This is a genomic window from Streptomyces chisholmiae (assembly GCF_031845445.1).
Classification (GTDB): Bacteria; Actinomycetota; Actinomycetes; order Streptomycetales; family Streptomycetaceae; genus Streptomyces; species Streptomyces chisholmiae.
On the sequence record NZ_JAVREO010000010.1, the window covers coordinates 1 to 109,094 of the forward strand.

Genomic DNA, 109,094 nt, shown 5'->3' on the forward strand with positions numbered 1-109,094 from the left:
AGCTCTTCAGCGCCGATGGTACTGCATGGGGGACCGTGTGGGAGAGTAGGACGCCGCCGGACAATTTTTGAATGAGGAGTGGTGGGGTTTATCCGAGGAATCGGGTAGTCCCCACCACTCCTTTTTGTGTTTCCCTCTCCGCCATTGTGCGCCGGCGCCTTCCGGTGGCAGCATCGGCCCATGGGATACCAGGTGCGGCGGGCCGGAAGCGCGGACTGGGCGCGGCTGCGGGAACTGCGCCTGACGGCGCTACGCGACCCCGCCGCGCCCATGGCCTTCCTGGAACGCTACGAGGACGCGGCCCGACTCGACCAGGCGGCCTGGGAGAAGCGGGCCTCGGACCCCGAACGGGCCATCCTCATAGGGGAGTCCGACAACGGCGAGTGGGCCGGCATGGTGGGCGTCCGGCTCGACGAGTTCCGGGCCGAGGTCATCGGCGTCTTCATCGCCGCCGACCACCGGGGGACCGGACTGGCCGGCCAGTTGATGCGGGCCGCGATCGACGCGGCCGGGCCCCGCGAGGTGTGGCTGCGGGTACACCAGGACAACGCGCGGGCCGCCCGCTTCTACACCGGGCTCGGCTTCCGGGCCACCGGCGACTCGGCCCCCGACCCGCGGAACGCCACCCAGCTCGCCTACGAGTACGTCTACCAGCCCTCGTGAGCCGGCGACCGATCGCCGGGAGACGCTAGTCGGCCCGCACGACGGTGAGTTGGGGCTGGTCCTCGGTGACGGCGGCGACCAGGGCGCCGCGCAGGCCGGCGGTGTCCGGGCCGGTCCCGATCACATAGAGGGTGCCGCCCTCGTTGGTCAGGTTGTCCAGGGCCAGGTCGTCGACCCGCCCCGGCGAGCAGGACTGTCGGACGTGGACCTGCTCCAGGGGGCGCAGGGCCTGCCCGATCAGCGTCAGCGCGGCGTCGCGGCGGCCCGGGTGGGTGGTGAGGGCGCTCTCCAGCTCCATCGCGGCGCCGCCCGCCGCGCGCGAGTGGGTGCGCAGGATCTTGCCCGGCTCGCCCGCGGAGCGCCCGTTGGACCAGCGCTGCACGTGGGGGAAGGGCTCCCCGGCGAGAGCCGCCGCGTGCAGGTAGCAGCGCAACAGGGTCTCGGCCGTCTCGACGTCCAGCTGGAAGACCGGCTCGGCGGGGCGCACCGGGGCCAGCAGGTGGACGGCCCGGGTGCGGGCCCTGGCCATGTCGGCGCAGTCGCGCTGGGGTGCCCAGCGCAGCCGGACCGGGGCCTGTGACAGATGACCCGGGTCGTAGACGTGGACCGGGCCGCGCCGGCCGCGCTGCTTGGCGGTCTTGGCCCACAGCGCGCCCGTCGGGTCGACGACCACCAGTCCCTCGCCCGCGTCGAGCACCTCGCTCACCGGGTCGGCCGGGGCCACCGGCGGCGGGGTCGGGACGGGGACGGGCGCGGCGACCTCGGCCGTCGTGGGCAGCTCGGGCCCGGGGCTGCCGGCCGGCTCGGCCCGCCGCTCCCCGACGGGCTGCTCGACAGCTGGCGTCGCCGCGGCCGCCAGCTCCGCGGCCCGGTCCAGGCGGGCGGCCTCCCGGCGCAGCCGCCACTTGGTCCAGCGCACCCAGACCCACAGGACCAGGCTGAAGAGCAGCACCAACTGCCCGAAGAAGAGGGACCAGACCAGGGTGGCGCTGGGCAGCGTCGCCGGGTCGGCGGCGGTCCAGGCGCCCGGGATGTCGGCCGGCTCGGTCAGGAAGCCGCGCAGGGCCGGCCCGGTGCGGAGGAAGGAGACGCCGTCCGGCCAGGAGCCGTGCCGGAGCCAGCCGCCGATGCCGCTGGCCGACCAGGTCAGCACGGCCAGCCCGACCATCAGGCCCAGCACGCCGAGCAGCAGCCCGTCGGAGATCCCGGCGCGCCGGCCGCTCGGGCCGGTGGGGGCGGTGGGGCCGGGCGGCCCGGACGGCCGCTGTTCCTGGGACATCCGTCTCGCCTACCCGACGCCCTGACGCTTCTCGAAGGACATCACCCGCGCCTCCGTCTCGGCCTCGAAGAGGTCGTCGACCTCGGCCGGCTCCGCCGGTTCGAGGGCGCTGGAGGACTCCGTCATGGCCCGGTCGGTGAAGACCAGCGGGCGTTCCGCCTCCGTCACCAGGTGCTTGACGACCTGGACGTTGCCGTTGACGTCCCAGACGGCCATGCCGGGGGTGAGGGTGGGGATGATCTCCACCGCCCAGCGGGGCAGGCCGAGCACCTGGCCGGTGGCTCTCGCCTCGTCGGTCTTCTGGGCGTAGATGGTGCGCGTGGAGGCCATCTTGAGGATGGCCGCCGCCTCCTTGGCCGCGGCGCCGTCCACCACGTCGGAGAGGTGGTGGACCACGGCGACGAAGGACAGACCGAGGCGGCGGCCGAACTTCAGCAGCCGCTGGAAGAGCTGGGCGACCGAGGGCGAGTTGATGATGTGCCAGGCCTCCTCGACGAGGAAGATCCGCTTCTTGCGGTCCGGCCTGATCCAGGTGTGCTCCAGCCAGATGCCGACGATGGCCATCAGGATCGGCATGGCGATGGAGTTGCGGTCGATGTGGGACAGGTCGAAGATGATCAGCGGCGCGTCCAGGTCGATGCCGACCGTGGTCGGGCCGTCGAACATGCCCCGCAGGTCGCCGTCGACCAGCCGGTCCAGGACCAGGGCCACGTCCAGGCCCCAGGCGCGGACGTCCTCCAGTGCGACGTTCATGGCGTCGGCGGCCTCCGGCAGCGGGTGCCGGAGCCGTTCGACGATGTCGGTGAGGACGGGCTGCCGGTCCACCATGGTCTGGTTGACGTAGGCGTGCGCGACCTTGAGGGCGAAGCCGGAACGTTCGTCCAGGGAGCGGCCGAGGGCCACCTCGATGATGGTGCGGAGCAGCGCGAGCTGGCCGGTCGTGGTGATCGCCGGGTCCAGCGGGTTGAGCCGGATGTCGCCGTCCAGGGCGGCCATCGGGTCGAGCCGGATGGGGGTGATGCCGAGCTGCTGGGCGATCAGGTTCCACTCGCCGACGCCGTCCTCGCCCTGCGCGTCGAGCACCACCACCTGCCGGTCGCGGAAGCGGAGCTGGCGGAGCACATAGGTCTTCTCCAGCGCGGACTTGCCGTTGCCGGACTCGCCGAGGACCAGCCAGTGCGGCGCGGGGAGCTGCTGGCCGTAGAGCTGGAACGGGTCGTAGATGTAGCCCTTGCCCGAGTACACCTCGCGGCCGATGATCACGCCCGAGTCGCCGAGGCCGGGGGCGGCGGTGGGCAGGTAGACGGCCTGGGCCTGGCCGGTCGAGGTGCGCACCGGGAGCCGGGTGCTCTCCGTTCTGCCGAAGAGCAGGCTGGTGAACGCCTCGGTGAGGGCGGTCATGGGATCGCGGGGGGGCATGGCGGCACCTCCTTCACCGTGCGGACCCGCCGTGGTCGGGCGGCGGGCTCGTCGGGGTGGTGGTCGGGGACTTGGGGGTGACGTTCACCGGGACGCGCGGGGTGAGGGCTTCGGCAACGTTCACCGCCTGATCCCGGTCGCGAAGGGAAGGGTGTTGACGAAGGCGCGGTGGTGCTCGCGGTCGCACCATTCGAGCTTGAGGTAGGACTTGCCGGCGGAGGCCCGGATGGTCCGCTTGTCGCGGGCCAGCGCCTCCGGGCTGGGGGAGGAGACCGTGAGGTAGCCGACCAGGTTGACGCCGGCGGCGCCGGAGGCCAGGTCGTCGCCGCGCTGGTCCACCCGGCTGTGGGCGGCGATGTCCCGGGGGTCGACCGTGCGGTTCATCTTGGCGGCGCGGGACGCCTCGGCCTCGTCGTTGGTCTTCTCGGTGAGCATCCGCTCGATGGCCAGCTCGGTCGGCTCCAGGTCCATGCAGACGGCGACCGTGCGGATCACGTCGGGGGTGTGCACCAGCAACGGGGCGAGGAAGTTGACGCCGACCGGGGTGAGCGGCCACTCCTTGATCCAGGCGGTGGCGTGGCACCAGGGGGCGCGGGTGTCCGACTCGCGCGTCTTGGCCTGGAGGTAGGTCGGCTCGCGGGCGTCCAGCTCGGCGGGCCAGGCGTTGCGCTTGGACATCGCCTGGATGTGGTCGATGGGGTGGTCCGGGTCGTACATCGAGTGGATCAGCGAGGAGAGCCGGGCCTCGCCGAGCGGCTGCCGGACCCGGATGTCGGCCTCGGTCAGCCGGGCACAGATGTCGGTCAGTTCGCGGGCCATCACGATCGCCAGCGCCTCGTCCTGCGACATCCGGCGCTGGCCGCGCTGCGCCCTGGCGGCCTTGGCGATGGAGCTGGCCTCGACGCTCAGCTCGCGGGAGTGGTGCATGCAGGCGACCAGGTACGCCCGGTGCTGCTCGCTGGAGGTGGAGACCATGGACTGCAGCTGATCGTAGGAGTCCTGGATCCAGGCGGGCGCCGCGAGGTCGCCGCGCTCGCGCACGTCGTTGGCGTGCGCGTCCGGGTCGGCCGGCAGGGTGCGGGCGAGCATCTGAAGGCGGGTCACATGGCCGTCGCCGTTGGCGACGTGCTTGAGGAGGGTGCCGAAGCGCTCGACCAGCGCCTCCTGGTCCTCGCTGTCCCGCAGGCCGACGCCCGGGCCCTCGATCTCGATGGCGGTGGTGATGGTGCGGCGGTCGGTGTGCAGCAGCACCGCCAGCTCGTCGGGGCCGAAGGGCGCGGTCAGCCAGACCACCCGGCCGACGCCGGGGGGCGCGCCGATCTCGACCTCGCGACCGTCGGCCAGGGTGCCGGCCTCGGGGGCCGCGGACCGGAACGTGGCGCCTCGGCGCTGGAGGCGGCGGAAGGAACGGCTGATCTCGAACCACCTGTAGAACGTGCGGCCGTTGTAGGGGACGTAGACGGCGGCGAGGGCGAGCAGGGGGAAGCCGACCAGGCCGACGATGCGGACGCTGAGCACCGGGATGAGCAGGCCGCTCATCATGCCGAAGAAGGCGCCGACCACGATCAGCGCGATCTCGCCGGTCTCGCGGTTCTTGCCGACCAGGGCCTGGGGGCGGGCGCGCCCGATCAGGTAGGTGCGGCGTCGGCTGAGCGTCTGTGGTGGGGTGGTCACCTGCTACCCCCTGAACTTCCCGGGCCGGATTGGCGGTTGCCCGCCGAGGACGATGATGACCCGGATTGGCCGGTACGGGTACCGTGCGCCGCGACGCCGCCGGCGATCGGGTTGTTGGGGCGGGCGGCGCCGCCGCCCTGGGCGGCCGCGCCGCCGCCTCCGCCGCCACCCTCGCGGGTGCCGTGGGTGCTCATGCCCTGGCGCAGTGTGGTGGCGGGGGTCGAGATGGCGGCCTTGGCGGCGCGGCTTGAGGTGTCCTGGCGCATCTGCCGGTGGTTGACGATCTCGTCGCCGAAGCCGGGGACGAAGCGGTAGATCATCGCGGAGGCGAAGATCGCCAGCAGGATGATGGCCAGCCCGGAGAGGATGGCGGAGGTCGCGGTCGGGCCGTCGGAGGTGGTCAGCGCGGCGGCGAGGCCGAGGACGATCACGATCACCGGCTTGATCAGGATGATCGCGATCATGATGCCCGCCCAGCGCCGGACGTGGCTCCACAGGTTCTTGTCCACCAGGCCGGCGTAGACGGCGGTGCCGAGCAGCGCGCCGACGTACAACATGGCGGCCCGGATGACCAGTTCGAGGGCGAGCACGCCGGCCGCCAGGATGGAGATGAGGGAGACCACGATCAGCATGATGGGGCCGCCGCCGATGCTCTCGCCGCTCTCCAGCGCGGCGGCGAAGTCCCCGAAGAACGCGTCGCTGTTGTCGCCGGTGCCGACGACGATGGCGTCGGTGACTCCGTCGGTGGCGGAGACCACGGCGTACAGGATCAGCGGGGTGAAGGCGGAGGCCATCACGGTGAGCCAGAGGTAGCCGATGGCCTCGGAGAGCGCGGTGGTCAGCGGCACGCCGCGGATGGCGCGCTTGACGATGGCCAGCAGCCAGAGGATCAGGGTCAGCACGGTGGAGGCGGCGAAGACCACGGCGTACTGGCGGAGGAAGGAGGCGTTGGCGAAGTCGACGTTGGTGGTGGCGGAGACCAGGTCGGACAGCTCGTTGACAATCCAGGCGGCGGCGTCGGCGCAGCCGCGGGCCAGGGAGGAGAGCGGGTCGAGCGAGTCGTTGAGCGAGCTGCTCCCCCCGGAGCCGTCCCCCGCGCCCTCACCGCCGTCACCCTCGCAGTAGTCCCGGGCGGCGCCGGAGATCAGCTCACACTCCGGATTCTCCTCCTCCTCGTCCGCGCGGGCGCGGGGCGCGGTGGCGAGGCCGGCGAAGAGCAGCGCGGTGGGGGCCAGGAGCAGGGTGAGCAGCCGGCGTCGCGGTTCAGCGCGCATAGGTGAATCCCCCGAACTCCTCGACCGCCTCGGCGATTTCCTCGGCGCCGGAGATCCGGTTGTCGCCGTTGACCGGGGTCGGTCCCTCGGTCTGTTCCGTACCGACGACCTTCCAGTCGGAGTCCTCCCAGACCAGCGTCAGCCGCATGGTGAACCAGCTGGTGCGGACCGGGTTCCGGGAGTCGAGGCCGGCGACGCCGAACAGGCCGGAGCACCAGACGGAGACCTCGGCGTTGGTGGGGGAGTAACTGTCGATGGTGCTGCCGATGGGCAGGGTGCGGTTGACGAAGGTGGCGCCCTGGGGGGCCGCGCCGTCGGCGTCGAGGCCGATGTCCGCGTTCAGCGCCGGGCTGTAGTCGGCGTCGTAGGAGGCGAGGAGTTCGTCTCTGGTGTCGGCGGAGCTGATGGTGTTCACGATCGCCGCCCGTTCCGTGGGGTTGAACATGCCGGTGCCGCCGAGGGCGACGGCGTAGTTGGCGGCGGCGCTCTGGGCGCCCTGTTCGGTCTGGGGGAAGCCGCTGGGGATGCCGTTGGTGCTGCCGTCGACCGGGAGTTCGCCGGTGGGGGAGGTGGGTTGGGCCTGGTTCTCGGGGGATTCCTCGCCGGTGGCGCCGTCGTTGTCGTCGCGGGCCTGGTTGGCGAAGATGATCGCGGCGACCAGCAGGACGACGACGCCCACGATGGCGGCCAGGCTGCGGCCGGGGGAGTGGGGCGGTCGGCCGGGGGAACTGGGCTGGTCCGGCAGCCGGGTTCTGGTCTGGGCGGGGACGCTGCGGGCGCGTGTGTCGTCGTGTTCCTCGCTATAACTCATGTTCGCGCCCCCTCAACAGCAGCGAGTCTATTACCTCCTCACATGACGTTAGCGCCCTCCACTGACGTTCCGCTCCCTCCCAGCGGAGTTGATCTCCCCGGGCGGGGAAGTGGGTGACCGCCGGCGGCTGACGGGGAGTTGGGACGTGGTGGTGGGCGCCGGCGGTTGGGCGGCCCGGGTGGGGGCGGTGCGGCGGTTGGGGTGGTTGGGGATGGTTGGGGGGAATTCGCTGGTGTGGCGGTCGCGGGCGGTGCTGGGATGGCGGGATGAGTGAGATCGGGGTGCGGCCGGCCGAGGTCGCCGATGTCGAGCGGGTGCTGGCGTTCTGGCGGCGAGCCGCCGAGGGGACGAGTGTGAGTGACGATGTGCCGGGGGTGGCCGGGCTGGTGGCGCGGGACCCGGGCGCGCTGTTGTTGGCGGAGTCCGCCGGGGAGCTGGTGGGGACGGTGATCGCCGGATTCGACGGCTGGCGTTGCCATCTGTACCGGCTGGCCGTCGCGCCGGAGCGGCGGCGGCAGGGCGTGGCGACGGTGTTGTTGGACGCCGCGGAGCGGCGTTTCGTGGCGCTCGGCGGCCGGCGGGCGGACGCGATGGTGCTGCGGCGGAACACCCTGGCGGGGCATGCCTGGTCCGCGAACGGGTACGGCCCGCAGGCGGAGTGGGAGCGCTGGGTGAAGCCGCTGCCGCGCTGAGCCGGGCGGGCGCCCGGGGGCAGACCGGGGCGCGCCGCCGCGCGATGAGTTCCGCTCCGTCGCCCGGTCTGCCTGACGCCGGGAAGGGAGCGGAGATGGACGAGGTGCTGTTCGTGGTCGAGGGGCCGGTGCGGCGGGCCGAGGTCCCCGCGCTGTGTGATCGGTTGGCGGCCGTGGTGCGCGCGCGGGGCGCCCGGGTGGTCACGGTGGACGCCACCGCGATGGGCGGCCCGGGCGCTGACGCGTTGCAGGCCCTGGCCCGGTTGCGGCTGACCGCGCGCCGGCTCGGCGTCGAGCTGCGGTTCGTGGGGCTGGACCGGGGGCTAGTCGGTCTCCTGGGTTGGCTGGGTCTCGGGCAGGTGGTCGGGGAGGCCGAAGAGGGGGAAGAGCCGGGCGGTGTCGAGGAAGGCGTTGATGCCCGTGATCCGCCCGTCTGATATCTCGATGACCTGGAGCGCCCAGGGCAGGTGGCCGCCCGCCGGGTCGGCGCGGTACTGGCCGAAGGCGCCGCAGCCGTTGGCCTGGGTGGGGACCAGGCGGGAGCCCTCGCACTCGCTGCCGATGCCGGTCATCCAGTCGGCTATGTCGGAGGGGCCGCGCATCCACAGGTCGAACGGCGGCATGGACAGCGTGGCGTCCTCGGCCAGGAGGGCGGTCAGGGCGTCCATGTCGTAGCGCTCGAAGGCGTCCAGATAGCGGGTCAGCAGCGCCTTGTGCGCGTCGGAGAGCGGCTCGCTCGGGTCCGTCTCGGAGAGCCCCGTGTTGGCGAGGGTGGCGCGGGCCCGCTGGAGGGCGCTGTTGACCGAGGCGACCGTCGTGTCGAGCAGCTCGGCGACCTCGCTGGCGCGCCAGCTGAGCACCTCGCGGAGGATCAGCACGGCGCGTTGGCGGGGCGCCAGGTGCTGGAGGGCGGCGATGAAGGCGAGCCGGATGGACTCGCGGGTCTCCGCGTGCTCGTCGGGGCTGGGCATGGCGCGGGCGTCGGGCATCGGCTCGATCCAGGCGGTCTCGGGGAGGGGGGCGCCCAGCGTGGCCGTGGCCGTGGGCTGGGCCTCGGTGAGGTCCATCGGGCGGGCGCGGCGGCCGGCACCGCTCAGCATGGTGAGGCAGACGTTGGTCGCGATGCGGTAGAGCCAGGAGCGCAGCGAGGAGCGGCCCTCGAAGCGGTCCAGCGACCGCCAGGCGCGGACCATGGTGTCCTGGACCGCGTCCTCGGCCTCGAAGGCGGAGCCCAGCATGCGGTAGCAGTATCCGGTCAGCTCCCGGCGGTACCGCTCCAGCTCCCGCTCGGTGGGCCGGGCCGCGGGGGCCGGCGCGGTGGCCGGGCCGGCGGCGGTCTCGGTGGTGTCGGGGAATGTCGTCATCGCGGGCTCCTGGCTCCCTGGGACACGGCGGTCGGCGGCCCGCTTCGGGGTGCGTGGGCCGGGGCTGTTCCAACGGTCGTCAGCGTAGCCAGGGGCACTGACAACGGCCGGTTTGTCGGGGCGGCGAGCCGGTGTCCGGGGGCGGAGGCGCAGGTGGGGCGGGTGCCGTGCGGGGGTGGGCCGGGGCGGGTCGAGGCGTCGGCCGGCCCGCCGGGTGTGCGGGCCGTGGGCCGGGTCGGTGGCGCCGAATAAGCTAGCCGCTGCGCGTGTTGTCGGCAGGCTGACCGGGTGAGGCCCCGTAGGGGCGAGGGGGTGCGTGGTGGCGCGGGAGCGGATCATCGACGGGCGGTATCGGCTGGGCCGGCAGCTCGGCGAGGGCGCCATGGGGACCGTCTGGGAGGCGCTCGATCTGCGGCTGGAGCGGCAGGTCGCCGTGAAGGTGGTGGGGAGTTCCGCGGTGGGGCGCGACCCGCGGGCCAAGGAGCGGTTCGAGCGGGAGGCCAAGCTGCTGGCCGGGCTGTCCAGCCCGTTCATCGTGACCGTGCACGACGTGGGGGAGACGGACTTCGGGGACGGGCTGGGGCAGTCGGTGCTCTACCTGGTGATGGAGCGGCTGCACGGGCGGTCGTTGGAGGCGGTGCTGGCCGCGGAGCTGCCGCCGTTGGTCGAGGTGGCGCGGTGGGGTGAGCAGGTGTGTCGGGCGCTCGCGGTGGCGCACGACTCGGGGGTGGTGCACCGGGATCTCAAGCCGGCGAACGTGATGGTGGGGCCGGACGGGCTGGCCCGGGTGCTGGACTTCGGGATCGCGGCGGTGCTGGCCGAGTCGACCGACCACGCGCGGCTGACGTCGACCGGGGTGGTGGTGGGCACGCCGTCCTACATGTCGCCGGAGCAGATCGAGGGCGGCACGGTGGGCTTCCACAGCGATCTGTACTCGTTGGGTTGTGTGTTGTACGCGCTGGTCACGGGGCAGCCGCCGTTTGTCGGGCCGTCGCTGTACCAGCTGTTGCGGCAGCAGATGGAGAGCGCGCCGGTGCCGCCGGGGGAGCGGCGGGCCGGGGTGCCGGCCGGGTGGGACCGGTTGATCCTGGCGCTGTTGGCGAAGCCGCCGGCGGAGCGTCCCGGCTCGGCCACCGAGGTCGCGGAGCGGCTGCGGGAGCTGTCGTTGACCGCCGTGGCGGCCGAGACGGTGCTGTTGCCGGCGCGGCCGGTGGTGCCGCCGGCGGTGTACGAGCCGACCCGGGTCGATCCGCGGTCGGTGCTGCTGGCCAGCTGCCCGCATCCGGACGGTGGGCGGTTGCCGTTGGCGACGGGGCAGCGGATGCGGCTGGCCGACGTGCTGCCGGGGGCGGAGTCGTGCACGGTGCGGGTGGACTGGCGGGCCGACGACGGGATGGACGTGGACGCCAGCGCGCTGGTGGTGGACGGCGCGGGGCGGGTGCTCTCGGACGAGCACTTCGTCTTCTACAACAACCCGGAGCCGGCCGGGGTGGGGGTGACGTTGTGGGGTGACGATCCGGAGGCGAGCTTCACGGTGCGGCTGCCGGAGCTGCCGGCCGGGGCGCGGCGGGTGGTGTTCGCGCTGTCGCTGCACGAGGAGTCGGCGCCGGGGCGGGATCTTGCCGGGGTGGGCCGTCCCCACCTGCGGTTGTTGGACGCGGAGCGGGATGTCGAGCTGCTCTGCTACGGCTTCCCGGCGGGACCGTCGGGGATGACCGGGCTGACGGTGGGGGAGCTGGTGCGGGACGAGGACGACTGGGTCTTCTCGGCGGCCAGCGTGGGGTTCGCCGGCGGGCTCGCGGAGATCGCCGAGACGCACGGGGTGGCGGTGGAGGCGGAGGAGGGCTGAGCCGCGCCGTGGCCGGCCGGCGCGGTGCCCGGGTGCGCGGGGCTCACCTGAGCAGGCGGGACAGCCGGCGGTCGGCCAGCGGGCGGCCGCCGGTCTGGCAGCGTGGGCAGTACTGGAGCGCGGAGTCGCGGTAGGCGACCTGCCGGATGGTGTCGCCGCAGACCGGGCAGGGCTCCCCGGTCCTGCCGTGCACCCGCAGGCCGCTCTTCTTCTCGGCCTTGAGCTGGCCGGCGGCGATGCCGCTGGCCCGTGCCACGGCCTCCTGGAGGGTCTCGCGCAGCGCCAGGTAGAGCCGGGTGACGTCCGCCGCGTCGAGGCGGGCGGCGAGCTGGAACGGGGACATCCGGGCGGCGTGCAGGATCTCGTCGGAGTAGGCGTTGCCGATGCCGGCGAGTACCCGCTGGTCCCGGAGGACGCCCTTGAGCTGGCGTTTCTCGGCGTGCAGCAGGGCGGCGAGGTCGGCTTCGGTGAAGTCGTCGGCGAGCGGGTCGGGGCCGAGGGTGGCGACGCCCGGCACCTCGCGGGGGTCGCGGACGCAGGAGACGGCCAGCCGTTTCTGGGTGCCGGCCTCGGTGAGGTCGAAGCCGCTGCCGTCGGTGAGGGTGAGCCGCAGCGCCAGCGGGCCCTTGCCGGGCCGGGCCGGGGCGGTCGGCTGGCTCTCCCGCCAGCGCAGCCAGCCGGCCCGGGCCAGGTGGATGACCAGGTGGGGGCCGTCGGCGAGGCTCAGGTCGAGGAACTTGCCGTGCCGGGCGACGGCCTCGACCCGCCGGCCGACCGCCTCGCTGAGCGGCGGGTCGTAGGTCTTCAGCACGTGGAAGGCGACCGGCTGGACGCCGGCGACCGTCCGCCCCACCAGGTGTTCGGTGAGGAAGCCGCGGAGGGCGGCGACTTCGGGTAGCTCGGGCATGAGTTCCAGGATATGCCCGGTTTGCCGGAACGGTCCGGGGGTGGCCGGTCCGGGGGCGGCCCGGAGTCGGCCCCCGGCGGCCCCCGGAGTCGGTCCTGAGCGGTCCACACCGCTCAGGACCGCTCAGGACCGCTCGGAGACGGCCAAGGCCGGCCGTTCCGGCGCTGGCTAGCCGGCCTTGCGGACCAGGGTGAGCCCGTCCCGCATCGGCAGCAGCACGGACTCCACCCGCGGGTCGGCGGTGACGTGGTCGTTGATCTCCCGGATGGCGCGGTCCGCCGGGTCCTGCGCCCCGGGGTCGACGACCCGGCCGGAGCGCAGCGTGTTGTCCAGCAGGATCAGGCCGCCGGGCCGCAGCCGGCGCAGCGCCTCCTCGTAGTAGACCGGGTAGCCGACCTTGTCGGCGTCGATGAAGGCCAGGTCGAAGGACTCCTCCTCGGGCAGGGCCCGCAGGGTGTCGGCGGCCGGGCCCAGGCGCAGCTCGATCCGGTCGGCGACGCCGGCGCGCTCCCAGTAGCGGCGCGCGATGTCGGTCCACTCCTCGCTGATGTCGCAGGCCAGCAGGGTGCCGCCGGGGGCCAGCCCGCGGGCGATGGAGAGCGACGAGTAGCCGGTGAAGGTGCCGACCTCCAGCGCCCGGCGGGCCCCGACGAGGCGGGTCAGCAGGGTGAGCAGGGCGCCCTCGTCCTGGGTGATCTGCATGCTGAGGTGCCCGGGCAGCCGCTCGGCGGTCTCGGCGGCCAGGTCGCGCAGCACCTCGTCGGCCGGGGTGGCGTGCGCCAACAGGTAGTCGTTCAGAGCCGGGTTGACGATGTCCATGACGCGCACCCTACGTCCGGGGCGGCGGTCCCGGGCCGCGCCCGTGGCCGTTCGGTCAGGGCTGCATCGGACCCGGCAGGTCGGCGCGGTGCTCGTCCTCGGTCCGCTGCTCGTCGCGGACCTGGAGGTAGAGCAGGGCCACCGTGAGGTCCTCGGGGCTGACCGGGCCGGCGGACTCCGGGGCGGTCAGCGACAGCGCGGCGCCGCCGGCCAGCGAGAGCCGCAGCGGCAGCGGCCCGGTCGCCTGGTCGTCCTGGCCGAGCCCGGCGAGGTCGAAGGTGGCCTCGGAGAGCACGCCGTGCCGGACGGTCAGCGCCACCTCGACCTCGGCGGCCGGGTCGGTGGCCGCGTCGACCACCGGGGGCAGGCCGTAGCGGGTGGTGTGCTCGTTCAGGAGTGTGAGCAGCGGGTCGATGGCCGCTCTGGCCTGCTCGGCCGTCATCCGCAGGGTGACGCGTTCGGCGCCGCGCCGCTCGCCCTCGTGGTGGGTGGTGGCGCCCTCGTCGAGCGCCGCGCGCAGGCCGCCGACCACGTCCCACTCGGCCTGCGGCTGGAGCAGCGCGTCGCCGTCCTCGATCGAGGCGGCCAGGGCGTGGGCGGCCTCCGGGGTGACCTCGCCGTGCCGGGTGACGGCCTCGGCGTAGGCGGGGTACTGGAACGGGTCGACCTCGACCCAGTCGCCGCGCAGGCCGGTGGCCGCCGCGGTCAGCGACTCGGGGAGCTGGCCGGCGTCCTCGGTGAACCGCTCGGCGGCGGCCACCGCGGCCTCGTCGCCGCCGAGCACGTCGGCGACCAGGGCCTCGGCGCCGATCCGCAGGTAGGTGAGCTCCTCGACGTGCTTGAGGCCGAGGACGTCCCGGCCGCCGAAGTTGACGGTGAGGGAGCTGTCGCGCGGGTCCTCGGGGGCGAGGTCGCGCATCGCGACCTCGTCGTCCGGGTTGCCCATCGAGAAGGTCAGCTCCAGGTCGGCCAGCAGGCTGGCCTCCTGGGGGGTGGGCTGCCTGGTGTCCGGGTGGTCCGCCGTGGCCTCGGCGAGATGGGCCTGGATCTCGGCCGGGGCGGCGTCCAGGGCGACGCCCACGGTGAGCGCCTCGCGGCCGAGGAGTTCGTCCATCGCCTCGGTGACGGCGAAGCCGGCGCCCGCGCTCTCGGCCACCTGGCAGGCCGCGGTCCCGGTGGTGAGCAGCGCGATGCCGCCCAGGGCGACGATGCGCCGCAGACGGCTGCGGGGGTGGGTGCGGTCGTTGATGTCGGCACTCCTGTCCGAGGGGCACGGGCGGGACTCACCAGCCGGGGTGGCCTTGGCGTCCAGTGTCCACGGCCGCGATCGGGGGCGATCAGCGGGGCGCCGTCTGTGGCCGACGCGTCACCGTCTGGTAAGCAGCCCGTTGCCTGTAGGACAAGATGTGAACGGAACGGACCGACCCGGCGGCGGGCGGGCCACGGCTCCGGGGCGGGCAGCCCGGGCCGGCGGCTGTCAGTGGGCCCGGTTAGCCTCGACCCATGAGCGAGGGAACGCGGTCGCCGGCGGCGGGGCGTCGCCCCTGGGTGGTGGGGGTTTCCGGGGCCTCGGGCACGCCGTACGCGGCGGCGGTGCTGCGCGGGCTGCTGGCCGCGGGCGAGGACGTGGACCTGGTGGTCAGCCGGGCGGCCCGGCTGACGCTGCGGGACGAGACGGGGATCTCCTTCCGGGACGGGCACTGGTCCGCCGACCTGGCGCGGTGGCTGGCGCTCGGCGCGGACGGCCGGCCGGGTCCGGCGGTGCCGGAGCTGGCGCGGGTGCGGTACTGGTCGGCGGGGGATCTGGCGGCCGGTCCGTCGTCGGGGTCCTATCCGGTGCGCGGGATGGTGATCGTGCCGGCGTCCACGGCCTCGGTGGCCGGGGTGGCGCTCGGCCTGTCGAAGGACCTGTTGCAGCGGGCGGCGTCGGTGACGTTGAAGGAGCGCCGGCCGCTGGTGGTGGTGGTCAGGGAGACCCCGTTGAACGGCGTGACGCTGCGGCAGTTGGTGGCGCTGGACGACGCGGGGGCCGTGGTGCTGCCCGCCTCGCCGGCGTTCTACGCGGGCGCGGTGGTGCTGCAGGACCTGGTGGACTTCGTCGCCGGCCGGGCGCTGGACGCCCTGGGGGTGCCGCACGGGCTCTACCGCCGGTGGAGCGGGGAGCTGGGGGGCGCGGCCCGCGCGGTCGACCACTCGTAGGTGATCGGCTGCCCATGCCTTAGATTCGTCTGTGCAATCGGCCCGGGGATGAGGAAGGCTCTGCGAATGGACGCGGTGGACAGGCAGCTCATTCAGGCGTTGCGGGAGAACGGCCGGGCCTCCTACGCCGAGTTGGGCCGGCTGGTCGGGCTGTCGGGGCCGAGCGTCACCGACCGCATCAACCGCCTGGAGGCGGCCGGCGTGATCACGGGCTACCGGGCCACGGTGGACGCGGCCAAGCTGGGGCTGGGCGTCACGGCGCTGATCGGGGTGCAGCTCTCGGACGCGGTGGACCACGAGGAGGTCGCCGCCCGGCTGCGGGAGCTGGCGGAGATCGAGGACTGCTGGTTCATCGCCGGCGACGACTCGTACATGCTGAAGGTCAGGGCCACGGACGTGGACGGCCTGGAGGGCACCATCCGGCGGCTGTCGCGGACCAAGGGCGTCTCCCGGACGCGATCGACCATCGTGCTCTCCACCAAGTGGGAGAACCGGGTCGGCGGCCTGCCGGAGGACGGGCAGGCGTAGCCTCTTCACCAGGCGTACGACAACCGCACCCGGGAGGCAGGGCATGGACGCGGGACTCAAGCGGGAGCTGGAGGAGAAGGCGCTCGCCGGGGAGCGGCTCTCCCGGGAGGACGGCGTCGCCCTCTACGAGGCGGACGACCTGGCGTGGCTGGGTGGTCTGGCCCACGAGGTGCGGACCCGGAAGAACGGCGACACGGTCTACTTCAACGTGAACCGCCACCTCAACATGACCAACGTGTGCACCGCCTCGTGTGCCTACTGTTCGTTCCAGCGCAAGCCGGGCGAGCAGGACGCCTACACCATGCGGATCGAGGAGGCCGTCCGGCTGGCCCGGGCCATGGAGGGCGACGGTCTGACCGAGCTGCACATCGTCAACGGGCTGCACCCGACGCTGCCGTGGCGCTACTACCCGAGGTCGCTGCGCGCGCTGAAGGAGACGCTGCCGGAGACCGTTTCGCTCAAGGCGTTCACCGCGACCGAGATCCACCACTTCGAAACGATTTCCGGCCTGTCGGCGTCCGAGATTCTCGACGAGTTGATCGACGCGGGTCTGGAATCGCTCACCGGGGGCGGCGCCGAGATCTTCGACTGGGAGGTCAGGCAGCACATCGTCGACCACCGGACGCACTGGGAGGACTGGTCCCGGATTCACCGCCTGGCGCACGCCAAGGGGCTGAAGACGCCGGCCACCATGCTCTACGGGCACATCGAGGAGCGCCGCCACCGGGTGGACCACGTGCTGCGGCTGCGGGAGCTGCAGGACGAGACCGGCGGCTTCCAGGTCTTCATCCCGCTGCGCTACCAGCACGACTTCGTGGACCTGAAGGACGGCAAGGTCCGCAACCGCCTGCAGGCCAGGACGACGATGGCCACCGGCGCCGAGGCGCTGCGCACCTTCGCCGTCTCCCGGCTGCTCTTCGACAACGTCCCGCACGTCAAGGTCTTCTGGGTGATGCACGGCCTGCAGACCGCGCAGCTCGCCCTCCAGCACGGCGCGGACGACATGGACGGCTCGGTCGTCGAGTACAAGATCACCCACGACGCGGACAACTTCGGCACCCCGGACAAGCTCACCAGGGAGGACCTGCTGGAGCTGATCAGGGACGCCGGCTTCCGCCCCGTCGAGCGCAACACCCGCTACGAGGTGGTGCGCGAGTACGAGGGCCCGGACCCGGCCCGCCGCGAGTCCCCCCAGCCGATGCGGGCGTGAGCCGATGAGCGAGATAACGACCGCGACCCCGGTGACCGGCCGGGCCGCGGCCGGCGAGGGGTGGCCGCACTACGTGCTGGACCCGGCGCCGACCGCCGCGCTCTCCGAGGCGATCACCGCGCTCTGGGTGGACGTGACCAACGCCGGTGGCGCGGTCGGCTTCGTGCCCACCGTGACCGCCGAGGACGTGCGGCCCGCGCTCCGACAGCACCTGGTCCGGATGGCCGAGGGCACCACCCGGCTGCTGATCGGCGCGACCGACCGGGGCCAGCCGGTGGCCACCGCCTTCCTCTGCCTCAACACCCACCCGCTGATGCGGCACTGGCTGGGGCTGAGCACCGTGATGGTGCACCCCGACTGGCAGGGCCGGGGCGCCGGCCGGGAGCTGATGGCCGCGGCGGCCTCGGCGGCCAGGGCCGTCGACCCCGAGGTCCGCGGGGTGCGGCTGACCTGCCGGGCGGGCCTGGGCCTGGAACGGTTCTACGCCTCCTGCGGTTACCAGGAGGTGGGCCGGGTGCCCGGCGCGATCCGGGTCGGGGAGCACGACTACCGCGACGACGTCACCATGTGGCTCCCGTTGGCCTGAGGACGAGGATGACGACGAGGACGCCGGATGCCGCACCAGCGCCCGGGGCCGCCCGCCGCGCCCCCGCGCCGAACCGCCAGCACACCCAGAGGAACCTCCAGAAGGACAGGGGACCGACCATGACCGCCGACACCGCCAGCACCGGCTCGACCCGGTCCGCCACGCTGCGGTACACCGCACTCCGCTTCGGCGTCTTCGCCGGCTGCTTCGTGCTGATCGCCGTCCTCGCCTATGTCGGGGTGGTGCCCGAGTCCTTCGGCACCGCCAACCCGCTCTGGCTGGTGATGTTGTCGCTGGTGGTCTCGGCGCCGATCAGCCTGGTGCTGCTGCGCGGCCAGCGGGACCGGATGTCGCAGCAGCTGGCGCCGCGGGTGGAGAAGGCCAAGGCCCGGCTCTCCGCCAACCAGGGCATGGAGGACGACGCCGCCTGACGGCGCGCCGCCTCGATCCGCGCGCCCGCTCCGCCGGCGCGCTCCCCGTCGCTCCACCCGTCGCTCCACTCGTTGCCCCGCGCGGTGACCGCGTGTTGATCCGCGCCGTGATCCCCACTGTGATCCGTGCGACGCCCCGGTCGGGAATGCCCCTCCCGACCGGGGCGTTGTGGCTCTCCGGTGGACCGGCGTGGGCAGTGCCGGGGCCGCCCGTTCCGCGCCTGGCCATGACGCATCCGGGGAGGGGTGTTACCGTGCTCCGCATGAAGACCGCAGCCGCGCCCGCTCCCCTGGTGAGCGTTCCGCTTGTCGCGCGCCTGCACATCGACCTCTGCCGCTGTCTGACCGCGGCCTGTCGCTGAACGCCCGTTTCCGAGCGTTTCCGCACCGAGAGTCCTCCTCCCCGAGAGTTCGGCGCGCCCCGGCACGACCCGAGCCCCGCAGCGTGGCGGCCTTCGCGTCGATCCGGAACCCGGCCAGGTGACCGGCACCCCGGCCCCCCGGCCTCCTCCCCTTCCCTGCACGTCCTTTCATTCCCGACCGGAGTGTTCCTGTGTCCTCCTCGTCCCCCGGCGCCGACTCGTCCGCGCCCGCCTCGTCCCCGGCCGCCGCCGGGTGGCGCCGCATATCCCTCCCCCCGTTCTGGGCCCAGATCCTGGCCGGCCTCGTGCTGGGCGTGGTCCTCGGCTGGGTGGCCCGCACCTGGTCGGTCGACTGGCTGGGCCGCACCCTTGAGGAGATCGGCGGCACCTTCGTCCAGCTGCTGCGGCTGGCCGTCGGCCCGCTGGTGTTCTTCGCCATCGCCATCTCCATCACCAACCTCAGGCAGGTTTCCAACGCGGCCCGGCTGGCCGCCAGGACGCTCCTCTGGTTCCTGATCACCTCGCTGGTCGCGGTGGCCATCGGCCTGACCATCGGGCTGCTGACCAACCCCGGCTCCAGCTCCAACCTCGGCCCGGAGGACGGCGCGCTGCCGCAGAGCGAGGGCTCCTGGCTGGACTTCCTGACCGGGATCATCCCGACCGACGTGATCACGCCGTTCACCGAGCTGAACGTGCTGCAGATCGTCTTCATCGCCGCCGCCGTCGGCATCGCCGCGCTCCAGCTGGGCGAGCGGGCCACCCCGCTGATCACCTTCGGCGAGACCGCGCTGGCGCTGCTCCAGAAGGCGCTGTGGTGGATCATCCGGCTGGCCCCGCTGGGCACCGTCGGCCTGATCGGGCGGGCCATCAACGAGTACGGCTGGGGGCTGCTCAGCGACTACGCGGTCTTCACCGTGGACGTCTACGTCGGCTCGCTGCTGGTGCTCTTCGGCGTCTACCCGCTGGTGCTGTGGTTCGCCGCCGGCGCCAACCCGCTGCGCTTCTTCCGCGGCGCCTGGCCGGCCATCCAGCTGGCCTTCGTCTCCCGCTCCTCGGTCGGCACCCTGCCGGTCACCCAGAAGGTCACCGAGCGGCTCGGCGTGCCGAAGGACTACGCCTCGTTCGCGGTGCCGTTCGGCGCCACCACCAAGATGGACGGCTGCGCCGCGATCTACCCGGCGCTGGCGGCGATCTTCGTGGCCGAGGTCTTCGGCGTCAGCCTGGGCGTCCAGGACTACCTGCTGATCGCCTTCGTCTCGGTGATCGGCTCGGCCGCCACCGCGGGGCTGACCGGCGCGACCGTGATGACCACGCTGACCCTCTCCACGCTGGGTCTGCCGCTGGAGGGCGTGGGCCTGCTGCTGGCCATCGACCCGATCCTGGACATGATCCGCACCGCGACCAACGTCGCCGGCCAGGCCGTCGTGCCGGTGGTGGTGGCGGCCCGGGAGGGCATCCTGGACCGGACGGCCTACGAGTCGGCGACCAGCTTCGAGGTCAACGACGTGGCCGCCGGGAGCGAGCCCCCGGCGCCGCCGGCCGCGCCCCGGCCCAGGGAGGCGACCGCCTGACCGGCGCGCGACCCCCGGGGCGGTAGTCCCCCGGGCCCCTGATGGCACAACGGCCCCGGCCGGCACACCCGTTGCCGGCCGGGGCCGTGCGTCGTCGGGGCGCGGGGCACCGGGCGTGCGACCCCGGGGGAGCACGGTTCCCCATCCCATGCATCACGTGAACCCCCCCGGTGTGTGTGTGAACCCCCTTGTGCACGTTCCTAAAAGGGGTGTGTTCCCTCTTGACTGGTTGATAGCCGATTCCAACTGGTTCCCATGGACCGAAGTCGTGCATGACGTCAGCGATCCGGCCGATGGAGGGGGAGACAATGACGTCGCCGGAGATGAGTGGAACGCCCCACCTGGTGGCGCTCTCCGTGCCGCGTGAGCCACCACCGTCCAGCACCTACCGCTTCCGTTCGATCACCCTGGTCGCCGACTACCCCGACACCCCGGCGGCGGCCCGGCACACCGCGCGTCACGTGCTGGGCGAGTGGGGGCTCGGCGGGCTCACCGACGACGTCGAGCTGTGCGTCTCCGAGCTGGTGGGGAACGCGATCCACCACGCCACCCCGGACGGCCGGCGGGTGCAGCTCGCCGGCGAGCGCCGGGTGGTGGTCGCGTTCCGGTACTGGCCGCGGTCGCTCTTCGTCGAGGTCTCGGACGAGGACTCCACGCCGCCCACCCTGCCGGCCGGCGATCTGCTCGACCCCTCGGCCGGCTCCGACGACCCGTTGCTCGCCGAGGGCGGTCGGGGACTGTTCATCGTGCAGAGCCTGGCCGACGCCACCTGGTGGGCGCCGGCCGACCAGGGCGGCAAGAGCGTCTTCTGCCGCTTCGACCTGGGCCCCGGCCGGGGCACCCTGGCCGAGGCGCCCGAGCTCGGCCTGCTGACCGAGACCGACTGAGACCGCCCGCTCCCATCGGCCGGGAACCCGGCCGGGGGCGGGCGGTGGCGCGGCCGACCCGCCGTCGGTTTCGCGCCGGGGCCGACCTCCCGGGGCTGACGTGAAGCAGCCCGTGCCTGAGACGGCACACCCGCCGGAGCGGCTCGACGGCGGGAGTGCCGTTGCTCAGAACTCTGACGTGAGCACGCCCGGTACACAAGAGCGGGGGCGCCGATCCGGATGTGACGCCCGTCGCACCCGCCGGTCCGGGTGGCCGGCGGCCGCCAACCGCGGGTGATCCCTGGCCGTGCCGTGTCGGATCGGTGAAGGCGCCGGTCAGGGCCCGTCAGGGCGGCCTTCCGCGGGGCAGAATGCCAGGCACTCCGCCCTGCCCAGGGCGGTGACGGGAGGACCGCGATGACGCATGCCTCGCTGGAGACCACAGCGACCCCGAGCCCGACGCCGGAGCTGTACCGGGAGCAGGGGAAGGTGGTCGCCGTGGCCGCCCCGCCCCTCCACCCACCGCCCACGCACGGCAGCCTGGCCGACATCCCCTACGTCAACGCGCTCGCCGAGCCGACCCGGGCCCTTCTCAGCCGCCGCACGCCGGACGGCGGCTGGCGGGATGTCACCTGTCGCGAGTTCGCCGAACAGGTCACCGCGCTCGCCAAGGGGCTGGTCGCCCACGGGCTGCGCCCCGGGGACCGGCTGGCCGTGGTCTCCCGCACCCGCTACGAGTGGACGCTGCTGGAGTTCGCCGCCTGGGCCGCCGGGCTGGTCACCGTCCCGATCTACCCCGAGTCCTCGCCGCGCGAGCTGAGTTGGATGCTGCGCGACTCGGGCGCCCGGGCCTGCGTGGTGGAGGGGGCCGAGGAGACCCGCCGGCTGAGCGCGGTCCGCCGGGAGCTGCCGGGCGTCGAGCACGTCTGGCAGCTCACCGCGCTGGGCGCCGGCCAGGGCGGGGTGCTGAGTCAGATAGCCGCCGCCGGGCGGCAGTTGTCCGACCGGGTCATCGTCGAGAACCGGGAGCGCCTCACCCCGGCCCACGCCGCCACCCTCGCCTACACCTCGGGCACCACCGGCATGGTCCGCGGCTGCCTGCTGACCCACGGCAACCTCCAGGCCGAACTGGACGGCGCGCTGGCCAGGTTGGCGCCGGTCTTCACGGCCGAGCCCGAGGGGCCCGAGCCCAGCACCCTGCTGTTCCTGCCGATGGCCCACGTGCTGGGCCGGGTCGCCGCGCTTTCGTGCGTCGTCTCCCGGGTGCGCCTCGGCCACGCCTCCGACCTCACCCCGGCCGAGCTGACCGCCGCGCTGGCCACCTTCCGGCCCACCTTTCTGTTCGCCGTGCCGCACCTGCTGGACCGGGTCTACAACACGGCCCGGACCACCGCGGAGACGGCCGGTCGTGGCTTCGCCTTCGAACGGGCGGCCCGGGTGGCCCGCCGGCTGGGCGCCTCGGGCGAGGCGGTCGGCGAGGCCGAGGCGCGGCCGGGGATGGGGCTGCGCGTCGCCCGTTCGCTCTACGAGCCGCTGGTCTACCGGCGGATCAGGGAGCGGCTCGGCGGCCAACTGCGCTACGTGGTCTGCGGTGGGGCGCCGCTCAGCGCCCGGATCGGCGCCTTCTTCGAGGGCATCGGGGTCTGTGTCTACGAGGGCTACGGCCTCACCGAGACCTCGGCCGCCGCGACCGTCAACGCGCCCGGCGCCCAGCGGCTCGGCACCGTAGGCCAGCCGCTGCCCGGCATGGCGGTGCGGATCGCCCGGGACGGGCGGGTGCTGGTGCGCGGCCCGCAGGTCTGCGCCGGCTACTGGGACGGCGCGACGGGCCGGGTGGTGGCCGGCACCGACGCGGAGGGCTGGTTCGCCACCGGGGACCTCGGCACGCTGGACGACGACGGCTACCTGACGGTGGTCGGCCGGCAGAAGGAGCTGATCGTCACCGCCGGGGGGCGGACCGTGGTGCCCACCCCCGTCGAGGAGGCGCTCCGCGCCCACCCGCTGGTCAGCAACTGCCTGCTGGTCGGCCACCAGCTGCCGCACCTGACCGCCCTGATCACCCTCGACGAGGACGGGCTGGCGCACTGGCGGACCGTCCACGACCGGGTCAGGACGCCGCTCTCCCGGCTGGTCACCGATCCGGAGCTGCTGGCCGATCTGGGCCGGGCGGTGAAGGAGGCCGGCCGGCAGGCACCCGAGGGGCTGACCATCCGCGGCTTCCGGGTGCTGCCCCGGGACTTCACGGTGGAGGCGGGCCAGCTGACCCCGTCCCTCAAGGTGCGCCGCGCGGCCGTGCTGCGCGACTACGCGGACGTGCTCGACGAGCTGTACCGGGAGACCGGCGACACGCCCTGACCGGCGCCGCCCGCGGCACCGTCCCGGCCCGCCGCCCGCTGGGCGACGGGCCGGGGAACGCCCGGCGGACGTCCGGCGAATCCGGCCCGGCACCGGAGTGCGGCGGAAAGAGAGAAGCCCCCGCCGGTCGGACAGGGGCTTCTCGGGTTACGCCGAAGATCTGGCGTCAGACCACGCTGACATTCTCAGCCTGCGGACCCTTCGGGCCCTGGGTGACGTCGAAAGTCACGGTCTGGCTCTCCTCAAGAGAACGGAAACCCGTGGCGTTGATAGCGGAGTAGTGAACGAAGACATCAGGGCCGCCGCCATCCTGGGCGATGAAACCAAAGCCCTTCTCGGCGTTGAACCACTTGACGGTTCCGGTAGCCATAAGCCCTCCCTGGGCCTAAAAGGGTCGCCCTGCTCCAGAACCTGCATTGAAGCCTGAAAATGACGAAAGCCCGCGGTCACATGCTCCGCAGGCTCGTACTGCAAGGGAAACCAAACTGCAACTCTCGGCGAGCCTAGCACGGTGTGTGCACGCTCGGAAGAGCAGAGATCACCCGTCGGGTGGACCTGTCCCTGAACGTTGGCTCGCACGACTTCAGGCGTACCCTCCCTCACGTGACTACACACCACCCAAGTCGCCCCCGTGTCGGACACATCCAGTTCCTCAACTGCCTCCCCCTCTACTGGGGGCTCGCCAGAACCGGCACCCTGCTGGATCTGGACCTGGTCAAGGACACCCCGGAGCGGCTGGGCGAGCGGCTGGTGGCCGGCGAGCTGGACATGGGGCCCGTCTCGCTCATGGACTTCTTCGCCCACTCCGACGAGCTGGTCGCCTTCCCCGACATCGCGGTGGGCTGCGACGGGCCCGTGATGTCCTGCGTGATCGTCTCGCAGAGCCCGCTGGAGCGGCTGGACGGCGCGCGGGTGGCGCTCGGCTCCACCTCCCGCACCTCGGTGCGGCTGGCCCGGCTGCTGCTGGCCGAGCGGTACGGCGTCACCCCCGACTACTACACCTGCCCGCCCGACCTGGGGCTGATGATGCAGGAGGCGGAGGCGGCCGTGCTGATCGGCGACGCCGCGCTGCGCGCCTCGCTGCACGACGCGCCCCGGCTCGGTCTGGCTGTCCACGACCTGGGCGCGATGTGGCACGAGTGGACCGGGCTGCCGTTCGTCTTCGCCGTCTGGTGTGTGCGGCGCGACTACCTGGCCCGTCACCCGGAGGTGGTGCGCGAGGTGCACCGCGCCTTCCTCGCCTCCCGCGACCTGTCGCTGACCGAGGTCGGCAAGGTGGCCGAGCAGGCCGCCCGCTGGGAGGACTTCGACGCCTCGGTGCTGGAGCGGTACTTCACCACCCTGGACTTCCGGCTCGGCGAGCGGCAGCTGGCCGGCGCCGCCGAGTTCGCCCGCCGGATCGGTCGGGCGGACGGCGCCGGGGTGGAGCTGCTGGACGCCTCCGGGCCGGGCTGATGCGGCCGCTGACGCCCGACGACCCGCCCGCGGTCGGCGCGTACCGGCTGCTGGGGCGGCTGGGCCAGGGCGGTATGGGCCGGGTCTACCTGGGCCGCAGCGCCGGCGGGCGGACCGTCGCCGTCAAGCTGGTGCATCCGCACATCGCGGCGGAGGAACGGTTCCGCGCCCGGTTCGCCCGGGAGGTGGCCGCCGCGCGGGCGGTGGGTGACGCCTGGACGGCGCCGGTGCTGGACGCCGACCCGGAGGCCGAGGTGCCCTGGGTGGCCACCGGCTACGTGGCCGGGCCCGACCTGGCGGCGGCGGTCGCCGGTCACGGCCCGCTCCCCGAGGGCTCGGTGCGGGCGCTCGGCCTCGGCCTGGCCGAGGGGCTGGCCGCGGTCCACCGCGGCGGGCTGGTGCACCGGGACGTCAAGCCGTCCAACGTGCTGCTGGGGCTTGACGGTCCGCGGCTGATCGACTTCGGCATAGCCCGGGCCGTCGAAGGCGGCGCCCAGCTGACCACCACCGGGGTGGCCGTCGGCTCGCCGGGCTACATGTCGCCCGAGCAGGCGCTCGGCGCGGAGCTCGGGCCGGCCACCGACATCTTCTCCTGTGGCGCCGTGCTGGCCTTCGCCGCCGCCGGCCAGCCGCCGTTCCCCGGTACCGGGGTGGCGCAGCTGCTCTACCGGGTGGTGCACGAGCCGCCCGAACTGGCCGCGGTGCCGGCGGCGGTGCGGCCGTTGGTCGCCGCCTGCCTGGAGAAGCGGCCGGCGGACCGGCCGACGCCGGCCGAGCTCTCGGCGGCCTGCGCCGCGGGCGCGGAGCCGGCCGCGCTGCTGGCCGCCGGCTGGCTGCCCCAGCCGCTGGTCGAGGAGGTCAGCCGGCGGGCGGTGCGGCTGCTGGACCTGGAGGGCGCGCCGCCGGCCAGCGCCCCGCCGGCCACCCCGCCGCCGGACCCCCGACCCGAAGCAACGCCGCCCGGAACGCCGCCGCCGACGCCGTTCGGGCTCGCCGGCCACCCGACCGCGCCGGACCTCCCGCCGCCGCCGAACCAGCCCCGGCCCACCGTCCCGGCTCCGCCGGCCGCCGCGCGCCCGGCGCGCCGCCGCCGGCGGGCGCTGCTCGGCGCGGCCCTCGCGCTGCTGCTGGCCGCCGGCGCGGGCGGCGCGGTGTGGCTGCTGCGCGACTCCGACGCCCCGCCGGCCGCCGACGCCGTCCCCGAGCGGTACCTCGGCCGGTGGTCGGGCGGCCTCACCATGCGCGGGCTGCCGATGGGCACCATGGTCGTCGAGCTCGGTGAGGGCCGGGTGGGCGAGGAGGTGGGGACCACGGCGCACACCGACTCCATCGGCCTGGCCACCTGCGTGGACCGGCTCACCCTCACCGAGGTCGCCGAGGACCAGCTGACGTTCGAGGCCCAACTGGACCGGGAACGCTCCACGTTGTCCGCCACCTGCGTCCCCGGGCCGGCCGAGTTCGTGCTCCGCCCGACGGCGGACGGCGGGCTGGCCTTCAACGGCAACGCCGAGGGCAACGAGAACGAGGGCACTCTCAGCCCGGAGGGCTGACCTGCCGGTTCGGGGCCCTGGCGTACGCTGGGAGCGCCGTTGTCACCGCAACCTCCGGAGGGAACGCGATGGGCGCCGAGTTCGCCAGCGTGCTGGATCGGGCCGCCGAGGGTGGGCGGATCACCCCGCAGGAGGCTTTGGACCTCTACCGTTCCGCGCCGTTGCACGCGCTGGGGCGGGCGGCGGACGCGGTGCGCCGCCGCCGTTACGCGGGCATCGAGCACATCGCCACGTACATCATCGAACGCAACATCAACTACACCAACGCCTGCGTCACGGCCTGCAAGTTCTGCGCCTTCTACGCCGCGCCCAAGAGTGACGAGGTGTGGACCAGGGACCTGGACGACATCCTGCGGCGCTGCGCCGAGACGGTGGAGCTGGGCGGCACCCAGATCATGTTCCAGGGCGGCCACCACCCGGACTACGGCGTGGAGTACTACGAGCGGCACTTCGCGGCGATCAAGGAGGCCTTCCCGCAGCTGGTGATCCACTCGCTGGGCGCCTCCGAGGTGGCGCACATGGCGCGGATCTCGAAAGTCAGCAACGAGGAGGCGATCCGCCGGATCCACGCCGCTGGCCTGGACTCGTTCGCCGGTGCCGGCGCCGAGTTGCTGCCGGCCCGGCCGCGCACCGCCATCGCGCCGCTCAAGGAGTCGGGCGAGGAGTGGCTCTCCATCATGGAGACGGCGCACAACCTCGGCGTCGAGTCCACCTGCACCATGCTGATGGGCACCGGGGAGACCAACGCGGAGCGGATCGAGCACCTGCGGATGGTCCGGGACGTGCAGGACCGCACCGGTGGCTTCCGGGCGTTCATCCCCTACACCTACCAGCCGGAGAACAACCGGCTGCGCGGCCAGACCCAGGCGACGCTCTTCGAGTACCTGCGGCTGATCGCGGTGGCCCGGCTCTTCCTGGACAACGTGGCGCACATCCAGGGCTCCTGGCTGACCACCGGCAAGGAGGTCGGCCAACTCTCCCTGCACTACGGGGCGGACGACCTCGGCTCGGTGATGCTGGAGGAGAACGTGGTCTCCTCGGCCGGGGCCAGGCACCGGTCGAACCGGCTGGAGCTGATCGGGCTGATCCGGGACGCGGGCCGGGTGCCGGCGCAGCGGGCGACGACGTACGAGCACCTGGTGGTGCACGAGGACCCGGCCCAGGACCCGGTCGACGACCGGGTGGTCTCGCACCTCTCCTCGACCGCCATCGAGGGCGGCACGGCCCACCCCGAGCTGCGGCTGGTCGAGGCCAACTGACGGGCCGCCGGCTCAGTTTCAGGCTGGCGTCTCGGTCCGCTCGCGGGCCGCGGCCAGCGCCTGGTGGAACGCCCGGGCGCTGGCCGCGTCCGCCGGGTTGTCGAACTCGAGCAGCGGCAGGTTCACTTCGGCGGCCGAGATGGTGTCGTCCTGGCTGGCGTTCCAGCGGACGATCTCGGCCAGGGCGCGGGAGGCCGCGTAGCCGGCCGGGCTGATCCGGCGGTAGTCGGGGTGGATGCGGGCGACCCGGTCCTCGCCCAGCACCATCGGCCGAGTGGGCGGCACCACGAGGTACTTGGGCCAGTCGTCCTCGTGGGTGTTCTCGATCAGCTGCGCCCGGTCCCAGCGGGGGCGGCCGCCGAGCCGGGGGAAGGCGTGCACCCCGGCCACCACCATCGCGTCCACCGGCAGCGGCGAGCGCGGCCCCAGGTGGAAGCTCACCTCGGGGCCGTACGCGCCGGCCCGCCGCCAGGTGTCCAGCGTCGCCGCCCTTCGCGAGGTGATGACGATCTGCATGGGCCCATACCCTTCAGTACGGCGTTGGCGAAGGCAAGTCCCCATGCCGTACGGGCCGCGTGCCGTGGCGGCCCGCGCCGGGTGGCGGGGCGGGCGACCGGGGTGGCGGGGGCCGGGACGCGAGAACGGCCCGCCGACCGCTGGGCGCGGGTCGGCGGGCCGGTCCGGACGTCAGATGTTGACGCCGAAGTCCTGGGCGATGCCGGCCAGGCCGGAGGCGTAGCCCTGGCCCACCGCGCGGAACTTCCAGTCGGCGCCGTTCCGGTACAGCTCGCCGAAGACCATGGCGGTCTCGGTGGAGGCGTCCTCGGTCAGGTCGTAGCGGGCCAGCTCGACGCCGTCGGCCTGGTTGAGCACGCGGATGAACGCGTTGCGGACCTGGCCGAAGTTCTGACCGCGGTTGTCGGCGTCGTGGATCGAGACCGGGAAGACGATCTTGTCCACCTCGGCCGGCAGACCGGCCAGGCCGACCTTGATCTGCTCGTCGTCGCCCTCGCCCTCACCGGTGAGGTTGTCACCGGTGTGCTGGATGGTGCCGTCGGGCGTGGCGAGGTTGTTGTAGAAGATGAAGTGCTGGTCCGAGACGATCTTGCCGGAGCTGTCCACCGCGAGGGCGCTGGCGTCCAGGTCGAAGTCGGTACCGGTGGTGGTGCGGACGTCCCAGCCCAGGCCGACGGTGACCGCGGTCAGGCCTGGAGCCTCCTTGCTCAGCGAGACGTTGCCGCCCTTGGACAGGCTCACACCCATGGAGAAGTCCCCTTAGTCACGATGATGGTTCTGATCTTCTTTGCGAAGACGTTACTCTCACTGACCCCAACGATGTCAGTCGAGGGCGGGTTCCAGGGGACGGATGGGGAAACCGGGGAAAACCGAAGTGCGGCCGGCTGCCGGAGGCGGGACCATGGCACGCATGTCCGGTTCCTATCGCGTCCGCGGTGCCGTCAGCCTGCCCGAGTCCGAGCTGCGCTGGCGCTTCTCGCGTTCCTCGGGGCCCGGCGGCCAGCATGTCAACACCTCGGACACCCAGGCCGAGTTGCGGTTCGACGTGGCCGCCAGCACGGTGCTGCCCGAGGTCTGGAAGGAACGCGCGCTGGCCCGGCTGGCCGGCCGGCTGACGGAGGGCGGGGAGCTGGTGGTCCGGGCCAGCGAGCACCGCTCGCAGCTGCGGAACCGGGAGGCGGCGCTCCGGCGGCTGACCGAGCTGCTGACCGAGGCCACCGCCCCGCCGCCCCGGGCGCGGCGGGCGAAGAAGCCGCCGCGGTCGCTGGTGGAGCGGCGGCTGCGGGAGAAGCGGCGGCGCTCCGAGCTGAAGAAGGGGCGCGGCGGGCGCGCCGGCTGGGACTGAGCCCGCCTCACGCCAGGTGCCGGTAGGCGCCCTGGTAGTAGAGCAGCGGGGCGCCGGCCATCCCACCGAGGTGGGTGCCGAGCACCCGCCCGACCACCAGCGTGTGGTCGCCGGCCGGCACCCGGCTCTCGGTGCGGCACTCCAGGCCGGCCAGCGCGTCCTTGAGCAGCGGCGCCCCGGTGTGTTCGCCGAGCACGTGGGGCACCTCGCGGAAGAGCAGCCGGTCGCTCAGCCGGCCGCGCATCGCGAACCGGCCGGCGGTGACCCGCTGCTCCTGGCTCAGCAGGGAGACCGCCCACAGCGGCTGCTCGGTGAGCACCTCGTCCATCCGGGACCCGGTGCGGACGCTGACCAGCACCAGCGGTGGGTCGAGCGAGACGGAGAGGAACGCGGTCGCCGTCATCCCGGCGGGCGCGCCGGCCGGCCCGTCGTCCGGGTCGTGCGCGCTGACCAGCACCACCCCGCCGGCCAGCCGGGCCAGCACGCCGCGGAACTCCTCCTCGCTCACCCCCTCAGCATGCGGGAGGACGGCGGCGGGGGCCTCGGCGGGGGCGGCCCGGATGGGCCGTGGAGCGGGAACGGACACCCCGGCACGCTAACGCCCCGGCCGGGGAACGCGCATCCGACGGAGGAACCAGGGCTTTGTCCCGAACCGTCCTACATCCCGCGACCGAGCCTGTCCGCAGTGTGACATGAGTCACAGTAGGCTACTAATCGCTGACCCTGTGTACCTAGTGGGCAGCTCCCTGTGATTCAGTGGCCTGTATATCTGCACGTGCATTTTGCGCGCACCGGGGGAGTGATGGAAACGGAGACGGAGCCCTATGTACGCCTCGCTTCGTTGCGGGAGTTGCACCAGGTCGTCGCCCAGCTGAACACCGCCCGCAGCATGGCGGACACCCTCCAGACCATCGCCGACGGCACCGTGACCGCGCTCGGCTTCGAGCTGGCCTCGGTCAACGTGGTCCGGCCCGACGGCGACCTGCTGGTCGCCGCCGTCGCCGGCGCCGACCGGGGCGAGGTGGACAAGGCGGAGGCCGCCATCGCCGGCCGCACCGGCTCGCGCGCCTCCTGGGAGCGCCGGCTGAGCATGGGGGAGCGCTGGGGCGAGCTGCGCTTCATCCCCTACACCGAGGGCTGGGTGCTGGACCACGACGGGGTGCCGCAGTGGCACACCACGGGTCCCGCGCCCCGCTACCCCGACGAGTGGCACCCGATGGACCGGCTGTTCGCCCCGATGTACGCGTCCGACGGCGAGCTGCTCGCCGTGCTGGAGGTCGACAAGCCGCGCAACGGCCGCCGGCCGGGGCCCTGGGGCTGCGAGGCCCTCCAGCTCTACGCCTCCCAGGCCGCCATCGCCATCAGCAACGCCCGGCTGCGCGGCAACATGCAGCGCGCCCTGGTCCGCCTCGAACGCGAGCAGGAGGCGCTGCGGGCCAGCGAGGAGAGCTTCCGGCAGGCCTTCGAGTACGCCCCCAGCGGGATGGCCATCGCGGAGGTCGGCGGCGACGGCGACGGCCGGCTGCTGCGGGTCAACGACGCGCTCTGCCGGCTGCTGGACCGCACCGTGGCGGTGCTCCGCCGCTACAGCTTCGCCGACCTGGTGCACCCGGAGGACATGGGCACGCTGCTGCGCACCGCCAACGACGGCGGCCGGGCCGAGCTGCGGCTGGCCCGCAAGGACGGCTCCTACATCTGGGTCAACCTGCGCAACTCGGTGGTCGCCGACCCGGCCGCCGGGCCGCAGGTGCAGCTGACCCACGTCGAGGACATCGAGGAGCGCAAGCGGCACGAGCTGGCCCTGGCGCACCGCGCCAGCCACGACTCGCTGACCGGCCTGCCCAACAGCGCCGAGCTGCGGGCCCGGCTCGGCGGCCGGATCTGCGCCCACCCGCCGGAGGGCCGCCCGCACCCGGCGCCCAGCCCGGAGGCGCTGAGCGTCGCCCTCTTCGACGGCCCCGGCGGGGCCCGCCCGCACCACGGCTTCGACCACCACCACGAACACGTGTGGCAGCCGGACGCCCCGGGTGGCGACGGCAAGGGGCTGGCCGTCCTCTTCTGCGACCTGGACGGCTTCAAGTCGATCAACGACCGCTTCGGGCACGTCTGCGGCGACGCGGTGCTGGTCGAGGTGGCCCGCCGGCTGGAGCAGGGGGTCCGGGACAACGACACGGTGGCCAGGCTGGGCGGCGACGAGTTCGTGGTGCTGGCCGAGGGGCTCGGCCCGCGGGACGCCGCCGACCTGGCGGTCCGGCTGCGCAACGGGATCGTTCCGGCCATCCGGGTGGAGGGGCGTTCGGTCCGGGTGGGCGCGAGCTTCGGCATCGGCTGGGCCGCCTGCGGGATGACGACCGAGGAGATCCTCCAGTCCGCCGACCAGCGGATGTACATGGAGAAGCGGTCCCGCGCCCAGGGCCGCCGGCGGGCCGGCTAGCCGGGCCCCTGGCGGCCGCGCCGCCGTGCGCCGTCGGCTTCGGGACAGCCGTCCGCCGGCTGGCTCGGGCGTTCCCTCGAACGGGGTAGGCTCGCGCCCAGACACCTGGGGTGGGACATGTGGTACCGCAGCGACGAAGGAGCGGCAGTCGATGAGCGCGGGGAACACCGGGCAGGGCACGCCTGACGACGGCGACGACCCGTTCGCCTACCTCTATCGACCCGAGGCCGGCCAGGCCCAGCCGCCGGCCGGCCCGCGGCAGCCCTCGTACAACCAGGTGCGCCCGGTGGGGGAGCGCACCTTCGGTGGCCAGCAGGGGTACCGGCAGCAACAGCAGCAGCCGTCGCCGGACGCCCGCTACGCCGCCCCCGAGACCCAGCCGGGCGGCTACGGCGGGGGTCCGCCGCACGACCGGCGCCGGGCCGACCAGGACAACCGGCGCAACGGGCTGCTGATCGGCGCCATCGCGGTGGTGCTGGCCGTGGTGCTCGGGGTGGGCGCGGCGATCTTCTTCAGCAGCGGTGACGGGGACGACACCGCCGGCGGCGACCAGCCGACCTCGGAGCCCACCGACGACGGTGCGGGCGAGGACGAGGGCGGCACCGGGGGCGAGGAGGAGCCCGAGCCGGAGCCGGAGCCCGACGGGCTGCCGACCGCCGACGTCAGCCGGCTGCCGCTGGCCGGCGACGCCGCCGTGGAGGCGACCATCCCCGGCTCCCGCGCCGAGTCCGGCTCCTACATCGCGCTCCAGAACCAGCAGGGCTCCGGGATCACCTGGACCTTCGAGCTGACCGGCGACCCGGGCCGGTACCGCCTCTACACCGGCTACTCGGTGATCAGCGACGACCAGACGCTGTCCTTCTCGATCAACGGAATGCCCCGCCCGGACCCGGTCAACCTCCGGGACTACAACGAGAACAGCGACGCCTGGGAAGAGAGCTGGCAGAGCACCTACAACCTGGTCGACCTGGTCGAGGGCGAGAACACCATCGAGTTCACCTGCGCCGACTCCTGCGACGTGGTGATCGACCAGATCTACCTCAGCGAGCCCGAGCCGGGGGACTGACCTCCGCCGCCCCGTCGTCCGGCCGGGCCAGCACGCCGAGCAGCCGCACCACCTCCTCGGTCATCGCCGCCCGGCCGGCGGCCAGGTAGCCGCGCGGGTCCACCAGCGCCGGCTCGGCGGCCAGCCGCTCCCGGACGGCGCCGGTCAGCGCCACGTTGAGCGCGGTGCCTATGTTGATCTTGGTCATCCCGGCCCGCACCGCGCCGCGTAACTCGGCGTCCGGCACCCCGGACGAGCCGTGCAGCACCAGCGGCACCGGTACCGCCGCCCGCAGCCGGGCGATCAGCGGCCGGTCCAGCCGGGCCGTCCTGCTGGTCATCGCGTGCCCGCTGCCCACCGCCACCGCCAGCGCGTCCACGCCCGTCGCCCGGACGAACTCCGCCGCCTCCGCCGGATCGGTGCGCACCCCGGGGGTGTGCGCGTCCCCCGGCTTGCCGCCGATCCGGCCCAGCTCGGCCTCCACCAGCAGCCCGTTGCGGTGCCCGAACGCCACCGCCGCCGCGGTGGCCGCCAGGTTCTCCGCCAGCGGCAGCGCCGAGCCGTCGAACATCACCGAGCCGAAGCCGGCCGCCGGCGCCGCCCGCAGCAGCCGGCGGCCCAGCGGCCCCTCGTCCAGGTGGTCCAGGTGCAGCGCCAGCGGCACCGGGGCCGCCGCCGCCAGCGCGGCCAGCGCGGCGGCCAGCGGCGCCAGCCGGCCGCCGTGGTGGGCCACCGCGCGCTGCGAGAGCTGTAACACCACCGGTACCCCGAGCCGGGTCGCGGCGGCGACCACCGCCTCGGCGTGCTCCAGCGTGATCACGTTGAACGCGGGCAGCGCGCGCCCCGCCGCGCGCGCCTCGGTCAGCAGCCGCCGACAGTCGGACAGGGTCACGGGGCGGCCAGCCACTCGCCCTTGCGCACCACGCCGACCACCGTGAACCCGGCGTCCAGCACCACCAGGTCGGCGTCCTTGCCCGGCTCGATCGAGCCCACCCGGTCGGCCAGGCCGAGCAGCCGGGCCGGCGTGCCGGACAGCGCCCGCACCGCGTCCTCGACGGGCAGTCCGTCCACCGTCACCGAGCGGCGCAGCGCGCGGTCCAGGGTCAGCGTCGAGCCGGCGATGGCGCCGGTGCCCGGCGGCGTCCGCTCGTCCACGATCCGGGCCACCCCGTCGACCACCGCCACCCGCAGCGGGCCCAGCGGGTACGCGCCGTCGCCCATCCCGGCCGCGCCCATCGCGTCGGTGATCAGCGCCACCCGGCCGGCGCCGGCCGAGCGGAAGGCCAGGCCGAGCACCGAGGGGTGCAGATGGGTCCCGTCGTTGATCAGCTCGACGGTGACCCGCTCGTCCTCCAGCAGCGCGGCGATCGGCCCTGGTGCCCGGTGCGCCAGCGGCGGCATCGCGTTGAACAGGTGGGTGGCCACGCTCGCCCCGGCGTCGATCGCCCGCCGGGTCACCTCGTAGCTGGCGTCCGTGTGGCCCACCGCGGCCAGCACCCCCAGCTCGCGCAGCAGCCGCACCGAGTCGAGGCCGCCGGACCGCTCCGGCGCCAGGGTGAGCATCCGGGCGGTGCCCCGGGCCGCGTCCACCAGCTTGCGGACGTCCGCCGGGTCCGGGTCGCGCAGCAGCGCCGGATCGTGCGCGCCACAGCGGTTCTCCGCGATGAACGGGCCCTCGAAGTGCACTCCGGCCAGGTCGCCCTGCTCCACCAGCTCGCTGAGCACCCCCGCCTGGGCCGCCAGCTCGTCCAGCGCCCCGGTCACCATCGAGGCCACCAGCGTGGTGGTGCCGTGCGCCCGGTGGGTGGCCACCACCCGCAGCGCCTCGGCGGCGTCGCCGGCGGAGAACGAGGCCCCGCCGCCGCCGTGCACATGGAGGTCCACGAAGCCCGGCACCAGCCAGTGCCCGGCCAGGTCCAGCACCGCGGTGTCGGCGGGCTCGGCCGCCCCCGGCGGCCGGTCCGGCAGGATCACCCCGCCCTCGAAGGCGACCTCGCCGCCCTCCACCACCCCGCCAGGCGTCACCACCCGGGCGCCGGTGAGCCGGGTGCGGGTGGACCGGCCGGACGGCACGGCGAAGGCGGGCGGGGCTGTGGTCGGACGGGCGGCGTCACGCGGCGGGGTCACGGGGAAACCTCCTGGGTGTGGGGGAGTGCGACGTGGTCCCAGGCGAGCAGGCCGGCGCCGAGGCAGCCGGCCGCCTCGCCCAGCGCGGCGGGGACCACGGTGGGCAGACGTTGGAAGGTGGCCTTGGCGGCCAGCGCGGAACGCAGCGGGCCGAGCAGCGTCTCGCCGGCCTCGGCGAGCCCACCGCCGACGATCACCACCTCGGGGTCGAGCAGGTTGACCACCACCAGCAGGCCGTCGGCCAGCGCGTCCACGGCCGCCCGCCAGACCGCGGCGGCCCGGGCGTCACCGGCCACCACGGCGCGGGCCGCGTCGGCGGCGCTGGCGCCGGCCGCGCCGGACGCCTCGGCCCAGGCCCGGCCGACGGCGGCGGCCGAGGCCAGGGTCTCCAGACAGCCGTACTGGCCGCAGCCGCAGCGCGGGCCACCGGGGCGCACCACGACGTGCCCGATCTCCCCCGCGCCCCCGTGCGCCCCCGGCTCCATCCGGTCGCCCACCCCGATGGCGCCGGCGATCCCGGTGCCCAGGGCCACGAAGAAGAACCGGCCGACGCCGGCCCCGGCGCCCAGCCGGCCCTCGGCCAGCCCGCCGACCCGCACGTCGTGGCTCAGCGCCACCGGCACCCCGGCCAGCCGTTCCGACAGCAGCCCGGCCAACGGCAGGTCCCGCCAGCCGAGGTTGGCGCTGTACCGGGCCACGCCGGCGGCCTCGTCCACCACCCCGGGCACCGCCAGGCCGGCCGCGGCCGGCGGCCCGCCGCACCTGGCCCGCCCCTCGGCGGCCAACTCCGTGGCGAAGTCCAGAATTCCGTCGACCACGGCCGCCGGCCCGCCGGTCGCGGTGTCCCGTCGGGCACGGAACAGCGGCACGTTGTCCGGGCCGGTCAGCGCGGCCTTGAGCGTGGTGCCGCCGACATCGAGGGCGATCACGTACTTCGCTTGCTGGTCCTGGAGACTCACACGCGCCAGTCTCGCCCCGAACAGGCGAAGAGGTCTAGTCCACTACGGCAAGATCACCGAACGAGTGAGCCCGCGCGGCCGGTCCGGATCGAGCCCCCTGGCCCCCGCGACCGCCACCGCGAGCCGCTGCGCCAGCACCAGCGAGGCCAGCGGATCGCCCGCCGCCGGACCCCACAGGGCGGCGCCCGCGGCCCGTACGCTCCCCTCCAGTCCCTCGGGCGCCGGCTCGAAGAGCCAGACCACGCGCCCCGGCGCCGCGATGGCCAACGGGCCGTGCCGGTACTCCATCGCCGGATACGCCTCCGTCCAGGCCCCGGCCGCCTCCCGCAGCTTGAGCGCCGCCTCCAACGCCAGCCCGTGGCGCCACCCGCTGCCCAGGAACGTCCACTGGCCGGCCGCCAGCGCCGCGTCCGGCAGCGGCGTGGCCAACGCCGCCTCGGCGTCCACCACGGAGCCGGCCACCGCGGCCGCGCCACCCACCGGAGCCGCCAGCGCGGCCCGCAGGAAGCTGAACGCTGTGGTGGCGAACACCGTCTGCACCACGGACCGTTCGTCCGCCCAGTCCAGCACGGCGACCTGGTCAGCGGCCCGGCCGACCGGCGTGTCCCGGTCCGTGGTCAACGCCAGCACCGGCAGCCGTGGCCACCGGCCGCGCAACGCGACCAGCAGCCGCGCCACCTCGGTCGTGGTGCCCGACCTGGAGATGGCCACCACCCGCTGGTAGGCCCGGTCCAGCGGGAACTGGGAGGCCGGGAAGGCGTCCGTCTCGCCCTCGCCGGCCGCCTCCCGCAGCGCGGCGTAGGCCTGCGCCATGAACCACGAGGTGCCGCACCCGACCACCGCGACCCGCTCCCCGGGCCGCGGCAGCCCACCCCCCGACGGCCCGCCGCGGGCCGCGGCGGCCGCGCTGGCGGCGCGCCGCCAGGCCTCGGGCTGGGCGGCGATCTCGGCGGCGGTTCGGCTGCCATCGACCGTCATTGCTGCCTCCTGGGGGTCGGATCCGGCGACGAGCGGGGCCACCGTGGGTGTCAGCGCCCCCGGTTAACATGCCCAGGTGAGTGCGGAATCGACGGACGACCCGGAGCCGGCGGCCCAGCCGGCCGACGGGCTCGCCGAGCGGGACCGCGCGGTGCTCGCCCTGGAGCGCCGCTCCTGGCCGGGCCCCGGCGCCAAGGAGCGCGCCATCCGGGAGCGGCTCGGCATCTCCCCGACCCGCTACTACCAGCTGCTCAACGCCCTGCTGGACGATCCGCTGGCGCTGGCCCACGACCCGGTGACGGTCAACCGGCTGCGACGCCGTCGTGACGCCAAGCGAGCCCGCCGGTAGGCTCGGGCCCATGGGCCAACTCCCCGTACCCACCACGGAAGCCGGCCGGGCCGGACTGACCGCGCTGCTGGCGGACCCGGCGAAGGCACTGATCGCGTTCGACTTCGACGGCACCATCGCGCCCATCGTCCCCGACCCGGCCCAGGCCGTCGCGCACCCGGACGCGGTGCCCGCGCTGGCCCGGCTCGCCGGCCGGGTCGCCGTCGTCGCGGTGATCACCGGCCGCCCCGCCGAGGTCGCCGTCCGGCTCGGCGGCTTCGCCGACCACCCCGAGCTGAGCGGCCTGATCGTGCTGGGCGCCTACGGCGCCGAGCGCTGGGACGCGGCCAGCGGCGAGCTGCGCACCCCGCCGCCGCACCCCGGCGTCGCGGCGGCCCGCGCCGAGCTGCCCGAACTGGTCGAGCCCAGCGGCGCGTTCATCGAGGACAAGGGCAACGCGCTGGGCGTGCACACCCGGCGTGCCCCCGACCCGGCCGGCGCGTTCGAGTCGCTGCGCGCCCCGCTGGGGGCGCTCGCCGAGCGGCACGGGCTGACCGTCGAGCCCGGCCGCCTGGTGTTGGAGCTGCGCCCCGGCGGCATGGACAAGGGCGCGGCCCTGACCGCCCTGGCCCGGGAGACCGGCGCCGGCTCCGTCCTCTACGCCGGCGACGACCTCGGCGACCTGCCGGCGTTCGCCGCCGTCGACGCCCTGCGGGCCGCCGGCACCCCGGGACTGCGGGTGTGCAGCGGCAGCGCGGAGGTCACGGCGCTGGCCGAGGCGACGGACCTCACGGTCCCCGGCCCCGCCGGCCTGGCCGCCTTCCTCACCACCCTCGCCACCCACCTCGACACCCCGCGTCCCTGATCCGGGCCGCCGCGCGCGAAGCGCGCCGGCTCGGGCCCCACGGCCCGGGCACCCACCGGCGGCTGGGCGTGGCTCAGGCCGGCCGCAGGGCCCGCAGCTGGGCCAGGAACCAGGCGGTCGGTGGGAGCGCGGTGGCCCGCGCCGTGAGGCGCTCCGCGCGGGCGGTGCGGCTCGGGCCGTCCAGGGTCAGTGCCTGGTGCAGGGCCTCCGCCGTGCCCGCGATGTCGTACGGGTTCACCAGCAGCGCGTCGGCGCCCAACTCCTCGGCCGCGCCCGCCTCCCGGGAGAGCACCAGCGCGGCGCCCCGCTCGGAGACCACCGGGATCTCCTTGGCGACCAGGTTCATCCCGTCCCTGATCGGGTTGACCAGCGCCACGTCGGCCATCCGGTACGCGGCCAGGGAGCGCGCGAAGTCGTCCTTCACGTGCAGCACCACCGGCGTCCAGTCGGCCCGGCCGAACTCCGTGTTGATCGCCTCGGCGACCCGGGAGACCTCGGCCGTGTACTCCCGGTAGATCGCCAGGTCCTGCCGCGAGGGGTAGGCGAAGGCGAGATGGGTGACCCGGCCGTGCCACTCCGGCCGGTCGACCAGCAGCCGGCGGAAGGCCAGCAGGCCGCGCACGATGTTCTTGGACAGCTCGGTGCGGTCCACCCGCACGATCGTGGCCCGCCCGGGGCCGACCCGCTCCCGCAGCTCGGCCGCCCGCTCCGCCACGTCCGCCCGGGACGCCCGCTCCCGCAGGAACTCCGCGTCGGCGCCCAGGCCGTGCACGCCGATCCGGGTGGTGCGGCCCTGGTGGGTGACCGACCCGTCGCCGGCCGGGCCCGGCGCCGTGACCTCGGCGCCCAGCAGCGCCGCGCAGCACTCCGTGAAGGCCCGCGCCCAGCGCGCGGTGAGGAACGCGGCGCGGTCCGCGCCGAGGATGCCCAGCAGCAGCTCCCGCGCCATCTCGTCGGGCAGCACCCGGAACAGGTCCGGCGGCGCCCACGGGGTGTGCGAGAAGTGTCCGATCCGCAGGTCGGGGCGGCGCTTGGCGAGCAGCCCGGGGACCAGCGACAGGTGGTAGTCCTGCACCAGCACCACCGCGCCCTCGGCCGCCTCCTCGGCGAGCGCGTCGGCGAACGCCCGGTTGTAGGCCCGGTACCTGGCCCACCTGGCCTCGAAGCGTTCGTCGAAGACCGGCTCCAGCGGGGTCTGGTACAGCAGGTGGTGGACGAACCACAGCACGGAGTTGGCCACCCCGTTGTAGGCCGCGTCGAAAGTCTCCGGGGAGATGTCCAGCATCCGTACCGACTGGCCGCCCGTGTCGGCGGCCGGCAGCCGGCCGCCGTGCGCCGCGGCCGCGGCCCGGTCGTCGTCGCTGAGCGCGGCGCAGACCCAGGTGCCGGCGTCCGGACCGAGCGCGCTCAGCCCGGAGACCAGCCCGCCGCCGCCACGCCTGGCGGTCAGCGCGCCGTCGGCGCCGGCGCGGGTGTAGCTCACCGGGCCACGGTTGGAAGCGACCAGCACCTGGCCGGCCGGCTGGGGACGCTCGGCGGTCATCGGATCTCCTTGGGGTACCCCGCCCGCACCTCGGGCCCGGAGGCTAGCCAGCTGTGACGGGTGGGAAACGGAACGTGGGCCACGTCACAGCCGGCGGCCCGGCCCGCCGGGGGCCGGACTGCCCCGGGGGCTCAGGCGGCCTGGCGGGCCGCGTACTCCGGGATGGTGGACATCGGTGGTCGCTCGTCCGCCAGGATCGGGTGCGTCTCGGGGACGAAGCCGCCGTCCTCGGTCCGCTGGAACTGGGTCAGGCCGAGCCGGGTGGGCAGCATGGTGCCCGGCAGCCGGCACTGCGCGGCCCGCATGATCGCGGCCGACATCCGGCCGAGCGCCTGCCCGTCCTGGTGCCGGTGCTTGCGCTCGCCCACGTCGACCTGGCCGACCGCGTCCAGGCCCGCCACGTTGAGCGTGTCGATCAGCAGGCCCAGCTCCACTCCGTAACCGACCGGGAACGGCAGCCGCTCCAGCAGCGACCTGCGGGCCGCGTACTCGCCGCCCAGCGGCTGGACCACGCCGGCCAGCTGCGGCCAGTGCAGGTTCAGCAGGGGCCGGGCGACCAGCTCGGTGACCCGCCCGCCCTGCCGGGCGCCGGACGGCTGGTCGCCGAGCGGCCGGTCGTACATGGCCTTGACCAGCTGGACGCCCGGCTCGGTGAGCAGGGGGCCCACGGTGCCCGAGACGAAGCGCGAGTCGAACTCCCGCAGGTCGGCGTCCACGAAACAGATGATCTCGCCGGTGGTCGCCAGCAGCGACCGCCAGAGCACCTCGCCCTTGCCGGGCAGGGACGGCACCCTGGGCAGGATCTCGTCCCGGTGCACGACCTTCGCACCGGCTCCCGCGGCCACCTCGGAGGTGCGGTCGGTGGACCCGGAGTCCACCACGAGCAGCTCGTCGATCAGTGGGACGTCCTCCATCAGGTCGCGTCGCAGCGCTTCCACGATGGCGCCCACCGTGGCCTCCTCGTTGAGCGCGGGGAGGACCACGCTGATGCTGCCGGCCGCGCCCGCTGCCCGCTTGGCGGTCAGTAGTTGCTGCATCGAGCGGTCAGTGACGCCCCAGGACCGGCGGCTCAGCCACTTCTCTGCCTCTTCCAGCACGAATGTCGCTCCTGTTCGATTCGGCCACACTTTCATCCGTATGGCCGCGTCTGCCCCTTTCTGGGGTGACCCAACCCGTTATGAGCGGGTTTTCTGGCCACCTCCTCGGGTCGTCTCGCGGAGCGGACGGCCCGAGCCATTGTGCGGGCTGTCCGTTACAGTCTCGAACAGCGCAGGTGTCCTCCGCATATCGGGACCGCGTTGACAACCACATACCGCTCATCCAGAGGGGCAGAGGGAACGGCCCGTTGAAGCCCCGGCAACCCTTCCACCGGATCTCGTGAGGACGCGAGGCACTCCGGCGGGACAGGTGCCAATTCCGTCCCGTGGCGAGAGCCGCCACGGGGAAGATGAGGAGAGGGGCCTCGTACCCATGTCCGTGCTCACCTCGGCCGACCAGGCTGACTCCGCTGACTCCGCTGACTCCGCCGCCACCGTCGATCTCGGTCCGGCCGCCGCGCTCGCCTGCCGGGAGTGCGGGGAACGCTTCCCGCTCGGCCCGATCTTCGCCTGTGCCTCCTGTTTCGGGCCGCTGGAGGTCGCCTACGACCTGCCCGGCGGCGACCCCGAGGAGCTGCGCCGCCGGATCGAGTCCGGCCCGAACAACATCTGGCGCTACGCTCCGCTGCTGCCGGTGCCGGCCGACGTGGCCGAACACCCGAACCTCAACCCGGGCTGCACCCCGCTGGTGCGCGCCGACCGGCTCGCCGCCGAACTGGGCGTCACCGGCGGCCTGTACGTGAAGGACGACTCGGGCAACCCGACCCACTCGTTCAAGGACCGGGTGGTGGCGAACGCGCTCGAGGCGGCGCGCGCCTTCGGGTTCACCACCCTCTCGTGCTCCTCCACCGGGAACCTGGCCGGCGCCGTGGGCGCCGCGGCGGCCCGTGCGGGGCTGCGCTCCTGTGTCTTCATCCCGCACGACCTGGAGCAGGGCAAGGTCGTGATGGCCGCCGTCTACGGCGGCGAGCTGGTGGCCATCGAGGGCACCTACGACGACGTCAACCGCTTCTGCAGCGAGCTGATCGGCGACCCGATCGGCGAGGGCTGGGGGTTCGTCAACGTCAACCTCCGGCCGTACTACGCCGAGGGCTCCAAGACGCTCGCCTACGAGATCTGCGAACAACTTGGCTGGGAACTGCCGGACCAGTTGGTGATTCCGATCGCCTCGGGTTCGCAACTGACCAAGATCGACAAGGGGTTGAAGGAGCTGATCCAGCTCGGACTGGTCGCCGACCGCCCCTACAAGATCTTCGGCGCCCAGGCCGAGGGCTGCTCCCCGGTCTCCCGGGCCTTCAAGGACGGCCACGACGTGGTCCGCCCGGTGAAGCCGAACACCATCGCCAAGTCGCTGGCCATCGGCAACCCGGCCGACGGCCCCTACGTGCTGGACATCGCCCGCCGCACCGGGGGCGCCGTCGAGGACGTGACCGACGAGGAGGTGGTGACCGCCATCAAGCTGCTGGCCAGGACGGAGGGCATCTTCGCCGAGACGGCCGGCGGCGTCACCCTCGGCGTCACCCGCAAGCTGCTGGCCGCCGGGGTGCTCGACCCGGCGGCGACCACCGTCGTGCTGAACACCGGCGACGGCCTCAAGACCCTGGACGCGGTGGCCGGCACGACCGGCCCGTCCGCGACCATCCGCCCGAACCTGGACTCCTTCCGAGAGGCTGGCCTGGCATGAGTGTCACCGTCCGCATCCCCACCATCCTCCGCACCTACACCGACGGCCGGTCCGAGGTGACCGCCGAGGGCGGCACGCTCAGCGAGGTGCTCGCCGACCTTGACCGGAACCACCAGGGGATCGCCGGCCGCGTCCTGGACGAGGACGGCAAGCTGCGGCGCTTCGTGAACGTCTACGTGAACGACGACGACGTCCGGTTCGCCGACGGGCTCGCCACCGCCACCCCGGACGGGGCGGGCGTCTCGATCATCCCGGCGGTCGCCGGCGGCGCCCGCTGACCTGCGGCCCGACGGCCTCCGGTGCCCGCCCCACGACCCCCGGGTCGTGGGGCGGCGGCCTGTCCGCTGCCGATAGAGTGGCCTCGTTCCCGATTGGATTCGCGCTCCGCGCATAGGAAAGCCCGGGACCGCGGCGCAAATAAATGTCGCCAGAATTTGTTGCACCAATTGTCGGGTTGGCCAGAAAGACCCGCTGCGGATCGTGCAACTTCCAGTGGCTTCGCGGTATTTGCCCGTTCTGCGGCGACAAGAATTCCCTGTCGAATGACCTGTTGCACTGGGCGTCCGTCCAGATACATTCAGCGGCGGTCGAACGTTCCGGCGTCCGCTCCCACACCGCCCGGGAGTGGGGCCCGAGGTCTGACCCGGGTCCGCGAGGTGTGGGCTCGTGAAAAGGCCGGCAATATGGGGAGTAGGGAATGGCTCAGGGCACCGTCAAGTGGTTCAACGCGGAGAAGGGCTACGGCTTCATCGCGGTAGACGGTGGTGCGGATGTCTTCGTCCACTACAGCGCTATCCAGATGGACGGCTACCGCACTCTGGAAGAGGGGCAGCGGGTCGAGTTCGAGGTCTCTCAGGGGCAGAAGGGGCCTCAGGCCGACATGGTCCGAGTGACCGCCTGAAACGCCGACCGCAATCGCGGCCTTGTCGCCGGGCCCGCACCCACCAGGGTGCGGGCCCCGGCCATGTCCGCCCCCGGTCGGGAGCCCCCCGGGGGCGGGCAGCGCCTTCGGCGCTTGCTCCCCCGGACTCCGTCCGGGAGGTGCCCCCAGGGTCGTGCAGCGCCTTCGGCGCTTGCTCCCCCAGACTCCGTCCGGGAGGTGCCCCCAGGGTCGTGCAGCGCCTTCGGCGCTTGCACTCTCCGGGTGAGAGTGCTAATCATGGCGTTAGCACTCTACGGGTGAGAGTGACAGCAAGGACCGGGTCGGTGAGGTTCTTCGGGTGGGTGGGGTAAGGAACCACCGCTCAGGAGCCGTCCGTCGCGGGCGCCAGCGCGGTCCGGAGCAATCCACCCCTGTCCTGGGAGGACCCCTTCACATGGCCAAGATCATCGCGTTCGACGAGGAGGCGCGGCGCGGCCTTGAGCGCGGGATGAACCAGCTCGCCGACGCCGTCAAGGTCACGCTGGGCCCCAAGGGCCGCAACGTCGTCCTGGAGAAGAAGTGGGGCGCCCCGACGATCACCAACGATGGTGTTTCCATCGCCAAGGAGATCGAGCTGGAGGACTCCTACGAGAAGATCGGCGCCGAGCTGGTCAAGGAAGTCGCCAAGAAGACGGACGACGTCGCTGGCGACGGCACCACCACCGCGACCGTGCTGGCCCAGGCGCTGGTCCGGGAGGGCCTGCGCAACGTGGCCGCCGGGGCCAACCCGATGGCGCTCAAGCGGGGCATCGAGGCCGCCGTGGAGAACGTCTCCCAGGCCCTGCTGAGCCAGGCCAAGGAGGTCGAGACCAAGGAGCAGATCGCCTCGACCGCCTCCATCTCCGCCGGCGACACCCAGATCGGTGAGCTGATCGCCGAGGCCATGGACAAGGTCGGCAAGGAAGGCGTCATCACCGTCGAGGAGTCGCAGACCTTCGGGCTCGAGCTTGAGCTCACCGAGGGCATGCGCTTCGACAAGGGCTACATCTCGGCCTACTTCGCCACCGACATGGAGCGGATGGAGGCGGAGCTGGAAGACCCCTACATCCTGATCGTCAACTCCAAGATCAGCAACGTGAAGGACCTCCTTCCGCTGCTGGAGAAGGTCATGCAGTCGGGCAAGCCGCTGCTGATCATCGCGGAGGACGTCGAGGGCGAGGCGCTGTCCACCCTGGTCGTCAACAAGATCCGGGGCACCTTCAAGTCGGTCGCCGTCAAGGCCCCCGGCTTCGGCGACCGCCGCAAGGCCATGCTCGGTGACATCGCCATCCTCACCGGTGGCCAGGTCATCTCCGAGGAGGTCGGTCTCAAGCTGGAGAACGCCACCCTCGACCTGCTGGGCCGCGCCCGCAAGGTGGTCATCACCAAGGACGAGACCACCATCGTCGACGGTGCCGGTGACAGCGACCAGGTGCAGGGTCGGGTCAACCAGATCCGCGCCGAGATCGAGAACTCCGACTCGGACTACGACCGCGAGAAGCTCCAGGAGCGCCTCGCCAAGCTGGCCGGCGGCGTGGCCGTCATCAAGGCCGGCGCGGCGACCGAGGTCGAGCTGAAGGAGCGCAAGCACCGCATCGAGGACGCGGTGCGCAACGCGAAGGCCGCCGTCGAGGAGGGCATCGTCGCCGGCGGTGGCGTGGCCCTGCTGCAGGCCGCCTCGGCGCTGGACAAGCTGGAGCTGGAGGGCGACGAGGCCACCGGTGCCGCGGCCGTCCGCCTGGCCCTGGAGGCCCCGCTCAAGCAGATCGCCGTCAACGCCGGCCTTGAGGGCGGCGTCGTGGTGGAGAAGGTCCGCAACCTGACTCCGGGTTGGGGCCTGAACGCCGCCACCGGCGAGTACGTCGACCTGCTGGCGGCCGGTATCCCGGACCCGACCAAGGTCACGCGTTCCGCGCTGCAGAACGCCGCCTCCATCGCGGCGCTCTTCCTGACCACCGAGGCCGTCATCGCCGACAAGCCGGAGAAGGGTGGCGCGGGTGCCGACGCCGCTGCCGCCGGCATGGGCGGCGGCATGGACTTCTGAGTCCTGCCGACACCTCAGGGCGTCACACGAGGGCGGTGCTCCCGGCTGGGGGCGCCGCCCTCGTGGCGTGTCCGGCGTGGCCGGTCGTCCCGGCCGTCCCGGTCGTCGGTCGTCCGGGTCAGCAGGCCTGCTGCGGCCCGCTGTTCTGGGTGCCGACGCGGCCGATGACGGTGAGGTCGTTCAGCTCGGTGCCGGCGGAGCGGTTGAGGTAGCAGGAGTACCGGGTGCGGTTGATGACCTCCAGGTGGATGTGGGCGCCGGCGTCACCGTTGACCTGGTAGCAGCTGGAGTAGCGGAACCTGCCGGTCTCGCCGAGCTTGGTCCAGGGGCCGACGGTGGCCCCGACCGCGATGTTGGCGGGCTTGTTGGCGACGTGCATCACGTCGGCCCGGCCGATCACCTCGCCGGTGGTGGTGTCCCGCGCCTCCAGGCCGATGAGATAGCCGCCGTCGGCCAGGTTCCCGGTGGCGCAGCCCGCCCGGACCGTCACCACGGTGACGGAGACGGGGTGGCCGGCCGAGGTCGTGGTGCCGAACGGGGAGACCACGGTGGCGCCGGGGTTCCGGTAGATGTCGACCGACCAGTCGTTCAGATAGCCCCAGTTGTAGAACACGCGGTGGTGCGTGGCGGGCGGGGTCTGTCCGAAGCGGTCCCAGGTGGACGCGCCCTGGATCGGCGGGAACACGTTGATGGTGCCGCTCGCGTAGGCGCCGACCTCGCTCGACGCCGGCTCGGTGGCCGGGGTGGCCTGGCCGGCGGGCGCGGTGAACAGGGCGAGTGTCGCGGCGAGGGCGGCGGTCGCCACGACGCGGGCGAGGGAGCGGAGCCTCATCGAACCTCCTGGATTGCGTGACCATGACAAAGCGATGATCGAGTAAAGCAGCCGCCCCGCCGGCTCGCCACCGGGCGTTCCGCTCAGTCCACCGCCCGCCAGTCCACCGCCCGCCCGTCCGTGGTCAGTCGGCCGGCGCGTCCAGCGCCCGCCGCAGTGCGGCCCGCAACCGGCCCTGGCACTCCGCCAGCAGCCGGGCCGCGGTCTCCGCGTCCACCTCGCCGAGCAGCACCAGGATGGCGTTCTTGACCTCGCCGCCGGTGGCGTCGAGCGCCTCCTCGACGGCCGCGGCCGGCGCCTCGGTGGCCAGCGTCACGATCCGGCGCGAGCGGGCGCGCAGCTTCTCGTTGGAGGCCCGCACGTCCACCATCAGGTTCCCGTAGGTCTTGCCCAGCCGGATCATGCTGATGGTGGAGATCATGTTGAGTACCAGCTTCTGCGCGGTGCCCGCCTTCAGCCGGGTGGAGCCGGCGATCAGCTCGGGGCCGACCACCACCTCGATCCCGTGGTCGGCGGCCGAGGCCAGCGGGGAGTTCGCGTTGCAGGCCACCCCGATGGTCAACGCGCCCAGCTCGGCGGCGTGTTCGACGGCGCCGACCGCGTAGGGCGTGCGCCCCGAGGCGGAGATCCCGACCACCACGTCGTCGGCGGTCAGGCCGATCTCCGTCAGGTCGGCCGCCGCCAGCTCCCGGCTGTCCTCGGCGCCCTCGACCGCCGAGACCAGCGCCGTGGGGCCGCCGGCGATCAGCCCGACCACCTCGTCCGGCGTGGTGTTGAAGGTCGGCGGGCACTCGCTCGCGTCCAGCACGCCGAGCCGCCCGGCGGTCCCGGCGCCCAGGTAGAGCAGCCGGCCGCCGCGGGCCATCCGGTCGGCCGCGGCGTCGATCGCGGCGGCGATCGCGGGCAGCTGTTCGGCCACCGCGGCCGGGACCAGCGCGTCCCCGGCGTTCATGGTGCGGGCGATGTCGAGGGTGGGGCGCTGGTCGATCTCGGCCAGCTCGGGGCGGTGCGCCTCGGTGGTGAGGGTGTCGAAGTCCGTGGACATGCGCGGGCGACTCTCCGTGCGGTGGGGGTCGGGTGCGGGTGGTGGTACGGGGGGCGCGCGCCGGGCGTGGGTCAGCGTTCGCGGGGCGTGTGCCGGTGGGCGAGCGCCTCGTAGCTGGCGTGCAGGGCCGGCGCGGCCGACTCGTAGGTGCGCTGCGCGACGCCGATGAACAAACAGTCGATGACCAGCAGTTGGCTGGTCCTGCTGGACATGGCGGCCGGCCGCAGCTCGCTCTCCCTGGCGGTCGAGGTGGTCAGCACGTGATCGGCGTACTTGGCCACCTCGCCGTCCGGCCGGCCGGTGATCGCCACCGTCGTCGCCCCGTGGTCGAAGGCGACCTGGAGCGGCTCGATGACGTCGACCGTGCGGCCGGAGTGCGTGATGGCCACCGCCACGTCCCCGCCGCGCAGCTGCACCGCGTTGGTGACGGCCAGGTGCGGGTCGGTGTGGGCGTGCGCGATCAGGCCGATCCTGAGCAGCTTCTGCGCCAGGTCCTGGGCGACCAGCGACGAGGCCCCGACGCCGTACACGTCGATCCGTCGGGCCTCGGCCAACGCGGCTACCGACGCCTCCAGTTGGGCGACGTCCAGGGCGCCGGCGGTGTCGCTGAGGGTCTGCCGCTCGTCCTGCGCGAGCTTGGCGACCACCTCGCTCAGCGGGTCGTCCACCGATATGTCGGCGGTGACCGCCGGCGCGGCGCCGGACGCCTGCTGGGCGGCCAGCCCGGCCAGCGCCAGCCGCAGGTCCCGGTAGCCCGGGTAGCCCAGCAGCCGGGCGGTGCGCACCACGGTGGCCTCGCTGGTGCCGGTGCGCTCGGCGAGCGCGGTGACGGTGAGGGCGGCGCAGCCGGCCGGGTCGCCGGCGACGGTCTCGGCGACCCGCTGCATGGACCGGGTCATGGACGGCGCCATGGTGCGGACCTTGGCGGCCAGCGCGCCGGGCTCGGGCGGCGCGGGTCTGGGGGCGACGGCGACGGCGCGGGGGCGGCCGGGTCGTCGGGCGAAATTTTCCTTCATCGCGTGCCTCACAGGTGAAACGTATTTTCGACAACGGGTGGCGTCAAGCCCCCGAGCCCCGGCGGGCCTGGAGTTCGGGAAAGCCGTCGATCTCTGGTCCAATGGTCAGCATGGATGAGCCGGCCACGGAAGAGGCCCTGCACCGGGGGCGGGCGGCGGTGCTGGCCGATCTGACGGCGGACGGCGTGGCCGGCCCGGCGGAGGTCTCCCAGCTGGAGGAGGCGGTCGCGCACCGGCGCTGGTGGGCGGCGCAGTGGCCGGCGGGCGCCGCCTTCGTGCCCGGGCTGCTCGCCCAGGACATGCAGGACGCGCTGCTGGAGACCCGCGGCCGCTGGCCGCTCTGCCCGCGCTGCGTCGGCGCCGACCCGCACGCGCTGCTGGTCGAGCCGGAGCTGGGCGAGGACCCGCACTGGGTCTGCCCGATCTCCGGCGAGCCGCTGGCGCCGGTCGGCCGGCTGGGCGAGGCCCGCCCGTGACGGTCTACATCGACCCGCCGGACTGGCCCGGGCACGGTCGGATGTGGTCGCACCTGGTCAGCGACCGGTCGTATGCGGAACTGCACGCGTTCGCCGCCCGGTTGGGCGTCCCCGCGCGCGGCTTCGACCGGGACCACTACGACCTGCCGGCGGAGCGGTACGCGGAGGCGGTCGCGCGCGGCGCGGTGCCGGTGGACAGCCGCCGCCTGGTGCGGCTGCTGCACGGCGCCGGGCTGCGCCGCCGCAAGCGGTACCGCGGGGCGGTCTGACCGGTCCGGCCGGTCCGGCCGGTCGCCGGCTCGGCCGGGCTTGACCCGTCGCCGCTTCGGCCGGCGGGTCGGGTCGGGTCGGTTCGCGACCGGTCGCCGGCTCGGCCGGCGGGGCGAGCGGGGACGGGTTCGGCGGTCGGGAATGGTCGCTGGCCTCGGCCGGCGGGCGAGCGGGGATGGGGCGGCGGTCGGGAACGGTCGCTGGGTGGCGCCGAGTGGTCGCCGGATGGTCGGGGCTGACCGGTAGTGGCCCGTCACGGCGCGCTATCCGCTTGCCGACCGATCGCGCCGGGGAATGCCACGGGGAGCGACCGACGTTGGAGGGCGAGTGTCTACCCCGAGTACCGAGCCCGAGCGCACGCCAGAGACCCGCTACCGGCTGCCGACCGCCGTGCTGGTCATCGGCGGCGCCATCTTCGCCCTGGGCACCAGCGAGTTCATGCTCTCCGGGCTGCTCCCGGAGGTGGCCGACGACCTGGACGTCTCCATACCCACCGCCGGGCTGCTGATCTCGGCCTTCGCCATCGGCATGGTGGTCGGCGCGCCCGTCCTGGCCGCCGCCACCCAACGGCTGCCGCGCCGCCTGACCCTGGTGGTGCTGCTCTCCGTCTTCGGGGTCAGCCACCTGGTGGGCGCGCTGGCGCCCGGCTACGGGCTGCTCTTCGCCTCCCGGGTGGTGAGCGCCCTGGCCTGCGCCGGGTTCTGGGCGGTGGGCGCCGCGGTGGCCATCTCCCTGGTGCCGGTGGGCGCCCGGGCCCGGGCCATGGCGGTGCTGCTCGGCGGGCTGAGCGTGGCCAACATCGCCGGGGTGCCCGGCGGCGCGCTGCTCGGCCAGCACCTCGGCTGGCGGGCCGCGTTCTGGGCGGTGGCGCTGCTGACCGCCGTCGGCCTGGTCGGTGTGCTGCTCTTCGTGCCGCGCACCGAGCCGCCGAGCGCCGCCGACCGGGTGCCGCTCCGGGCCGAGCTGGTCATCTACCGGGACCGCCGGGTGTGGCTGGCCGTGGTCACCACCGCGCTCTTCGCCGCCGGCACCTTCTGTTTCTTCTCCTACCTGGCGCCGCTGCTCACCGAGGTCACCGGCCTCAGTGAGAGCTGGGTCCCCGGGGTGCTGGTGCTCTACGGCGTCGGCGCGCTGATCGGCACCGCGATCGGCGGCCGGCTGGCCGACGCGCACCTCTTCGGCACCCTCTACGCCGGGCTGCTGACGGCCAGCGTGGTGCTGGCGCTGCTCGCCCTGCTGGCCCACCAGCCGGTGGCCGCGGTCGCCCTCGCCGGGCTGCTCGGGCTGGCCGCCTTCCTCTGCGGGCCGGGCCTGAACGCCCGCATCTTCAACGTCGCCACGGCGGCACCGACGCTGGCCGGCGCCACCGCCACGGCCGCGTTCAACACCGGCAACACGGTCGGGCCCTGGGCGGGCGGCCTGGTGATCGACGGCGGCCTCGGCTACGTCTGGACGGCCTGGCTCGGCGCGCTGTTGCTGCTCGGCGCGCTGGCCGGCGCCTGGCTCCAGGCCCGGGACTCCCGCCCACCCCGCCTCGTCGCCACCGGCCGCCCGACCCACCGGCCCGCCGACGCCCCCGCCGACCGTTGACCGCTGCCCCCTCCGGCGGTCAGCGGACCGGCCCCCGGCGGTCGGCCGGCCCCGGCCCGGGAGTCGGGGCAGTCGGCCGGGGGCCGGGGGCGTTGGGCGGCCGCCGCCGTGGTCGGTGGTTCAGCCGGTGAGGAGGGCCAGCTCGGTGGCCAGGTTGTGGCGGGCCGTTGGTTCCCAGTGGTCGCTGCCGTAGGCGGTGTGGAACAGCGTCGGGCGGGCCAGGAGCTGGCGCAGAATCTCGCTTCGGCCGGTGGCGAAGGCGGGCTCGGGCAGGTGGCCGTACTCCTGCCGGACCGCCGCCGTGTACGCCGCGTACTCCTCCGGGGCGCCGGCCAGCACCGCCAGGTCGGCGTCGCAGAGCACCGCGCCGTTGGTGTCGCCGGCGGCCGGCCGGTGGCCGGCGGTGAGCCGGACCAGCCGGGCCACCTCGGCGCGGCGCCCCGACACCGGCAGCTCCGTCTCGGCCAGTTCCGCGCTGCGTTCCTCGTTGTCCGCGCCGCGCGGGTCGTAGACCGCGTCGTGGTACCAGCCGGCCAGCTCGACCGCCACCGGGTCGGCCGCCGCGCCGGCCAGCTCGTCCAGCCGGGCGAGCAGGAACCGCAGGTGGTCCTCGGTGTGGTACCTGCGCTGCGGCTCCCGCCAGCGGGTCAGCAGCCGGCCGCCGACCGCCCGGCCGCCGCCGTCGGGCAGCGCGGCGTACCGGTCGGCGAGTCCGGGAGGCTCGGGCGAGGGGTTCTCGGGGGTGACCATGCCGCCATTCTGCCGCCGGGCGCCCGGCCCGGGCCTGACCCCGCCGGGCACGCCGGGGCCGACGTGCGGGCCCTGGCCCGCGCGCCGGACGTGGCCGGCGCCGCGCCCCGGCGGCTGGCCGCGGCCCCCGCCGGCCGCGATGGCCGACCCGGGGTTCGCCGAACTCGGCGCCCGCCGCGCGCGGTTGACGCGGCGGCGGGACGCGCTCGCGGGTCGCCGTGCGGGACCGGTGCGTGCCCGCCCCCCGGCCTAGGCCAGCTCGTCGGGCAGCGGCTCGGCGTGCAGCACGGTGAGGCCGGAGACCGCTCGGGTGAGGGCGACGTAGAGGCGGCGCAGGCCGGTGCGGTGGTCGGGCTCGCCGGCCACCACCGCGGCCGGCTCGTCGAGCACCACGTGGTCGTACTCAAGACCCTTGGCCAGCGAGGCCGGGACCAGGGTCAACCGGACGTCGCGGCTGGTCTCCTGGCCCGGCTCGACGTGCGGCAGGCCGGCCGCCGCCAGCGCCGCGCGCAGCTCGGGCACCCGGGCGTCGGCGGCGATCAGGCCGGTCGAGCCCTCGTGGGCCAGCGCCGCCCGGCAGGCGTCCAGGGTGCCGGCGGTCAGCTGCTCCGCCTCGACCCGGCGCACGGTGAGCGATCCGGGCGCCTCCCGGATCGAGGTGGCCTCCCGCAGCTCGGGCGCGATGGCGGGCAGCAGCCGGGAGGCGTAGGCGATCACCTCGCGCGGCACCCGGAAGCCCTGGGTCAGCTCCTCCACGTGGGCGGCCGACTTGCCCAGGTGGGTCAGCGCCTCGGCCCAACTGCCGGTGGCCCACGGGGTGGTGCCCTGGGCGATGTCGCCGAGCACGGTCGCCGAGCCGGTGCTGCACCGGCGGCCGACCGCCCGGTACTGCATGGGGGAGAGGTCCTGCGCCTCGTCCAGCACCACGTGGCCCAGCGAGCCGGTGCGGTTGACCAGGTCGTTGGTCTCGTCGATCAGCACCGCGTCGGCCCGGGACCAGCGGGCCGTGCGGGGGCTGCGGGGCGGCTTGGGCAGGAGGATCTCGCGCTGTTCCTCGGGGCTGAGGACGCCATCGGCGCACGCGGCGAGGAACTCCGGGTCGGAGAGCAGCCGCAGCACCAGCTTGGCCGGGTTGACCGCCGGCCAGATCGCCTTCACCGCGGCCTTGACCGCCGGGTGGCGGGCCACCGCGTTCTGCACCCGGTCGTCCGGCGCCTCGCCGCCCTGTTCCATCCGGACCAGCACGGCGTGCGCGATGCGCTGCGGCAGCGCCTCGCCTGCCGCCCCGTAGCGGATGTCCCGGCCGAGCAACTCCTCGACGATCTCGGTGAGTTCGTGGACCGGGATGCGCCAGCGGCGGGAGCCGCGCACCACCATCACCGGCTCGGTCGGCAGCGTCACGCCGGCCCGCACGGCCCGGCGCAGCACCTCGGCCATCCGCGCGTCACCCTTGATGGCGGCGGCCCGGGCGGTGTCCTCGCCACGGATCTCGACATGGGCCACCAGCTCGTCCACGGTGGCCTGTTTGACCTCCATCTCGCCCAGCGTGGGCAGCACCTGTTCGATGTAGCGCAGGAATGACCGGTTCGGACCGATCACCAGCGTCCCGCTGCGGGCCAGCCGCTCCCGGTGCGCGTAGAGCAGGAACGCCACCCGGTGCAGCCCGACGGCGGTCTTCCCGGTGCCGGGGCCGCCCTGCACGCAGATGGTCTCGCCGAGCGCGCCCCGGACGATCTCGTCCTGCTCCGGCTGGATGGTGGCGACGATGTCCCGCATCGGGCCCACGCGGGGCTTCTCGATCTCCCGCTGGAGCAGCGCGCTGACCGCGTCGGCCGCGTCCGGGTCGGTCAGGTCCTCGTCCTCGTAGGCGGTCAGCGCCCCGCCGTCGTAGCCGAACCGGCGCCGGAGCTCGACGTCCCTGGGGTCCTTCTTCGACGCCTGGTAGAACGGCTCGGAGACGGGTGCCCGCCAGTCGATCACCATCGGGTCGCCGTCCGGGTCGTGCACGTGCCGGCGGCCGATGTAGAAGCGGTAGCCGTGCTCGTCCGCGGCGTCCACCCGGTGGTGGTAGTCGAGCCGGCCGAAGAAGAGCGGGGTGTCGGCGAGGTCGGCCAGCGCCTTGATCCGCTGCTCGATCTCGCTCGCCAGCACCTCGGCGTTCACCCAGTTCGCGGTGACATCGCGGATGTCCAGCGACTCGGTGTGCTCCCGCATGGCGCGCAACGCGGCCCGGGATGCGGCCAGATGGGCCCGCTCGGCCTCCAGCGGGTCCTGGGCGGGGATGGTCTGGGGACGGCTGGACACGACGGGGCCTCCGGGCACGAGCGGCGGGCGGGTACGGACTGCCGCCCGGTTGCCGTCCGGGCGGCTCCTGCCCGGGCGCGGGCGTCCGACGCCGGCACGCGGCGCCGGCCCGTGGGCTCGGAAGGAGGGAAGGCACGGGAGCTTAGACGGGCCCCGGGCCCGCCCGCAAATCGTCGCCCCGCGCCGGCCCCCGAGGGGGCGGGGCCCCGTGGCCCCACCCCCGGTGCGCGCGCCCTACCAGGGGAGGGGATCGGGCACGCAGTCCAGGGTGGCGGCGTCGCCCTGGTAGCCGGCGATTGCCAGCCTGCCGCCGACGCCCGTCGCCTCGACCCGGGGAACGCCCAGGGCGACCAGCGGGACGACGCCTTCGGGGTAGCGCTCCGGGTAGATGATGAGCCACGCGCCGGACGTCATGTCGGTCACGTCGTCCGGCAGATCGTCCCCGGTCACCAGGCCGGTCAGGGGAGCGCAGCGCTCGGTGATCCAGCCGGCGGCGACGCCCGCCTCCCGCAGCCGCTCCAGCATCGCCTCGCCCTGCTCGGCGTCCATCACCTCCTCCCGGCCGATCTCGATCCGCAGCTCGCCGTCGGACATCACCCGGACTCCGGCCGTGGCGTCCGGGTCCTCGACGCCGGGCTCCTCGGGAGGCTCCCCCGACGTGCCGCCGGAAGACCCCTCGCCGGGCTCCTCGGCCGGTTCCTCGACGGGCGCCTCGGCCGGGGGGACGGTCGTGTCCCTGGCGACCGGGGCCGGGTCGCCGTCCGAGCCCATGGCGCCGGGGAGCATGACCGCCGCGGCGGTCACCGCCGCGACGGCGGCGGCCACGCCGCCGGACAGCCCCCACACCCGGCGCCGCCGCAGGGCGCCGGCCCGGCGGGCGACGCCGGCCATCGGCGGGGTGAGGGGGGTCGGCGCGGTGGCCAGCGCCTCGCGCAACCGGTCCTCGTCGGATGGGTGCTGACTGCTCATCGGGCCTCCTCGCGGGCGGCCACGCTGGCCGCCGGGTGGTGGGTTTCGGCCAGGGCGGTCGCCAGGCGGCCGCGCGCGGTGCTGAGGGTGGAGGCGACCGTGCCGCGGGAGACGCCCAACTGGCGGGCGACCTCCGCCTCCGGCAGGTCGAGCACGTAGCGCAGCGCCACCATCTGCCGCATCCGCTCCGGCAGTTGGGCGACGGCGGCCCAGAGGGCGTCGTCCCTGGCCGTCGGCAGCACGGCGGCCGAGGCGTCGGCCCGGCCGGCCAGCCGGCGCACCATCCGACGCTCCAGCCGGGCCCGGCGCCAGCGGCTGCGGACCTCGTTGACGGCCACCCGGTGCAGCCAGGCCGGCGGGTTGTCGGCCTGCGCCGGCCTGGGCCAGCGGGCCAGGGCCTTGGCGAACGCCTCGGCCACCGCCTCCTCGGCCAGGCCGCGGTCGCCGACGCTGATCGCCACCGTCCTGAAGACCTGGGGCCACAACGCCTCGTACCAGACGCCGAACTCGCTCTCGCGCATCGTCCTCCTCCGTGCCGCCCTGACGGGGGAGTGACGTTCCGGGCCGCCGTTGTGTTGGGTGGCCGGGAGATTTTCTTCCGCGAATGTCGGGCCGCGCCCCCGGCGGGTGCCCCTCCGGGGGCGCGGTCGGTTGACCGGCTCGGGGTAGGACCCCGAGGAGCCTCGGGGTTCGGGCCGGCCGGCCCCTGGGGGGAGCGTCGGCCCAGCGGCCGATGCCCGCGACCGGGTGACCGGGCCAGGCTTGGGGGCATGAGCGAGTTGACGACTGACCGGTTCGGCGCCGGGCCCGTCCCGGCGGGGCGCCCGGCGGGCGGGCGGCTCGGGCGGGCCCTGCGGGCCGTCCGGGTGTTCGGTGCCGCCGCCTTCGACGTGATCATCATGGGGCGCGGCGAGGCGCCCCCACGGGAACCCGCCGTGGTCAGGACCTGACGGCGGGCCCGGCGTCAGGCGGAACGGGTCGTCAGGCGGAACGGGTCGTCGGGCGGGCTGGTCGTCAGGCGGGCTGGTCGTCGGCCGGCAGGTCGGCCGCGTCCAGGATGCGGTAGGCGTAGCCCTGCTCGGCGAGGAACCGCTGCCGGTGGGCGGCGAAGTCCTGGTCGATGGTGTCCCGGGCGACGACCGAGTAGAACCGGGCCTCGTGCCCGTCCGCCTTGGGGCGCAGCACCCGGCCCAGCCGTTGGGCCTCCTCCTGACGCGAGCCGAAGGTGCCGGAGACCTGGATGGCGACGGTGGCCTCCGGCAGGTCCACCGAGAAGTTCGCCACCTTGGAGACCACCAGCACCCGCACCTCGCCGGAGCGGAACGCGTCGAAGAGCCGCTCGCGCTGCGCGTTACTGGTCTCGCCCTTGACCACCGGGGCACCCAACTGCTCGCCCAGCTCGTCGAGTTGGTCGATGTACTGGCCGATGACCAGGGTCTGGTCGGCGCTGTGCCTGGCGACCAGCGCCTCGGTGACCCGGCGCTTGGCGTCGGTGGTGGCGCAGAACCGGTAGCGCTCCTCCGGCTCGGCCATGGCGTAGGCCAGCCGCTCCGACTCGCTGAGGTCCACCCGGACCTCGACGCAGTCGGCCGGCGCGATGTACCCCTGGGCCTCGATCTCCTTCCAGGGCGCGTCGAACCGCTTGGGGCCGATCAGCGAGAAGACGTCCGACTCCCGGCCGTCCTCCCGCACCAGCGTCGCGGTCAGCCCGAGCCGGCGGCGCGCCTGGAGGTCGGCGGTGAACTTGAAGACCGGCGCCGGCAGCAGGTGCACCTCGTCGTAGACGATCAGGCCCCAGTCCCGGGAGTCGAACAGCTCCAGGTGCGGGTAGACGCCCTTCCGCCGGGTGGTCAGCACCTGGTAGGTGGCGATGGTGACCGGCCGGATCTCCTTGCGGGTGCCGCTGTACTCGCCGATCTCGTCCTCGGTGAGGGTGGTGCGGCGGATCAGCTCGGCCTTCCACTGGCGGGCGGAGACCGTGTTGGTGACCAGGATCAGGGTGGTCGAGCTGGCGGTGGCCATGGCCCCGGCGCCGACCAGCGTCTTGCCGGCGCCGCAGGGCAGTACCACCACGCCGGAGCCGCCGTGCCAGAAGCCGTCCACCGCCTGCCGCTGGTAGGGGCGGAGCGACCAGCCGTCCTCGACCAGCTCGATCGGGTGTGCCTCGCCGTCCACGTAGCCGGCGAGGTCCTCGGCCGGCCAGCCCAGCTTGAGCAGCTGCTGCTTGATCTGCCCGCGCTCGGAGGGGTGCACCGCCACGGTGTCCTCGTCGATCCGGGCGCCGACCAGTGGCTTGATCCGCTTGGCGCGCAGCACCTCGGTGAGCACCGGGCGGTCCGTCGTGGTCAGCACCAGGCCGTGGGTCGGGTGCTTGAGCAGCGAGAGCCGGCCGTACCTGGCCATGGTCTCGGCGACGTCCACCAGCAGCGGCTGCGGCACGGGGTAGCGCGAGTACCTGACCAGCGCGTCCACCACCTGCTCGGCGTCATGGCCGGCGGCGCGCGCGTTCCACAGACCCAGCGGGGTCACCCGGTAGGTGTGGATGTGCTCGGGGGCGCGCTCCAGCTCGGCGAACGGGGCGATGGCCCGCCGGCAGGCCTCGGCCTCCTCGTGGTCCACCTCCAGCAGCAACGTCTTGTCGCTCTGCACGATGAGCGGTCCTGGCACGTGCGCCCCCTTCTCGGTGACCGGGCTTCTCCGGGGCCCGACCTCTCCGGGACCGGGCGGTACTCCTCCGGGACCTGGTGGGACCCGAACCTCCAGTGTCGCGTATCGGCACCGGCCGGCACGGCTGCCCGCCCGTGGCGGACGCCACAGCGCCCCCGGCGGGTGCCGGGGGCGCCGGGCGGGACGGGTCAGCGGGCAGGGGTGGGGCAGCGGTCGGGATGGGCCGGGCCCAGCGGTCGGGGACGGTCGGGCTCAGCAGTCGGGGATCACGGTGCCGTTGTTGTCCCTGGCCTCGTCGTTGCCCCAGCGGGAGAGGTAGTAGGCGGGCACGTAGGCGCCGCGGCCGTCGCCGCCCGGGTAGGTCTCGTCCAGGTCGGTCCGCAGCCACCAGGTGTTGTAGCCGTAGGCGCCCTCGTACCGCTGGCCGGCGACCTTGCAGTAGACGTAGTGGGTGCCCTGGTGCAGCCGGCCCTGCGGGGCGGCGGTCGAGGCGTCGGCGTAGCCGTCGGTGGCGGCGAAGGTGTCCACCCAGTAGCGGCCAGGATCGCCGCCGCCCCCGCAGCCGTTGTCGCTGGTCAGGTACGCCTGGTGGTAGGAGCCCGGGTAGGGCAGGGCGGCGCCGTTGATCACGATGTTCTGGCCCACGCCGTTGAGCAGCTGCTCGTAGTGGATGTGTGAGCCGCTGGAGTTGCCGGTGGACCCGGTGGTGCCGATCTGCTGGCCCTGGGCGACGTGGGCGCCGTGCGGCACCGAGTAGCTGTCCAGGTGGAAGTAGTAGGTCTGCCAGCCGCCGCCGTGGTCGACCACGACGTACTGGCCGGCGCCGCCCGGCTGGTTGTGGCGGGTGGCGGTGCCGGCGGCCGAGGCCAGCACGGGGGCGCCGTGGGTGCCGCCGCCGTCGCCGCGGACGAAGTCCAGGGCCCGCCGGACCTCGGCGGAGTGGTGGCTGTAGGTCCACTGCTGGCCGCAGGCGAACGGCGCCTTGAAGACGGGGGCCGCGGCGGTCCTGGCGTCGTCGGCCCGCGCGGACGGGACGGTGAGCAGGCCGGCGAGCAGCGCCACGAGGGCCACGGCCGCGACACGGAGGGAGCGCATCGGGGGTCCTCCCGGGAGTGGTGGGGGTGCGAGCATGATGGCATGTTCATGCCCCACCGGGCCTCGGGTCTACCCGCGTCGCGGCGCGCCGTCCGTGCCGGGGAGCGGGGCCACCCCCACACGGGACTGGGCGGCCCGGTGCGGGGGTGGCGGACTGGGGCCCTTGTTCGTTGAACGCCTCGGCTTGGGCGGGTTCAACGCCGCTGGCCTCGCCTGTCTCGGCCGCCCGGGGATCAGGTCGGACGGGTGTTCGCGTCGTCGGCCCGACGGGTGGGGTTCAGCCGTTCACCGCGGGGCGCGGACCGGCCAGCGCTTGGATGAGCCTGCGGGCGTTCTCCTTGGTGATGCACCCCAGCTCGATCAGCGTCGGAACGTACGGGTGGAACATCGAGGGGCCGTCAAGGCCCAGCGACGGGGCCTTGACGCCGTGTGCGGCGAGGGCGTCGCGCAGGCTCCTGACCAGGGTCGAAGGGTCGATGTCAGCGTTACCGTCGGCGAGTTGGTCGGCGGGGACGTGGGAAAGGTGCTTCGGGTCGGTCATGGCAGCTCCCTTAAGGGTTTGGAGTGCGATGCCCACAGCGAAGCAGATACGGGGACCGTTGAGCCGGGGAGACCCGGTGCGATTCAACGGTTGGCGACCCGGCGAAAGGGGATGCGGTGACAACGGCCAAGGCCAGCGGCGCTCAAGAGGGGGCGCGGGGCGAGGGGTTGAATGATCTCGAATACCTCGGTAGTGAGGTGCGGGCGGCACGCGAGGGGCGTGGGCTGAGTCAGTCCCAGCTGGGTAAGGGCGCCGGCTACTCGAAGAGTTACATCAGCAAGGTGGAGGCGGGATTGATCATTCCGTCCGAGAAGTTCACGCAGAAATGCGATCTGGTGTTCGGCACCCCGGGCATGTTCGAGCGGCTGCGGGCCCGGATCGTTGACCGGGGACACCCGAGTTGGTTCGCGCCCTATCTCAAGCAGGAGGAACGCGCGGCCGAGGTCCTGACCTATTCGCCGAGCGTGATTCCGGAATCCTGCAGACCGAGGAGTACGCGCGCGCGATCTTCCTGGCCTGGGACCCCAGGGTTTCGGAGGACATTCTGCGCGGCCTGGTCAGGACGCGTCGTGACCGGAAGGCCGTTTTCACGCAGGGTTCCGGGCCCGCGCTGTGGAGCATCATCCACGAGGCCGCGCTCCACACGGAGGTGGGCGACCGAGAGGTCATGGGCCGGGCCCTGACCCATCTCAGGGAAGCGGCCGAGCGGCCCAACATCACCGTGCAGATTCTGCCGTTCACCGCGGGGGCGCCCGCGGTGCTGGAGCCCTTCATCCTGCTCCGACAACCGGATGGGCACCGAACTCTCTTCGGCGATACGGTGCTTGGGGGACAGATGTCCGAGTCCCCCGACCGGGTAGGGTTGTTGCTCCAGGCATATGAGCGGCTCCGGGGCGAGGCCCTGGGCTCGCGGGAGAGTCTGGCGCTGGTATCGAGGAAGTTGGATGAATTCCATGGCCGAATGGCGTAAGAGCAGCTACAGCGACGGTGGTCAGGGGAACTGCCTGGAGGTTCGGGACGGTGTTTCCGGGGCGGTGCCGGTGCGGGATTCGAAGGTTGCCGGGGGGCCGGTGTTGACGGTGTCGGCGCCGGCGTGGAGCGCGTTCGTGCGGCTCGTCGCGCGCTGACCGCGCGCCCCAACGGGCCACCGTGCGGCCCGATCGCTCGCTGTGGCTCCGGGGCGAGGCCCTGGGCTCGCGGGAGAGTCTGGCGCTGGTATCGAGGAAGTTGGATGAATTCCATGGCCGAATGGCGTAAGAGCAGCTACAGCAACGGCGGTCAGGGAAACTGCCTGGAAGTTCGGGATGGTGTTTCCGGGGCGGTGCCGGTGCGGGATTCGAAGGTTGCCGGGGGGCCGGTGTTGACGGTGTCGGCGCCGGCGTGGAGCGCGTTCGTGCGGCTCGTCGCGCGCTGACCGCACGAGCGGCCGCCAGCCGCCGAGACACCGCCTCGGTGCTGGTCGAGGCGGTGTTTTTCCTTCTCGGCCCCGAGGGCCCATCCGTTGTTAGCCCCCACCCCGTCGCTCACGCCAGCGGTGCCGCGCCGGTGATGCGGTGGATCGGGTAGGTGCGGACCTCGTCCGCCGTGTGGTCGAAGGCGGTGACGAAGCCGCCGGAGACCCGGACCGGGGCCAGCACGTGGTGGCCGGCCATGCCGTCGGCGCCCACGTACCCGATGGCGACCAGGCCGCCTTCGGCCGCCGCCGCGCGCAGCACCGCCAGGGCGTCGGCCGCCGCCGTGCGCGGCGGCGGTCCCGTCACCTCCGGCACCCGGCCGGCGCCGGCCGGTCGGGGCGCCGCGCCCGCGGCGTGGTCGCCGGCGCGCACGGCGCGCACGGCGGCGGCCAGCAGCGCGTCGTCGGCGGGCGGCGGCGCGTCGGGCGCCGGCACGGGGGCGCTGCGCGCCGGCGTGCGGTGCGACTCGGCGCGCAGTGTGACGACGGCGCCCTCGATGGTCTCCGCCGCCGGCGCTTGCCCCAACTCCCGCAGCCGTAGCAACAGTTGGTCCGGCGGCAGGTCGGAGACCAGCACCGTGGGGGCCAGCCGGCGCAGCCGCAGCGGCTCGCAGCGCCGGTCGGCGAGCAGCTGCCCCAGCGCCGTCTCGTCCTCCGAGCGCAGATAGCTGGCCGCCGCGCCCACCCGGAGCCGGCCGTGCCGCCGGGCCACGTCGTCCACCAGGTAGTCGAGTGGCTGGGGCACCGGGGTGCGGGAGACCTCGGCGAGGAAGGCGTGCAGCTGGTCCGTCGACCAGCCGGCGTCCAGCGCCCGGCGGATCGAGCCGGGGGTGAAGCGGTAGACGGTGGCGCCGCCGGTGGACTCCACGTCGGCGGCGAGCGCCATGGTGGCCCGCAGGTCGCGGCGGAGCGGCCCGGGCGCGACCGCCGTGAGGTCGGCCTGGAGCAGCACCTGGTCCACCGGCTCGGGGAAGAGCGGCGCCAGCAGCTCGGCGGCGGCGGCCACCGACGCCGGCTCGGCCGGCCGGTCGAGCAGCGGCCTGGCGTAGCCGGCCAGCGCGCCCCGGCCGGTGACGCCCAGCGTCTCGGCCTCGACCAGCGCGGTGCGGGCCAGCCGCTCCCTGGCCGGGTCGGCCAGCCGGCGGGGCAGCTCCCAGCGCAGCCGGTCCAGCACCACCGCGGGCTCCGGCGCGCCGCCCGGCGGCAGCGCGGCGAGCAGCGCCAGGGTGCGGTGGCGCAGGTCGGCGGCGGCGCCGCGGTCGAGACCCGGGCCGAGCGCGGCCAGCAGCCGGCCCTTGCCGTCCCGGTCGCCGACCAGGGCCGGCACCCGGGTGCCGGCGAGCCAGGCGGTGGCCAGCCGCAGCCAGCGCTCCCCGGTCGGCGCCGCCAGCCAGTCGTCGTAGGCCGGGGTCGGCGCGTACCGTTCGTCGGCCGCGCCGTCCGCGGCCAGCAGGCCGGCCGCGTAGGCCAGTTCCAGCCAGAACACGGCCTCGGGCTCCGGCACGTCCAGGGTCACGGCGACCCGCTTCAGCTCCCGCACGCCGAGGCCGCCGGCGCGCAGCACCGGCGGACCCTCCGTCTCCCAGGAGGTCAGCAGCGTCTCGACGGTGTCCAGCGCGCGGTGCGCGGCGCCCGCGGCCGTGGCGTCGACCAGCGCCGTGTCGTGCCGCACCGGGGCCGTCAACTCCGGTGGCTCCGGGTGGAGTTCGCGGTGGGCCCGGCCGTCCCGCAGGGTGAGCGCGACCTCCCTGGGCAGCACCACGGTGCCCGGCTGGGTCGGCATCAGCAGGCCCCGGTCCAGCAGCCAGCGCAGCGGGGCGCCGGTGCGGGCGGCCTCGGCGCCGCTGCCGAGGGTGCCGTAGGGCGGGCCCCAGGTGAGCCGCTCCAGCGCGGAACGGGCCGCGTCGGGCGCCTCGGCCAGCAGCGCGGCCAGCCGCTCCGGGTCGCGGAAGAGCGCGGTGAGCGCGGCGACCGCGCTCACCGGGTCGTGGGTGGCGGGCAGCCCGCAGGCCGCCAGCAGCGCCTGCGTCCGGCTGGGCGCGAGACCGGCCGCCGCCTCGGCCAGCGTCGGCCCCAGGCCGGTGGCGCTGGGCCGGGCCGCGCTCGGCGCCAGCAGCTCCTGCGCGGTGCGCACCAGGCGCAGCCCGTCCGGCCGGCCCCAGAGCAGGGCCCGGGCCCGCAGGGTGGCCAACGCCTGGGGCAGCCGTCGTTCGCCGCCGGGCAGCAGCGCGGTCAGCGCGTGTTGCGAACAGGGGCGCTCGGCGACGGCCAGTGCTTCCGCCGTTTGGAGGGTGAAGGTGTCCAGATGCTCCAGGGCGCGCACCACGGAGGCGCGCGCGCCGGCCCGGGTGGCCAGCTCGGAGAGGTCGCCGGGCAGCGGCGACAACAGGTCGGGTCGGGTGCGCAGCAGCTCGGACAGCTCCGCGTCGGAACGAGCGCGCAGTTCGTCGGCGAGGGTGCGAGGGCTGTCGGTGGAACCGCTGGTCATCCTGCCAACCGTAGCGGCAGTCGGGCCCTGGTGGCACGGCTCGGGACCGGGAAGCGCGTCAGCGGAACCCTTTCTGCGGTTTCCGTCACCCGGAGCAAGGGTGCTGTCGGGGGGTTCGGTGGCGAGTGGACTGTCGAGGTCAGCGCGCGGCAGACTCGGGAACCAGCCAACGGAAGGACCTGATCCACGATGCCGCCGAGGGAGAACCCGACCGCCCGCCAGGCCCGACTCGGCGCGGAGCTGCGCAAGTTGAGGGTGGCGGCGGGGCGGACCGCGCGGGAGACGGCGGCCATGCTCGGCACTGACCAGGGAAAGATCAGCCATATAGAGTCCGGCCGCATCGGGGTCAGCGAGGAGCGTATCCGGCGCCTCGCCGACTTCTACGCCTGCACGGACGAGAGCCTGCTCGAAGCCCTGTGCGTCATCGCCAGGGAACACCGTGGCCAGTTCTGGTGGGACGAATATCGTGGCACCCTTGCCTCCCAGTACCTGGCGGTGGCCGAGCTGGAGCACCACGCGGTGGCGATGCGCAGCCTCCAGACGGTGACGGTGCCGGGCCTGCTCCAGACCGAGGAGTACGCCCGGGCGCTGTTCCGGGGCGGGCTGCCGGCACCGACGGACGACCAGGTCGACGCGCGGGTGCGGCACCGGATGCGCCGCAAGGCGGTGCTGGAGCGGGAGGACCCGCCACTCCTCTCGGTGTTCCTGCACGAGGCCGCGCTGCACATGCGGTTCGGCGGGCGTGGCGTGGCCAGACGGCAGCTGGAGTCGCTGATCGAGACCTCGGAGCTGCCGCAGGTGACGCTGCGGGTGATCCCGTTCACCAACGAGGACTTCTACGAGGTGACCCAGCCGGTGCTCTACGTGCACGGGGTGGTGCCGCAGCTGGACACGGTGCTGATCGACGGGCCGACCGGCAGCGGGCTGCTGGGCGCGGACGACGAGCTGGCGCACTACCGGGTCTTCTTCGGGCACGCCAACGACCGTTCGCTGGACCAGGAGGAGTCCCGGCAGCTGATCCACCACATCGCCAGGACGCTGTAGCCGACGGCGGGTCGCGGTAGCCGGTGGGGCCGCGCGGCGCTGCCGTAGGCTGCGGGCCCATGGTCGGTTGGTGGGACGCGGTGCCGGACGACGAGCGGGCGCGCTGGGCGCTGGACCCGCTGGCGCGGGTGGGCCCGCTGGGCTTCGGGATGCGCCCGGCCGAGGTGTCGCGGGCGCTGGCCGCCGTCACGACGGAGGCCCAACGGCCGCGGTTCAGCGGCGGTTCCGGCACCGGGGCCGGCGGCGTCGTCACGGAGGGCGACTACCGGGGCTTCGGGCTGCGGCTCTACTACCGGGCGGAGCGGCTGGCGGGGGTGGCGGTCGACGCGCTGCGCGGGCCGCAGGTGCTCGCCGGCGACGTGCCGCTGGTCGGTCGGGTGCCGTCCGAGGTGGAGCGCTGGCTGGCCGACCGGACGGCGGCCCACGAGCCCGAGGGGGAGCTGTCCTACCTGGCCGCCGGCGTCCCGGTGGCGGAGTCGCTGGGCGTCGTGGTCGACGTGCAGCGGGCCGGCGACCGGCTGCTCACCCGGCCGGTGTTCGTGCCGCCGGCGGCGTGGGACGACCTCCCGCACTTCCTGCCCCGGCAGGCCTGGTCGGCCTGCTGAGCCGCCGCCGGGCCCGGCACGCGCCGCGGCCCGCCCACCCCCGGGAGCGGGGGAGCGGGCGGGCCGAGGGCGCGGTGCCGACCGGCCGGTCAGCCGAAGCGGCCGGAGACGTAGTCCTCGGTGGCCTGGTTGCTCGGGGTGGAGAAGATCTTGGTGGTGTCGTCCATCTCCACCAGCCCGCCCGGCTCGCCTATGGAGCGCAGGTTGAAGAAGCCGGTGACGTCGCTGACCCGGGCCGCCTGCTGCATGTTGTGGGTCACGATGACGATCGTGTAGTCCTTCTTCAGCTCCAGCATCAGGTCCTCGATCGCCTGGGTGGAGATCGGGTCCAGCGCCGAGCAGGGCTCGTCCATCAGCAGCACGTCCGGCTGCACGGCGACGGCCCTGGCGATGCACAGCCGCTGCTGCTGCCCGCCGGAGAGCCCGGAGCCGGGGCGCTTCAGCCGGTCCTTCACCTCGTCCCAGAGGTTCGCCGCCCGCAGCGACCGCTCCACCAGGGCGTCCATCTCGGACCGCTTCATCTTCTTGTTGTTCAGCCGGACCCCGGCCACCACGTTGTCGTAGATCGACATGGTGGGGAACGGGTTCGGCCGCTGGAACACCATGCCGATGTGCCGGCGCACGGCCACCGGGTCCACGTGCGGTGCGTAGAGGTCGTGCCCGTCCATCTCCACCGAGCCGGCCACCCGGGCCTTGGGCACCAGCTCGTGCATCCGGTTCAGGGTGCGCAGGAACGTGGACTTGCCACAGCCGGACGGGCCGATCAGGGCGGTGACCGAGCGCGGCTCAATGGTCATCGAGACGCCCTGCACGGCCAGGAACTTGTCGTAGTAGATGTCGAGACCCTTGACCTCGATGCGCTTGGCCACAGTGCTTCGCTTCCTTTGCGTCAACTCTCCCGGCAGCCGGTCAGGCGCGGGTCTTCGGGGCGAACAGGCGGGAGATCAGGCGCGCCACGAGGTTGAGCGCCATCACGATGAGGATCAGCGTGAACGCCGCCGCCCACGCCCGGTCCAGGAACGGCTCCGGCGGGATGCCCGGGGTCGCGTACTGGTTGTAGGAGAAGACGGAGAGGGTCGCCATCCGGTCGTCGAACGGGTTGAAGTTGTCACTGCTGGTGATGCCGACGGTGACCAGCAGCGGGGCGGTCTCGCCGATGACCCGGGCGATGGCGAGCGTGACGCCGGTCGCGATGCCGGCCAGCGCGGTCGGCAGCACCACCCGCACCACGGTCCGCCACTTCGGCACGGCCAGCGCCATCGACGCCTCGCGCAGCTCGTTGGGCACCAGCTTCAGCATCTCCTCGGTGGACCGCACCACCACGGGGATCATCAGCACGCTCAGCGCGACCGAGCCCATGATGCCCATCCGCACGCCGGCGCCGAAGAACAGCTCGAAGAGCGCGTAGGCGAAGAGGCCGGCGACGATCGACGGGATGCCGGTCATCACGTCCACGAAGAAGGTGATGGCCCGGGACAGCCGGCCCCGGCCGTACTCCACCAGGTAGATCGCGGTGAGCATGCCGATCGGCACCGAGATCAGCGCGGCCAGGCCGGTGACGATCAGGGTGCCCATCAGCGCGTGGTGGGCGCCGCCGCCCTCACCGACGACGCCGCGCATCGAGTTGTTGAAGAAGTCGGCGTCGAACCGCTCCAGGCCGCGGGAGAGCACCGCGCCCAGCACCGAGACCAGCGGCAGCAGCGCCACCACGAAGGAACTGGTGACGACCGCGGTGACCAGCCGGTCCTTGGCCTTGCGCGGCCCCTCGACCCGGCGCGACCAGCCGTGGACGACGGCGGTGTAGCCGACCGCCGCGAGCAGCCCGCTGGCCACCGGGTTGAAGTCCAGCACGAGGTACAGCGCCAGCCCGAGCCCGACCCAGGCCAGCAGGGTCAGCGCGGGGGCGCGGCGCGGCAGCGAGCCGTGGGTGAGCGCCGGCTTCTCCAGCGTCACGGGGGCGGGCTCGGGCGCCCGCTGCGGGGGAATGGTCGGCGTGCTCATCAGTTGGCTCCCGAGAAGTCACGGCGTCGGTTGATCACCGCGCGGGCCCCCATGTTGACCAGCAGGGTGACGGCGAACAGGACGAGGCCGGAGGCGATCAGCACGTTCACGTCGAGGCCGGACGACTCCGGGAAGTCCAGCGCGATGTTGGCCGCGATGGTGGACGGGTTGCCGTTGCTGATCAGGTTGAAGGTGATGCCGCCCGAGGGGGAGAGCACGATCGCGACCGCCATCGTCTCGCCCAGCGCCCGGCCCAGGCCCAGCATGGAGCCGCCGACGATGCTGGAGCGGCCGAACGGCAGCACCGACATCCGGATCATCTCCCAGCGGGTGGCGCCCAGCGCCAGCGACGCCTCCTCGTGCAGCCGCGGGGTCTGGAGGAACGCCTCCCGGATGACCGCCGTGGTGATCGGCAGGATCATCACCGCCAGCACGATGGACGCGACCAGCATGGTGCGGCCGGTGGCCGAGGCGGGGCCGGCGAAGAACGGGATGAAGCCGAGGTTCTCCTCCAGCCAGCGGGTCGGCTCCACGGTGCGCGGCGCCAGCTCGGACAGGCCCCACAGGCCGAAGATGATGCTGGGCACGGCCGCCAGCAGGTCCACCACGTAGCCCAGCACGCTGGCCAGCCGGCGCGGCGCGTAGTGCGTGATGAACAGCGCGATGGCCACCGCCAGCGGCGCCGCGATCAGCAGCGCGATCACCGCGGCCAGCAGCGTGCCGAAGAGCAGCGGCCAGATGTAGAGGACGATGCCGTCCCCGCCCGGCACCTCCTCGGCGTCCGCCCACAGGGCCGGCCACGCCTCCACGACCAGGAAGGCGGCCACCCCGGCCAGGATGACCAGGATCAGCACACCGGCCGCGGTGGCCGACGAGGAGAACAGCCTGTCGCCGAGCCGGCTGACCGGTTTGCCGAACATCGGGGCGTTCGGCGGTGGCGGCGACGGATTCTCTTGGGGGGTCAGCTCGGTGCTGGATGACACTCTTCGCTCCCTTTCTCGGCTGGCGTCCGAACGGGCGGTGAACACCGGGACCGGCGCACCACCCCTGGACGGGCGGCCACCGTCCCGGGTGGCCGCCCGCGCCGGGCGTTCGGTTCCGTCAGCTGGCCGAGATGGCGTCGATGGCGGGCTGGAGCTCCTGCCGCAGGGCGTCGGAGATCGGCGCCGAACCGGCGGCCTCGGCGGAGGCGGCCTGGCCCTCCTCGCTGATGATGTAGCTCAGGTAGGACTGGACCAGCTCGGCCTTGGTGGCGTCGTCGTAGGTGGCGCAGGCCATCGCGTAGGAGACGAGCACGATCGGGTAGGTCCCGGCCTCGGTGGTGTCCCGGGCCAGCTCGTACGCGAAGTCGTACTGCCCGCGGCCCTCGGCCCGCTCCGAGACCTCCAGCACGTTGGCGGCGGCCTCCGGCGAGTACGGCACGAACTCCTCGCCCACGCCGACGTTCACGCTGGCCAGGTCGCCGACCTGGCTGGCGTCCGCGTAGCCGATGGTGCCCTGGCCGCCGGAGACGGCCTGGATCACGCCGGAGGTGCCCTGGGCGGCCTCGCCGCCACTGACCGGCCACTCGTCGCTGGCCTCGTGCGGCCAGGCGTCGGGGGCGGCGGCCAGCAGGTACTCGACGAAGTTCTCGGTGGTGCCCGAGGCGTCGGACCGGTTGACCGGGGTGATCGCGGTGTCCGGCAGCTCGGCGTCCGGGTTGTCCGCGGCGATCGCCTCGTCGTTCCAGGTGGTGATCTCCTGGTTGAAGATGCCGGCGATGGTGGCGGGCTGGAGGTTCAGCTCGTCCACGCCCTCCACGTTGAAGACCAGCGCGACCGGGGAGACGTAGACCGGCAGCTGCACGACCTCCTCGCAGCGCTCGGTGGCGGCGGCCAGCTCGTCGTCGGCGAGCACGGAGTCGGTGCCACCGAAGTCGGTGCCGCCGGCGATGAACTGCTCACGGCCACCGCCGGAGCCGACCGGGTCGTAGTTGACGGTGACATCCGGGTTGGCGGCCAGGAAGCCGGCCTGCCAGGCCTGCTGGGCGGCGGCCTGCGAGCTGGCGCCCGCGCCGGAGATGGTGCCGGACAGTTCGGAGCCGCCCTCGCTCCCCCCGGAGGTGCCCCCGCTGCCGCCGTTGCCGTTGTCCGAGCTTTCGTTGTCGCTGCTGCACGCCGTGACCAGCGCCAGGGCGGACACCACGGCTATCGCGGCGAAGCGAGCGCGCGTCTTGCGCATGACCTGTGCTCCTTTTTCTGCCCGGCTCGGTGCCGGGGTGCAGAGATGACTTCGATGACGTCCTGTCGAGGGAGAACGTAAGAGCCACCAGCGAAGGAGCGAGGGCCAGAAGGTGAACAGAAAGATAGGTTCGGCGGAACCGGCAGTTTCACAAACAGAGTTGGAATCGTTAAGGAAAAGGCCTGGTGATCACGACCGAGAACCGGGGCGGCGGACCGCCCCGGTGAGCCCGGTAATTCCCGGTGGATCAACCGGCCGGCGGCACCAGGCGGTAGCCGACACCGCGCACCGTCTGGATGATCTCCGGGTGGTGCGGGTCGTCACCGAGCCGCTCCCGAAGCCGCCGAATGTGAACGGTGATGGTGTTGGACCGGCGCGCGCCCTCGCCCCACAGCTCGGTGCGGATCTGGTCCCGGGTGATCACCTTCTCCGCGTGCAGCATCAGCAGGTGCAGCAGCTGGAACTCACGCAGCGGCAGCCGGGCGGTGGACACCCCGTGCATCCGCACCTCGTAGGTGCTCGGGTCCAGCGTCAACGGGCCGCAGACCAGCGGCTGGTCCCAGCCCCGCTGGCCCCGGTCGGCCAGGCTGAGCAGCTGGGCCACCTCGCGCGGCCGGTAGGGGCGCGCGACACAAGCGCTCGCGCCGGCGGCCAGCGCCGGCGCCACCTGCGCGGTGTCCTCAGGCCCCACCCCCAGCACCACCGGGATCGACAGCCGGCGCCGCACCAGCCGCAGCACCGTCGCCCCGTCGATCAGCGGCAGGTCGGCCGAGACCAGCAGCACGTCCGGCTTCCGCAGCCCGGCCTCCAGCAGCGCGGCCGCCCCGTCCGCGCAGTGCACCACCGACACCTGGTACTTGGCCAGTTGGGCGGTCAGCCCCTGCCGGATGCGTTCGTCGGCGTCCGCCAACAGGACCACCGGGTGCGAGCCCAGCGGGATGCGCGCCGGCTCGGCCAGCTGGCCCACCTCGGCACCCAGGGCGGCCGGGCCGCCGTCCGCCGCGTCCTCGATCATCGGGCTGGACACGGGGGTGGTCCGAGTCGAACTCAACCAGGCGCCCACGGGCTCTCCCTCGCTGTCGGTCTCGGCGGTGAAGGAATCGGCCAGAGCTGCGGTGGCCAGGCCGCGTCGCGCCACGGGAGCCGGGCTGCGGCCTGCGGCCGGGCGATCCGGGCTCCCGGTAGCGTGAAAAGGTGTCCACGAGCGACGTTCACCATGTAACGAGGCGTGGGTAGCGGGTTGCACGGCGTTCGGTGAACCCGCGATGAACAACGGCGTTCCCGTAGGTTCCACACCCCGCCGTCCGGGGGAAGTTGTCCCGGGGCCCGGGTGAACACGGCCCCGCCGGGCGCCCCCGGCGCGCGCCGGCGGCCGAACGGGCCGCGCCGTTCGGGGCCGGCGGGGCGCCCGCGTCAGTAGCATCGTGGAGTACGCGGGGAGTGTCGGGGCCCTACCGGGCCGGGCGGCGGCGAGCGCAGGGGCGTGGCGTGGGGAACGACGACGAGAAGCTGGTGTTCGACTACCTGAGCCGGGTCGGCGACCTGGCCCATGGCACCGACCTGTCCTCCACCGAGCGGGCCAGACTGGTCAACCGGCTGCGGGACGAGATCGGCCGGCAGCGGGCGGACGCCGCCGGCGGCGCCGGGCGCGGCTCGGTCAAGCGCATCCTGGGCAGGATGGGCCGCCCGGAGGACGTGGTCGCCCAGGCCACCGGCGGCCCGGTGCCCAGCGCGCCGACGCCCACACCCGCCCCCACCCCGTCGCCGACCCCGTCCGCCCGGCCGGCCCCGACCCCGGCTCCCTCCCCGACGCCGGCCAGGCCGGAGGTGCCGCTGCCGGCGCCGCGCGAGTCCGCCGCGCCCGAGCCCGGCGGGCCGCCGCTGGAGCCGCCCCCGTTCGGGGTGGGCGGGCCGCCACCGCACGGCGGGATCTGGCGGGAGGGCGAGATCGCCGGCTTCAGCGGCGGCATCGACATCCCGGAGCTGATGCACCCCAGCGGCCTCGCCGACCCCGAGCCCGGCCCGGCCACCGAGGCCGAGCTGACCGCCGCCGAGGTGGAGGCGGAACGCGCCGCCGCCGAACGGGCCGGCCCCCAGGCCCCGGCTGAGCCGGCCGCGCCGGCCCCCAGGCGCCGCACCCGGCTGGCCAGGGCCGTCCTCAGCGGACGCCGCCGCGGCGGCATCGTCGAGCTGGCCGGCGTGGTGACGCTGCTCGCCGGCGCGGTGGCCGGCTCGTTCTACGTGCTGCTGCTGGGCTGGCTGCTGGCCTACTGGTCACCCCGGCTGAGCCTGCGCGAACGCCAGTGGGCGACCTTCGGCATGCCGGCGCTGCTGGCCACCGGCTACGCGGTCTGGCTGATCGGCCGCGCCGGCGGCTACTGGGGCGAACAACTGGCCGCCGGCGAACCCCAACAGGCCCTCGCCGACCACTGGCCCATGCTGCTGCGGCTGGCCGCGGTCGCCAGCGCCGCCTTCCTCCTCTACCGCGCCCGACGGCCCGTCAAGGAGTAGCCCGACGGCGGCGACCGACCCCGCCACGGCGCGGAGTTGAGCCCCCGGCACCGGCGAGCTGCGCGACCGTAGGCGGCAACCCGGCAGCGCGTTCCCGTTCCCGATGCCGTTCCCGGCGGGGCCGGGAACGGGAACGCGCTGCCGGCCGGAGGTCAGCCGACCAGGGTCTGCTCGATCTCGTCCAGGATCTGCTCGGCCGCCGTGTAGCCGATGCCGAGGTACCAGAGCTGGTCGTTGACCGGGAAGGCGCGGCCTTCCTGGACGGCCGTCAGGTCCTCCCAGAGGGGTCCGCCGACCGCGGCGTCCTCGCCGGAGGCGTCGGGGTCGCCGTAGGAGGCGTAGTAGATGACGTCGCCGTCGGCCTGGTCCACCTGCTCCGGGCTGATCTCGACGGCGAAGCCGTCCGGCGCGTCGTCCACGATGGCCGGCCGGCCGAGGCCCAGGTCGCCGAGGATGCCGCCGATGTAGTTCTCCCGGCCGTAGAGCCGGGTGTTGCCGCCGTCGATGAAGCGCAACATGCTGACCTCGATGTCGGCCGCCGCCTCCGGGCCGCCGATGGCCTCCACCACCTCGGCGACGTGCGCCTGGTACGCGGCGACGACCTCCTCGGCCTCGGCCGACCTGCCGAGCGCGTCGGCGTGGGTGAGGAAGTTCTCCTGCCAGGGCGCGCCGACCGTCTCGGTGAAGACGGTGGGGGCGATCGCCGACAGTTCGTCGTACCGCTGCTCGTCCCTGACCTTGCTGCCGATGATCAGGTCCGGGTCCAGGTCGTTGATCGCCTCCAGGTTGGGCGCGGCGATGCCGCCCACGTTCTCGATGTCGGCGAGTTGGTCCTGCGGCAGGTAGTCGAGGAACTCCTGGGTGGCGTCGGCCTGTACGGCGCCGACCGGGATGACACCCAGGGTGATGGCGGTGTCCAGCTCGGCGGTGTCCAGGACGACGACGCGCTGCGGGTTCTCCGGCACCTCGACCGGGCCCATCGCGCTGTCCACGGTGCGGGTGCCGCCGGTCCCGTCCCCGGCGCCGTCGCCCGAGCCGGCGTCGGAGTCCGCGTCGGAGCCGCAGGCGGCGAGGGTGACGGCGCAGGCCAGGGCCAGCGCGGCGGTGGTGGCGGTGCGGCGGTTCATGGGGTGTGACCTTCCCTTGACGGAACGGTTGCGGGGTGTGGGGTGGGGGCTTCGGGCACCACCAGCGGGGAGCCGGTGACCGGGTCGGGGATCACCACGGCGGCCAGGCCGAAGACCTCGGCCACCAGCTCGGCGGTGACGACCTCGCCGGGGTCGCCCTGGGCGACGATCCGGCCGTCCCGCATCGCCACCAGGTGGTCGGCGTAGCGGGCGGCCTGGTTGAGGTCGTGCAGCACGGTCACCACGGTGCGCGCTGGGGCCTGTTCGGTCGCGGTGGCCAACTGGCGTACCAGGTTGAGGACTTCGACCTGGTGGGCGATGTCGAGGTAGGTGGTGGGCTCGTCCAGCAGCAGCAGGTCCGTCTGCTGGGCCAGGGCCATCGCGATCCACACCCGCTGCCGCTGCCCGCCGGAGAGCGCGTCCACCGGCCGGTCGGCCAGCTCGGTCACGGCGGTGCGGGCCATCGCCTCGGTGACCGCCGCCTCGTCGGCCGGCGACCACTGCTGCCACCAGCGCTGGTGCGGCTGCCGGCCGCGGGAGACCAGGTCGGCCACGGTGATCGCCTCGGGCGCCACCGGGGACTGCGGCAGCAGCCCCAGCGCCCGGGCGATCCGCCGGGTCGGCAGCGTGTGCAGCTCGGCGCCGTCCAGCAGCACCGCCCCGGCGCGGGGCTTCAGCAGCCGGCCCAGCGCGCGCAGGGTGGTGGACTTGCCGCAGGCGTTGGGCCCGACGATCACCGTGACCCGGCCGTCCGGCACGTCCAGGTCCAGCGCGTCGACCACCGGCCGGTCGGCGTCGTAGCCGAGGGTCAGGCCCCGGGCGGCGAGCCGGCCGGCCGGCGGGTCCGGGTCCGGGGCCCGGTCCTGGTCACGGCCCGGCGCGGGTGCGGGGATCGGCCGCGACCCGCGCGGCCGGGTCGCGTCGGCCCGGTCAGCGGGGCGGTCAGCGGGGCGGTCGGACGGGTGCTCCGACGGGTGCTCCGACGGGTGCTCCGACGGGGAAGGGGAGTTCATGCCCGGCCTCCGGCACGGTTGTTGAAGATCAGCCACAGCAGGTAGGGGGCGCCGATCGCGGCGGTGACCACCCCGGCCGGCAGCTCGGTCGGCGCGAACAGCAGCCGGGCCAGCAGGTCGGCCAGCACCGTCAGCAGCGCCCCGACCAGCGCCGTGGCGAGCAGCGGGATCTGCGCGGTGCGGGTCAGCCGGCGGGCGATCTGCGGGGAGAGCAGCGCGACGAAGTCGACCGGCCCGGCCGTGCCGGTGGCCAGCGCGGCCAGCAGCACCCCGACCGCCACCAGCCCGACCCGGGTGGCGTTGATCCGGACGCCCAGCGCGGTCGCCGTGTCGTCGTCCAGGCTCACCGAGCGCTGGGCGCGCGCCGCCCAGCAGACGGCGGGCAGCAGCGCGAGCAGCGCCCAGGCCAGCGGCGCCGCCTCGGCGTAGCCACGGCCGTTGAACGAGCCGGTCATCCACACCGTGGCCTGCTGCGCCACGGTGTGGTCGCCCTTGGTGAGGAAGAGCTGGGTGACCGAGCGCAGCGCGATGGCGAAGCCGATGCCGATCAGCACGAACCGGCCGGCGTGCAGGCCGCCGCGCCACGCGAACAGGTAGACCAACACGGCCGCCGCCAGCCCGCCGGCGGTCGCCCAGTACGGCAGCACCCCGGTGCCGCCCAGGCCGTAGGTCATGGCGATCACCGCGACCGCCGCCGCGCCCTGGCTGACGCCGATGATGTCGGGGCTGGCCAGCGGGTTGCGGGCCACCGTCTGGATCAGCCCGCCGGCCACCGCCAGCGCGGCGCCGACCAGCAGCGCCACGGTCAGCCTGGGCAGCCGCAGCACCCCGATCACGAAGGCGTGTTCGTCGGTCAGGCCCAGCACGGAGCGGACCGCGTCCAGCGGCGGCACCGTCGAGCTGCCCAGCGACAGGCTGGCCACGCAGCCGGCGGCCAGCGCCAACAGCAACACGGTCACGGCGACCGCGGTGCGGCGGTGCAGCAGCAGCGAGGCGGCCCGGCAGCGCAGCACCAGGTAGCCGGTGGGGCGGGTCGTCGGCGCGGGTTTCGCCAGCCGCGGCGGCCGGGTCGCGGTGCTGGTCATCGGCTCTCCCCGTACTCGGTTGCGCGAGGGCGGTCGGCGCCGGTCACCGGGTCGGCGCCGGTCACCGGGTCGGCCTCGCTCACCGGCCCGGCCCCGCCCGCGGCGCCGGTCAGGTCGGGCTGGTCGGTCATGCCCGGCCTCCCGAGCGGCGCACCAGGTAGACCAGGAACGGCACCCCGATCAGCGCCGTGGTCACCCCGGCCGGCACCTCGGACGGCGGGAAGACCAGCCGCCCGACCACGTCGGAGACGAGCAGCACCACCGCCCCCAGCAGTGCCGCCATCGGCAGCAGCCAGCGGTGCCCGCTGCCCACCAGGGCCCGCCCCAGGTGCGGCACGGCCAGCCCGACGAACGCGATCGGCCCGGCCGCCGCCACGCCGGCACCGGTCAGCACGGCCGCGCCGAGCCCGCCGATGATCCGCACCGCGGCTACGTTCTGGCCAAGGCCGCGGGCCGCGTCGTCGCCCAGCGCCAGCGCGTCCAGGCCGCGCGCGGACGCGGCCACCAGCACCGCGCCGACCAGCATGAACGGCCAGATCCTGGCGGCGATCTCGGCGTCCCGGCCGGTCAGCGAGCCGACCTGCCAGAAGCGGAACTCGTCCAGGGTGGCGGCGTTGGTGGTCAGCACACCGGCGATCACCGAGGCCAGCAGCGCGTTGACGGCCGCCCCGGCCAGCGCCAGCCGCACCGGCGTGGCGCCACCCCGGCCCCGGTTGGCGACCGCGTAGACGGCGACCGCGGCCAGCGCCGCGCCGGCGAAGGCGTACCAGACGTAGTCGGTCAGCGAGCTGGCGCCGGCGAAGGTGATGGCCAGCACCACCGCGACCGAGGCGCCCTGGCTGACCCCGAGGATGCCGGGCTCGGCGATCGGGTTGCGGGTCAGGCCCTGCATCACCGCGCCGGCCAGGCCGAGCGCGGCGCCCACCAGCAGCGCGATCACGGTGCGCGGCACCCGCAGCTCCCGGACCACCTTGGCGGCGCTGGCGGCCTCCCCGGTCAGCTCGTCGGGGTCGGTGAAGAGCGAGCGGAGCACCAGGTCGGGGGCGATGGTGCGGCTGCCCAGGGCGACGCTCAGCAGCATCGCCACGGCGACGGCCGCCACCGCCGCGGTCACCCACGCCAGCCGGCGGCCGGCGGTCGCGTGCCGCGCGCCGACGGGCGGGCGTTCGGCGGTCGTTGACATGGTCCCCCGCGCGGTTAGGTTAGGCGAGCCTAAGTGTTGGCGTGTGCCAGGGGCACAATAGCGGTATGCCTCACTCCGCGCCGACGTCCCCGTTCACGGTCGGGTTCGACCTCGACATGACCCTGATCGACTCCCGCCCCGGGATCCACCGCACCTACCGGGCGCTGGCCGAGGAGACCGGTGTCTCGATCGACGCCGACCTCGCCGTCAGCCGCCTCGGGCCGCCGCTGGAGGAGGAGTTGGCGTACTGGTTCCCCGCCGAGCGGCTGCCGGCCGCCGCCGACCGCTACCGGGCGCTGTACGTGGAGCTGGCCATCGAGCCGACGCCGCCGCTGCCCGGCGCGGCCGAGGCGCTGGCCGCGGTGCGCCGGCTGGGCGGTCGCAGCATGGTGGTGACGGCCAAGTACCCGGGCAACGCCAAGCTGCACCTGGACCACCTGGGGCTCACCCCGGACGTGCTGGTCGGCTCACTCTGGGCGGAGCGCAAGGCCGAGGCGCTGCTGGCGCACGACGCCGGCGTGTACGTCGGCGACCACGTCGGGGACGTGCGCGGCGCGCGCGCCGCCCGGGCGCGCTCCGTCGCGGTGGCCACCGGCCCCTGCCCGGCCGACGAGCTGCGGGCCGCCGGGGCCGACGTGGTGCTCGCCGATCTCACCGCGTTCCCCGGCTGGTTGGCCGACTACCTGGCGGCCGACGCCTGACCCGCGACCGGGCCGGCGGCCTGGGCCTCCCGGTCCAGCCGCCGTTGCACGGACATCGACCGGAACAGGCCGCAGCCGGCGACGAAGAAGCCCACGCCCATCAGCATGGACACCAGGTAGGCGGCGGTCGGCAGCGGATCGGCGCCCACCAGCAGCGGGATCACGGTGATCAGGGTGGCGACGGCGCCGACCGCGAAGACCACGCCGCCGACCCGCACCAGGGCGTCACCGGGCTGCTTGGCGCTCGCGTCGGCGGGCGCCGCGGCGCTCGCGTTCGCACTCAGGTTGGTACTCACCCACACAGGATCGCAGGCGCGAGCATATTTGCGACGCGCCGGGGGCAGTGATCCTCCGAAACGGCCCGGGAGCATCTTGTCACCGGGCTGCGGGCCATTAGCCTAAGACCTGGCGGGCTGTTGTGGCCCGCCTCACTGTTATGGACGAGTGCGAGGACGAGGACACGTGCCTACCGGCAAGGTCAAGTGGTTCAACACCGAGAAGGGCTTCGGCTTCCTTTCCCGCGACGACGGCGGCGATGTCTTTGTGCACTCCTCTGCCTTGCCCAACGGCCTGGACGCGCTGAAGCCGGGTCAGCGCGTCGAGTTCGGCGTCGTCGCCGGGCAGCGCGGGGACCAGGCACTCTCCGTCGTACTGCTCGACCCGATGCCGTCGGTGGCCGCCGCGCAGCGCCGCAAGCCGGACGAGTTGGCCTCCATCGTTCAGGACCTGACCACGCTACTCGACGGCGTCTCCCAGCAGTTGGAGCGCGGCCGGTACCCGGAGCGGGCCAGCGGCCGGAAGATCGCCGGCATGTTGCGCGCCGTCGCCGACCAGCTGGACGTCTAACCCGCCGCTTCCCCCGCCGCCGCGCCGGCCCCCGCCGGCGGCCGGCCCGCGACCGCCCGCAGACAGCGGGCGGCCTGCGCCCGCAGCGCGGCGGCCAGCTCGTCGCTCCCCTCCACCAGCGTGAAGTCGACGTTCACCGAGGTGATCATCCACACCAGGGAGGGGACGCTGTCGGCCCCCACCCGCAGCAGACAGCTCCGCTCGTCCACCGGCTCCACCACCCCCGTGCCCGGCCAGACCAGCTCGGCCGCCTCCGCCGCCGACACGTGCAGCACGCATGTCGCCCGGTGCGGCCAGAGCCCGGCGGAGAGCCGGTGCACCAGGAACGCCGCCGGGTCGCCGTGTGGCAACGGGCGCGGCGCGAACCGCGGCCCGGCCGGCCCGCGCGGGGAGAGCCGGTCCACCCGGAAGACGCGCCAGTCCGCGCGCCGCAGGTCCCAGGCGATCAGGTACCAGTGCCGCGCCAGGGACACCAGGTGGTGCGGCTCCACCTCGCGCACCGCCTGCCGCCCCCGCGCGTCGGTGTAGTCGAACCGCAGCCGCTCCCGGCGGCGGCTCGCCCCGGCCAACGTCACCAGCGTCCCGGCCGCCACCGGCGGGCCGGCGGCCCCGACGTGCAGCGCGCTCGTCCCCAGGGCGTCCACCCGCTGCCGCAGCCGCGCCGGCAGCACCCCCGTCAGCTTGGCCAGGGCGCGCGGCGCGGCCTCCTCGATGCCGGCCACCGAACTGTTCGCCGTGGTCCGCAGGCCCACCGCCACCGCGACGGCCTCCTCCTCGTCCAGCCGCAGCGGCGGCAGCGCCGCGCCGCCGGCCAGCTGGTAGCCGGCGGTGCCGCGCAGCGCCCGCACCGGGTAGTCCAGCGCCCGCAGCCGCGCGATGTCCCGCCGCACGGTGCGCGCCGTCACCCCCAGCCGCTCGGCCAGCTCGGCGCCGGACCGCTCCCGGCCGTCCTGCAACAGGCTGAGCAGCCGCAACAACCGCGCCGACGGATCCATGGCCCTCCCTCGCTCCACCCTTCCGCCCCAGTCAACCGTGCCCCGGCTCCGGCGGCCCGGCGGTTAGGACCGGAACGGTCCCAACCCGGGCCTAGCGTGCCCGCCATGACCGACACCGGGGCCATCGAGCCCTTCCGGATCGCCGTCCCACAGGCGGCGATCGACGCGCTGCACGACCGGCTGGCGCGGGCCCGGCTGCCCGAGCAGCTGCCCGGCACCGGCTGGGAACGCGGGGTTCCGCTGGACTACCTGCGGGAGCTGGCCGAGCACTGGCGCCACGCCTTCGACTGGCGGGCCAGGGAGGCCGAGCTGAACGCGCACCCGCAGTTCGTCACCACTGTCGACGGGCAGCGGCTGCACTTCGTCCATGTCCGCTCGCCGCGGCCGGACGCCACCCCGCTGCTGTTGCTGCACGGCTGGCCCGGCACCTTCGCCGACTTCCTCGACGTGATCGGCCCGCTCACCGACCCGGCCGGGCACGGCGGCACCGCCGACGACCCGGCCTTCCACCTGGTGATCCCCTCACTGCCCGGCTTCGCCTTCTCCACCCCGCTGGCCGCCCCAGGCACCGGCCCGGCGCGGATGGCCGAGCAGCTGCTGGAGCTGCTGAGCCGGCTCGGCTACCGGCGGTTCGGCGTGCAGGGCTACGACACCGGCTCCTGGGTCGCCCCGGAGATCGCCCGGCTGGCCCCGGACCGGGTGCTCGGCCAGCACCTCAACGCGGCGCTCAGCTTCCCGGTGGGCGTCGAGGGCGAGTTCGACGCCCTCTCCCCGGCCGACCGCGCCCGCTGGGACCGGATGCGGGACTTCAACGACGGCTACCTCCAGTGCAACGCCAAGCGCCCGGCCACCGTCGGCTACGCGCTGACCGACTCCCCGGTCGGCCAACTCGCCTGGATCGTCGAGAAGTTCAAGGAGCTTTCCGAGCCGGAGGCGGGCCTGCCCGAGGACAGCATCAGCCGGGACCGGATGCTGACCACCGTCGCGCTCCACTGGTTCACCGCCAGCGCCACCTCGGCCGCGCAGATCTACTACGAGACCATCTCCGCCGCCGACTGGTCGGCCGAGGACGGGGACGGGGCCCGTAACGGAAACGCCGACTGGTCGGACGCGGACGGGGACGGGGACGGGGCCGGTAACGGAAACGCCGACTGGTCGGACGCGGACGCCGACGCCGCCGGCTGGGCCGGGCCGCCGCGCGGCACCGTGCCCACCGCGGTGCTGCTCTCCGCGCTCGACGTCACCGTCCGGCCCTGGGCCGAGCGCGACCACCACGTGGTCCGCTGGACCGAACTGGACGCCGGGGGCCACTTCCTGGCCATGGAACGCCCCGACCTGCTGGTCGCCGACGTCCGCGCCTTCTTCACCGGCCTCCGCTAGCGGGCCCCCGCCCCCGGGCCGTCAGGGCAGCGTTCTGGTCTCCGGCACCAGACCGGCCTTGGCGGCCCGGCCGAGCAGCTCGTTGATCGCCGCGTAGCCGACCGGGCCCAGGTCCGCGGTGAACTCGTTGACGTACAGCTCGATATGGGCGTCCGCCACCGCCGGGTCCAACTCCTGCGCGTGCGCCAGCACGTGCTGCCGGCTGGCCGAAGGGTCCGCCCAGGCGTGCTCGACCGAGGCGCGGATCGCCGCGCTGACCGCCGCCAGCCGCTCCGCGCCCAGCGAGCGGCGGCCCAGGATCGCGCCCAGCGGGATCGGGTGCCCGGTGCTCGACTCCCAGTACTCGCCCAGGTCGGCCAGCTGCCGCAGCCCGTAGTTCTGGTAGGTGAACCGCGCCTCGTGGATCACCAGCCCGGCGTCCACCCGGCCGTCCCGCACCGCCGGCATGATCTCGGCGAACGGCAGCACCCGCACCTCACCCACGCCACCCGGCACACACTCCGCGGCCCACAGCCGGAACAGCAGGTAGGCGGTGGACCGCTCGCTGGGCACCGCCACCGTCCGGCCCGCCAGGTCAGCCGCCGAGCCGCCCCGGGTGGTCAGCACCAGCGGGCCGCAGCCCCGCCCCAGCGCCCCGCCGCAGGACAGCAGCTCGTACTCGTCCAGCACCCAGGGCAGCACCGCGTAGGAGACCTTCAGCAGGTCGCCCTCGCCGCGCTCGGCCCGCCCGTTGGTCACGTCGATGTCCGCGTAGTCCACGGTCACCTCGGGCGTGCCGGGCAGCAGCCCGTGCGTCCAGGCGTGGAAGACGAAGGTGTCGTTCGGGCAGGGTGAGTAGGTCAGGGAGAGCGGCCCGCCGCCCGCCGTGCCGTCAGCCGTCGTGCTCATGGTGCTCCCGTCTCCACTGGTCGACCGCCGGGCCCAGGGCGGCGAAGGTGTCGGTCAACGCGCGCAGCGCGCCGGGGATGCGCCACGCGGCCCGGTCCCGTGGACCCACCGGGTTGGACACGGTGCGGATCTCCAGCACCGCCAGCTGGTGCGCGCCGGCCGCCGTCGCCACCCCGTGGCCCTCCATCCCCTCGGCCGCCGCACCCGGGTGCCGGGCCGTCAACGCCGCGGCCCGCTCGGCCGTGCCGGTCGTCGTCGAGACCGTCAGCACCGTCCCCAGCACCCCGCCGGTCGCCGCGGCGCCCGCCGCCGCCAGCCCGGCCGGCGGCCGGTGCCGCACCTGGCCGAAGCCCAGCTCGGCCACGTCCAGGAAGCCCGTCGGGCCCTCCGGGTCCTCCGCGCCCAGGTCGGCGGCGACCAGCTCGTCCGCGACCACCGTGTCGCCCACGGCGGCCACCGGCGCGAACCCGCCGCCGATGCCGGCCGCCACCACCAGGTCGTAGCGGCCCCTGGTCAGCGCCAGCACCGTCGCCGTGCCGGCCGCGGCCGCCGCCGGGCCCACGCCCACCGCCACCACGTCCCAGGCCGGCCCGCGGTGCAGCGGCAGCCCGGTCGGCAGCGTGAACTGGTCCGGCGGGGCGCCCGTCGCCAACGTCACCGCGTCCCGCTCGGCGGGCACCGCGGTGACCACCAGGGTCCTGCCCCGCGCCATCAGGTCAACCGATCCGGCCGGCCTCAGTCGCCCGGTTCGAGCGTCGCGTTCCAGACGCCCTCCAGGCTGCCGAGGAGCCGCTCGTCGTACTCCTCCTGGGTCTGCGAGGCCCAGATCGTCTCGATGTCGTAGTCGTCCGCGCGGATCTGCGCCACGCTCAGCCGCAGCTCCTCGGCGACCGGCGGGGAGCCAGGCGTCGCCTGCTGCTGCACCATCTGGAAGAGCTGGTCGCTCGGGAAGCTCCGGTAGGTGCCGGTGAACGGCTCCGCCCGGTACAGCTGCTCGTTGACGAAGAGCAGCCAGCCCTCCTCGGCGACATGGGCGTCCACCCCGATCCGGAACGTGTCGCCCGGCGTGCTGGTGAACGTCACCCGGTTCTCCGTGCCGACGAGGCAGTCCCTGGCCCGCTCGGCGCCCAGCGGCTCACCGTGCCCGTAGCAGTCGCTCGCGGTCTCCCGCGACTTGCTGCTGCTGTCCAGCGTGAAGTGCGCGTTGGGGGAAGGCTTCTCACACGCCGACAGCACGAGGACGCCCAGCGAAACGGTGCCGATGGCGAGCGTCGTACGGATGGCCCGGCGGCCCCGGTTCCTGGCGATCGCAGTCATGCGGGCAGATTACCGGCCGATACCGGTCACCTGACGCGCGGGTGCGGCGAGCCGCGTCGGGCCGTCGTCAACAGCCCCCGCACACTCAGCCCGGCACCCAGCAGCGCCAGCGTCGCGCACACCCCCATGCCCAGCGGGCCGACCAGCGGCAGCGAGATGCCGATCGCCCCGCCCATCACCCACGCCATCTGGAGCGTCGTCTCCGACCTGGCGAACGCCGAGGTCCGCACCACCTCCGGCACGTCCCGCTGGATCAGCGCGTCCAGCGCCAGCTTCCCCAACGCCTGGCAGATGCCGGCCGCGGCGCACACCGCGATCACCGTCACCGCCAGATAGCTCACCGTCGCGGTGACCGTGGTGCCCACCGCCACCGCCAGCACCGCCAGCAGGATCAGCTCGGGCGACCGCTCCCGCAGCCAGTTCCCCAGCAGGTTGCCCAGCCCGTTCCCCACCCCGGCGGCCACCCCGACCAGGCCGAGCGAGAGCGCGGCGCCCAGCCCGGGCAGCGGCTCCCCGCGCAGCAGGAACGCCATGAAGAACAGCAGGAAACCGGAGACCGCGCGCAGCGCCGAGTTGGCCACCAGCGCCTTGAGCACCGGCGAGTCGCCGACCTTGGGCAGGAAGCCGCGCTGCCCGTCCGCCGTGCCCCGACTCGACCGCAGCTCCGCCAACTCGGCCAGGTGCGCCGTCCGCTCGCCCTTCGCCAGATCCACCCGACCCGGCAGCCGGAACGACATCAGCGCGCCGATCACCGTGATCACACAGGCGGCGTAGAGCGGCCAGCGCTCCCCGACCGCGTTCAACGCCAGTCCCACCGGGGCCATCGCGCCGGCCGAGATCAGCCCGGTCAGCGTGATCCGGGCGTTCGCCTTCACCAGCGAGACCCGCGGCGGCAACAACCTCGGCACCACCGCCGCCCGCACGATGTTGTACGCCTTCGAACAGACCATCACGCCGAGCGCCGCCGGATACAGCTCGATCCCGCCCGTCACCACCGCGCTCGCGATCACCAGCGCCAGCATCCCGCGCGCCAGCAGCGCCCCGGCCATCGCCGCCCGCCGGCCGTGCGGCACCCGGTCCAGCAGCGGGCCGATCACCGGCGCCAGCAGGATGAACGGCGCCATGGTGACCGCCAGGTAGAGCGCCACCCGGCCGCGCGCCTCGTCCGTCGGCACGGAGAAGAAGATGGTGGAGGCCAACGCGAAGGTGATCAGCATGTCGCCGGCCGAGTGCACCGCGTGCAGCTCGATCAGCTTCGCCATCCCCGACTCGCCGGCGCCGTGCGCGTGCGTCGCCCGCCGTACCCGGCGGGTCACCGCGCGTGGCCCCGCCAGCACGACACGTCCCACCGCCCGGCCGGAGCGGACGATCACCCCGGCCCGGGTCCCGGTCTCCGTTTCCAACCGACCGCCAGCAGCCACACCGGCAAGCGTACGGCGCGGGGCGCCCCTGACTCCCCTGATCCGCCGGGCCTTTACCCGCTTTCCCCGAGCCGGACCAGCCGGCGGCACCCGCCCGCGCGCGGCGCCGCCGCTGAACCCATGCGCAGCTCACCCACCCCGTGCGATAGCGTGGCCCGACGGTGCGCCTGGCCTCGATGAGTGCGGCGTCGCAGCGGTCCCGGTGTCCGCTCCGTCCACCCTGTTCGCCCGCCAGGTGTGCGCCCCGAACGACGCCGTAGGAGAGTTCTTGTGAGTGCTGGGATGCGAAGCCGGACGCCGGACCGGCTGTGCGCCGAAGCGGTGGAGCTGGCCCGCGACGCGGCGGCCCAGGCGGCGCACCCGCACCGGTTGGGCGAGCACCTGGGCCTGGTGGCCGACGGGGAACGCCTGGTCACCCACTTCTTCGGCAGCGAGGAGCCGGGCTACCGGGGCTGGCGCTGGGGCGTCACCGTCGCCCGCGCCTCCCGCGCCCGCTACGTCACCGTGGACGAGGTGGCGCTCACCCCGGGACCCGAGGCGCTGCTCGCCCCCGACTGGGTGCCGTGGAGCGAACGGCTGCGCCCCGGCGACCTGGGCCCCGGCGACCTGCTGCCGGCCGAGGAGGACGACCCGCGCCTGGAGCCCGGCTACCAGGCCGAGGAGACCCCGCCGAGCGTCCCTTCGGCCGAGGAGCCGGAGACCGGGCCGGACCGCGGCACCGTCCGCGAGGTGGCCGAGGAGCTGGGCCTGGGCCGCAGCCGGGTGCTCTCCCGGCACGGGCTGAGCGAGGCCGCCGACCGCTGGGACGAGCAGTTCGGCGCGGCCACCCCGATGGCGCAGGCGGCCCCCGCCTCCTGCCTCAGCTGCGGCTTCCTGATCCCGCTCGCCGGCAGCCTGCGGCAGGCGTTCGGCGTCTGCGGCAACGAGTACGCGCCGGCCGACGGCCGGGTCGTCTCGCTGGCCTACGGCTGCGGCGCCCACTCGGAGGCGGCCGAGCCGCCCAAGCACCAGGCCCCGCCACCCCCGGTCGTCGACGACCTGGGCGCCGACCCGCTCTGACGGCTCCGCCGAACGGCAGGCCCCGGTCCGCCGCGCGCTGCCGCGTAGCGGCTCGGCCGCGCCGGGGGCCCGGGTTGGTGCGCGCTGGTGCGCTTCGCGGTTCTGCGCCTTCGCCGAACGGCAGGCGTCTGACCGCTGTGCGCTGCCGGGCGTGGCGGCGGCTGCGCCGGCGGTTCGGGGGCTGCCCGGCTTCGCCGAACGGCCCTGTGGGCTGCCGCGCCCGGCGGCGGACCGGCTGGGCCGGGGGCTCGGGGCTGTCGGCTACCGGGCTCCTCGGGCGTCGCCGAACGGCAGGCCGGTCGCCCGCCTGACCCGCCGTAGACGGCTTCGCCCGGCGCGGTCCGGCTTGTCGTCCCCCGGCTCCGCTGACCTTCGCCGAACGGGACGGCCCCGCCCCCTGTGAGCTGCCGCGGGTTGTTTCCGGCTCCCTTGGGCGTGCGCCCGGGGCGGCGGGCTGCTGGCTTCCCTGGCCTCGGTACACGGCAGGCCCTCGGCTACCGCGAGCCGACCCGTGGAGCGGTGGCCCCACCCGGGTCCCGGTAGCCCCGGCGGCCCGGCTGGCCCGGCTGGCCCGGCCGCGCCGGGGCGGGCGGCCCCCGCCCCGGCGCGTGCCCGCTAGCTAGGGGAGGACCGCTCGGAGGAGGAGGCCGGCGCCGGCCAGGGCGACCACCGTGAGGAGGAGGGCGCGCAGCGCGCCCGCGTCGACTCGGGTGCGCAGGGAGCGGCCGAGCAGGAAGCCGCCGACCATCAGGGGGGTGGCCGCCAGGCCGTACCCGGCCTGGCGGCCGGTCAGCTGGCCGGCGGCCAGCAGCGCGGCCAGCGATATCGCGCCGCCGAACAGGAAGAACGCGGCCAGCGTGGCCCGCACCCGGGCCGGCCGTTCGTGCTGGTAGAGCAGGGCCAGCGGCGGGCCGCCGATGGAGGTGGCGGTGCCGGTCACGCCGCCGAGCGCGCCGGCGGCCAGCAGCGACCAGGGGCGGACCGCGACCCTGACCCGCCACAGCGAGGCGGCCACCGCCAGCAGCACCATCGCGCCGACCGTGCCGGCCAGCGCGGCCGGCGCCAGCTGGCCGACCAGCCAGGCGCCGAGCAGCGCCCCCGGCACCCGGGCCGGCAGCGCCCAGGCCAGGCCGCGCCAGTCCACGTCCCGCCACTCGCTGGCCACGCCGAGCATCGGCAGCACCATGGAGGTGATCACCAGGGCGCCGGGCAGCAGCGAGGGTTCGAGCAGGGCCAGCACGGGCGCGCCCAGCAGGCCGAGACCCAGCCCGATGCTGCTCTGGAGGGCCGAGCCGAGGAACACCGTGCCGCCCGCGAGGAGCAGGAAGGATATGTCGGTCATCGCGCCCCGAACGTAACACCGGGTACCGACAATCCGGCCGGCGGGCCGAACAGACGAGCGACCGGAGGCGGGGGGTGTCGGTGGTCGGCGATAGTGTCGGTGACGTGACCACCGACCACGCGGTTGACCCGTACTCCGGTTTGCCCGACCCGTTCTCCACCGAGCGGCTGCGGCAGCGCGTGCTGCGCGCCTGGCGGGACTCGCCGGCCAGGTTCCGCGAGGACGCGAACGCCGAGGAGGACCTGGCGCGCGGTGGCTACCGCGACCGGCTGGTCGTGGAGTTGGCGCAGAACGCGGCGGACGCGGCGCAACGGGCCGGTGTGCCGGGCCGGTTGCGGCTGACGCTGCGGGACGGGGTGCTGACGGCGGCGAACACGGGCAGTCCGTTGGACGCGGCCGGCGTCGAGTCGCTGGCCACGCTCCGGGCCTCCGCCAAGCGGGACTCGGGTGGCGTCGGCCGGTTCGGGGTCGGCTTCGCCGCCGTGCTCGCGGTGAGCGACCGGCCGGCGGTGGCCAGCGCGGGGGGCGGGGTGCGCTGGTCGTTGGCCGAGGCCGCCGAGCTGGCCGGGGCCGCCGCCGACGACGTGCCGGAGCTGGCCGCCGAGTGGGAGCGCCGGGCCGGCGAGCGGCACGCGGTGCCGCTGCTGCGGCTGCCGTTGCCGCTGCCGGCGGCCGAGGCGGCCGTCCCCGACGGCTATGACACGGTGATCACGCTGCCGCTGCGGGACGCCGCGGCGGAGGATCTGGCGGATCGGCTGCTGGGCGCGGTGGACGACACGCTGCTGCTGGCGCTGCCCGGCCTCGGCGAGGTGGTGCTGGACACCCCGAGCGGGGAGCGGGCCCTGACCCGGCGGCAGTTCGGGCCCTACACGCAGATCACGGAGGAGCCGGGCCCCGCCGGCAGCGCGGTGCGGTCCACCCGGTGGCGGATCTCGGCGGTGGCCGGCGAGGCCGATGAGGCGCTGCTGGCGGACCGGCCGCTGGAGGAGCGGCAGCGCCGCCGGTGGTCGATCAGCTGGGCGGTGCCGGTGGACGCGGAGGGCGCGCCGAGCCCGCCGAGCAGCGCTCCCGTGCTGCACGCGCCGACCCCGACCGACGAGGTGCTGGGCCTGCCGGCCCTGTTGATCGGCAGTTTCCCGCTGGAGCCGACCCGCCGCCGGGTGGCGCCGGGACCGTTGACGGACTTCCTGTTGGCCCGGGCCGCCGAGTCCTATGCCGCGCTGCTGGCCGACTGGCGGCCGGTGACGCCGGAGATCCTCGCGTTGGTGCCGGGCCCGTTGGGCCGGGGCGAGTTGGACGGCCGGCTGCGCGAGGCGCTGTTGGAGCTGCTGCCGGGGACGGCGTTCCTGCCGAGCGCGGCGGCCGGGGTCGCGCCGGCCGGGCCGCCGGTGCCGGAGCTGGTGGAGCCGCTGCCCGGGGAGCCCCTGCCGGGGGAGGCGCCCGCCGAGCCGGAGCCGCCGGTGGCGCTGCGGCCGACCGAGGCGGAGCTGCTGGAGCGGGCCGGCGCCGAGACGGTGGCGGTGCTTTCCGAGCTGTTCCCAGGCCTGCTGCCGGCCGGTCTCGAACGCCGGGCGGAGCTGCGGGTGTTGGAGGTGGCGCGGGTCTCGCTCGGCGAGGTCGTCGAGCGGCTCGCCGGGGTGGACCGGCCGGCGGCCTGGTGGTGGCGGCTCTACGACTCGCTGGCCGGGGTCGATCCGGAGCTGCTGACCGGCCTGCCCGTGCCGCTCGCCGACGGCCGCACCACCATCGGCCCGATGCGGGTGCTGCTGCCGACGGCCGGCACGGAGCCGACGGAGCTGGGCCGGCTGGGCCTGAAGGTGGCGCATCCGGAGGCCGCGCACCCGCTGTTGGAGAAGCTCGGCGCCGCCCCGGCGACCCCGCGCGCGGTGCTGGACACCCCGCAGGTGCGGAACGCGGTGGCCGCGTCCGCCGATCTCGAGGTGTGGGACGAGGACGCGGTGCCGGCCGCCGAGCTGGCCGGCACGGTGCTGGCGCTGGTGCGGGAGGCCGAGTTGGCGCCGGGGGAGGCGCCCTGGCTGGGCGCGCTGGCGCTGCCGGACGAGACGGGCGAGCTGTCCCCGGCCGGCGAGCTGGTCTTCCCGGGCAGCGTCTTCCAACAGGTGATCAGGGAGCACGAGTTGCTGGCGTGTGACCGGGATCTGGCGGACGAGTGGGGCGAGTCGGTGCTGACCGCCGTCGGGGTGCAGGCCGACTTCGTGCTGGTCAGGGCCGCCGACGTGGTCCTGGACCCGGACGAGATGGAGCCGCGCGAGGGGGCTTTCGCCGAGCCGGACGACCTCGGCCTGGCGGACTCGGCGGACGTCTGGTGCGAGGACGTGCTGGACGCGCTGCCGCCGGCGGCGCTGCCCCCGGTGGCCACCGAGGTGCTGGCGGTGCGGGATCTGGAGCTGGTGGACGACGCGCACTGGCCGCGGGTGCTCGGCCTGTTGGGCCGCTCCCCGCTGCGGGAGGCGCTGACCGGGCGGGTCCGGGTGCGGATGCCGGACGGCACGCTGGAGTCGGTGCGGTCCTACACGGCCTGGTGGCTGCGGGGCGCGCCGGTGTTGGACGGCCGGCGCCCGGCCGGGCTGCGGGCCGCCGACGGCGATCCGCTGCTGGCCGGCCTCTATCCGGACGCGGACACCGCCGAGGTGGACGAGGAGGTGCTGCGGGCCCTCGGGGTGCGCACCTCGGCCGCCGCGCTGCTGGCCGAGCCGGGCGGCGCGGCCGAGCTGCTGGCCCGCCTCGGCGACCGGGAGCTGGCCGTCTCGGCCAGCCAACTGCACGGCCTGTACGGGTTGTTGGCGGAGCTGGAGCCGGCGGAGGTGACGCTCCCCGACGCGCTGCGGGCGGTGGTGGACGGCGCGGTGCGGGTGGTGGACGCGGCCGATGCGCTGGTCGCCGACGCGCCGGATCTGCTGCCGCTGGCCGGCGGCCGGCCGCTGCTGCCGGTGCCGCCGGAGCTGGCCGGGGAGCTGGCCGCGGTGCTGGACGTGCGGCTGCTCAGCGCGGCCCTGCCGGCGGTGCCGCCGGAGGGCGGCACCCGCCGCGAGGTGCCCGCGGCCGCCCGGGAGCTGCTGGGCGAGGACACGCCGGAGTGGTATCTGGAGCACGAGGACGGCCTGGTGATCGACGGCCAGGAAATGGACTGGCGGCTGACCGCCGACGGGGCGCTGCACGCGGCGACGTTCGAGGGGCTGGCCGCCGGCCTGGCCTGGGCCACCGGCCAGTGGCCGCGCCGTTTCGAGCTGGCCGCGCTCCTGGAGGAGCCGGGCCGCGCCGCCGAGTTGGAGACCGCCCGATGGTTCGACTGAGGTCCGTCCGGGCCGCCGCGGCGGCCGCCGCCCTGCTGCTGGCCGTGGTCGGCTGCTCGGCCGGCGAGGAGCGCCCCCGGGCGGCGGCGTCCTCGGAGGCGGGTGCCGAGGCCGACGGGGCCGGGGACTGGTGGAGGCCGGCCGCCGGCCTCGACTGGCAGTGGCAGCTGACCGGCCCGCTCGACCTCGACCTCCCGGTCCCCGTCTACGACATCGACGCCTTCGAGTCGACCGCCGAGGACGTGGCCACGCTGCACGCGCGGGACGTGAAGGTCATCTGCTACGTCAACGCCGGCGCCTGGGAGGACTTCCGCCCGGACGCCGACGCGTTCCCCGCCGAGCTGCTGGGCGAGGGCAACGGCTGGCCCGGCGAACGCTGGCTGGACATCCGCGCGTTGGACGTGCTGGGCCCGCTGCTGGCCGAGCGCTTCGACCTGTGTGCGGAGAAGGGCTTCGACGCGGTCGAGCCCGACCTCCTCGACGGCTACCAGAACGAGACGGGCTTCCCGCTGACCGCCGACGACCAGCTGGCCTTCAACCTGATGGTCGCCGAGCTGGCGCACGAGCGCGGCCTGGCCGTCGGCCTGAAGAACGACCTGGACCAGATACCCGAGCTGGTCGACGTGTTCGACTTCGCGGTCAACGAGGAGTGCGCCGCGCACGACGAGTGCGCGCTGCTCACCCCGTTCATCGAGGCCGACAAGCCGGTCTTCCATGTCGAGTACGAGCTGGCGCCGGCGGAGTTCTGCCCTCAGACCTCCCGCCTCGGGCTCAGCTCCCTCGCCAAGCACTGGGAGCTGGACGCCTGGCGCGCGACCTGCTGACGGCGGCCGGTCAGGCGAGCGCCCCGCTCGGGTCCGCGCCGTCGGTCCACCAGACGCCCAGCCGCTGCCTGGTCAGCAGCCAGCCGGCCGGGCCCCGGCGGAACTCCCAGGCGTAGGGGCCGCCCATGGCGTAGGGCGCGGCCGGCCCGCCGGTCTCGGTGACGGCCACGAACCACATGTAGCCGGTGCCGGTGGCCCGGTCGCCGGTCACCTCGAAGCGGGTGTTCAGGATGTGGTGCTGCATGTGCGGGTAGCCCGCCTCGGCCGCCGCCACCCGCTCGCGGATCGCCGCCCGGCCCCGGATCTCGCCCCAGGGGCCGAACTCCAGCACGGCGTCCTCGGCCCAGCAGGCGATCCAGGTGTCCCAGTCCTGCCGGTCCAGCGCCCGCCAGCCGCCGTGCAGCAGCGCGCGCAGCGCCTCGGTGTCCTCCAGCGCCCGCAGCCGGGCCAGCAGGGCCGTGTACTCCTCGGTGGTGATGCTCAACTCGTTCCCCTCCATGCTCGGTTACTGGGCGCTGGCGGTCGGCCGGACGATGATCTCGTTCACGTCCACCTCGGCCGGTTGGGCGATCGCGTAGCCGACGGCGTCCGCGACGGCCGAGGCCGGCAGTGCCACCTTCCGGTACTCCCGCATGGCCTCCCGGGCCACCGGGTCGCCGATGTGGTCGGCGAGCTCCGACTCGGTGACCCCAGGCGAGACCAGCGTGACCCGCAGCTCGGGCCCGCTCTCCTGGCGCAGCCCCTCGGTGATGGCCCGGACGGCGAACTTGGTGGCGCAGTAGACGGCGGCGGTCGGCACCACCTCGTGGGCGCCGACCGAGGCGACGTTCACCAGCTGGCCGCCGCCCTGCTCCCGCATCACCGGCAACGCGGCGGCGATGCCGTGCAGCACCCCGCGCACGTTGACGTCGATCATCCGGTCCCACTCCTCGACGCGGAGCGCCGCCAGCTCGGAGAGCGGCATCACCCCCGCGTTGTTGACCAGCACGTCCAGCCGGCCGAACTCGGCGCGGGCGGCGGCGACGAAGTCCCGCACGTCCGCCGCGTCGGTCACGTCCAGCCGCCGGAACGCGGCCACCCCGCCGGCCTCGGTCAGCTCCTCGGCCAGCCGCGCCAGCCGGTCGGTGCGGCGGGCGCCGAGCAGCACCCGGTGCCCGTCCGCCGCCAGCCGCCGGGCGACCGCCTCCCCGATGCCGCTGCTCGCCCCGGTGATCGCGACGGCCTTGGCGTTTCCGGTTGTCATCTACGCAGTCTCCTTCCGGCGGCGCCCCGTGGTGGGCCCGCCACCGAAGAGCGTGCGCGGCGCGGCCCGCCGGTGCCAGGACGGCTGTTGCCTGGGTCCGGCACACCCAGGCAAAGGGCACCGGTGGCGGCCTACCCTGGGCGGCATGACCAGTGGCAAGCAGCTAGGGGACTTCCTGCGCGCGCACCGGGCCCGGCGCCGGCCGGACGAGGTGGGCCTGCCCTCGCACGGCCGCCGGCGGGTGGTCGGCCTGCGCCGGGAGGAGGTCGCCGTCCTGGCCGGGATGAACACCGACTACTACGCGCGCCTGGAGCAGGGCCGCGCGCGGCACCCGTCCCCGCAGGTGCTGGCGGCGATCTGCGGTGCGCTGCGGCTGGACCCGGACGCCCGCGCGCACGTCTACCGGCTGGCCGGCGTGGTCCCGGACGACGCCGGGGCCCCGCCCCGGGAGACGGTCAGCGCCCAGCTGCGCGAGCTGCTCGACGGCTACCCGCACACCCCGGCCTTCGTGCTCGGTCCGGCGCTGGACCTGCTGACCGCCAACCCGCTGGCCCGGGCCCTGTTCTCGCCGTTCGAGCGGGCCGACAACCTGGCCGGGATGGTCTTCCTCGACCCGGTCGGCCGGCACTTCCACGTGCACTGGCACGAGGCGGCGCAGGCGGTCGTGGCCTCGCTGCGGCAGGCCACCGGCCACGATCCCGACTACCCCAGGCTGCGCGCGCTGGTCCGCGAACTGACCGAGGCCAGCGCGGAGTTCGCCGCGCTCTGGGCCACCCAGACGGTGCATCCGAAGACCAGCGGCGGCAAGGTGCTGCGGCACCCGGCGGTCGGCGAGCTGTCCCTGGGCTACCAGACCTTCGACGTGTCGGGGGCGCCCGGCCAGCAGTTGGTGATCTACCACGCCGCGCCCGCCAGCCCCACCGCCGAGGCCCTCACCCTGCTCGGCGCCCTGGCCGCCACCCGCCACACCCAGCTGGCCGACCCGGCCTGAGCATCCTCCGCGCCACCACCACCCGCCGGCCGCACCACCGCCGGCGGGTGCCGACGTGTGCCCCGGCGGTTGGCCCGGCGCGGGCCCGCGCCGGTTCGCTGACGCCGCATGAGTCAGAATGACATGTGTCATACTGGCGCTAGGCTGTTGGCCAACGCCCCCATCGCCAGCGGTCGTTGTGTAAGAGTTCGATAAGTATCCTGGCTGTTCGACGAGTGTCGGCATTCCGGATGGTCGGGCCGGGTGCCTCCCGCCAGGCCGTGCCGACCCCCGCTCACCGCGAAGGAGCCCCATGTCCAGGGCAGACGACCCCACCCTCAACCGCCGCCGGCTGCGCGTCGAGCTGCGACGGGCCCGGGAGCGGGCGGGGTTGACGCAGCACGAGGCGGCTGGCGCCCTGGAGTGGTCGATCTCGAAGATCATCCGCATCGAGAAGGGCACGGTCGGCCTCTCCGTCACCGACCTGCGCGCCATGGTCCGGCAGTACGCGGTGGCCGACGCCGAGTTGGTCGCGGCGTTGGAGGAGGCCGCCCGGGGCAGCAAGGGGCAGCCCTGGTGGACACAGTTCCGGGACATCGTCCAGCCGCCGTTCGACCTGTACCTCTCCTACGAGGGGTCGGCCACCTCGATCCGGGCCTTCCACCCGATCTACTTTCCCGGCTTCCTGCAGACCACCGACTACGTCGTGGCGCTGGCGCTGCCGGTGGTCAGCCCCGAGCGCGCCCGGCGCGCGGCGGAGTTGCGCGCGGCCCGGCAGGAGCGGCTCTTCGAGACCGAGGACGGCCCGCAGACTCACTTCATCGTGGACGAGGCCGCGATCCGCCGGATGATCGGCGGCCCCGCCCTCATGCGTCAACAGCTGCGCTATGTCAGGGAGTTGGCCACGCGGGATCGGGTGCGCCTGCAGATCCTCCCGTTCACCGCCGGCGTGCACGCCAGCGTCGACGGCAGCTTCGCCCTGCTGGGGTTCGAGGACGACGACGACCTCGTCAACGTCGAGTCCCTGGGGGGCACGCTCGCCAGCCGCGACGACTACGAGCTGATCGCGCGCTACCAGGAGTGCTTCGAGGACCTGACCGAACGGGCCCTGAGCGACGAGGCCACTCTCGCACTGATCGACCAGACCTTGGAGGGGCTCGGCACGAACTGAGGCCGAGCGCGTCTCCCCGCGGGGAGGGAGTGACGGAGCAGCCATGCAGGTTTTCAGGAGACGAGATGTCCCTCCGGGCCTCCCCGCGTCCTCGGACACCGCGCCGGGCCCGGAGGAGAGCGCGCCCGACCGGGCCCCGACCGCCCATGACATCACCCTGCGGGCCATGGGGAGCGACGTCGAGCTGGAGCGGCTCTTACGGCTGGAGCGCCGCAGGAACCACGCCCTGATATGGAGTTTCGTCATCAAGACCGCCGCGACCGTCGCGGCGGTCTTGTTGGTTTGGTACGCGGCCAGCGGGATCGGTGACCTGGTCTGGGAGCAGGTCTGGCCGCTGGTCAGCGTGGTGGGTGCGGCGCTGGTGACCTCGGTGACCGGGTGGCTGGTCGCGCGCGTCAGGGGGCGTCGTGCCGGCGACGCTCCGGCCGAGGGCGCGGGCGGGGATGCCACCCCGCCGTCAACCGACGGGCCCTGACCGGGTCCTGGCCGTGCCAGATCCCGGCGGCGACGGCCACGGCCGCCGCGACGGCGCCCCAGACCAGCAGCCGGGCCCCGGCCCCCTCGGCCAGTAGTGAGGCGCCGGCTCCCGCGACCGTCGCCGTCCCGCCGGCGAGCAGGGCGTAGGGGGAGAACCACCGCTTCTCCCGGGCTCCCATCGCGCCTCCGCCTCAGACCGGACGCGACGGACCGGCCGTCGCCCCGGCCGTCGCCCTTGCTGTTGATCCGGCCATGGGCCTAGCCGCCGGCCGGCTCCGGGGGGCGGACCAGCGTGGCCAGCGCGTCCCGCCAGGCTGCCCGGGGCAGGCGCAGTACCGGACCCTGGGCGACTTTCGAGTCACGGACCAGGACCTCCTCCGCCGCGAACGCCACCAGGCAACACTCACTGCTGCCGTTCTGCCCGCTGAAGCTGCTCTTTCGCCATGCCTGCGTGTGTGGATACCAGGCGGACACCCCGACCTCGCTTCCTGCGCCCGAGGACCGGTCTCCCCCCTGCCCCGTGACCCACTCACCTGGACCGGTTCCACCTTAGCGGTGCGGCGCTCGGGCCGCGGGGGAGTGCGGGGAAGCGGTCACAACGTGCTTTTACCCAGACTCCAAACGTTCGTGAACCGCTCCCCGAGGTCAGTCTCCGGCGGAAACCGGGCGATACCGCTCGCCTCCGGCGGAGTAGCCGGGCCTGCGGGGCGTGTGGCGAACGCGCTTGACCTCAAGTCGAGTTGAACTCCTAGGGTCGCTCGCGACGAGGCCGGTTCCGGCCTGACGAGAGGGGTGCGGAGATGACGACGCTGGTGACGGGCGCGACCGGGAACACCGGCCGACACGTGGTGGCCGAACTGGCGCGACGGGGTGAGCCGGTGCGGGCGTTGACCCGCGACCCGGACCGGGCGGCCGGCCGGTTCCCGCCGGGGGTGGCCGTGGTGGGCGGCACCCACACCGCGCCGGCCGCGCTGGGCGCCGCGCTGGACGGCGTGGACCGGCTACACATCACGGCGACGGCCGGCCTCGCCGAGGTCGGCCCCGAGCTGGTGCGCCGCGCGGTGGCCGCCGGGGTGCGGCGGATCACCGTGCTGTGGGGCGGCTGGGTGGGCCCGACCGAGCAGGCGGTGGCCGAGTCGGGCGTGGAGTGGACCAGGCTGGAGGGGCAGGAGTTCATGTCCAACGCGTTGACCTGGACCGACTCCATCCGTCAGGAGGGGGTGGTGCGCGAGCCGTTCGACCAGCCGAGCGCCGTGGTGCACGAGGCGGACATCGGGGCGGTGGCGGCGGTCGCGCTGCTGGCGGACGGCCACGCCGGGCGGGCCTACAACCTCACCGGCCCCGAGTCGCTGACCACCACGGACCGGATCGCGGCCGTCTCCCGGGCGATCGGCCGGGACGTGTCCCTGGTCCGGATCAGCCACCAGCAGGCGGTCGACCGGCTGTTGGCCGAGGGGGTCTCCCGGGCGGATGCCGAGTACGTGATCGACTGGCACGCCGACCCCGCCCCGGCGGCCCGCACGGTGGACGACACCGTCGCCCGGGTGATCGGCCGCCCGGCCCGCACTTTCGCCCAGTGGGTCGCCGAACACGCCGACCGCTTCCGTTAGGCGGCCGCCGGGGGCCGGCCAACACCCCCGGACGGCGGGGCGTTGGCCGGCCCCCGCTCGCGCGCGCGGCACGTCGGCCCCCCGGCCCCGGCCCCGGCCCCGAACCGCCGGCCCCGGCCCCTCAACCGCCGGCCCGGGACCGCCGGCCCCCGGCGGCCGGCGGCCGGGGGCCGACCGGCTACTCGGCGGCCGACTCGGTGGACTCGAACGGCGTGGTGGGCTGGGCGCCGTCCATGTCCGCCAGCTCCTCCTCGGTCAGCTTCCTGATCCGCAGCCCGTCCTCGGTCTGCTCCACGGCGACGCCCGGCCCCAGATCGACGGGCGGCCCGGGCTCGGTCGGCTGGGTGGTGCCCTCGGCGGGCGTGCCGGCCGGGTCGCTCTCGCCGGCGCCGTTCGCCGCGTTGGCCGAGGTGACGGCCAGCGCGGTCAGCCCGACGGCGGCGACCGACGACGCGATGATGCCCACGATCCGAGACTTGCGCATGAGGTACTCCCTGTTTCCGCGAACCCGGCCCGCTGCCGTGTTCGTGCCTCCATCTCATCGCGGGGCCACGTTCAGCACGGTAAGCGGAAAGCGCTCCGGCCGGCCGGTTTCCTTATCCCACTGGCACAGCGCGCGCCGCCCGGAACTCCACGGTCACGGCCAGCCCGCCGTCCGGCCCCGGCGCGGCGCGCAGCGCGGCCCCGTGCGCCCGCGCGATGGACCGGACGATGGACAGGCCGAGCCCGTGCCCGGTGCCCCCGACCCGGTCCTGTCCCAGCCGGCGGAACGGCTCGAAGAGCCCCTCGACCAGCTCGGGAGCGATGGGGGCGCCGGTGTTGGTGACGGTGAGCGTGCCGCCGTCCAGCGTCACCTCGACGTGGCCGTCGGGACGGTTGTACCGGAGCGCGTTGCCCACCAGGTTGGTGATCAGGTGCCGGATCAGGACCGGATCGCCGAACACCCGCGCCGGCTCGGCACATTGGACGCGCAGCGCCAGCCCCCGCTCCTCGGCGAGCGGCCGCAGCGCCTCCGTCGCCGTGTCGGCCGCCTCGGCCAGGTCCACCTCCTCCGGCCGCTCCAGGCCGCGCTCGCCGCGCGCCAGCAGCAGCAGCGCGGCGATCAGCCGCTCCGCCTCGCGGTTGGTGGTGAGCAGGTCCTCCCGGGTCTCCACCAGGTCCGCGGGCAGCGGATCGGCCAACCCGACCTCGATGCTCGCGCGTTGGGCGGCGAGCGGGGTGCGCAGCTCGTGCGAGGCGTTGGCCACGAAGCGGCGCTGGCTGTCGAAGGCCCGCTGGAGCCGTTCCAGCATGGAGTCGAACGCGTCGGCGAGATGGTGCAGTTCGTCGTCCGGGCCGGACAGGTCGAGCCGCCGGTCCAGGCTGGTCTCGCTGATCCGCAGCGCGGTGTCCGTCACCGCGGTCACCGGCCGGAGCGCGCGCCGGGCCAGCCGCCGGCCGGTCAGCACCACGAGAACCGTCATCAGGGCCAGGCCGATGGCGGACCACAGCAGCATCTGCGCCACTGCGGTGTCCTGCACGGCCTGGACGGTCGCGTCGAGGTAGCGCAGCGAGACGCCGTCCGGCAGCTCCTCCCCGGTGGGCGCGCTCTCCCCGCTCTCCCCGTTCCGCCCGGTCGGGCCGGCCCATTCGGTCGGTTCGGCCCGTTCGGTCGGCTCGAAGTCGGTCGGGGAGAGGGGCCCGGCGTCCCCGTCCAGCGGCTCGTCGTCCGTCGAGACCGCGATCCCCTCGGCCCGGGCGGCGGTCCCGTAGCGGGCCAGCGCCACCACGAAGGCCAGCAGCGCGGTCCCCGACGCGAGGAACAGGCCGCCGAACGCCAGGGCGAGCCGGGTGACGAACGGGAGCCGGGACCAGCGGCGCCGGATCACCGGGCGAGCCGGTAGCCGCGGCCGGTGTCGGCGGCGATGGTGTCGGGCCCGCCGAGCTTCGCCCGCAGCCGGCTGACCGTGGCGCGCACCGCGCTGGTGGTGGGCGCCAGGTTCTCGTCCCACACGGACCGCACCAGGTCGCGGTGCGCGACCGGCTCGTCGGGGGACGCCAACAGCAGGTGCAGGACGGCGAACTCCTTCGGCGTGAGATCGACCGGCCGGCCGTCGACGAGCACCTCCCGGCGGGTGCGGTCCATCCGCACCCTCCCGTGCCGCAGCACCGCCGCCGGCGGCTTCGGCGCCCGGCGGTACAGGACCTGGATGCGGGCGACGAGTTCGGCGAAGTCGAAGGGCTTCGCCAGGTAGTCGTCGGCGCCCAACTCCTCCAGCCCGTATACCTTCTCCGCGACCCCGCCGGCCGCCGTCAGCAGCAGGATGCGCGGCGGGTCGGGCAGCGCCCGCAGCCTTCTGCACACCTCGTCCCCGGTGAGCACCGGGAGGTCCCGGTCGAGCACCAGCACGTCGTAGTCGGTGAGCAGGCACATCCGCTCGGCCTCGTCCCCCGAGGCGGCCAGGTCCACGGCGATCGACGCGCGCCGCAGCCCCTTGGCGATGGTGCGGGCCAACACGTGGTGGTCTTCGGCTACCAGAACCCTCATGTCCCTTATGACATCAGGGCGTTGGTGACAGAAAGATAAGGAACCGAGCCGTGGGGCCGCCGGGCTCGCCGTCAGCCGCGCTTGAGGTGGGCCAGCCAGGCGCGGGCCTGGGGGGCGGGGAAGTGGAGGGTGCCGGTGTCGGGGGTCTTGCTGTCGCGGAACGCGAGGCTGCCGTCGGGGAGTTGGGCGAGTTGGACGCAGTTGCCGCCCGCGTTGCTGTGTGAGGAGGTGCGCCAGGTGACGTGCTCGGTCGAGGACTTGGCCATGGAAGCGTCCTTCCGGGAGATCCGGCCGTCAGCCGCGCTTGAGGTCGGTCAGCCAGGCGCGGGCCTGGGGTGCGGGGAAGTGGAGGGTGCCGGTGTCGGGGGTCTTGCTGTCGCGGAACGCGACGCTTCCGTCGGGGAGTTGTGCGAACTGGACGCAGTTGCCGCCCGCGTCACTGTGGGAGGAGGTGCGCCAGGTGGCGTGTTCGGTCGGCTCGGCCATGAGTAGATCCTTCCGGTGGGGGCTGCCGGAAGCATTGCCGGGCGGGGCGGGCGCCATGCCGAGGGCCCCGACCTCCGCGGGGGCGGCGGTCGGGGCCCGTGGGCGCTGGCGGCTGGCGGTCAGCCGCGCTTGAGGTCGGTCAGCCAGGCTCGGGCCTGGGTTGCGGGGAAGTGGAGGGTGCCGGTGTCGGGGGTCTTGCTGTCGCGGAACGCGACGCTTCCGTCGGGGAGTTGTGCGAACTGGACGCATTCGCCACCCGCGTCGCTGTAGGAGGAGGTGCGCCAGGCAACGTGCTCGGTCGGCTCGGCCATGAGAGGTCCTATCCGGATTGGTCAGCCAGGGTCTTGGCGAGCAGCTCCGTGGAGTCCTCCGGCGAGAGGGCCAGTCGGCTCAGATCCTGGAACATCGCCACCAGGGTAGCCACATCGCCTTCCTCACTGATCATATAGCCGCCCAGCGGGCCGTCGAAGCAGCCGAGCGGCGGATCCAGCTCCGGCTCGGCGAAGTGCAGCACCATGAAGTTGCTGGCCACCCCGCCATAGCCGTGCCGGTCGGCGGCCAGCACCTGAAGCGTGACATGCTCCAGCTGGGACAGCTCGTGCAGCCGGGCCACCTGCTTGACCAGCACCTTGGGCCCGCCCACCTCCAGTCGGAGGGTGGCCTCCGGGATCACCGCGTGCACCCGGAGCGGCTCCGCCCCGTTCAGCCGCAACTGCCGGCGCATCCGGGCGGCCACCCACCGCTCCACGAACTCCGGGTCCACCTTGTGTCGGCCCGTCTGGTGGATCGCCCGGGCGTACTCCTCGGTCTGGAACAGCCCCGGAACGAGCACCGGTTGGAACGTCTGGACCTGGACCGCGTCCTCCTCGAAGCTCATGATCGGCCGCAGCCAGTCCGGCAGCCCGAAGGTGCCCCACGGGGACTTGGTCTGCTGCGCCGCGACCCGCAGCTCCTCAAGGCCCCGGCGCACCTCCGCCGGCGCCCGCAACTCGGCCAGCAGGTAGGCGAGATCGGACTTGCTGATCCGCGTCTTGCCGCGCTCCCAGTTGACCAGGCTGGCGTGCGTGCGGCCGAGGACCTGTCCGAGATCGCCCTGCGTCCGCCCCGTCAACTCCCGGAGCCTGCGCAGCTCCGCCCCAAGTCGCCGCATCTGGGCAGAAGAACTGGCCATGGGTAACGCCCCCTCGCGTAAAGCCGGTTGTGCCGGTTGTCCGCACCGATCCTAGTTCGGGTAGCGACAAAATGAATTCACACGTTCGAGTGATGTCCTCGGCTTACGTAAGCCACTAGCATGCTGCGCACTGGCTCAACTCACCGAAGGAGCACGGATCATGACGGACTGGGCGCTGTGGGAGACGGACTTCGACACCGAGGTGCGGGAGATGGTGGCCAGTCAGCTGCCGAAGCTCTTCGCCGTGGTCCAGGTCATCGGCGAGGAGGACGACGCGCTGGTCGCCGCCTGGGGCATGCGCCTGGAGGACGGCAAGTACGAGGTGGTCAGCGTGACGGGCCAGCGCCGGATGCGGATGTCCTCGCTGGCGCGCGTCCTCCCGAGCTTCGAGCGGGACCCCGAGGTCAGCGCCCGCGTCGTCTGGGCCGATCCGGCGGACGCGCCCGCCGAGCCGGCCGTCCCCGCCTGAGCCCTAGGGGTCGGACAGCCGGCGGTGCCACCAGCCGCTCGACCAGGGTGGGTTGGCCACGCCCGGGTCGGGCAGCGTCCGCCGCTCGAACTCCGCGTCCAGCGGCGCGACGACCGCCCGCAGCTCGCGCCGGGCCCGGGGCGGCAGCGCGTTGAGGAACTCCTCCACCGTGTCCCGGTCCGCCAGCGGATCGCAGCACGGACAGGCCGGCAACGACAGGTAGCGCCCCGGCACCCGCAGGAACCGCTCGTACCGGTCGAGCGCCTCCCGCAGCGCGCCCGGCCAGAACCGGCCGGCCTCCAACCGGCGCACCGCGGCCAACGCCGGCCCGCCGAGCCCGGTGACCTGGCTCAACTTCCGGGCGTCCCCCCGGACCCACCGCTTCTCGGCGCGCACCGCGCCGGGCGCCCTACGCGCCATCGGCCTTTCGGATCAACGTCATACCGGCCAGCATGCCATGCACCGGACGGGTCAGGAACGGGCCCGGGAGGGGGAGAGTTGGCGAATGCTGTAGAGCAGCGCCAGGCCGCCCAGCACGTAGGCCCACACGCCGGGGCCGATGCCGTCGAAGTCGCCCTGGTCCTCGTAGATGCCGAACAGCATGGCCAGCAGCAGCACGATGACGAAGGTGCTGAGTATCCCGTGCAGATCCCGCGCCCAGGCCGCCACCGGCGCCGCGCCGGACCGGTTCTGGAGGGACAGCACCAGCACGCTGGTGGACACGTTGACCACGGCGAAGACGGCGACCGGCCAGGAGCCCTCCGACAGGTGGTTGACCACGTTGTCGCCGTCCATGGCTGGCAGGAACATCGCGACGGTGATCGCCGCGATGGCGAACCGCAGGGCGCTGGCCGCCCGTTCCCGGGACTCCGGGGTCACGGTGCCCGGCGCGGCCGGGGCGGGCACCGGCCCCGCTGACAGGGCGCGCGCGGGGGAGAGTTGGTGGACGCTGTAGAAGAGCGGTACGCCCGCGAGGATCAGGCTCCAACCGCCGGGGCCGACGGGGCTCAGGTCCCCGCCGGTGTAGCCGACCAGCATGATCAGCAGTGTCGCCGTGACGACGGTGGTCACCGTGGCGTGCAGTACGCGGGCCCAGGTCGGGACGGGGGCGTTCCCGCTCCTGGCCTGGAGCCCCAGCAGCAGGCCGCAGGTGGCCGCGTTGAGGGCGCCGAGCAGGAGGCCGGGCCAGGACCCTTCCCCCAGGTGGTCGGCGATGCTGTCACCCCGGTAGGCCGGCAGGAACTGGGCGGCCACCACCATGACGATGGCCGTCCAGAGCGCGCCGGTGGCGCGGGGCGCGCCGGCCGGGCCGGCGGGTGCGGCCGGCACCGCCGTGGTCGCCGCCCGGGTCGGTGGCGGGGGCGGGGGCGCGCTGGTGGGGGCGGTGGACGGTTCCGGTCGGGGCGTGGCGGAGGCGGTGGGCAGGGCCTGGGCGAGATGCTCGGGGAGCCAGCCGGCCTGCGGATCGACGCGGGTGGCCGGGTGGGTCTCGGACTCCGCCTGCTCGGGGGCGAGTTCGTCCAGGACGGCGGCCACGGTGGGGCGTTCGGCCGGGTCCTTGGCCAGGCAGCGGGCGATGATCTCCAGGCCAGGGGAGGGGAGTTGGGCGAGGTCAGGTTCCTCGTAGGCGATGCGGAAGTTGAGCGACTGGGCCGAGCCGGTGCCGAACGGGCCGGTGCCGGTGGCGGCGTAGGCGAGCACGGCGCCCAGCGCGAACACGTCGGTGGCGGCCGTGACGGGGGCGCCGGTGAGCTGCTCGGGGGCCATGAAGCCGGGGGTGCCGATCACGGTGCCGGCGCGGGTGAGCGCGGTGGCCTCGACGGCCATGGAGATCCCGAAGTCCACCACCCGCGGGCCGTCCGGGGCGACCAGCACGTTGGACGGCTTGAGGTCCCGGTGTACCAGCCCGGCGGCGTGGATCGCCTCCAGCGCCTCGGCGAGCCCCGCGCCCAGCGCGCGCACCGAGGCGACCGGCCAGGGGCCGTGTGCCGCGACCGCCTCGTCCAGGGCCAGGCCCGGGACGTAGGCGGTGGCCAGCCAGGGGGTGGGGGCGTCGGGGTCGGCGTCGACGAGGGCGGCGGTGAACAGGCCGGTGACCTTGCGGGCCGCGGCCACCTCGCGGGCGAAGCGGGCGCGGAAGCCGGGGTCGTCGGCCAGCTCGGCCCGCACCACCTTGACCGCGACCAGCCGCCCGCCGGGCGAGCGCCCCAGAAAGACCCGCCCCATCCCACCGGCGCCCAGCCGCCCGGTGATCCGGTACCGACCCACCCGCCGGGGATCACCCGGCTCCAACTCCGCCACCATCAGCCTGACTTCCCCCGTCGCTCGCCGCCGCGAAACCTCGCACGCGATGACACCACATCCCCACCGCCCGGACCAGCCACTCCCACAAGCTCGCCAAACACCCCCACATAGGCGGCCGGCGGTCGGTCCTCGGGGTCAGTCCTCGGGGGCCGGCTCCTGGCCGGCTTCGTCGGCCTCCGCCTCCGCCTCCGCCGCGCGGCGGATCGCCGCGTCGCGGGCGCGGACGTACCAGAGGCCGATCAGGCCGAGGCCGGCGCCGGCGGCGCAGGTCCAGAGCCACCACAGCCGGTCGTGGTCGTCGAACCAGCCGTAGAACGGCAGTTGGACGACGAAGAGCGCCGCCCACACGAGGGTGCCGACCAGTACCGTGCGGACCGGGTTCCCCTCCAGCGGCTCGGGGGCCTCCCGTTTGCCGTCCGCCAGCTCGCCCAGGCGCATCGCGCCGCCCTCCGTCTCCGTGTCGCGGTAGAGTCCCGGGCGACGCCGGGCCTCGCGCCCGTCCGAGGTGCCGCCGGGCTTGCCGGATCAGCGTACCGCCGGGTGGGAAACGTGGGGGCTTCGTGGGTTTGCTCACTCCGGTGGGTCCGAGGAATGTACAGCGGCGGCTGTTCGTCCTATATTTCGTTAGGCAAGCTAATGAGCGAACGGTGGTTGTTCATGCCTCACGCGATGGACCGCCCGGAGGACGCCGAGGCGATCAACACGTTGCGTGTCGGGGTGCTCCGGCTCTCCCGCCGGATGCGGCACGTCTCGGTGGACCGCACCCTGAGCCTGGCCGAGCTGTCCGCGCTGGGCACGTTGGCCCGCTGCGGCGCGATGACGCCGGGGGAGCTGGCCCGCAAGGAGCACGTGCAGCCGCCGTCGATGACCCGCATCCTGTCGTTGTTGCACGAGCGGGGCCTGTGTGAGCTCCAGCCGCACCCGGAGGACCGCCGGCAGAAGCTGGTGGCCGCCACCGACGCGGCCGAGGAGATGCTCGCGGCCAGCCGCGCCCAGCGGAACGCCTGGCTCGCCGGGCTCGCCGACGAGCTGGACGAGGAGGAGTGGGCCGCGTTGCGCGCCGCCGCGCCCGTGCTGCACAAGCTGGCGCACTTGTAGCGTCGCGCGCCCCGTCCCATCGGCCCACCTCCCAGCTCCATCTCACCAGCCCAACCCCACCAGCCAGGCCGCACCGCGGCCGCCCGCCGGACCAGCGGGGCGCCACCCAGGCGCCATCGGTACCACCGGCACCATCCGCACCACCGGCACACCGCACCACGCACTGAGTACTAAGGAGAGTCACCCTTGAGTTCGGGACCCGGAGCAGGCTCCGCACCCGCATCTCTGACCGAAAACGACAAAGTATCCACCTTCGGCTCGTTCCAGGTGCGGAACTACCGCATCCACTTCTTCGGGAACGCCATATCCAACATCGGCACCTGGATGCAGCGCATCGCCCAGGACTGGCTGGTGCACGAGCTGACCGGCTCGGCCGCCGCCGTCGGCGTCACCCTCGCGCTCCAGTTCCTGCCGATGCTGCTCTTCGGCCTCTACGGCGGCGTGCTCGCCGACCGGTTCGACAAGCGCATGCTGCTGATCGGCACCCAGGCCGTCCTCGGCGTGACCGGGCTCAGCCTGGCCGCGCTGACCTTCACCGGCGTGGTGAACGTCTACCACGTCTACGCGTTGGCGCTGGTCGTCGGCCTGGTGACGGTGGTCGACAACCCCGCGCGGCAGACCTTCGTCTCCGACATGGTCGGCCCCCGGCTGTTGCGCAACGCGGTCTCGCTGAACTCCGCGAACTTCCAGTCCGCCCGGCTGATCGGCCCGGCCGTGGCCGGCGTGCTGATCGCCGCCGTGGGGGGCGCCTGGGCGTTCCTGATCAACGGCCTGTCCTTCGTGGCGCCGATCATCGGGCTGCTGATGATGCGCACCTCCGAGCTGACCCGCGCCGAGCGGGTGCCGCGTGGCCGGGGGCAGCTGCGGGAGGGCCTGCGCTACGTGGGCGGCCGGCCCGACCTGCTCTGGGTCATCGTGCTGGTCGGCTTCATCGGGACCTTCGGCTACAACTTCGCCATCTGGCTGGTCGCCTTCACCGACCAGGTCTTCGCCTCCGGCGCCGGCACCTACGGGCTGCTGAACTCGCTGATGGCGGCCGGCTCGGTGATCGGCGCGCTGCTCGCCGCCCGGCGCGGCAGCAGCCGCATCCGGTTCACGGTGGCCGCCGCCGCGGTCTTCGCCGTGCTGCTGGTGGTCGCCTCGGCGGCGCCGAACTTCCTGACGTTCGCGCTGCTGATGCCGCTGATCGGGCTGGCCGGGATGACCTTCCAGGTCACCGCGAACTCCACGGTCCAGATCTCCACCGACCCGGCGATGCGCGGCCGGGTGATCAGCCTCTTCATGATGGTCTTCGTCGGCGGGACGCCCTTCGGCGGGCCGCTGGTGGGCTGGCTCAGCGACGCCTTCGGCGCCCGGATCGGGCTGCTCGGCGGGGCGGTGGTCTGCCTGGCCGCGGCCGTCGGGGTGGCGATGATGCTGGCCAGGGTCGGCGGGCTGCGGCTGCGGATCAGCCTGCGCGCCGGTCGCCGGGGCGTGGCCTTCGTGCCGCGCGAGGAGAGCCGCGAGGCGCCGGCCCCGGCCGGCGCGGCCGTCCGCCCGGCGGCGTGACGGCGAGCCGCCCGCCGGCCGGGCGGGCACCGCGGGCGTCGGACGCTGGACACCGCGGGTGACCGGTGGACGCCGCGAGTGAACGAGGACGCCGCGGGTGAACGGGGACAGCGCGGGGCCGGTGGACGCCGGCCCCGCGAAGCCGACCGTCGAAGGGACGGCAGAAGTGTCGAGTGTGCAGGAACCGACCGGCGGCCGCACCACGGCCGAGGAGCCGGCTCGGACGCCGGCCGAGGTGCTGGGCCGGCTGGGCTACCGCCCGGCCGACCTCCTCGGCCAGGGCATGGAGGGCACGGTGTACCGGCTGGCCGGCGGCCTGGTCGGCAAGGTGTGGAACCCCGGGCGCACCCTCGCCGACGTGCGCCGGCACGCCGCCTTCCAGACCGAACTCGCCGCCCAGCGGCTCCCGTTCGCCACCCCTGAGCCGGTGGCGGTGCGCGAGCTGGACGGCGTGGTGGTCAGCGTGGAACGCGAGCTGCCCGGGGTGCCGCTCAGCGAGGCCGGGCTCGACCCGGCGGCGGAGCACGCCGCGATCCTCGACGTGGTCGCGGTGCTCGGCACCACCACGGCCGGACCGGCGGCCCGCGCCCTGCCGGTGCTCGACGAGGCCGAGCCGCTGCGGGCCGGGCGCGACTGGCCGGCGGCCTTCGCCGACCTGGCCGAGCGGCGGGCCGCCGCCAGCCGCGGCCCGCTGCTCCGGGCGCTGCCCGAGCTGGACCGGATCCTGGCCGCCGTGCGGGACCGGCTCCTCGCGCTGCCGGCCGGCGGGCCGGAACGGGTGGTGCACGGGGACATCTGCCCGCCGAACATCCTGGTCGACCGGGGCGGCCGGGTGGTGGCCCTGCTCGACTGGGGCTTCCTCACCGGCGCCGGGGACAACGCCTTCGACGCGGCCACCGCCGCCGGCTTCTTCGACATGTACGGGCCGGCGGCGCGGGCGCACGACGACGCGCTGCTCGCCGCCATGACCGACCGCCTGGGCCACCCCAGGGCGACCCTGCTCACCTATCGGGCGGCGTACTCGCTGAGCACCGCGACGATCTACTCGCCGACCGGCGACGACGGGCACTTCGCCTGGTGCGTGGGGCTCTTCGACCGGCCCGAGGTGCGGGAGCTGCTCGACCTGCCCCCGCGCTGAACCGGCGCGCCGCGCTGAACCCGGGCGCCGCGTGGACCGGTGTGCCGCGCCGGTGGGACGGCCTGTGTCCCACCGACGCGGCGCCCGGCCCGACGGAGCTACGCGGTCTCGTCCGCCGAGTCCGCCAAGTCCGCCGAGTCCGCGGAGTCTGTGGAGTCCGCCGCGTCGCCGGGGCGCTGCCCCTTCTCGTCGACGACGGCCTGCTCGATGACGCCCGTCCAGCCGAGGAGCGTGCCGGGCTCGGCGACGGTGTTGCCCTCGATCGCCACGATGCGCTCACCGAGGTAGGTGTAGTCCACCGCGTCGAAGATCCACTCGATGCGCTCGTCGTAGGTCTCGCTCTCCAGCGCCACCGCGATGCCCTCGTTGCCCAGCGCGTCGGTGACGTCGTCCACCACCATGACGCCGGGGATCCGGCCCGCGGCCCCGTACAGCGCGGCGCCCAGGTCCGGGGGGAGCAGGCTCTCCCGCAACAGGGTGCCGATGGTGCTGAACGCCCGCTCCTCGGGGCTGTCACCCTCGCCGAGACCGTCCTCGTAGATCAGCTCAAGCAGCCGCTCGGGATCGGTCGGCAGGGTGCTCAGGAAGTCGTAGGAGGGGCTGCTCAGGCTGTCCTCCACCACCTCGTCGAGAGTGATGCCCTCCTCGGGCATGCCGCCGGGCGTCTCCGGCTCGATCAGCCAGCCCTGGTCCCCGTCCGTCGACTGCCAGACCTCGCGGGAACGCGGCGACTCCAGCTCCGTCGTTCCCTCGCCCGACTCGTTCTCCGAGACGCCGTAGTACTGCACCTGGCTGTGGATGTAGATGAACTGGTCGTGCTCGGGGACCAGCGGCTCCGCCGCGTTCGCGGCGAACACGATCTGGTCGATGGTCTCCGTCAGTTGGGCGTTGTCGCCGGCCACCGCCGGCGGCCGCTGGCCGGCGTCGCCGCCGCCCTGCTGGCCGACGACCACCACGCCGGCGGCGACCGCCAGCGCCACCGGCACCCCGATCAGGGCCAGCCGGCGCCGGTTCCGGGCTGGCGCCCGGCGGGGTTCGGGGGCCTGCTGGTGCGCATCGCTGAGCTGGTTCATCAGATGCTCCTCAAGAACGCGCTGGCGGCCGGGAGGGAGCACCGGGTCACCGGGCGGCGGGAGCAGGCGGGCCAGCTCGTCACGCTCCGGGGAGTCCTCGTGCCTCATGGTCTGTTCTCCTCGATCGACCGGACCGCCATCAGCCGGCGGTCACCCGGTTGTTGTCCGCGCCGCCGGGTGGGTTCCCGATGTTCTTCCGGGACTTCTCCCCGCCGCCGGGCCCCGATCCGCAGTTCCTCGTCCGCCAGCCCGCGCAGCCGCTTCCGGGTCCTGGACAGGCGGGAACGCACGGTGCCGAGCCGCACCCCGAGCGCCTCGGCGGTCTCCGCGTAGCTGAGCCCCGACCAGACGTGCAGCATGAACGTCTGCCGTTCGCGCTCCGGCAGCCGGTCCAAGGCCCGCTTGACGGCCGCCAGTTGCTCGGCGTCGGCGAGCCGGCCCGCCACCTCGTCGGAGAAGTCGGGCTCGGTCGGCGGCGGTGGCAGCCGGGCCATCGCCCGCTCGTGGCGGCGCTTGGCCCTGGCGGTGTTGCGCAGCACGTTGACCGCGATGCCCATCAGCCAGGGGCGGGGCGTCTCGCCCTCGTCCCGCAGCCGGTCCCTTAACCGCCAGGCCTCCAGGAAGCACAGCGACACGACGTCCTCGGCCAGACTCCGGTCCCCCGTCGCGCGCGCCGCGTAGCCGTAGACCAGGCCCGCGTAGGAGTCGAACAACTCCCGGAAGGCGTCCGGATCGCCGGCCCGCAGGCGCGCGTGCATCGTATGGTTCACGCCCCCTCTTGTCCGCTCGGCGCCCCGAGTTCCCGTGACGTGCGTCACAGTGTGCGGGGGTCAGGTCGCGGCACCCACCCGGCGGGCCAGCACCTGGCCGTGCCAGTCGCCGACCGCGAACGGCTCGGTGGGGACGAAGCCCTGGCCGGTGTAGAAGGCGACGAGCCGGCCCCCGTTCCCCGCGTAGCAGTCCACCCGCAGCAGATCGACGCCGGCCCGGCGGGTCTCCTCGGCGGCGTGCGCCAGCAGCGCGCCGCCCACGCCCCGGCCGGCGAACCGCCGGTCGGTGACCAGCAGGTGCACATAGCGCTCCGGCTCGTCGGCGGGCGCCACCTCCGGGCCCGGGCCGTGCGTGAGCGTGAGCGTCCCGGCCGGCTCACCGCCGATCTCGGCGACCCAGGGGGCGCCCTCCGCCAGATACCGCTCCACCTTGGCGACCGCCTTCGGCCGGGCCGACCACGGCTCGGTGCCCCACTGCCCGGTGAGCCCCCGGGCCACCAGCCAGGCCACCGCCCCGTCCAACAGGCCCAGCACCAGCGGCAGATCCGCCGAACTCCCCGGCCTGATCCGCATCCCGTCCTCCGTACCGCTCCCCGTGGCGCTCTCCATGCCGCGCATCCTAGGCGCCGTTGTCCCTATGCTGGCTGGCCATGAGGTTCTTCGCCGCGTTGCTCCCGCCGGCCGAGGCGCTCGACGAACTCGGCCTGGCCGCCGTGCCGTTGCGCGCCCTGCCGGGCGACGAGCGGCTGCGCTGGGTGGCGCGGCCCGACTGGCACATCACGCTCGCCTTCTTCGGCGCCGTCGAGCCCGACCAGCTCCCGGCACTGCGCGCCGGCCTCGCCGAGGTGGCCGGGAACACCCCGCCCCTCACCCTGCGGCTGGCCGGCGCCGGCGCCTTCGGCCGGCGCCACCTGTGGGCCGGCGTCGCCGGCGACCTGGCGCCCCTGGGCCGGCTCGCCGCCGCCAGCGCCGCGGCGGGCCAGGCCGCCGGCGCCCCCGGCGGCACCCCGCACGACGCCTACCGACCGCACCTCACCCTCGCCAGGCACCGGGACCGGAACGGGGACCTCGACTCCCGGCTGGCGCTGCTGTCCGGCTTCCGGGGCAGCCCCTGGCCGGCCGGGCCGGTGGTGCTGATGAGCGCCGACGACGACCCCGGCGCCGGCTACACCACCGAGGCCGGCTGGCCGCTGGGCGGAGCCGCCGCCGGCCACCACTGAGCTGGGCGTACCGTGGAGGGCGTGAACGCCAAGACCCGAGCCCGCATCGTCAGCGCCGCGCTTGTCCTGATCTTCGCCGTGGTGGCCATCGCCGCCGCCTTCGGCGGCTAGCTGTCAGGGACCGCCCGGCGTGGCCCGCGCGGCCACCACGTCCGGGTAGAGCGGGCCTATCCAGGCGGCGAAGGGCTCCCACAGCTCGGCCTCGGTGGCCCGCACCACCTCGTTCGGATCGGTGGCCGGGGCTATTCCGAACTCGGCCGCCAGCCACGCCCGGAACGCGGCCCCCTCGCCTTCCTCCGCCGCCGTGTCCTCGTCGTCGTACTCCACGCCGTGCCAGCCGCCCCAGGGGCTCCAGCCGGTGGCCAGCACCCGGAGGAACTCCCGGAAGTCCCGCGCCACCAGGCCGAGACCGCCCTCGTCGGCGAGGAAGACCACCGGCAGCGAGGCCAGCGGCGCGC

At 74.3% G+C, this 109,094-nt stretch carries 113 protein-coding genes, 1 pseudogene and 1 riboswitch (1 of these 115 running past the window's edge); of the genes and pseudogenes, 50 read left to right on the top strand and 64 right to left on the bottom strand.

Translation table 11 applies throughout. From position 1 onward, the window contains the following. Positions 1–180 precede the first annotated feature (180 nt). A complete protein-coding gene (locus RM844_RS17435; protein WP_311668163.1) occupies positions 181–663 on the top strand; it encodes a GNAT family N-acetyltransferase in 483 nt (160 codons plus the stop codon). Between the two features lie 25 nt (positions 664–688). On the opposite strand, the gene RM844_RS17440 is transcribed toward RM844_RS17435, so the two are convergent. The 5 genes from RM844_RS17440 to RM844_RS17460 all read right to left on the bottom strand — a co-directional run bounded on the left by RM844_RS17440 (position 689) and on the right by RM844_RS17460 (position 7,120). After that, complete coding sequence (locus RM844_RS17440) at positions 689–1,942, bottom strand: type VI secretion protein (RefSeq protein ID WP_311668164.1); 1,254 nt, start codon at positions 1,940–1,942, stop codon at positions 689–691. A 9-nt stretch (positions 1,943–1,951) separates the two neighbouring features. Then, positions 1,952–3,361 (bottom strand): ATP-binding protein, encoded by a 1,410-nt coding sequence (locus RM844_RS17445; protein WP_311668165.1) that lies wholly within the window; start codon positions 3,359–3,361, stop codon positions 1,952–1,954. A gap of 120 nt (positions 3,362–3,481) precedes the next feature. After that, a complete protein-coding gene (locus RM844_RS17450; protein WP_311668166.1) occupies positions 3,482–5,035 on the bottom strand; it encodes an SCO6880 family protein in 1,554 nt (517 codons plus the stop codon). Beyond that, positions 5,032–6,309 carry a hypothetical protein gene (locus RM844_RS17455; protein WP_311668167.1) on the bottom strand — a complete coding sequence of 426 codons (1,278 nt, stop codon included), beginning with the start codon at positions 6,307–6,309 and terminating at the stop codon, positions 5,032–5,034. Before RM844_RS17455 ends, RM844_RS17450 begins: the two co-directional genes overlap by 4 nt. Beyond that, positions 6,299–7,120 carry a hypothetical protein gene (locus RM844_RS17460; RefSeq protein ID WP_311668168.1) on the bottom strand — a complete coding sequence of 274 codons (822 nt, stop codon included), beginning with the start codon at positions 7,118–7,120 and terminating at the stop codon, positions 6,299–6,301. The genes RM844_RS17455 and RM844_RS17460 overlap by 11 nt, the downstream gene beginning before the upstream one ends. Before the next feature lie 266 nt (positions 7,121–7,386). Between RM844_RS17460 and RM844_RS17465 the strand changes: the two genes are divergently transcribed. After that, positions 7,387–7,812 (top strand): GNAT family N-acetyltransferase, encoded by a 426-nt coding sequence (locus tag RM844_RS17465; RefSeq protein WP_311668169.1) that lies wholly within the window; start codon positions 7,387–7,389, stop codon positions 7,810–7,812. 95 nt (positions 7,813–7,907) lie between these two features. Then, positions 7,908–8,249: an STAS domain-containing protein gene (locus RM844_RS17470; RefSeq protein WP_311668170.1), complete on the top strand. Its 342-nt coding sequence runs from the start codon at positions 7,908–7,910 to the stop codon at positions 8,247–8,249. On the opposite strand, the gene RM844_RS17475 is transcribed toward RM844_RS17470, so the two are convergent. Then, a complete protein-coding gene (locus RM844_RS17475; protein WP_311668171.1) occupies positions 8,136–9,176 on the bottom strand; it encodes a sigma-70 family RNA polymerase sigma factor in 1,041 nt (346 codons plus the stop codon). The two genes, RM844_RS17470 and RM844_RS17475, sit on opposite strands and share 114 nt — an antisense overlap. Positions 9,177–9,495: 319 nt before the next feature. Between RM844_RS17475 and RM844_RS17480 the strand changes: the two genes are divergently transcribed. Beyond that, positions 9,496–11,025 carry a protein kinase domain-containing protein gene (locus RM844_RS17480; protein WP_311668172.1) on the top strand — a complete coding sequence of 510 codons (1,530 nt, stop codon included), beginning with the start codon at positions 9,496–9,498 and terminating at the stop codon, positions 11,023–11,025. Positions 11,026–11,068: 43 nt separating this feature from the next. On the opposite strand, the gene RM844_RS17485 is transcribed toward RM844_RS17480, so the two are convergent. The 3 genes from RM844_RS17485 to RM844_RS17495 all read right to left on the bottom strand — a co-directional run bounded on the left by RM844_RS17485 (position 11,069) and on the right by RM844_RS17495 (position 13,907). Continuing rightward, the gene (locus RM844_RS17485; RefSeq protein ID WP_311668173.1) at positions 11,069–11,932 is read right to left on the bottom strand and encodes an Fpg/Nei family DNA glycosylase; all 864 of its coding nucleotides are present in this window, start codon (positions 11,930–11,932) and stop codon (positions 11,069–11,071) included. 168 nt (positions 11,933–12,100) lie between these two features. Further along, positions 12,101–12,751, bottom strand: a complete 651-nt coding sequence (locus tag RM844_RS17490) for an O-methyltransferase (RefSeq protein WP_311668174.1) — start codon at positions 12,749–12,751, stop codon at positions 12,101–12,103. Positions 12,752–12,806: 55 nt separating this feature from the next. Further along, on the bottom strand, positions 12,807–13,907 hold the full coding sequence (locus RM844_RS17495; protein ID WP_311668175.1) for a hypothetical protein: 1,101 nt from the start codon (positions 13,905–13,907) through the stop codon (positions 12,807–12,809). A gap of 347 nt (positions 13,908–14,254) precedes the next feature. Between RM844_RS17495 and RM844_RS17500 the strand changes: the two genes are divergently transcribed. The 8 genes from RM844_RS17500 (at position 14,255) to RM844_RS17535 (ending at position 22,859) form a co-directional block, all read left to right on the top strand. Beyond that, positions 14,255–14,950 carry a UbiX family flavin prenyltransferase gene (locus RM844_RS17500; RefSeq protein WP_311668176.1) on the top strand — a complete coding sequence of 232 codons (696 nt, stop codon included), beginning with the start codon at positions 14,255–14,257 and terminating at the stop codon, positions 14,948–14,950. 66 nt (positions 14,951–15,016) lie between these two features. After that, positions 15,017–15,478, top strand: a complete 462-nt coding sequence (locus RM844_RS17505) for an Lrp/AsnC family transcriptional regulator (protein ID WP_311668177.1) — start codon at positions 15,017–15,019, stop codon at positions 15,476–15,478. A gap of 43 nt (positions 15,479–15,521) precedes the next feature. Continuing rightward, on the top strand, positions 15,522–16,688 hold the full coding sequence (gene mqnE, locus RM844_RS17510) for an aminofutalosine synthase MqnE (protein WP_311668178.1): 1,167 nt from the start codon (positions 15,522–15,524) through the stop codon (positions 16,686–16,688). A gap of 4 nt (positions 16,689–16,692) precedes the next feature. Beyond that, entirely contained in the window at positions 16,693–17,274 is a 582-nt protein-coding gene (locus RM844_RS17515; RefSeq protein ID WP_311668179.1) for a GNAT family N-acetyltransferase, read from the top strand. Positions 17,275–17,393: 119 nt separating this feature from the next. Further along, positions 17,394–17,705 carry a DUF4229 domain-containing protein gene (locus RM844_RS17520; protein WP_311668180.1) on the top strand — a complete coding sequence of 104 codons (312 nt, stop codon included), beginning with the start codon at positions 17,394–17,396 and terminating at the stop codon, positions 17,703–17,705. Between the two features lie 553 nt (positions 17,706–18,258). Continuing rightward, positions 18,259–19,638, top strand: coding sequence for a dicarboxylate/amino acid:cation symporter (locus RM844_RS17525; RefSeq protein WP_394814536.1), 1,380 nt, complete (start codon positions 18,259–18,261; stop codon positions 19,636–19,638). 323 nt (positions 19,639–19,961) lie between these two features. After that, positions 19,962–20,525: an ATP-binding protein gene (locus tag RM844_RS17530; RefSeq protein WP_311668181.1), complete on the top strand. Its 564-nt coding sequence runs from the start codon at positions 19,962–19,964 to the stop codon at positions 20,523–20,525. 396 nt (positions 20,526–20,921) lie between these two features. Further along, on the top strand, positions 20,922–22,859 hold the full coding sequence (locus tag RM844_RS17535) for an AMP-dependent synthetase/ligase (protein ID WP_311668182.1): 1,938 nt from the start codon (positions 20,922–20,924) through the stop codon (positions 22,857–22,859). 166 nt (positions 22,860–23,025) lie between these two features. Here the strand turns inward: RM844_RS17535 and RM844_RS17540 are convergent, their stop codons facing one another. Next, positions 23,026–23,229 carry a cold-shock protein gene (locus tag RM844_RS17540; RefSeq protein WP_097233593.1) on the bottom strand — a complete coding sequence of 68 codons (204 nt, stop codon included), beginning with the start codon at positions 23,227–23,229 and terminating at the stop codon, positions 23,026–23,028. Between the two features lie 233 nt (positions 23,230–23,462). On the opposite strand from RM844_RS17540, the gene RM844_RS17545 reads away from it, so the two are divergent. The 3 genes from RM844_RS17545 to mqnC all read left to right on the top strand — a co-directional run bounded on the left by RM844_RS17545 (position 23,463) and on the right by mqnC (position 27,123). Further along, positions 23,463–24,314, top strand: coding sequence for a menaquinone biosynthetic enzyme MqnA/MqnD family protein (locus tag RM844_RS17545; protein ID WP_311668183.1), 852 nt, complete (start codon positions 23,463–23,465; stop codon positions 24,312–24,314). Next, positions 24,314–25,864, top strand: coding sequence for a serine/threonine-protein kinase (locus RM844_RS17550; RefSeq protein WP_311668184.1), 1,551 nt, complete (start codon positions 24,314–24,316; stop codon positions 25,862–25,864). The genes RM844_RS17545 and RM844_RS17550 overlap by 1 nt, the downstream gene beginning before the upstream one ends. A 68-nt stretch (positions 25,865–25,932) precedes the next feature. Beyond that, on the top strand, positions 25,933–27,123 hold the full coding sequence (gene mqnC / locus RM844_RS17555; protein ID WP_311668185.1) for a cyclic dehypoxanthinyl futalosine synthase: 1,191 nt from the start codon (positions 25,933–25,935) through the stop codon (positions 27,121–27,123). Positions 27,124–27,141: 18 nt separating this feature from the next. On the opposite strand, the gene RM844_RS17560 is transcribed toward mqnC, so the two are convergent. Next, the gene (locus RM844_RS17560; protein ID WP_311668186.1) at positions 27,142–27,639 is read right to left on the bottom strand and encodes a hypothetical protein; all 498 of its coding nucleotides are present in this window, start codon (positions 27,637–27,639) and stop codon (positions 27,142–27,144) included. A gap of 171 nt (positions 27,640–27,810) precedes the next feature. Next, positions 27,811–28,386, bottom strand: a complete 576-nt coding sequence (locus tag RM844_RS17565) for a TerD family protein (protein WP_311668187.1) — start codon at positions 28,384–28,386, stop codon at positions 27,811–27,813. Positions 28,387–28,540: 154 nt separating this feature from the next. Between RM844_RS17565 and arfB the strand changes: the two genes are divergently transcribed. Beyond that, positions 28,541–28,984 carry an alternative ribosome rescue aminoacyl-tRNA hydrolase ArfB gene (gene arfB, locus RM844_RS17570; RefSeq protein WP_311668188.1) on the top strand — a complete coding sequence of 148 codons (444 nt, stop codon included), beginning with the start codon at positions 28,541–28,543 and terminating at the stop codon, positions 28,982–28,984. A 7-nt stretch (positions 28,985–28,991) separates the two neighbouring features. Here the strand turns inward: arfB and RM844_RS17575 are convergent, their stop codons facing one another. After that, entirely contained in the window at positions 28,992–29,492 is a 501-nt protein-coding gene (locus RM844_RS17575) for a flavin reductase family protein (protein WP_311668189.1), read from the bottom strand. A gap of 294 nt (positions 29,493–29,786) precedes the next feature. Here RM844_RS17575 and cdgB point away from each other — a divergent pair, with 294 nt between their 5' ends. Beyond that, positions 29,787–31,418: a diguanylate cyclase CdgB gene (cdgB, locus tag RM844_RS17580; protein ID WP_311668190.1), complete on the top strand. Its 1,632-nt coding sequence runs from the start codon at positions 29,787–29,789 to the stop codon at positions 31,416–31,418. 151 nt (positions 31,419–31,569) lie between these two features. Next, positions 31,570–32,484 carry a carbohydrate-binding protein gene (locus tag RM844_RS17585; protein WP_311668191.1) on the top strand — a complete coding sequence of 305 codons (915 nt, stop codon included), beginning with the start codon at positions 31,570–31,572 and terminating at the stop codon, positions 32,482–32,484. Here RM844_RS17585 and RM844_RS17590 read toward each other — a convergent pair. Genes RM844_RS17590 through RM844_RS17605 form a run of 4 tightly spaced genes read right to left on the bottom strand, consistent with a single transcriptional unit; the run spans position 32,459 to position 36,527 of the window. After that, positions 32,459–33,355, bottom strand: coding sequence for a class II fructose-bisphosphate aldolase (locus tag RM844_RS17590; RefSeq protein WP_311668192.1), 897 nt, complete (start codon positions 33,353–33,355; stop codon positions 32,459–32,461). The two genes, RM844_RS17585 and RM844_RS17590, sit on opposite strands and share 26 nt — an antisense overlap. Beyond that, complete coding sequence (gene nagA, locus RM844_RS17595; protein WP_311668428.1) at positions 33,352–34,536, bottom strand: N-acetylglucosamine-6-phosphate deacetylase; 1,185 nt, start codon at positions 34,534–34,536, stop codon at positions 33,352–33,354. The genes RM844_RS17590 and nagA overlap by 4 nt, the downstream gene beginning before the upstream one ends. Positions 34,537–34,586: 50 nt before the next feature. Then, positions 34,587–35,549 carry an ROK family protein gene (locus tag RM844_RS17600; protein WP_311668193.1) on the bottom strand — a complete coding sequence of 321 codons (963 nt, stop codon included), beginning with the start codon at positions 35,547–35,549 and terminating at the stop codon, positions 34,587–34,589. Positions 35,550–35,591: 42 nt separating this feature from the next. Continuing rightward, complete coding sequence (locus RM844_RS17605; RefSeq protein WP_311668194.1) at positions 35,592–36,527, bottom strand: SIS domain-containing protein; 936 nt, start codon at positions 36,525–36,527, stop codon at positions 35,592–35,594. A 76-nt stretch (positions 36,528–36,603) separates the two neighbouring features. On the opposite strand from RM844_RS17605, the gene RM844_RS17610 reads away from it, so the two are divergent. Together RM844_RS17610 and otsB are read left to right on the top strand one after the other, a co-directional pair. After that, a complete protein-coding gene (locus RM844_RS17610) occupies positions 36,604–36,876 on the top strand; it encodes a DUF3263 domain-containing protein (protein ID WP_311668195.1) in 273 nt (90 codons plus the stop codon). Positions 36,877–36,886: 10 nt separating this feature from the next. Beyond that, positions 36,887–37,720, top strand: coding sequence for a trehalose-phosphatase (gene otsB / locus RM844_RS17615; RefSeq protein WP_311668196.1), 834 nt, complete (start codon positions 36,887–36,889; stop codon positions 37,718–37,720). A 73-nt stretch (positions 37,721–37,793) separates the two neighbouring features. Here otsB and RM844_RS17620 read toward each other — a convergent pair whose 3' ends face one another. Continuing rightward, positions 37,794–39,263, bottom strand: coding sequence for an alpha,alpha-trehalose-phosphate synthase (UDP-forming) (locus tag RM844_RS17620; RefSeq protein WP_311668197.1), 1,470 nt, complete (start codon positions 39,261–39,263; stop codon positions 37,794–37,796). A gap of 131 nt (positions 39,264–39,394) precedes the next feature. Continuing rightward, complete coding sequence (locus tag RM844_RS17625) at positions 39,395–40,360, bottom strand: glucosyl-3-phosphoglycerate synthase (RefSeq protein WP_311668198.1); 966 nt, start codon at positions 40,358–40,360, stop codon at positions 39,395–39,397. Between the two features lie 216 nt (positions 40,361–40,576). After that, positions 40,577–40,717: riboswitch (SAM riboswitch) on the top strand. 16 nt (positions 40,718–40,733) lie between these two features. Here RM844_RS17625 and thrC point away from each other — a divergent pair. From thrC to groL, 4 genes are all read left to right on the top strand, one after another. Continuing rightward, positions 40,734–42,044: a threonine synthase gene (gene thrC / locus RM844_RS17630; protein WP_311668199.1), complete on the top strand. Its 1,311-nt coding sequence runs from the start codon at positions 40,734–40,736 to the stop codon at positions 42,042–42,044. Beyond that, on the top strand, positions 42,041–42,322 hold the full coding sequence (locus tag RM844_RS17635) for a MoaD/ThiS family protein (protein ID WP_311668200.1): 282 nt from the start codon (positions 42,041–42,043) through the stop codon (positions 42,320–42,322). Before thrC ends, RM844_RS17635 begins: the two co-directional genes overlap by 4 nt. A 419-nt stretch (positions 42,323–42,741) precedes the next feature. Continuing rightward, positions 42,742–42,945, top strand: coding sequence for a cold-shock protein (locus RM844_RS17640; protein WP_311668201.1), 204 nt, complete (start codon positions 42,742–42,744; stop codon positions 42,943–42,945). Positions 42,946–43,360: 415 nt separating this feature from the next. Further along, positions 43,361–44,989, top strand: a complete 1,629-nt coding sequence (gene groL, locus RM844_RS17645) for a chaperonin GroEL (RefSeq protein WP_311668202.1) — start codon at positions 43,361–43,363, stop codon at positions 44,987–44,989. 118 nt (positions 44,990–45,107) lie between these two features. On the opposite strand, the gene RM844_RS17650 is transcribed toward groL, so the two are convergent. From RM844_RS17650 to RM844_RS17660, 3 genes are all read right to left on the bottom strand, one after another. After that, positions 45,108–45,821: a hypothetical protein gene (locus tag RM844_RS17650; protein ID WP_311668203.1), complete on the bottom strand. Its 714-nt coding sequence runs from the start codon at positions 45,819–45,821 to the stop codon at positions 45,108–45,110. Positions 45,822–45,945: 124 nt separating this feature from the next. Then, positions 45,946–46,866 (bottom strand): N-acetylmuramic acid 6-phosphate etherase, encoded by a 921-nt coding sequence (gene murQ / locus RM844_RS17655; protein WP_311668204.1) that lies wholly within the window; start codon positions 46,864–46,866, stop codon positions 45,946–45,948. Positions 46,867–46,937: 71 nt separating this feature from the next. Next, positions 46,938–47,882, bottom strand: coding sequence for a MurR/RpiR family transcriptional regulator (locus RM844_RS17660; RefSeq protein ID WP_311668205.1), 945 nt, complete (start codon positions 47,880–47,882; stop codon positions 46,938–46,940). A gap of 110 nt (positions 47,883–47,992) precedes the next feature. On the opposite strand from RM844_RS17660, the gene RM844_RS17665 reads away from it, so the two are divergent. The 3 genes from RM844_RS17665 (at position 47,993) to RM844_RS17675 (ending at position 50,218) form a co-directional block, all read left to right on the top strand. Continuing rightward, the gene (locus RM844_RS17665; protein ID WP_311668206.1) at positions 47,993–48,358 is read left to right on the top strand and encodes a hypothetical protein; all 366 of its coding nucleotides are present in this window, start codon (positions 47,993–47,995) and stop codon (positions 48,356–48,358) included. Continuing rightward, complete coding sequence (locus tag RM844_RS17670; protein WP_311668207.1) at positions 48,355–48,627, top strand: DUF4031 domain-containing protein; 273 nt, start codon at positions 48,355–48,357, stop codon at positions 48,625–48,627. Before RM844_RS17665 ends, RM844_RS17670 begins: the two co-directional genes overlap by 4 nt. A gap of 328 nt (positions 48,628–48,955) precedes the next feature. Further along, positions 48,956–50,218, top strand: coding sequence for a Cmx/CmrA family chloramphenicol efflux MFS transporter (locus RM844_RS17675; RefSeq protein ID WP_311668208.1), 1,263 nt, complete (start codon positions 48,956–48,958; stop codon positions 50,216–50,218). 120 nt (positions 50,219–50,338) lie between these two features. Here the strand turns inward: RM844_RS17675 and RM844_RS17680 are convergent, their stop codons facing one another. From RM844_RS17680 to RM844_RS17695, 4 genes are all read right to left on the bottom strand, one after another. Next, a complete protein-coding gene (locus RM844_RS17680; RefSeq protein WP_311668209.1) occupies positions 50,339–50,968 on the bottom strand; it encodes an HD domain-containing protein in 630 nt (209 codons plus the stop codon). Positions 50,969–51,217: 249 nt separating this feature from the next. After that, positions 51,218–53,272, bottom strand: a complete 2,055-nt coding sequence (locus tag RM844_RS17685; protein WP_311668210.1) for a HelD family protein — start codon at positions 53,270–53,272, stop codon at positions 51,218–51,220. 234 nt (positions 53,273–53,506) lie between these two features. Continuing rightward, positions 53,507–54,241 carry a hypothetical protein gene (locus RM844_RS17690; RefSeq protein ID WP_311668211.1) on the bottom strand — a complete coding sequence of 245 codons (735 nt, stop codon included), beginning with the start codon at positions 54,239–54,241 and terminating at the stop codon, positions 53,507–53,509. Beyond that, positions 54,238–54,762, bottom strand: a complete 525-nt coding sequence (locus RM844_RS17695) for a sigma-70 family RNA polymerase sigma factor (protein WP_311668212.1) — start codon at positions 54,760–54,762, stop codon at positions 54,238–54,240. The genes RM844_RS17690 and RM844_RS17695 overlap by 4 nt, the downstream gene beginning before the upstream one ends. A gap of 249 nt (positions 54,763–55,011) precedes the next feature. Between RM844_RS17695 and RM844_RS17700 the strand changes: the two genes are divergently transcribed. Next, a complete protein-coding gene (locus RM844_RS17700; protein WP_311668213.1) occupies positions 55,012–55,191 on the top strand; it encodes a hypothetical protein in 180 nt (59 codons plus the stop codon). A 64-nt stretch (positions 55,192–55,255) separates the two neighbouring features. On the opposite strand, the gene RM844_RS17705 is transcribed toward RM844_RS17700, so the two are convergent. The 3 genes from RM844_RS17705 to RM844_RS17715 form a co-directional block, all read right to left on the bottom strand. Further along, positions 55,256–56,908 carry a DNA repair helicase XPB gene (locus RM844_RS17705; protein WP_311668214.1) on the bottom strand — a complete coding sequence of 551 codons (1,653 nt, stop codon included), beginning with the start codon at positions 56,906–56,908 and terminating at the stop codon, positions 55,256–55,258. Between the two features lie 252 nt (positions 56,909–57,160). After that, the gene (locus RM844_RS17710) at positions 57,161–58,003 is read right to left on the bottom strand and encodes a M23 family metallopeptidase (protein WP_311668215.1); all 843 of its coding nucleotides are present in this window, start codon (positions 58,001–58,003) and stop codon (positions 57,161–57,163) included. 277 nt (positions 58,004–58,280) lie between these two features. Beyond that, entirely contained in the window at positions 58,281–58,544 is a 264-nt protein-coding gene (locus RM844_RS17715; protein ID WP_311668216.1) for a hypothetical protein, read from the bottom strand. A 197-nt stretch (positions 58,545–58,741) separates the two neighbouring features. Here RM844_RS17715 and RM844_RS33585 point away from each other — a divergent pair. From RM844_RS33585 to RM844_RS17735, 4 genes and pseudogenes are all read left to right on the top strand, one after another. After that, positions 58,742–58,885, top strand: a pseudogene (locus RM844_RS33585) (helix-turn-helix domain-containing protein); the annotation flags it as partial. Between the two features lie 59 nt (positions 58,886–58,944). Then, positions 58,945–59,514: a DUF5753 domain-containing protein gene (locus RM844_RS17725; RefSeq protein WP_311668217.1), complete on the top strand. Its 570-nt coding sequence runs from the start codon at positions 58,945–58,947 to the stop codon at positions 59,512–59,514. Continuing rightward, complete coding sequence (locus RM844_RS17730; protein WP_311668218.1) at positions 59,489–59,671, top strand: DUF397 domain-containing protein; 183 nt, start codon at positions 59,489–59,491, stop codon at positions 59,669–59,671. Before RM844_RS17725 ends, RM844_RS17730 begins: the two co-directional genes overlap by 26 nt. 104 nt (positions 59,672–59,775) lie before the next feature. Continuing rightward, the gene (locus RM844_RS17735; RefSeq protein WP_311668219.1) at positions 59,776–59,958 is read left to right on the top strand and encodes a DUF397 domain-containing protein; all 183 of its coding nucleotides are present in this window, start codon (positions 59,776–59,778) and stop codon (positions 59,956–59,958) included. Positions 59,959–60,067: 109 nt separating this feature from the next. On the opposite strand, the gene RM844_RS17740 is transcribed toward RM844_RS17735, so the two are convergent. Further along, a complete protein-coding gene (locus RM844_RS17740; protein ID WP_311668220.1) occupies positions 60,068–62,485 on the bottom strand; it encodes a helicase-associated domain-containing protein in 2,418 nt (805 codons plus the stop codon). 189 nt (positions 62,486–62,674) lie between these two features. Here RM844_RS17740 and RM844_RS17745 point away from each other — a divergent pair, with 189 nt between their 5' ends. After that, positions 62,675–63,529: a helix-turn-helix domain-containing protein gene (locus tag RM844_RS17745; RefSeq protein WP_311668221.1), complete on the top strand. Its 855-nt coding sequence runs from the start codon at positions 62,675–62,677 to the stop codon at positions 63,527–63,529. Positions 63,530–63,588: 59 nt separating this feature from the next. Beyond that, entirely contained in the window at positions 63,589–64,134 is a 546-nt protein-coding gene (locus RM844_RS17750) for a hypothetical protein (protein ID WP_311668222.1), read from the top strand. An 89-nt stretch (positions 64,135–64,223) separates the two neighbouring features. On the opposite strand, the gene pstB is transcribed toward RM844_RS17750, so the two are convergent. From pstB to RM844_RS17775, 5 genes are all read right to left on the bottom strand, one after another. Beyond that, positions 64,224–65,003: a phosphate ABC transporter ATP-binding protein PstB gene (gene pstB / locus RM844_RS17755; protein ID WP_311668223.1), complete on the bottom strand. Its 780-nt coding sequence runs from the start codon at positions 65,001–65,003 to the stop codon at positions 64,224–64,226. A gap of 40 nt (positions 65,004–65,043) precedes the next feature. Continuing rightward, positions 65,044–66,135 (bottom strand): phosphate ABC transporter permease PstA, encoded by a 1,092-nt coding sequence (pstA, locus tag RM844_RS17760; RefSeq protein ID WP_311668224.1) that lies wholly within the window; start codon positions 66,133–66,135, stop codon positions 65,044–65,046. Further along, on the bottom strand, positions 66,135–67,055 hold the full coding sequence (pstC, locus tag RM844_RS17765; protein ID WP_394814544.1) for a phosphate ABC transporter permease subunit PstC: 921 nt from the start codon (positions 67,053–67,055) through the stop codon (positions 66,135–66,137). The genes pstA and pstC overlap by 1 nt, the downstream gene beginning before the upstream one ends. 181 nt (positions 67,056–67,236) lie before the next feature. Then, positions 67,237–68,355 carry a phosphate ABC transporter substrate-binding protein PstS gene (locus tag RM844_RS17770; RefSeq protein WP_311668226.1) on the bottom strand — a complete coding sequence of 373 codons (1,119 nt, stop codon included), beginning with the start codon at positions 68,353–68,355 and terminating at the stop codon, positions 67,237–67,239. Positions 68,356–68,602: 247 nt separating this feature from the next. Beyond that, positions 68,603–69,382: a response regulator transcription factor gene (locus RM844_RS17775; RefSeq protein WP_311668227.1), complete on the bottom strand. Its 780-nt coding sequence runs from the start codon at positions 69,380–69,382 to the stop codon at positions 68,603–68,605. 461 nt (positions 69,383–69,843) lie between these two features. Here RM844_RS17775 and RM844_RS17780 point away from each other — a divergent pair, with 461 nt between their 5' ends. Next, the gene (locus RM844_RS17780; protein ID WP_311668228.1) at positions 69,844–70,866 is read left to right on the top strand and encodes a hypothetical protein; all 1,023 of its coding nucleotides are present in this window, start codon (positions 69,844–69,846) and stop codon (positions 70,864–70,866) included. A gap of 152 nt (positions 70,867–71,018) precedes the next feature. Here the strand turns inward: RM844_RS17780 and RM844_RS17785 are convergent, their stop codons facing one another. From RM844_RS17785 to RM844_RS17805, 5 genes are read right to left on the bottom strand one after another with little or no spacing between them, the layout of a single operon-like run. Continuing rightward, entirely contained in the window at positions 71,019–71,993 is a 975-nt protein-coding gene (locus RM844_RS17785) for an ABC transporter substrate-binding protein (protein ID WP_311668229.1), read from the bottom strand. Next, entirely contained in the window at positions 71,990–73,006 is a 1,017-nt protein-coding gene (locus RM844_RS17790; protein WP_311668230.1) for an ABC transporter ATP-binding protein, read from the bottom strand. The genes RM844_RS17785 and RM844_RS17790 overlap by 4 nt, the downstream gene beginning before the upstream one ends. Then, on the bottom strand, positions 73,003–74,091 hold the full coding sequence (locus tag RM844_RS17795) for a FecCD family ABC transporter permease (protein WP_311668231.1): 1,089 nt from the start codon (positions 74,089–74,091) through the stop codon (positions 73,003–73,005). The genes RM844_RS17790 and RM844_RS17795 overlap by 4 nt, the downstream gene beginning before the upstream one ends. Continuing rightward, the gene (locus tag RM844_RS17800; RefSeq protein ID WP_311668232.1) at positions 74,088–74,222 is read right to left on the bottom strand and encodes a hypothetical protein; all 135 of its coding nucleotides are present in this window, start codon (positions 74,220–74,222) and stop codon (positions 74,088–74,090) included. Before RM844_RS17800 ends, RM844_RS17795 begins: the two co-directional genes overlap by 4 nt. Further along, positions 74,219–75,274: a FecCD family ABC transporter permease gene (locus RM844_RS17805; RefSeq protein ID WP_311668233.1), complete on the bottom strand. Its 1,056-nt coding sequence runs from the start codon at positions 75,272–75,274 to the stop codon at positions 74,219–74,221. Before RM844_RS17805 ends, RM844_RS17800 begins: the two co-directional genes overlap by 4 nt. 65 nt (positions 75,275–75,339) lie before the next feature. On the opposite strand from RM844_RS17805, the gene RM844_RS17810 reads away from it, so the two are divergent. Further along, entirely contained in the window at positions 75,340–75,975 is a 636-nt protein-coding gene (locus RM844_RS17810) for an HAD family hydrolase (RefSeq protein ID WP_311668234.1), read from the top strand. On the opposite strand, the gene RM844_RS17815 is transcribed toward RM844_RS17810, so the two are convergent. Then, positions 75,954–76,259, bottom strand: a complete 306-nt coding sequence (locus RM844_RS17815; RefSeq protein ID WP_311668429.1) for a hypothetical protein — start codon at positions 76,257–76,259, stop codon at positions 75,954–75,956. The two genes, RM844_RS17810 and RM844_RS17815, sit on opposite strands and share 22 nt — an antisense overlap. A 178-nt stretch (positions 76,260–76,437) precedes the next feature. Here RM844_RS17815 and RM844_RS17820 point away from each other — a divergent pair, with 178 nt between their 5' ends. Further along, on the top strand, positions 76,438–76,821 hold the full coding sequence (locus RM844_RS17820; RefSeq protein ID WP_311668235.1) for a cold-shock protein: 384 nt from the start codon (positions 76,438–76,440) through the stop codon (positions 76,819–76,821). On the opposite strand, the gene RM844_RS17825 is transcribed toward RM844_RS17820, so the two are convergent. Next, positions 76,818–77,816: a helix-turn-helix transcriptional regulator gene (locus tag RM844_RS17825; RefSeq protein ID WP_311668236.1), complete on the bottom strand. Its 999-nt coding sequence runs from the start codon at positions 77,814–77,816 to the stop codon at positions 76,818–76,820. The two genes, RM844_RS17820 and RM844_RS17825, sit on opposite strands and share 4 nt — an antisense overlap. Before the next feature lie 105 nt (positions 77,817–77,921). On the opposite strand from RM844_RS17825, the gene RM844_RS17830 reads away from it, so the two are divergent. Continuing rightward, positions 77,922–79,196, top strand: coding sequence for an epoxide hydrolase family protein (locus RM844_RS17830; protein ID WP_311668237.1), 1,275 nt, complete (start codon positions 77,922–77,924; stop codon positions 79,194–79,196). Positions 79,197–79,217: 21 nt separating this feature from the next. Here the strand turns inward: RM844_RS17830 and RM844_RS17835 are convergent, their stop codons facing one another. The 4 genes from RM844_RS17835 to RM844_RS17850 are packed head-to-tail and all read right to left on the bottom strand — an operon-like array spanning position 79,218 to position 82,822. Beyond that, entirely contained in the window at positions 79,218–80,084 is an 867-nt protein-coding gene (locus tag RM844_RS17835) for a 1,4-dihydroxy-6-naphthoate synthase (protein WP_311668238.1), read from the bottom strand. Continuing rightward, positions 80,068–80,796: a futalosine hydrolase gene (locus RM844_RS17840; RefSeq protein WP_311668239.1), complete on the bottom strand. Its 729-nt coding sequence runs from the start codon at positions 80,794–80,796 to the stop codon at positions 80,068–80,070. Before RM844_RS17840 ends, RM844_RS17835 begins: the two co-directional genes overlap by 17 nt. Before the next feature lie 23 nt (positions 80,797–80,819). Next, positions 80,820–81,401: a hypothetical protein gene (locus tag RM844_RS17845; RefSeq protein ID WP_311668240.1), complete on the bottom strand. Its 582-nt coding sequence runs from the start codon at positions 81,399–81,401 to the stop codon at positions 80,820–80,822. Positions 81,402–81,427: 26 nt separating this feature from the next. Continuing rightward, the gene (locus RM844_RS17850; RefSeq protein WP_394814537.1) at positions 81,428–82,822 is read right to left on the bottom strand and encodes an MFS transporter; all 1,395 of its coding nucleotides are present in this window, start codon (positions 82,820–82,822) and stop codon (positions 81,428–81,430) included. Between the two features lie 282 nt (positions 82,823–83,104). Here RM844_RS17850 and RM844_RS17855 point away from each other — a divergent pair, with 282 nt between their 5' ends. Continuing rightward, complete coding sequence (locus RM844_RS17855) at positions 83,105–83,881, top strand: DUF3027 domain-containing protein (RefSeq protein WP_311668241.1); 777 nt, start codon at positions 83,105–83,107, stop codon at positions 83,879–83,881. Between the two features lie 619 nt (positions 83,882–84,500). On the opposite strand, the gene RM844_RS17860 is transcribed toward RM844_RS17855, so the two are convergent. Continuing rightward, positions 84,501–85,223, bottom strand: a complete 723-nt coding sequence (locus tag RM844_RS17860; RefSeq protein WP_311668242.1) for a sulfite exporter TauE/SafE family protein — start codon at positions 85,221–85,223, stop codon at positions 84,501–84,503. Between the two features lie 104 nt (positions 85,224–85,327). Between RM844_RS17860 and RM844_RS17865 the strand changes: the two genes are divergently transcribed. Beyond that, positions 85,328–88,537, top strand: a complete 3,210-nt coding sequence (locus tag RM844_RS17865; protein ID WP_311668243.1) for a sacsin N-terminal ATP-binding-like domain-containing protein — start codon at positions 85,328–85,330, stop codon at positions 88,535–88,537. Continuing rightward, entirely contained in the window at positions 88,525–89,361 is an 837-nt protein-coding gene (locus RM844_RS17870; protein ID WP_311668244.1) for an endo alpha-1,4 polygalactosaminidase, read from the top strand. The genes RM844_RS17865 and RM844_RS17870 overlap by 13 nt, the downstream gene beginning before the upstream one ends. A gap of 10 nt (positions 89,362–89,371) precedes the next feature. Here the strand turns inward: RM844_RS17870 and RM844_RS17875 are convergent, their stop codons facing one another. Continuing rightward, positions 89,372–89,845 carry a nuclear transport factor 2 family protein gene (locus RM844_RS17875; protein ID WP_311668245.1) on the bottom strand — a complete coding sequence of 158 codons (474 nt, stop codon included), beginning with the start codon at positions 89,843–89,845 and terminating at the stop codon, positions 89,372–89,374. Positions 89,846–89,866: 21 nt separating this feature from the next. After that, positions 89,867–90,604, bottom strand: coding sequence for an SDR family oxidoreductase (locus tag RM844_RS17880; RefSeq protein WP_311668246.1), 738 nt, complete (start codon positions 90,602–90,604; stop codon positions 89,867–89,869). 145 nt (positions 90,605–90,749) lie between these two features. Between RM844_RS17880 and RM844_RS17885 the strand changes: the two genes are divergently transcribed. The 3 genes from RM844_RS17885 to RM844_RS17895 all read left to right on the top strand — a co-directional run bounded on the left by RM844_RS17885 (position 90,750) and on the right by RM844_RS17895 (position 93,220). Beyond that, positions 90,750–91,595, top strand: coding sequence for a helix-turn-helix transcriptional regulator (locus tag RM844_RS17885; protein WP_311668247.1), 846 nt, complete (start codon positions 90,750–90,752; stop codon positions 91,593–91,595). Positions 91,596–91,887: 292 nt separating this feature from the next. Beyond that, a complete protein-coding gene (locus tag RM844_RS17890) occupies positions 91,888–92,745 on the top strand; it encodes a helix-turn-helix domain-containing protein (RefSeq protein ID WP_311668248.1) in 858 nt (285 codons plus the stop codon). Positions 92,746–92,788: 43 nt separating this feature from the next. Beyond that, the gene (locus tag RM844_RS17895) at positions 92,789–93,220 is read left to right on the top strand and encodes a hypothetical protein (protein ID WP_311668249.1); all 432 of its coding nucleotides are present in this window, start codon (positions 92,789–92,791) and stop codon (positions 93,218–93,220) included. 260 nt (positions 93,221–93,480) lie between these two features. Here the strand turns inward: RM844_RS17895 and RM844_RS17900 are convergent, their stop codons facing one another. Continuing rightward, positions 93,481–93,696: a DUF397 domain-containing protein gene (locus RM844_RS17900; RefSeq protein ID WP_311668250.1), complete on the bottom strand. Its 216-nt coding sequence runs from the start codon at positions 93,694–93,696 to the stop codon at positions 93,481–93,483. Between the two features lie 326 nt (positions 93,697–94,022). Between RM844_RS17900 and RM844_RS17905 the strand changes: the two genes are divergently transcribed. Further along, positions 94,023–94,832 carry an NmrA family NAD(P)-binding protein gene (locus RM844_RS17905; RefSeq protein ID WP_311668251.1) on the top strand — a complete coding sequence of 270 codons (810 nt, stop codon included), beginning with the start codon at positions 94,023–94,025 and terminating at the stop codon, positions 94,830–94,832. Positions 94,833–95,010: 178 nt separating this feature from the next. On the opposite strand, the gene RM844_RS17910 is transcribed toward RM844_RS17905, so the two are convergent. The 7 genes from RM844_RS17910 to RM844_RS17940 form a co-directional block, all read right to left on the bottom strand. Beyond that, a complete protein-coding gene (locus RM844_RS17910; protein WP_311668252.1) occupies positions 95,011–95,316 on the bottom strand; it encodes a hypothetical protein in 306 nt (101 codons plus the stop codon). A 112-nt stretch (positions 95,317–95,428) separates the two neighbouring features. Then, positions 95,429–96,700, bottom strand: a complete 1,272-nt coding sequence (locus RM844_RS17915; protein ID WP_311668253.1) for a sensor histidine kinase — start codon at positions 96,698–96,700, stop codon at positions 95,429–95,431. Continuing rightward, on the bottom strand, positions 96,697–97,359 hold the full coding sequence (locus tag RM844_RS17920; protein WP_311668254.1) for a response regulator transcription factor: 663 nt from the start codon (positions 97,357–97,359) through the stop codon (positions 96,697–96,699). The genes RM844_RS17915 and RM844_RS17920 overlap by 4 nt, the downstream gene beginning before the upstream one ends. A 71-nt stretch (positions 97,360–97,430) precedes the next feature. Then, positions 97,431–97,625, bottom strand: a complete 195-nt coding sequence (locus tag RM844_RS17925) for a DUF397 domain-containing protein (RefSeq protein WP_311668255.1) — start codon at positions 97,623–97,625, stop codon at positions 97,431–97,433. Between the two features lie 28 nt (positions 97,626–97,653). Next, positions 97,654–97,845, bottom strand: a complete 192-nt coding sequence (locus tag RM844_RS17930) for a DUF397 domain-containing protein (RefSeq protein ID WP_311668256.1) — start codon at positions 97,843–97,845, stop codon at positions 97,654–97,656. 119 nt (positions 97,846–97,964) lie between these two features. Further along, complete coding sequence (locus RM844_RS17935) at positions 97,965–98,156, bottom strand: DUF397 domain-containing protein (protein ID WP_311668257.1); 192 nt, start codon at positions 98,154–98,156, stop codon at positions 97,965–97,967. A gap of 8 nt (positions 98,157–98,164) precedes the next feature. Next, the gene (locus RM844_RS17940) at positions 98,165–99,016 is read right to left on the bottom strand and encodes a helix-turn-helix domain-containing protein (RefSeq protein WP_311668258.1); all 852 of its coding nucleotides are present in this window, start codon (positions 99,014–99,016) and stop codon (positions 98,165–98,167) included. Positions 99,017–99,176: 160 nt separating this feature from the next. Between RM844_RS17940 and RM844_RS17945 the strand changes: the two genes are divergently transcribed. Next, the gene (locus tag RM844_RS17945) at positions 99,177–99,485 is read left to right on the top strand and encodes a hypothetical protein (protein ID WP_311668259.1); all 309 of its coding nucleotides are present in this window, start codon (positions 99,177–99,179) and stop codon (positions 99,483–99,485) included. Positions 99,486–99,488: 3 nt separating this feature from the next. Here RM844_RS17945 and RM844_RS17950 read toward each other — a convergent pair whose 3' ends face one another. The 3 genes from RM844_RS17950 to RM844_RS17960 all read right to left on the bottom strand — a co-directional run bounded on the left by RM844_RS17950 (position 99,489) and on the right by RM844_RS17960 (position 102,227). Continuing rightward, entirely contained in the window at positions 99,489–99,905 is a 417-nt protein-coding gene (locus tag RM844_RS17950) for a hypothetical protein (RefSeq protein ID WP_311668260.1), read from the bottom strand. A gap of 51 nt (positions 99,906–99,956) precedes the next feature. Beyond that, entirely contained in the window at positions 99,957–101,789 is a 1,833-nt protein-coding gene (locus tag RM844_RS17955; protein WP_311668261.1) for a serine/threonine-protein kinase, read from the bottom strand. Between the two features lie 135 nt (positions 101,790–101,924). Next, positions 101,925–102,227, bottom strand: a complete 303-nt coding sequence (locus RM844_RS17960; protein WP_311668262.1) for a DUF2530 domain-containing protein — start codon at positions 102,225–102,227, stop codon at positions 101,925–101,927. Positions 102,228–102,446: 219 nt separating this feature from the next. Here RM844_RS17960 and RM844_RS17965 point away from each other — a divergent pair, with 219 nt between their 5' ends. From RM844_RS17965 to RM844_RS17975, 3 genes are all read left to right on the top strand, one after another. Beyond that, positions 102,447–102,887 (top strand): MarR family winged helix-turn-helix transcriptional regulator, encoded by a 441-nt coding sequence (locus tag RM844_RS17965; RefSeq protein WP_311668263.1) that lies wholly within the window; start codon positions 102,447–102,449, stop codon positions 102,885–102,887. A 186-nt stretch (positions 102,888–103,073) separates the two neighbouring features. Continuing rightward, a complete protein-coding gene (locus RM844_RS17970; RefSeq protein WP_311668264.1) occupies positions 103,074–104,435 on the top strand; it encodes an MFS transporter in 1,362 nt (453 codons plus the stop codon). Positions 104,436–104,532: 97 nt separating this feature from the next. Then, on the top strand, positions 104,533–105,573 hold the full coding sequence (locus RM844_RS17975; protein ID WP_311668265.1) for an aminoglycoside phosphotransferase family protein: 1,041 nt from the start codon (positions 104,533–104,535) through the stop codon (positions 105,571–105,573). A 98-nt stretch (positions 105,574–105,671) separates the two neighbouring features. Here the strand turns inward: RM844_RS17975 and RM844_RS17980 are convergent, their stop codons facing one another. The 3 genes from RM844_RS17980 to RM844_RS17990 are packed head-to-tail and all read right to left on the bottom strand — an operon-like array spanning position 105,672 to position 108,025. Then, positions 105,672–106,754, bottom strand: a complete 1,083-nt coding sequence (locus tag RM844_RS17980) for a CU044_5270 family protein (protein WP_311668266.1) — start codon at positions 106,752–106,754, stop codon at positions 105,672–105,674. After that, the gene (locus RM844_RS17985; RefSeq protein ID WP_311668267.1) at positions 106,751–107,416 is read right to left on the bottom strand and encodes an RNA polymerase sigma factor; all 666 of its coding nucleotides are present in this window, start codon (positions 107,414–107,416) and stop codon (positions 106,751–106,753) included. Before RM844_RS17985 ends, RM844_RS17980 begins: the two co-directional genes overlap by 4 nt. A 60-nt stretch (positions 107,417–107,476) precedes the next feature. Further along, entirely contained in the window at positions 107,477–108,025 is a 549-nt protein-coding gene (locus RM844_RS17990; RefSeq protein WP_311668268.1) for a GNAT family N-acetyltransferase, read from the bottom strand. Positions 108,026–108,066: 41 nt separating this feature from the next. Between RM844_RS17990 and thpR the strand changes: the two genes are divergently transcribed. Next, the gene (gene thpR, locus RM844_RS17995; protein ID WP_311668269.1) at positions 108,067–108,636 is read left to right on the top strand and encodes an RNA 2',3'-cyclic phosphodiesterase; all 570 of its coding nucleotides are present in this window, start codon (positions 108,067–108,069) and stop codon (positions 108,634–108,636) included. 114 nt (positions 108,637–108,750) lie between these two features. Here thpR and RM844_RS18000 read toward each other — a convergent pair whose 3' ends face one another. After that, positions 108,751–109,094 carry the 3' portion of a hypothetical protein gene (locus RM844_RS18000; protein ID WP_311668270.1) on the bottom strand. 196 nt of this gene lie beyond the right edge of the window, so the window shows 344 of its 540 coding nt (coding positions 197–540); its start codon lies off the right edge, out of view — the gene reads right to left on this strand; its stop codon occupies positions 108,751–108,753.

Excerpts from the sequence above, each read along its gene's own strand:
- RM844_RS17660 (WP_311668205.1), bottom strand. The coding sequence starts at position 47,882 with ATGAAGGAAAATTTCGCCCGACGACCCGGCCGCCCCCGCGCCGTCGCC.
- RM844_RS17520 (WP_311668180.1), top strand. The coding sequence starts at position 17,394 with ATGACCGCCGACACCGCCAGCACCGGCTCGACCCGGTCCGCCACGCTG.
- RM844_RS17565 (WP_311668187.1), bottom strand. The coding sequence starts at position 28,386 with ATGGGTGTGAGCCTGTCCAAGGGCGGCAACGTCTCGCTGAGCAAGGAG.
- RM844_RS17860 (WP_311668242.1), bottom strand. The coding sequence starts at position 85,223 with ATGACCGACATATCCTTCCTGCTCCTCGCGGGCGGCACGGTGTTCCTC.
- RM844_RS17650 (WP_311668203.1), bottom strand. The coding sequence starts at position 45,821 with ATGAGGCTCCGCTCCCTCGCCCGCGTCGTGGCGACCGCCGCCCTCGCC.
- RM844_RS17905 (WP_311668251.1), top strand. The coding sequence starts at position 94,023 with ATGACGACGCTGGTGACGGGCGCGACCGGGAACACCGGCCGACACGTG.
- murQ (WP_311668204.1), bottom strand. The coding sequence starts at position 46,866 with ATGTCCACGGACTTCGACACCCTCACCACCGAGGCGCACCGCCCCGAG.
- RM844_RS17690 (WP_311668211.1), bottom strand. The coding sequence starts at position 54,241 with ATGAGCAGTCAGCACCCATCCGACGAGGACCGGTTGCGCGAGGCGCTG.
- RM844_RS17530 (WP_311668181.1), top strand. The coding sequence starts at position 19,962 with ATGAGTGGAACGCCCCACCTGGTGGCGCTCTCCGTGCCGCGTGAGCCA.
- RM844_RS17695 (WP_311668212.1), bottom strand. The coding sequence starts at position 54,762 with ATGCGCGAGAGCGAGTTCGGCGTCTGGTACGAGGCGTTGTGGCCCCAG.
- RM844_RS17605 (WP_311668194.1), bottom strand. The coding sequence starts at position 36,527 with ATGACGGTCGATGGCAGCCGAACCGCCGCCGAGATCGCCGCCCAGCCC.
- RM844_RS17840 (WP_311668239.1), bottom strand. The coding sequence starts at position 80,796 with ATGGCGCGGGGCAGGACCCTGGTGGTCACCGCGGTGCCCGCCGAGCGG.
- RM844_RS17795 (WP_311668231.1), bottom strand. The coding sequence starts at position 74,091 with ATGACCAGCACCGCGACCCGGCCGCCGCGGCTGGCGAAACCCGCGCCG.
- RM844_RS17830 (WP_311668237.1), top strand. The coding sequence starts at position 77,922 with ATGACCGACACCGGGGCCATCGAGCCCTTCCGGATCGCCGTCCCACAG.
- RM844_RS17665 (WP_311668206.1), top strand. The coding sequence starts at position 47,993 with ATGGATGAGCCGGCCACGGAAGAGGCCCTGCACCGGGGGCGGGCGGCG.
- RM844_RS17990 (WP_311668268.1), bottom strand. The coding sequence starts at position 108,025 with ATGGAGAGCGCCACGGGGAGCGGTACGGAGGACGGGATGCGGATCAGG.
- RM844_RS17500 (WP_311668176.1), top strand. The coding sequence starts at position 14,255 with ATGAGCGAGGGAACGCGGTCGCCGGCGGCGGGGCGTCGCCCCTGGGTG.
- RM844_RS17550 (WP_311668184.1), top strand. The coding sequence starts at position 24,314 with ATGCGGCCGCTGACGCCCGACGACCCGCCCGCGGTCGGCGCGTACCGG.
- RM844_RS17440 (WP_311668164.1), bottom strand. The coding sequence starts at position 1,942 with ATGTCCCAGGAACAGCGGCCGTCCGGGCCGCCCGGCCCCACCGCCCCC.
- RM844_RS17540 (WP_097233593.1), bottom strand. The coding sequence starts at position 23,229 with ATGGCTACCGGAACCGTCAAGTGGTTCAACGCCGAGAAGGGCTTTGGT.
- RM844_RS17470 (WP_311668170.1), top strand. The coding sequence starts at position 7,908 with ATGGACGAGGTGCTGTTCGTGGTCGAGGGGCCGGTGCGGCGGGCCGAG.
- RM844_RS17930 (WP_311668256.1), bottom strand. The coding sequence starts at position 97,845 with ATGGCCGAGCCGACCGAACACGCCACCTGGCGCACCTCCTCCCACAGT.
- RM844_RS17965 (WP_311668263.1), top strand. The coding sequence starts at position 102,447 with ATGCCTCACGCGATGGACCGCCCGGAGGACGCCGAGGCGATCAACACG.
- RM844_RS17940 (WP_311668258.1), bottom strand. The coding sequence starts at position 99,016 with ATGGCCAGTTCTTCTGCCCAGATGCGGCGACTTGGGGCGGAGCTGCGC.
- RM844_RS17465 (WP_311668169.1), top strand. The coding sequence starts at position 7,387 with ATGAGTGAGATCGGGGTGCGGCCGGCCGAGGTCGCCGATGTCGAGCGG.
- RM844_RS17845 (WP_311668240.1), bottom strand. The coding sequence starts at position 81,401 with ATGACTGCGATCGCCAGGAACCGGGGCCGCCGGGCCATCCGTACGACG.
- RM844_RS17785 (WP_311668229.1), bottom strand. The coding sequence starts at position 71,993 with ATGAACCGCCGCACCGCCACCACCGCCGCGCTGGCCCTGGCCTGCGCC.
- RM844_RS17515 (WP_311668179.1), top strand. The coding sequence starts at position 16,693 with ATGAGCGAGATAACGACCGCGACCCCGGTGACCGGCCGGGCCGCGGCC.
- RM844_RS17800 (WP_311668232.1), bottom strand. The coding sequence starts at position 74,222 with ATGACCGACCAGCCCGACCTGACCGGCGCCGCGGGCGGGGCCGGGCCG.
- RM844_RS17745 (WP_311668221.1), top strand. The coding sequence starts at position 62,675 with ATGCCGCCGAGGGAGAACCCGACCGCCCGCCAGGCCCGACTCGGCGCG.
- RM844_RS17835 (WP_311668238.1), bottom strand. The coding sequence starts at position 80,084 with ATGAGCACGACGGCTGACGGCACGGCGGGCGGCGGGCCGCTCTCCCTG.
- RM844_RS17455 (WP_311668167.1), bottom strand. The coding sequence starts at position 6,309 with ATGCGCGCTGAACCGCGACGCCGGCTGCTCACCCTGCTCCTGGCCCCC.
- RM844_RS17935 (WP_311668257.1), bottom strand. The coding sequence starts at position 98,156 with ATGGCCGAGCCGACCGAGCACGTTGCCTGGCGCACCTCCTCCTACAGC.
- RM844_RS17475 (WP_311668171.1), bottom strand. The coding sequence starts at position 9,176 with ATGACGACATTCCCCGACACCACCGAGACCGCCGCCGGCCCGGCCACC.
- RM844_RS17740 (WP_311668220.1), bottom strand. The coding sequence starts at position 62,485 with ATGACCAGCGGTTCCACCGACAGCCCTCGCACCCTCGCCGACGAACTG.
- RM844_RS17870 (WP_311668244.1), top strand. The coding sequence starts at position 88,525 with ATGGTTCGACTGAGGTCCGTCCGGGCCGCCGCGGCGGCCGCCGCCCTG.
- RM844_RS17790 (WP_311668230.1), bottom strand. The coding sequence starts at position 73,006 with ATGAACTCCCCTTCCCCGTCGGAGCACCCGTCGGAGCACCCGTCGGAG.
- RM844_RS17490 (WP_311668174.1), bottom strand. The coding sequence starts at position 12,751 with ATGGACATCGTCAACCCGGCTCTGAACGACTACCTGTTGGCGCACGCC.
- RM844_RS17880 (WP_311668246.1), bottom strand. The coding sequence starts at position 90,604 with ATGACAACCGGAAACGCCAAGGCCGTCGCGATCACCGGGGCGAGCAGC.
- otsB (WP_311668196.1), top strand. The coding sequence starts at position 36,887 with ATGGGCCAACTCCCCGTACCCACCACGGAAGCCGGCCGGGCCGGACTG.
- RM844_RS17715 (WP_311668216.1), bottom strand. The coding sequence starts at position 58,544 with ATGACCGACCCGAAGCACCTTTCCCACGTCCCCGCCGACCAACTCGCC.
- thrC (WP_311668199.1), top strand. The coding sequence starts at position 40,734 with ATGTCCGTGCTCACCTCGGCCGACCAGGCTGACTCCGCTGACTCCGCT.
- groL (WP_311668202.1), top strand. The coding sequence starts at position 43,361 with ATGGCCAAGATCATCGCGTTCGACGAGGAGGCGCGGCGCGGCCTTGAG.
- RM844_RS17735 (WP_311668219.1), top strand. The coding sequence starts at position 59,776 with ATGAATTCCATGGCCGAATGGCGTAAGAGCAGCTACAGCAACGGCGGT.
- RM844_RS17620 (WP_311668197.1), bottom strand. The coding sequence starts at position 39,263 with ATGACCGCCGAGCGTCCCCAGCCGGCCGGCCAGGTGCTGGTCGCTTCC.
- RM844_RS17445 (WP_311668165.1), bottom strand. The coding sequence starts at position 3,361 with ATGCCCCCCCGCGATCCCATGACCGCCCTCACCGAGGCGTTCACCAGC.
- RM844_RS17750 (WP_311668222.1), top strand. The coding sequence starts at position 63,589 with ATGGTCGGTTGGTGGGACGCGGTGCCGGACGACGAGCGGGCGCGCTGG.
- pstA (WP_311668224.1), bottom strand. The coding sequence starts at position 66,135 with ATGAGCACGCCGACCATTCCCCCGCAGCGGGCGCCCGAGCCCGCCCCC.
- RM844_RS17435 (WP_311668163.1), top strand. The coding sequence starts at position 181 with ATGGGATACCAGGTGCGGCGGGCCGGAAGCGCGGACTGGGCGCGGCTG.
- RM844_RS17585 (WP_311668191.1), top strand. The coding sequence starts at position 31,570 with ATGAGCGCGGGGAACACCGGGCAGGGCACGCCTGACGACGGCGACGAC.
- RM844_RS17505 (WP_311668177.1), top strand. The coding sequence starts at position 15,017 with ATGGACGCGGTGGACAGGCAGCTCATTCAGGCGTTGCGGGAGAACGGC.
- RM844_RS17920 (WP_311668254.1), bottom strand. The coding sequence starts at position 97,359 with ATGAGGGTTCTGGTAGCCGAAGACCACCACGTGTTGGCCCGCACCATC.
- RM844_RS17680 (WP_311668209.1), bottom strand. The coding sequence starts at position 50,968 with ATGGTCACCCCCGAGAACCCCTCGCCCGAGCCTCCCGGACTCGCCGAC.
- RM844_RS17890 (WP_311668248.1), top strand. The coding sequence starts at position 91,888 with ATGTCCAGGGCAGACGACCCCACCCTCAACCGCCGCCGGCTGCGCGTC.
- RM844_RS17805 (WP_311668233.1), bottom strand. The coding sequence starts at position 75,274 with ATGTCAACGACCGCCGAACGCCCGCCCGTCGGCGCGCGGCACGCGACC.
- RM844_RS17710 (WP_311668215.1), bottom strand. The coding sequence starts at position 58,003 with ATGCGCTCCCTCCGTGTCGCGGCCGTGGCCCTCGTGGCGCTGCTCGCC.
- RM844_RS17730 (WP_311668218.1), top strand. The coding sequence starts at position 59,489 with ATGAATTCCATGGCCGAATGGCGTAAGAGCAGCTACAGCGACGGTGGT.
- RM844_RS17960 (WP_311668262.1), bottom strand. The coding sequence starts at position 102,227 with ATGCGCCTGGGCGAGCTGGCGGACGGCAAACGGGAGGCCCCCGAGCCG.
- RM844_RS17885 (WP_311668247.1), top strand. The coding sequence starts at position 90,750 with ATGACCAGTGGCAAGCAGCTAGGGGACTTCCTGCGCGCGCACCGGGCC.
- RM844_RS17460 (WP_311668168.1), bottom strand. The coding sequence starts at position 7,120 with ATGAGTTATAGCGAGGAACACGACGACACACGCGCCCGCAGCGTCCCC.
- cdgB (WP_311668190.1), top strand. The coding sequence starts at position 29,787 with ATGGAAACGGAGACGGAGCCCTATGTACGCCTCGCTTCGTTGCGGGAG.
- pstC (WP_394814544.1), bottom strand. The coding sequence starts at position 67,055 with ATGTTCGGCAAACCGGTCAGCCGGCTCGGCGACAGGCTGTTCTCCTCG.
- RM844_RS17855 (WP_311668241.1), top strand. The coding sequence starts at position 83,105 with ATGCGAAGCCGGACGCCGGACCGGCTGTGCGCCGAAGCGGTGGAGCTG.
- RM844_RS17945 (WP_311668259.1), top strand. The coding sequence starts at position 99,177 with ATGACGGACTGGGCGCTGTGGGAGACGGACTTCGACACCGAGGTGCGG.
- RM844_RS17535 (WP_311668182.1), top strand. The coding sequence starts at position 20,922 with ATGACGCATGCCTCGCTGGAGACCACAGCGACCCCGAGCCCGACGCCG.
- RM844_RS17925 (WP_311668255.1), bottom strand. The coding sequence starts at position 97,625 with ATGGCCAAGTCCTCGACCGAGCACGTCACCTGGCGCACCTCCTCACAC.
- RM844_RS17485 (WP_311668173.1), bottom strand. The coding sequence starts at position 11,932 with ATGCCCGAGCTACCCGAAGTCGCCGCCCTCCGCGGCTTCCTCACCGAA.
- RM844_RS17640 (WP_311668201.1), top strand. The coding sequence starts at position 42,742 with ATGGCTCAGGGCACCGTCAAGTGGTTCAACGCGGAGAAGGGCTACGGC.
- RM844_RS17955 (WP_311668261.1), bottom strand. The coding sequence starts at position 101,789 with ATGGTGGCGGAGTTGGAGCCGGGTGATCCCCGGCGGGTGGGTCGGTAC.
- RM844_RS17635 (WP_311668200.1), top strand. The coding sequence starts at position 42,041 with ATGAGTGTCACCGTCCGCATCCCCACCATCCTCCGCACCTACACCGAC.
- RM844_RS17700 (WP_311668213.1), top strand. The coding sequence starts at position 55,012 with ATGAGCGAGTTGACGACTGACCGGTTCGGCGCCGGGCCCGTCCCGGCG.
- mqnE (WP_311668178.1), top strand. The coding sequence starts at position 15,522 with ATGGACGCGGGACTCAAGCGGGAGCTGGAGGAGAAGGCGCTCGCCGGG.
- RM844_RS17910 (WP_311668252.1), bottom strand. The coding sequence starts at position 95,316 with ATGCGCAAGTCTCGGATCGTGGGCATCATCGCGTCGTCGGTCGCCGCC.
- arfB (WP_311668188.1), top strand. The coding sequence starts at position 28,541 with ATGGCACGCATGTCCGGTTCCTATCGCGTCCGCGGTGCCGTCAGCCTG.
- RM844_RS17560 (WP_311668186.1), bottom strand. The coding sequence starts at position 27,639 with ATGCAGATCGTCATCACCTCGCGAAGGGCGGCGACGCTGGACACCTGG.
- RM844_RS17980 (WP_311668266.1), bottom strand. The coding sequence starts at position 106,754 with ATGAGGCACGAGGACTCCCCGGAGCGTGACGAGCTGGCCCGCCTGCTC.
- RM844_RS17950 (WP_311668260.1), bottom strand. The coding sequence starts at position 99,905 with ATGGCGCGTAGGGCGCCCGGCGCGGTGCGCGCCGAGAAGCGGTGGGTC.
- mqnC (WP_311668185.1), top strand. The coding sequence starts at position 25,933 with ATGGGCGCCGAGTTCGCCAGCGTGCTGGATCGGGCCGCCGAGGGTGGG.
- RM844_RS17770 (WP_311668226.1), bottom strand. The coding sequence starts at position 68,355 with ATGCGCAAGACGCGCGCTCGCTTCGCCGCGATAGCCGTGGTGTCCGCC.
- RM844_RS17895 (WP_311668249.1), top strand. The coding sequence starts at position 92,789 with ATGCAGGTTTTCAGGAGACGAGATGTCCCTCCGGGCCTCCCCGCGTCC.
- thpR (WP_311668269.1), top strand. The coding sequence starts at position 108,067 with ATGAGGTTCTTCGCCGCGTTGCTCCCGCCGGCCGAGGCGCTCGACGAA.
- RM844_RS17825 (WP_311668236.1), bottom strand. The coding sequence starts at position 77,816 with ATGGATCCGTCGGCGCGGTTGTTGCGGCTGCTCAGCCTGTTGCAGGAC.
- RM844_RS17810 (WP_311668234.1), top strand. The coding sequence starts at position 75,340 with ATGCCTCACTCCGCGCCGACGTCCCCGTTCACGGTCGGGTTCGACCTC.